The organism is Pseudomonas sp. PSB11, from assembly GCF_014596605.1.
GTDB classification, from domain to species: domain Bacteria; phylum Pseudomonadota; class Gammaproteobacteria; order Pseudomonadales; family Pseudomonadaceae; genus Aquipseudomonas; species Aquipseudomonas umsongensis.
Genome location: NZ_NOIO01000028.1, coordinates 1 through 88294 on the forward strand (window position 1 = coordinate 1; position 88294 = coordinate 88294).

An 88294-nucleotide genomic window follows, 5' to 3' on the forward strand; every position below is an offset into this window, starting at 1 on the left:
CTCGCAGTGTCTGTCGTTGAAATAGCATCACCATAATGGTGACGCGTTCCTCGGTACTCAAGTGTTTGTATTGGGTAGACATGGCAACACCTTACATCAGGTATTGCACTTACTCCTTGAGACCGCCAAGTCGCGGCTCATCGATAGTTATGCCGAAGGTATGATCGACAAAATGGACTTTGATCCAAAGATGCGAAACTTGAAGAGTCGTCTGGAACAGCTTGATCAGCAGATTCAGGAGTCACGGCGTCATCAGGTGGGTCAACGCGAGCTGTTTCTGGTCATTAAACGTCTCGAAGAGTTTGCCGCGGCGGTCCATAACCGATTGGGCACCGTGGATTTCGTCACAAAACGCGAGATCATTCGCGGCCTGGTCAAACGCGTCGAAATTCACAAGGACGAAATTTTGGTGGTGTTCCGGATTGACCCAGATCCTGGATTCAACGCTAGCGAAAGTTCGCCTGGCTCAGACGTCGGAGAGAAAAGTATGCAAGATCGTACGCGGCGTAATTTCGCCGTTGCTGGCGAATATCTATCTTCACTACGTGCTGGATTTGTGGGCAAGGCAGTGGCGCCAGCGGCATGCCCGTGGCGATGTGATTGTTGTGCGCTACGCGAACGACAGCGTGGTGGGTTTCAGGACGCAATGGCAGGCTCAGCAGTTTCTGGTGCGGATGCAGGAACGCTTGGCCAGGTTCGGTTTATCCCTAAACGCCTTGAAGACACGGCTGATTGAGTTTGGTCGTTTTGCTGCGAGAAATCGTAGGAAGCGAGGGTTAGGTAAACCGGAGACGTTTGACTTCCTGGGCTTCACGCACTGTTGCAGTACCAACAGAAGCGGTGGTTTTCAAATACTTCGACTGACGGTCAAGAAGCGAATGCGTGCGACGCTGCTGGCTATTCGGGATGAGCTGAAGCGCCGACGGCATGAACCCATCCGGGCTCAAGGGCAATGGCTTACTCGGGTGGTGAGTGGTTACTTCAACTACCACGCGGTGCCGGGAAATCTGATACGTCTGGGTGGTTTTCGTCTGGCGGTATGCCGTCTATGGCGGCAAGCCGTCAAACGTCGCAGCCAGCGTAATCGGCTTCAATGGTCACGCTACGGACGCCTTGCTGACCTCTACATACCTAGACCCAGAAATGCACATCCTTACCCTGAGGATCGCTTCGCGTCACATACCCGAGGCAGGAGCCGTATGCGGTAGTTCCGCACGTACGGATCTGTGCGGGGGGCGGCAGGTAACTGCCGTCCCTACCGCGACCGGTTTAGCTCATCAGGAAGAGACATCGCGCATTGATCAGGCTACAAAGTCGGGCAGCCGCTGCGCCTTGAAGATCGAAACGGGATCTAGCTTTTTACACGCTCTGGGCCAAAAGCAGCCGTTCACTCCTTGCTTCTAGCAATCAGTAGAAACATTCAGAATTTGGCCAATTCACCTTCGATTCTCGACGCTCCCCAAACTGTGGCCTATGGTTGCCATCATTTAGCCATCCTGGTGAAGCGTTTTACGCCTCACACTTACTTAAAGGCATTACGACTAGCTCATAAAATCGGTTCAAGGAGTTTATGCGACTTCATCGGCTCCATTAATCGTTTCAAGCGCTTGCACCCTGCTGAAATGCACTACGAAATACGCGCGCCCTTGAAGGACGTCAAAGACGTGTGATGCAGGCCAACTCTTGGGAAGGTTGTGACTTACTTATATCATTTTAATCTTTCCAAACATAATTTGAGAACTGCCTAAGATCCGCCGCAAATATTAATTCGTAATTAAGAATAAAAAGAATCAGTAAAAACAAGAGGTTGGCGCTCAATTCTACGGGAATGCATTATATTGGATCCAATCTGAACTGTGGTACATGTTTGACGTCATTTAATAGTCCCATTCATTTACTTGACACCCCAAAGCACTGAATCTAGTGTCGCCCATGATGTAGCCCGCTGTGCCTCGGCAATACGAAAGTCGCGCTGCACAGCAACTCTCCAAAAAGACGGGAATCCCATTCCTGCTCCCATCACAATAAAAATCATATCAATCAGCGTCGGCTTAATTGCCGTGCAAAGACCCCTTACGTTTTGCTCACCCTGCCAAAAGTGTTTTCGCAGTCAGGCTTGCTATTGCCTGGCTGATATGCGGTTGGTCTATCGGGAGAGTCGAACATGGCGCAAGAACGCTCGAAGTTGTTATCGCTGTTACCGCGCCTGGTGGGATTGGGGGTGCTGGGGTTTATCGTCTGGCTGTTGCTATCGACCTTGCTCATGCCGCTGGTGTCGGCCTCGGCCACCCGGGCGATTCTGAATGCGCCGGTGATTCTGTTGACCACGCCGATCGATGGCGTGGTGAGTTCCCTGGCGGTCAAGCCCGGGGTGACGTTTAGCCAGGGCCAGAAGATTGCCGTGGTGGAAAACCCGCGGGCGAACCAGGAAACCTTGCTGACCCTGCAAACCCGGCGCCTGACCCTGAAGCAACAGCTGTCGTCTTCGGCCAGTCAGGCCGAGCACGATCAGCGTTATTACGAGGAGCTGGAGAAAACTAGCCAGCGTTACCAGGCCGCGTTTCACACCCGCCAGCTTTACACGCAAAAAGCCTTGAAAGCCGAGAACAGTGCCGCCAGCGCGCGGTTGATCGATGCCCAGGAAACGGTCGAGCGCAATCTCGAGTTGTTCGTCCAGGGGGCGGTCAGTGGTGCGGTGGTGGCTTCGTCGAAAGCGCAGCTGGCTTCGTTGCAAGGCGCGGCCGAGTCGGTGCGTTCGCAGTTGCGGATCACCGATGGTGACGTCAGTGCCGCCAATAAACAGGTGTACCTCGATCCCGATCAACTGCGCATGTTCGATCTCAGCGCGCAAATGACCACGCTGAAACTCAGCCTGGAGAATCAGGCGCGCAACCGGGTGACCTATCAACAGGAACTCGACAATCTCAACCAACTGATCGAAACCGAGCAGAACCGCGTCCGGATGATGGCCGGCTACGACGTCGTGGCGTATTCGCCCGGTACTGTCCAGGAACTGCTGGCGCCCCAGGGCACGCTGGTGCAGGCCGGTTCGACCTTGCTGCGGGCCACCGATTGCGCGCAGAGCTATGTGATCGCGGTGTTCCCCGAGCGCATGGCCAGCAAGATCGACCGCGACAGCGTGCTCACCGTGAAAATCCGCGGCCTCGACCAGCCCCTCAAAGCCAGTGTGGTGCAGTTGTTGTCCAGCGCCTCGGACATCCGCGCCAATACCTACAGCGTGCCGTTTCCCTATGCCGAGCAAAATTCCGTGTACGTGGTCGGCACCTTTGCAGCGGACCTCACGGACAGCCAGCGCGCCATGACCTGCAACCCGGGATTGTGGGCCAGTGCCGAGGTGTCGCGGCCATGAGCATTTTATTGCGAGCGATGGTGGGGCTGATGTTGATGACCGGAGTGGCAAGCGGATGGGCCGCGCAAGTCCGACCGCAGCTGGCGGCAATGACCTGTGCGGCGCTGGATCAGGCCGTGAGATCGCAGCCGGCGGGGCCGGTGCTGGTAGCCAGTTATCCGCCGCTGGATGGCCAGCCTGCGCCGATCCTGGCGTTGCGCGGCGTGGCGTTTACCTACGACAACGCGCTGGCGAGCATTGCCTTGTTTGCCTGCGGCAAGGCTGAATCGGCGCGGCGGATCGCCGATGCATTGGCGTTCGCCACAGGCCATGACCCGGAGTACCGGGACGGACGCCTGCGCAACGCTTACGCCGCCGGCCCGGTGGCGGCGCCGTCGATGAAGTTGCCGGGCTATTGGAGTGTCGAGCGCAATGCCTGGAACCAGGACGCCTATCAAGTCAGCAGCGCGACCGGCAATCAAGCCTGGGCGGCATTGGCGCTGCTGGAAGCATTTCGCCAGAGCGGTGAGGCGTCCTACCTGGAAGCCGCGCGAAAAGCCCTGCACTGGTCGCAGCAAAACACCTACGACGGGCAAGCGCCCGCCGGATTCAGCGGTGGCTATTACGGGTACTTTGACAAGCAGGTCCAGCAGAACTGGAAATCCACCGAGCACAATGTCGACCTCGCGGCGGCGTGGTCGGCACTCGACGCGGTGGCCCCAAATCAGGAGGCGGCAAAGCAAGCGCAAATTGCCCGGCAGTTTGTCTCCAGCCAATGGGACGCCGGGGAAGGGCGTTTCCTGATCGGCACGGGCGCGGACGGCCAGACCTCGGACCGCGTGCGCTCGGGGCTGGACGCGCAGATCTGGCCGTTGATCGCCCTGCATGAGCCACCCAAGGACTGGTGGCGCGTTTTCGCCTTCATCGACCGCGCTCACCGTGCCGGCGAAGGTTACGGTTTCAATCGCGACCCCGATGGCCTGTGGACCGAGGGCACCGCCCAGGCCGCCGCCGTGGCGCGCTCGAGCGGGCTCAGTGACAAGGCGCAACCGTTGTGGAGCGTGCTGCTGGCCCAGCAGGCCGGCAACGGCTGGCTGTTCGCAACACCGGCAGAACGCATCAGTACCGGGCTGGCCATAGGCCCGGACTCGGTCAGCAACGATTTTTTCTACTACCACCTGCCTCACCTGGGCGCTACAGCGTGGGCGGCGATTGCCGCCACCGGCGTCAATCCCTTTACCGGTTTGCGAGAGGCTGACTGACATGCAGGCACTGGACTCGCTGCAACTGCTGCAAATCAATTTCTGGACGCTGGCAGCGGTGATTCTGTTCACCTGCCTGACCCACCGTGATCAATGGGCCGCGCGGGTCGGTTTCGGTGCCATCACCGCCATCCTGCTGATCAATTATACGGCCTGGCGGATTCGCGACACCTTGCCCGATGGGCATTCCGGATTCGCTACGGTGTGGGCTTACACCTTCCTGTTCTTCGAGATGCTGGCGATTGGTTACACGCTGTTTTCCATTGTCGTGATGCTCTGTCGGACGGATCACCGCACAGATGCCGATGCCGGTGAACGCCGACTCAGAGAACAAGGCAGCGCGGTCCCTGCGGTGGACATCTTCATCGCCACCTACAACGAAGGCCTGGAAATCCTCGAAAAAACCATTATTGCCGCCCAGGCCATCGACTACCCGAACTTCACCATCTGGGTACTCGACGACACTCGCCGCGACTGGCTGCGCGACTACTGTGCGCAAATGGGCGTGCAGTATGCGCGGCGCCCCGACAACTCCCACGCCAAGGCCGGCAACCTCAACAACGGTCTGCGTCAGTCGGCGGCCCTCAGCAATGCGCCGTACATCCTCGTGCTCGATGCCGACTTTGCGCCGCAGCAGCCGATCCTCCTGCGCACCCTCGGGCTGTTCGACGACCCCAGGGTCGGCCTGGTGCAGACGCCACAGTTCTACTACAACCCCGATCCGATCCAGCACAACCTCGGCACGTCGGCCTGTTGGGTGGATGAGCAACGGGTGTTCTTCGATGTGTTCCAGCCGGCGAAGGATGGCTGGGATGCGGCGTTTTGTGTCGGCACGTCCTTCGTGGTGCGGCGCGATATGATTACCGAAATCGGCGGTTTTCCTACAGGCTCGGTGTGTGAAGACATCTACACCACTTACCGTTTGTTGCAAAAAGGCTATGTCACCCGCTGGTTGAATGAGCGTCTGTCCATTGGTTTGTCTGCCGAAGGCTTGACCGAGTACATCAATCAACGTGGGCGCTGGTGCCTGGGCACGATCCAGGTGGCATTGCTCAAGGAGGGGCCGTTGCGCGGCAGCGGCTACACGCTCAATGACCGGCTGCACTATATCCATGGGCTGATGCACTGGTTTTCCAAACCCTTCATCTTGATGATGCTGGTGTCGCCGGTGCTGTACTGGTACTTCGGCATCGCTGGGTTCTACGCCAATCCGCTGGATTTCCTGGCGTTCGGCATGCCGGCGCTGATTGCGTTCTGGGGCTATGGGACCTGGGTGACGGACCGGCGGACCTTGCCGATTTTCACCGAGGTCACGCAGATCGTTGCCTCGCTGGCGGTCACTGCCACCATCGCCAGCGCCATGATCCGACCGTTCGGGCGCCCGTTCAAAGTCACCGCCAAGGGCCTCGACCGGACGAAAACCATGGTGCATTGGAAGCTGTTCGGGTTCTTCCTGGCCTTGACCTTGCTTTCGCAGTTTGGCGCCTATATCGCCATCAGCACGGCTGCCTCGTTCGACGGCAACATGCTGTTCAATCTCTGCTGGACGGTGGTTGCGCTGGTGTACAACCTCGCGACCCTGGTGGCCTGTGTCGACCGCCCACGCTTGCATGGCGAAGAGCGCTTTCCATTCGATAAACCCACCGGGTTTCGTTTCGGCGGCAAGGTCCTGGCGGGGCGCCTGGTGGATATTTCCCTTAGTGGCGCGTCGCTCAATTGCGCCTTCGCTGCCTCGATCAAGCCGGGGCTGTGCGGTCAGATCTGGATCGAAAAGCTGGGTTGGCTCGATGTCGAAGTCATGCGCAATCACGGCGAGGACCAATTGGGCCTGCGTTTCGCCGACCTTGATGAAGGGGTGCGCCAGCGCCTGATCGCGCGGTTGTTCAGCGACGCGACCATCAATGTCGTCAGCAAGGCCGAGCCGGCACAGGCCTTTGGCACTTTGCTGCAGCGCTCGCTACTGGGCGAAAAAAGTCTGGCGCCGCGTTCCGTCAAGCCGCTCAAGACGCCGACCCATTTCTCGCCGCCTCGGTGGCGGCCGATCAGTGTTCCTTCGCGCAAACCGGCTGTGCCGCACATCAGTGTCGAACGGTCGGGTCTGTGGTCGTTGCTTCTTTCCCCCTTGCGAGCTTTGCTCGGCCAACGTTTTTAGGTGCGCGCCATGAACCATTGCCTACCCACCTCATGTTTCATGACCTTGTTTTTGCTTGGCGGTTGCTCGCTGGAACCGACCTACGAGAAACCCGAGGCACCGATCGACCAGCAGTGGCCGGCGAACACGGCCGGTGAATGCTGTAACGGCAAGCAGGCGTTCGATAAGGATTGGCGCGGTTTTGTGGTCGACGAGCGCCTGCGCCAGTTGATTGACATGGCCCTGGCCAACAACCGCAGCCTGCGACAGTTCGCGGCCAGCGTCGAGGAGGCGCGGGCCGGGTATGACAGTGCGCGCTCAGGGCTTTTTCCTACGATCGGCATCGACACTTACGCCGGTCGCAGCAAGTTACCGCCATTGGTGCGCACACCGGGAGGCGGCGATACGGCGGGCAGCATCGCCAACACCTATCAGGCAACGGCCGGCTTTACCTCCTACGAGTTGGACTTGTTCGGGCGTATCCGCAGCCAGCGTAATGCCGCGGGGGCACGGTTCGAAGCGTCCGAGGCGGATTACCAAACGGCGCGGCTGGCGCTGATCGGCGAAGTTGCCAGCACCTGGTTGAGCCTCAAGGCCAATCAGCATTTGCTCGACCTTGCGCAGAACACCTGGCAATCCCAGGACCGCTACGGGCAGCTGTTGCGCAAGAGTTATAACCTCGGTTCCAGTGCGCGGATCGATGTCCACCAGGCAGATGCACAAACCAACACGGCGGCGGTGCAGGTCAACACCTATCGCATGCAAGTGGCGCAGGACATGAACGCGCTGCGGGTGCTGGTGGGGCAACCGGTACCGCAGGGGTTGCTGCCGACCGGCGCCCTGGGTGAGCAGTTGGCGACGCTGGACGTGCCGGCGGGTTTGCCTTCGGCGCTGGTGGAGCGGCGGCCCGACATCATGTCGGCCGAGGCGCAGTTGCGTGCAGCCAACGCAGATATCGGCGCGGCCCGTACGGCGTACTTCCCGACTTTTTCCCTGACGTCGGCGCTGGGCAGCCTGACCGGGGAGTTTTCCCAATTGCTCAGTGGTCCGGCCGAGTTCTGGTCGGTGGCGCTGGCCGGCTCGCTGCCCTTGATCGACGGGGGCGCGCGGCGGGCGCAAGTGGACGCGAGTCATGCCCGCTTCGCCGGCCAGGCGGCGGCCTATGAAGCCACGGTGCAGAACGCATTTCGAGAAGCAGCCGATGCCTTGAACGCCCGGCAGGAAATGCTCACCCAAGTCGAGTTCCAGAAAAAACTGGTCGGGGATTATCAGGAAGCCTACCGGCAGTCGCGCCTGCGTTTCGAGTCGGGGCTGGACAGCTATTTTTCTACCATGGATGCCCAGCGCTCATTGTTTGATGCACAGCAGAAGTGGGCGCAGCTGGAGTTGGCGCGGGAGATCAACCAGGTGACGTTGTACAAGGCGCTGGGGGGAGGGTGGAGTCAATCGTTGAAGATGGCGGATCGTTGAGGCGCGCAATCACATTGCAAATCCCTGTGGGCGAGGCTTTGTGGCGAGGGGATTTTTCCCCGTTCGGCAGCGCAGCTGTCGTAAAAAACGTTGCATGGGGTTTAACTGATTCATTGTGAGTGCTGTTTTTGGGACCGCTTCGCAGCCCAACGGGGATAAATCCCCTCGCCACAAAGTCTCGCTCCCACATTTGTATCGCATAATGCCTGAGCCTGACGTTGTGTCCGGAAATGATGGGAGGGATTTGTTGAATAGGTGGCGGGTCGTTTTTTTGTTTCTGATCGGCACCTTGTCCGCCTGCGGCAATGGCGATTCCCTGGAAAGCTTCGGCGGTCCAACCATGGGCAGCACGTATTCGGTCAAGTACGTGCGTCACGCCGGTCTTCCTGCCCCGGCAGACGTCCAGGTCGAGGTCGAGAAGATCCTGGCGGAGGTCGACCGGCACTTATCGACCTATCGCAGCGACTCGGACATCGCGCAATTCAACGCATTACCGGCCAACCACTGTCGGGTAATGCCTGCGTCGGTCCTGCAATTGGTCCGCGTGGGTGAGCAGCTGTCCATGCAAAGTGCAGGCGCTTTCGATTTGACGGTCGAGCCGCTGCTCAATCTCTGGGGGTTCGGCCCACAGGCCCGTGAAGAAAAAATCCCCACTGCACAGGCGCTGGCCGAGGTGCGTCAACGTGTCGGTCACGATCATCTGCGCATTGATGGCGAGCAGCTATGCAAGGACGCCGCCGTGGAAGTCGACTTCAACAGTATCGCCGCCGGTTATGCGCTGGACACGATTGCCGCGAAGCTCACGGCCATGGGCATCCACGACTATCTTGCCGAAGCCACCGGTGAACTCAAGGCCGCCGGCAGGAAACTCGATGGCACCGCCTGGCGCATCGCTGTGGAAGAACCTCGCGACGATCAACAGGTGGCCGAGCGCATCATCGCCATCGACGGTTATGGCCTGTCGACTTCGGGTGACTACCGTAACTATTTCGTGCAGGGTGGCCAGCGCTTTTCCCACACCCTCGATGCGCGCACAGGTTTACCGGTCTCACACAACCTGGCGTCTGTCACGGTGATTCATCCTTCAGCGTTGATGGCCGATGGCTTATCGACGCTGTTGCTGATTCTCGGCCCGGAGCAGGGTTGGGACTACGCGGAAAAACACGACATCGGCGCATTTTTTGTGATGCGTGCCGATACAGGTTTCGTCACACGCAGCAGTCACGCCTTTGAGCGTTTGAGTGGCAGGAAAACCGAGTGATTGCGGCGATTCGGGCATTGAAACCTGGCGTTGTAGTGCAGGCAAAACTAGCCTACGACGCGACCAAGGGTTAATGTGCGCGGCGTTGACGCTTCTATAGACTGTGTCCGGGTTCTGCATGGACCCCAAATTGTTCCTTCATGCCACAGATTGGCGTGATTTAGCCGCAGGTGCCGCTGGTGCCGCGGCCTGTTCTGAGGAGTACGCATGGCTGTCTACAACTACGACGTGGTGGTGTTGGGTTCCGGCCCGGCGGGGGAAGGCGCGGCAATGAACGCCGCCAAGGCAGGGCGCAAGGTGGCGATGGTCGATAGCCGTCGCCAGGTCGGCGGCAACTGCACTCACTTGGGCACCATCCCGTCCAAGGCACTGCGTCACTCGGTCCGGCAGATCATGCAGTTCAACACCAACCCGATGTTCCGGGCCATTGGTGAGCCGCGCTGGTTCTCGTTCCCGGACGTGTTGAAAAGCGCCGAGAAAGTGATTTCCAAGCAAGTCGCCTCGCGCACCGGCTACTACGCCCGTAACCGCGTCGACGTGTTCTTCGGCACCGGCAGTTTCGCCGACGAGCAAACCATCGAAGTGGTCTGCGCCAACGGCGTGGTGGAAAAACTGGTGGCCAAGCACATCATCATCGCCACCGGTTCGCGCCCTTATCGCCCGGCCGACATCGATTTCCATCACCCGCGTATCTACGATAGCGACACCATCCTCAGCCTCGGCCACACCCCGCGCAAACTCATCGTCTACGGTGCCGGCGTGATTGGTTGCGAATACGCATCGATCTTCAGTGGCCTGGGTGTACTGGTCGAGCTGGTGGATAACCGCGGTCAGTTGCTGAGCTTCCTCGACTCGGAAATTTCCCAGGCCCTGAGCTACCACTTCAGCAACAACAACATCACCGTTCGCCACAACGAAGAGTACGACCGCGTCGAAGGCGTGGACAACGGCGTTATCCTGCACCTTAAGTCTGGCAAGAAAATCAAGGCCGACGCCTTGCTCTGGTGCAACGGCCGCACGGGCAACACCGATCAGCTGGGCCTGGAAAACATCGGCGTGAAGGTCAACAGTCGTGGCCAGATCGAAGTCGACGAGAACTACCGCACCGGCATCCAGAACATCTATGGCGCGGGCGATGTCATCGGCTGGCCGAGCCTGGCCAGTGCCGCCCACGACCAGGGCCGTTCGGCCGCTGGCAGCATTGTCGACAACGGCAGCTGGCGCTTCGTCAATGACGTGCCGACCGGGATCTATACCATTCCGGAGATCAGTTCGATCGGCAAGAACGAGCAGGAGCTGACCCAGGCCAAGGTGCCGTACGAAGTGGGCAAGGCGTTCTTCAAGAGCATGGCGCGGGCGCAGATCGCCGGTGAGCCGCAAGGCATGCTCAAGATCCTGTTCCACCGTGAAACCCTGGAAGTGCTGGGCGTTCACTGCTTCGGTTACCAGGCGTCGGAGATCGTGCACATCGGCCAGGCGATCATGAACCAGCCCGGCGAGCTCAACACCTTGAAGTACTTCGTCAACACCACGTTCAACTACCCGACCATGGCCGAAGCCTATCGGGTTGCCGCGTACGACGGCCTCAACCGGCTTTTTTGAGCGGCTCCGGCCGGTGGCCTGAGCCGGCCGGGGAGACCGATTTCAGCAATTCTCGAGCGTGGCAGTGGCCAAACCGGGAAAGTCTGTAATCAGGCTGTCAACGCCGAAATCAGCGAGCCTGCGCATCAGCGCGGGTTCGTTGACTGTCCACACCGACACATGCAGCCCCTGGCGCTGCGCCTTCTCCAGGCGTTCCGGCGTACACAGGGTCCAGTTCAACGCCAGGATCTCGCAGCCATAGCCTTGCGCAACCTTCAACGGGTCGAGCCAGGCGTATTCGGCCACCAGTCCGCGGGACACGTCCGGCACCAGGTCCAGCGCCGCCTTCAATACTTCCCGTGAACTCGACGTGATGGTGATCTTGTCCAGCAGGCCATGTCGTTGCGCCATTTCGCGAATCGCCAGCACCGTTGTGGCGGCGCGGGTGCGTGACGCGCTCTTGACTTCCAGCTGCCAGTGCTCGAAATCGCATTTCTCGAACAGCTCTTCCAGGGTTGGAATCGGGCACGGCGTGATCCAGCCCGGTCCGCCCTTGCGCGCGTCGTAGGTCACCAGCTCTGCCGCCGTGTGCTCCACGACCTTGCCGCGCCGGTCGGTGGTGCGCTTGAGCGTCGGATCGTGGATGACCATCAGCTCGCCGTCCATGGACAGGTGCAGGTCCAGTTCACAACGGCGCACGCCGTGCTTGAGGCATTGCTGGAAGCTGGTCAGGGTGTTTTCCGGTGCTTCGCCCTTGGCGCCGCGGTGGCCGTAGATGAGGGTCACGATCGTTCCTTAATTTAAATGCCTGATTCGTTCAGTTCGCGGGCCAGGCGTCGTTCCTGGGCCTGCCTTTGCAAAATGTAGCGCGCCAACAGTTGTCGCTGGGCATCGGTCAAGTGTTCGAATTCGGTGCCGACATCAAAGCCCTCGCCCTTGCGGTCGCAGTGGGTGACGCGTGCGCGCAGCAACAGGCCCAGGGCCTGGGGCATCAGCACCAGCTTGATCGACAGGCGCGCGTCGGCGGCGATGGGGGTCGGGTGCTGGAAGTCGATGCCGCCTTCGGAAATGATCACCGGCTGGGGTACGCCGATCTGCCCGAGCACGGTGATGGCGATCACCTGGCTGAGCAGGTCGATGCGCTTGTTCTGGGATTTGAGGAACGCTGCGAGGTTGCGGTCGCGCTCGCTGATCTGGCGCAGCAGGTGTTGCGACTCGAATTCGCTCAGGTGCAGTTCGCTGAGCAGATTGAATAGCGGGGAAGCATCCTGCAACACTTCCTGCCCTGCGGCTTCAAGGGCGGACAGGGGCCGAATTTCCAGTGCGATCATGTCCTCGATACGGTAGTATTCGCGGCGATCTTCTTCATCTAATGTCGACATGGCGAACCCATGGTAGCGGCGGTGGTCTGAGTGTAAAGCTGGTTATCGACCCCCGCCACAAGGACGTTCCTTTTCCCTCCGAACAAGCCCCGACATGTTCAGACCTCTCTTCGTATTTATCGGCACGCGTTATACCCGTGCAAAGCGTCGCAATCATTTTGTGTCATTCATTTCCCTGACCTCGATGATCGGACTCGCCCTTGGCGTGGTCGTGATGATCGTGGTGCTGTCGGTCATGAACGGCTTCGATCATGAGATGCGCACCCGCGTGCTGGGCATGGTGCCCCACGCGACCATCGAATCCGGCGAGCCGATCAGCGATTGGCAAGGCCTGGCCGCCAAGGTCAAGCAGAACCCGCAGGTAGCGGCCGTGGCGCCGTTCACGCAAATGCAGGGTTTGCTGACCAACAACGGCAAGGTCAACAAGATCCTGCTCAATGCCATCGACCCGGCGCAGGAACGCCAGGTGTCGATCATCGACAACTTCATGCTGCAGGGCAAACTCGACGACCTGGCGCCGGGCGAATTCGGCATCGTCATCGGTGACAAGGCCGCGGCCAAGCTCGGTGCGGCCGTGGGCGACAAGCTGACGTTCGTGGCGCCGGAGGTCACTGTGACGCCCGCCGGGATGTTCCCGCGCATGAAGCGCTTCACCGTGGTCGGCATCTTCCATGTCGGCGCCGGTGAGCTTGATGGTTACGTGGGCATCACCAACCTGCAGGACCTGGCGCGCTTGCATCGCTGGAAACCGGACCAGGTCCAGGGCCTGCGGCTGAAGTTCGACGATCTGTTCCAGGCGCCGCGTGAGGCGTGGAGCATCGCCCGCGAGCTGGGCGAAGACCGCTACTACGCCCGCGACTGGACCCGCACCCACGGCAACCTGTACCAGGCCATCCGCATGGAAAAAGCCATGATCGGCCTGTTGTTGTTGCTGATCGTTGCGGTCGCCGCGTTCAACATCATTTCCACGCTGGTGATGGTGGTGAACGACAAGAAAGGCGATATCGCGATCCTGCGCACCCTCGGCGCCACGCCGGGCACGATCATGCGCACCTTCATGGTCCAGGGCACGGTCATCGGCGTGGTCGGCACGGCCATCGGCGCGGTGGTCGGGATTTTCGCCGCGCTCAACGTCAGCGCAGCGATCTCGGCGCTTGAAGGCCTGATCGGCCACAAGTTTCTCAAAGCCGACGTGTATTTCATCGATTACCTGCCGTCGCAGGTGCAGAGCCAGGACGTGGTCATGGTCTGCTGTGCGGCGCTGGTCCTGAGTTTCCTCGCCACCCTGTATCCCGCCTGGCGTGCCGCGCGCACCCAGCCGGCGGAGGCGCTACGTTATGAGTGAGTCGCGCATGAGTGATAAAGCAATCTTGAGCTGCCGCAGCCTGGGCAAATCCTACGAGGAAGGCCCGGAGTCAGTGGAAGTGTTGGCGGGCCTGCAACTGGAGTTGCACCCGGGCGAGCGTGTGGCGATCGTCGGCAAGTCGGGCTCGGGCAAGAGTACCTTGCTCAACCTGCTGGGCGGCCTCGATACGCCGACCAAGGGCAGCGTCTGGCTCGACGGTGAAGAACTGTCGGCGCTGAGCGAAAAGAAGCGCGGCCTGCTGCGTAACCGTGCCCTGGGCTTCGTGTACCAGTTTCACCACCTGCTGCCGGAATTCACTGCCCTGGAAAACGTCTGCATGCCGCTGTTGATCGGCAAGACCGCGATTCCCGAGGCGCGCAAGCGTGCCACGGCGTTGCTGGAGCGGGTCGGCCTGGGCCATCGCCTGGAGCACAAGCCGGCCGAGCTGTCCGGTGGCGAACGCCAGCGCGTGGCCATTGCCCGCGCCCTGGTGAACAACCCCGGCCTGGTGATGCTCGACGAGCCGACCGGCAACCTCGACGCCCACACCGCCCAGGGTATCCAGGACTTGATGCTGGAACTCAGCACTTCGATGCGCACGGCGTTCCTGGTGGTAACCCACGACATGAACCTGGCTCGCCAGATGGACCGCGTCCTGCATTTGCAGGAAGGTTGCCTGACGCCTATCTGACGGGTTGAAACCCGACGGCACTGAAAAGTCTGTCGGGTCTTTTATTTTTATACGGTGCCCCAGCCAATGTTCAGACCGTTATCGATCTTTATCGGCACGCGCTATACCCGCGCCAAGCGCCGCAATCGCTTCGTTTCCTTCATCTCGATGACCTCGATGATCGGCCTCGCCCTGGGCGTGCTGGCGATGATCGTGGTGCTGTCGGTGATGAACGGCTTCCAGCGCGAAATGAGCTCGCGCATCCTCGGCATGGTGCCGCATGCGACCATCGTCGGCGTTAATCCGATCGACGATTGGCAGCCGGTGGCCGCCGCCGCGATGAAAAATCCGCAAGTGACCGCCGCCGTGCCGTTCACCGAGATGGAAGGCATGCTGTCCTACAAGGGCACCATGCAGCCGATCCAGGTCAGTGGCGTCGACCCGGCGCTGGAAGGCCAGGTGTCGATCGTCGCCAAGCACATCGTCCAGGGGCGGCTGGATGCCCTGAAACCGGGTGAGTTCGGTGTGGTGATCGGCGAAATCACCGCGCGCCGTTTTCGCTTGAACGTGGGCGACAAGATCACCCTGATCGTGCCGGAAGTCAGCAACGCGCCGGGCGGTATCACCCCGCGCATGCAACGGCTGAACGTGGTCGGCGTGTTCAAGGTCGGTGCCGAACTGGACGGTTCGATGGCGCTGATCCACCTCGCCGATGCTGCGCAAATGCAGCACTGGGAGCCGAATCAGGTGCAGAGCGTGCGCCTGGCGGTGAAGGACATGTACGCGGCGCCGCAAGTGTCGGGCGACATCGCAAACGCCCTCGGCGCAGCCTACAAGGCTGACGACTGGACCCACACCCAAGGCAGCCTGTTCAGCGCCATGAAGATGGAAAAAACCATGATTGGCCTGTTGCTGCTGATGATTGTCGCGGTGGCCGCGTTCAACATCATCGCGACCTTGATCATGGTGGTGAACGACAAGGGTGCGGACATCGCGATTTTGCGCACCATCGGCGCCACGCCACGGCAGATCATGGCGATCTTCATCGTGCAGGGTACGGTGATCGGGGTTGTCGGCACATTGATCGGTGGGGTGTTGGGCGTGATTGCGGCGTTGAACGTCAGCGCCATGGTCGGCTGGGTAGAGCGGGTCAGTGGCCAGCACATCTTCAGTTCCGACGTGTATTTCGTCAGCAACCTACCCTCTGAGTTGCAGGGCGCGGACGTGGCCCTGATCTGCACGGCGGGGTTTGTCATGAGCTTCTTGGCCACGGTTTACCCGGCGTGGCGGGCGGCGAAGGTCGAGCCGGCTACCGCGTTGAGATATTCGTAACCGAAACCGCTTTCGCGAGCAAGCCCGCTCCCACAGGGGATTTGTGAACGCCGCAGATCCAATGTGGGAGCGGGCTTGCTCGCGAAGGGGTCGGACCTGCTGGCCTATTGTTCCCTTGGTAACTCGATCACAAATCTGGTCCACCCATTTTCCGATTCACAACGAATCTGCCCACCATGGGCGCGGACAATCGACTGGGTAATCGCCAACCCCAATCCCGCATGCTCGCTGCTGCCTTCATGGCGCGCCGGGTCTGCGCGGTAGAAGCGATCGAACAGGCGTGGCAGCAGATCTGCCGGAATTCCTTCACCGCTGTTTTCCACCGACAGGCTCAAGCTTTTGGCCTGGTCGTTGATCCGCACCCGAACCTCACCCCCGGCCGGGGTAAAGCGCAACGCATTGTCCAGCAAGTTGGACAGCGCCCGGCGCAACATGTTGCGATCGCCTTGCAGGCGGGCATCGCCATCACGGCTCAACGTCACTCGCGCGTCTTCGGCCAGGGGCGCAAAAAACTCCAGCAACAGGTCCACTTCCTCTGCCGGCTCCAACGGTTCGCGCTTGGGCATCAACAGCCCGTGGTCGGCCTTGGCCAGGTAAAGCATGTCGTTGACCAGTTGCGCCATCCATTGCAGCTCCTCGAGGTTGCTGTGCAGCGCTTCGCGGTAATCCTCGAGGGGACGAGGGCGGGTGAGGGTGACCTGGGTGTGGGTCAGCAGGTTTGACAGCGGGGTGCGAAGTTCATGGGCAATGTCGGCGGAGAACGCCGACAGGCGCTGGAAGGAGTCGTCGAGACGCCCGAGCATGGCGTTGAAATGGTGGGCCATTTCCGCCAGCTCCGGCGGCATGTCTTCTTCCGGCAGGCGTGCGTTGAGCGATTGCGCCGAGACACCACTGGCGACTGCGCTCATGCGGCGTAACGGTCGCAGCCCACTGCGTGCGGCCCAGGCACCGAGCAGGGCGGTGGCCAGGGCGGACAGGCCGACGGTCAGCCAGATCAGGTGTTGCATGCGCTGCAGGAAATGCTGGTGATGGGTGATGTCCAGCAGCAGGCTCAATTGCGGCGAATCGGGTGTGTCGGGGTACAGCGGTGCGTTCAGCACGCGGTAGTCGGTGCCCTCGTGGCTCACCGTGGACAGTCCGGGCTGGCGCGGCAAGGTCTGCGGCAGGTTGGAGGAGCTGTCATACCAGCGGCGGCCATCGCTGCCACTGATGCGCAGTGAAAGATCGGCCTGCCGGCTCAACTCGTCGACCAGCCGGGCGTCACGCTGGCTTGATTGAATGTCCGGCAATGCCCGTCGCAAGCCAATCAGCTTGTCCTCGAGCAACTGCTGGTCAAGCTCGATGAAGTGCGCCTCGCTGGCGCGGCTGAACAGCACGCCGGCGAACAGCGAGACCACGGCGGTGCATGCGGCGAATAACAGGGCCAGGCGAGCGCTCAAGGACAGCCGGCGCATCAGCACTGGCGCTCTTCGAGCACATAGCCCATGCCGCGCACGGTATGGATCAGTTTGTTCGGGAACTCGTCGTCGATCTTCAAGCGCAAGCGGCGGATCGCGACTTCGATGACGTTGGTGTCGCTGTCGAAATTCATGTCCCAGACCTGGGACGCGATCAGCGATTTGGGCAGGACTTCGCCCTGGCGGCGCAGAAGCATTTCCAGCAGGGCGAACTCCTTTGCGGTCAGGTCGATGCGCTGGCCGCCGCGCTCGACCCGGCGGCGGATCAGGTCCAGGCGCAAGTCGGCCAGTTGCAGGCTGGTTTCCTGGGGCGTGCTGCTGCCACGGCGCAAAAGGCTGCGGACCCGGGCGAGCAATTCGGAGAAGGCGAATGGCTTGACCAGGTAATCGTCGGCGCCCAGTTCCAGGCCATAAACCCGGTCCTCGACGGCGTCCCGGGCGGTCAGGAACAGCACTGGCGTGTCGAGGCCGGCGCTGCGCACCGCTTGCAGGATCTGCCAGCCGTCGCGGCCGGGCAGCATCACATCGAGAATCAGCAGGGCATAGTCGCCACTCAACGCCAGTTGCTGGCCAGTGCTGCCGTCGGCCACCAGTTCCGTATTGAACCCGGCCTCGGTCAGGCCCTGGCGCAGGTAATGGCCGGTTTTCGGTTGGTCTTCGACGATCAGCAGTTTCATGGGCGACTCGGGCTAAATGGAACGACAGCGTTATACCGTGGGCGACGAGGCTGCGGGCCTTGCTGACAAAGTTGTAATTTGGCTGTCAGGTAAAGGGCAGCGGTGACAGTTTAGAGTTTTCCACAGGCTGAACCTTAATCTTGTTGGAGTACTTCGATGTTTTTGCGTAAATCCGTGTTGCTGGCCAGCTGTCTGTTGGCACTGGGTTCGCCGGTTTGGGCGGCTCCAGAGGTTACCTATGATTTTGGTCAACCGGCCCCGGCAGCCAAGGCGACCCGTAGCGTGGAGGTGGTCATGGCTGACATGACATTCACCCCCAAGTCTATCGAGATCAAGGCAGGGGAGACCGTGCGTATCGTGCTGGTGAATAAAGGCCAGTTGCTGCACGAATTCAACCTCGGCGATGCAGCGATGCATGCCCGGCACCAACAGGAAATGTTGCAGATGCAACAGAGCGGCATGCTTACGCCTACCGGCATGAAGGCAATGGACCACGGCGCCATGGCCGGAATGGGGCATGCCATGCAGCACGACGACCCCAATAGCGTGCTGGTGGCGCCTGGCAAAACCGCCGAGCTGACCTGGACCTTCAGCAAGGCCACCAGTCTGGAATTTGCCTGCAACATCCCCGGTCATTACCAGGCCGGCATGGTGGGCAAGTTGACTGTCAGTCAGTAAGCACTCAAAGGCTGCGGCAAAGGCTGGTAGAATCCGCTGATTCTTCAGTCAGGTTTCCGCCATGCATCCCGCAGCCGAACACTCGCCGCTGGGCAAATCCAGCGAATACATCGCCACTTACACGCCGTCCCTGCTGTTCCCGATCCCGCGTACCGCGAAGTGGGCCGAGCTCGGCCTGACGGCTCAGACACTGCCGTACAAGGGCGTGGATTTCTGGAATTGCTTCGAACTGTCGTGGTTGTTGCCATCGGGCAAGCCGGTGGTGGCGATCGGCGAGTTCAGCATCCCGGCGGATTCGCCGAACATCATCGAGTCGAAGTCGTTCAAGCTCTACCTCAACTCCTTGAACCAGACGCCGTTCGCCGACACCGCGAGCCTTGAAGCGACCCTGGCCAAGGACCTGTCGGCCGCGGCCGGCAAGCCTGTGGGCGTGCGCATCCGTAGCCTGAAAGAGGTCGAGGCCGAAGGCGTGGTGACGTTGCCCGGCGTGTGCATTGACGATCTGGACATCAGCGTCAGCAACTACGAGCACCCGCGCCCGGAACTGCTGCGTTGCGATGAGTCGCGCATTGTCGAGGAGAGCGTGCACAGCCATTTGCTCAAATCCAATTGCCCGGTGACCAGTCAGCCGGACTGGGGCAGCGTGGCGGTGGAGTACCGTGGCGCGGCGCTGGATCACGCAAGCCTGCTGGAATACATCGTCAGCTTCCGCCAGCACTCGGACTTCCATGAGCAGTGCGTGGAGCGGATTTTCCTTGATCTGCAGCGGTTGCTGAAACCGGAGAAATTGACGGTGTATGCGCGTTATGTGCGGCGGGGTGGGCTGGATATCAATCCGTATCGCAGTACCGAAGAGGTGCAGCTGCCGAACCATCGCCTGGTCCGTCAGTAACGATTCATTGTGTAGGAGCGAGCATGCTCGCGAAAAACCAGAGGGCAACGCGGGGCATGAGGTTTCCCGCGTTATCGTTGACCTCCATCGCGAGCATGCTCGCTCCTGCAGGGGATTTCTGCGTTTGGTTCAGATTCCCATGCTGTGCAGGGCCGTGCCAATCTGGCGCAGCGTGCTGGCGAGGGTCGGGTGTTCGAGTTCGAAGCGATCGACAGCCAGGTTGACGTTATCGGCGAGGCTCGAGTCCTGTGTCTTGGTTTCGAGCTCCAGCTCAAATTCGATCTTCTGCATCAGTTCGCGCAGGTCGTCACGCTCTGCGTCGGTCAGCGGAGGATTCTGTTCCAATTGCTCGCGCAGGGCATTGAGCTGTTCTTGCAGTTCGCGGGCAGACATGGCGTTCTTCCTTTTATCGATAGGCACTGGCATAGACCGCGACGGCGCGCCAAAGGTCTATGGCTTACCTTTAGATTAATCCACCCGCGCGTAACCTGCATGATCTGAATCAGGGCTTTTCGCCCTTGAGCCGACGCAAGCTGATGTCGGCCAGGCAGGTGTCGAGTTCACCAAGGTGATCGATTACCGAATGCACGCCCAGGCCGAACAGCTGCACCGTTGCCTTGCTGCGCTTGATGTCGCGCTCCTGCGCGGACAATGCCTGCCATTGCTCGGGCGAAAGCCCGCAGAGCGAGCCACAGGACGCCAGGCCGATGGTCCACAAGCCGGCATTGAGTCCCGATTGCAGCAGTCGTGGTTCGCCGCTGACCAGCACGCAGCCATCGAGTCTTTCGATGTCCAGCGCCATCAAGGCTTGCCAACACGCATCGGGCGCCGGCCAGGGTTTGATTGTTTCAGCGTATTGCGAAGGTCTTATCCATTGCGGCAGGCCGCCGGCCAATGCCTGGCTGATGGCGGGGGAGAGCTCATCAAGCCAGGCGCAGGGGATTTGCTGGCGCTGCAGGCTGATCAGGCTGTCCAGGGCGCCGGGGGTGGCTTGTGCGTGATCAGTGCCTGGGTTGCCCTGAAGGCGCGTGCGGGCACCGAAATCCACCAGGCAGCCACTCAGCCCGAACAGCACGGCAGTCAGGTTCGGCGCATTTTGCGGGGTGGTTTCGGCGTGCGGCATATCAACGTCCCTGAAATAGTCTCAAGGCTAGAGGGCGACGGTGACAGTTGAGTGACACTGTTGTGAATTGCTCGCATTCTGCCAAGATCGTGCGCGGGGACGGGCCCCATGCTGCCTAAAGTGGCCGAATCGTCTTATACTGGCAGCCTTTGCGCCGGGCCAAGCGTCCGGCGACGGTATAGTCCAAGGAGTTTTTTTATGCGTTGGAGCAATCCTCTCGCTCGGCTTTGTGTATGCGCCGGTGCGCTGCTGATTCCGTTTGCTGCGCAGGCAGCCTCGGAAGATGATCCTTGGGAAGGCATCAACCGTCCGATCTTCAAGTTCAACGACTTCGTCGACACCTATGCCCTCAAGCCTCTGGCCCAGGGCTATCAGTTCGTGACACCGCAGTTTCTTGAAGATGGCATCCACAACATGTTCCGCAACGTCGGCGACGTGACCAACCTCGCCAACGATATCCTGCAGGCCAAACCCACCGCCGCGGGTGTCGACACCGCGCGACTGATCTTCAACACCACTTTCGGCTTGCTGGGTTTCTTCGACGTGGGTACCCACATGGGGCTGCACCGCAACGACGAAGACTTTGGCCAGACCCTCGGTTACTGGGGCATGGGCAGCGGGCCTTATGTGATGCTGCCGCTCCTGGGGCCTAGTACCGTGCGTGATGCGCCATCCAAGTTCGTCGACAGCTACACCGGTCCTTATCCGTACATCAACGACGTGCCGGTGCGTAATTCGATCTTCGGCCTGAACATCGTCGATACCCGGGCGGACCTGCTGTCCTCCGAGAAGTTGATTACGGGCGACAAGTACACGTTCATCCGCAACGCCTATCTGCAGAACCGCGAATTCAAGGTGAAGGATGGTCAGGTCGAAGACGATTTCTGATCCACAGCGGTAAAAAGAAGGCGGCCATCGAGCCGCCTTCTGCATTTTTGTCGTTCGCCAGGACCTTTCATTGGGTTTCGGTCAGGACGGTTCTTATAACTCCCGGTGATTTCAAAAGTGCCGGCGCCAAGCGACCATCGGCGTGAGCTTGAAACGCCTCGCGGATGGGAGTACCGTCTGCGCCTTAGAAGGGCACCTCTGGTGTACGCGTAGATCGGGTAAATGCTCGAAAACAGTGCGCAAGAGAGGCTAGAAAGCGAATCCAGTAGTCAGAGCCGGGCCAAAATCCGCGCCGCTACGCCAACCTAATTCTGGCGCCGTTTGCCCACATGCCAAAAACCAGTGCCACGCTGCTGATAATCGATGATGACGAGGTAGTGCGCGCGAGCCTCGCGGCCTATTTGGAAGACAGTGGTTTCAGCGTCCTGCAGGCCAGCAACGGTCAGCAGGGTCTTCAGGTATTCGAGCAAGACAAGCCCGACTTGGTCATCTGCGATCTGCGCATGCCACAGATGGGCGGACTCGAACTCATCCGCCAGGTCACCGAGCTTTCGCCGCAAACGCCGGTGATCGTGGTGTCGGGCGCCGGCGTAATGAACGATGCGGTCGAGGCCTTGCGCCTGGGCGCTGCGGATTACCTGATCAAGCCTCTCGAAGATCTGGCCGTGCTTGAGCACTCGGTGCGTCGGGCCCTGGATCGTGCGCGCCTGCTGATGGAAAACCAGCGCTATCGCGAGAAGCTGGAGAAGGCCAACCGCGAGCTCGCCGCCAGCCTGAACCTGCTCCAGGAAGACCAGAACGCCGGTCGCCAGGTGCAGATGAACATGCTGCCGGTCAGCCCCTGGGCCATCAACGACTTCAAGTTTGCCCACCAGATCATCCCGTCGCTGTACCTGTCGGGGGATTTTGTCGACTATTTCCGGGTCGACGAGCGCCGCGTGGCGTTCTACCTGGCGGATGTTTCCGGGCACGGTGCTTCTTCAGCCTTTGTCACGGTGCTGTTGAAATTCATGACCACGCGCCTGTTGTTCGAGTCCAAGCGCAGCGGTACCTTGCCGGAATTCAAGCCGTCTGAGGTGCTTGGGCATATCAACCGGGGCCTGATCAGTTGTAAGCTGGGCAAACACGTCACAATGGTCGGTGGAGTCATCGACGAGGAGACAGGTTTGTTGACCTATAGCATCGGTGGTCATTTGCCGTTGCCTGTGTTGTACACACCCGACAGTGTCAGTTATCTGCAAGGGCGTGGTCTGCCGGTAGGCCTCTTCAATGAAGCCACCTACGAAGATCACGTGCTGGAGTTGCCGCCGACGTTCAGCCTGACGCTGATGTCAGATGGCATTCTGGACCTTTTGCCAGAACCCACACTCAAAGAAAAAGAAGCTGCGTTGCCCGAACGGGTCAAGGCGGCGGGCGGCAGCCTGGATGGCCTGCGGCAGGTTTTTGGATTGGCCACGCTAGGGGAGATGCCGGATGATATCGCCCTGTTGGTGTTGAGCAGGAATCTTTGATGAGTACCGGTAGAATCCAGTTCGCCGAACAGGACGGCACCTTTGTCCTGAAATTCGTCGGTGAAGTTCGCCTGACCCTGTGTTCGGCGTTGGATGCGACTATTGATCGGATCTTCACCGCGTTGAATTTCAACGCGATCGTGATCGACCTGACCGAGACCCGCAGCATCGACAGCACGACTTTGGGCCTGTTGGCCAAATTGTCGATCCTGTCGCGGCAGAAGGTCGGGCTGCTGCCGACCGTGGTCACCACCCACGAAGACATCACCCGTCTGTTGCAGTCGATGGGGTTCGAGCAGGTGTTCAACATCGTCGACCAGCCAGTGCCATGCCCGGAATGCCTGGACGACCTGCCTGATCAGGATCAGTCGGAAGAAGTGGTGCGGATCAAGGTGCTGGAAGCGCACAAGATCCTCATGGGGCTGAACGACTCCAATCGTGAAGCCTTTCATGACCTGGTGAATGCGCTGGAGCGGCATTGATTCCATAAAGAATGTTTAGCCGGGCCGGCCTCTTCGCGAGCAAGCCCGCTCCCACAGGGTCTTGCGCCAAGTCTACATTTTCGAACGAGCCAGAGTCCCTGTAGGAGCTGGCTTGCCAGCGATGGCGGCCTGAAAGTCACCCATTACTCAGAAGTCTTCACAAACATAAAAAAGGGCGAACCCACCAAGGTTCGCCCTTTTTGCAATTCGCCGATTCAGATCACAGCTTGGCCTGCAACAACGCCTCCAGCTTCTCCTGGTCACGGGCGAACTGGCGAATGCCCTCGGCCAGTTTCTCGGTCGCCATGGCGTCCTCGTTGGATAGCCAGCGGAATTGCGCTTCATTGAGGTTCAGGCGTGCTTCACCGGCATTGCCCGGTGCGAGTTTGCGCTCCAGCTTGCCGGTGTCTGCCGCCAGCTTGTCGATCAGGTCGGGGCTGATGGTCAGGCGGTCGCAGCCGGCCAGTTGCTCGATCTGGCCAAGATTGCGGAAGCTTGCGCCCATGACCACTGTCTTGTAGTCATTGGCCTTGTAATAGTTGTAGATGCGGGTCACCGACTGCACGCCGGGATCGTCCGCGCCGACGAAGTCGTTACCGGTGGCTTTCTTGTACCAGTCGTAGATGCGGCCCACGAACGGCGAAATCAGGAATACCCCGGCGTCGGCACAGGCAGCGGCCTGGGCGAACGAGAACAGCAGGGTCAGGTTGGTCTGGATGCCTTCCTTTTCCAGGATCTCGGCAGCGCGGATGCCCTCCCAGGTGGAGGCGATCTTGATCAGCACCCGGTCACGGCCGATGCCGGCGTTTTCGTACAGCTCGATCAGACGATGCGCACGCTTCAAGACGGCGTCCGTGTCGAACGACAGGCGTGCATCCACTTCGGTGGAAATGCGGCCAGGAATCACCTTGAGGATTTCCTGCCCCACCGCGACGCCAAAACGGTCGCTGGCCAGGCCTACATCGCCCTTGCAGTCGCTGACGCAGGCGTTCAGCAATTCGGCATAAGCGGGAATCGACGCCGCCTTGAGCAGCAGCGACGGGTTGGTGGTGGCGTCCACGGGTTTGACGCGAGCGATTGCTTCGAAGTCGCCGGTATCGGCAACAACAGTGGTCATCTGTTTGAGTTGTTCCAGCTTGGAAGTCATGGGCGTGCTCTGTCCTATGGGTCTGATGACATTACCCGAGCGCTGACAGCCACTCAAGGGCATGTAGGTGTATCGACGGCCCCAGTGGCAACAACCGCGAAACGGCTGTTTGAATGGTGGGGCGCGGTATCGGTAGATTCGATACCGAAACGCCGCGCAGGTTCAAAGCAACTGACCGGTTGTGCTGCAATCTCATGTACGACAGATAAACCTGTGGGAGCGGGCTTGCTCGCGAACGCGGTGTGTCAGTCGATATTAATGTTGACTGACGCACCGCGTTCGCGAGCAAGCCCGCTCCCACATTTGATTAGCGTATGGTTTAGACGCGGAACTGGTCCATCAGGCTCTGCTGTTGATTGGCCAGGCGATTGAGCGACTGGCTTACCCGCGCCGACTCATTGGCTTGCCCCGACAGCGATTCGGTGACGTCGCGGATGGTCGCCACGTTGTGGTTGATTTCCTCGGCCACGGCGCTTTGCTCTTCGGCGGCGCTGGCGATTTGCAGGTTCATGTCGCTGATCACGGTGACCGCGTCACCGATCTGCTGCAGCGCCGTCACGGCCTGGCCAACCTGTTCGACACTGTCCTGGGCCTGGCGGTGGCTGTTGCCCATCGAGCCGACCACGTCCTGGGTGCCGCTTTGCAGTTGTTCGATCACCAGGCGGGTTTCTTCGACCGATTCCTGGGTGCGGCGCGCCAGGTTGCGCACTTCGTCGGCCACCACGGCAAAACCGCGCCCGGCTTCACCGGCACGGGCGGCTTCGATGGCGGCATTGAGGGCCAGCAGGTTGGTCTGTTCGGCAATGGCGCGAATTACTTCCAGGACCGAACCGATTTTCTCGCTGTTGGCCGCCAGGCCTTCGACCTGGACCATTGCCGCGCTCATGTCGGCGGCGAGGTTGTCGATGCTGGTGGTGGTGCGGTCGATCACGGTCAGGCCCTGGCGGGTGGCCTGATCGGCATCCCGTGCCGCCTGTGCCGCTTGGGCGGCGCTGCGGGCGACGTCCTGGGCGGTGGCACTCATTTCGTGGGAGGCGGTCGCCACCTGGTCCACCTGGCGGTATTGCTGCTCCATGCCGGCGCTGGTCTGGGTGGCAATGGCGGACGACTGGTCCGCCGTGCCGCGGGCGTCCTGTACCGAGCGCTTGACCTCGGCAATGATCGGTTGCAGCTTGTCGAGGAAACGGTTGAACCAGCCGGCCAATTGCCCCAGCTCATCCTGCTTGTCATAGGCCAGGCGGCGGGTCAGGTCACCTTCGCCACTGGCGATGTCCTGGAGCATGTGCGCCACGCCGAGAATTGGCCGGGTCACGCTACGTGCCATCAGCCAAACCAGCAGCAAGCCGATCAGCGCCGCGAGGATGCCCAGGCCGAGTTCGGTCAGCGTGCCCGCGGTGTTGCTGTCATCCAGTTGTTTTTTCAGGGCCTCGGCCGGGCCGACGAGGACTTTTTCCGGCACATCGAGCAGCACGCCCCAGGCTTTGCCACCGGGAATCGGCTGGAACGGCGCCAGCACTTTCAATTGCTGATGGCTGTGCAGGCTGGCGGTCTTGCTGTTGGTGGTGAGCATGCGCATCAGTTCGGCGCCGGTGGTGGTGTCCACCGCTTCCAGGCGCTGACTGAGTTTGCTGGCATCCAGGCTGTAACCGGCGAGCAGACCGGCCGGGCTGACGATGCTGACGCTGGTCTGGCCGTCATAGAGCTTCTGGCTTGCGCTCTGGCTGATCGCCTGCAGGCTGTTGAGGTTGATGTCCACCGATAGCGAGGCGATGACCTTGCCATTGACCATCAACGGGAAAACGATGCTGGTCATCAGCACGTTCTGGCCGTCGATCATATAGAAGTACGGCTCGATCACGCAGGGTGCGAGGCGGATGCGCGGGCAGGTGAACCAGGCGTTGGCCGGTTCGCCGCTGGGGCCGGTGCGCGTGTCGGCGATGTCGCTTTCGGGCAGCGCCATGGACGTCACCTTGCCCGGTGTCGGTTGCGACCAATAGAGGGCGAAACGGCCCTTGTCGTTGCTCCCCAGTTCGGCCTGGCCGCTGAACAGATCGTCCTTGCCGTCCAGTGCGTTGGGTTCGAACACCAGCGATAGGCCCAGCAGCTCGGGGTTGGCTTGCAGGGCCGACTTGACCTGGCGGGTCAGGTCTTCGCGCAGGTCGAAGGCATCGAGGAAGCGTTTTTCCGCCTGGTCGCGCAGAAACAGCACCTGGCGTGAAAAACCGTGGCCATACTGATAAGCGTCCATGAACTGCTGGCGGATCATCAGCGCCTGGTTTTCACCCTGGGACTCGATCCGGGCCTGGGCGGCTTCGGTCAGCATCTCCATGCTCGAGGCTTTCACCAGTGCGGAGCTATGCTCCATGCGGTACAGCGAAAGACCCACCAGCAGGGTCACGATGCCCGCCAGGCACAACCCGGCCAACAGGGTGATTTTCCATTGGATGGAAAGTTGTCTGAGCGACATGGACGCGTCCTTATTCGATAAATATCTGCGACTTTGCTCTGTAACGGCCGCGATCGGCCTTTCTTTACGCCGCCCCACAAATATCGAATTATCCCCTGTAGGAACTGCCGAAGGCTGCGATCTTTTGACTTTCAACCTCCTTGAAGGCGCTGAAGATCAAAAGATCGCGGCCTTAGGCTGCTCCTACAGGTGCAGTGTTGGCTTTGACAAGGCGGCAGCCGTCCGGCAAAGTGCGCGCCCTCTAATAAAACCCATTCCTTTATCCGTAGACGGCGCTCGCAGACTGCCGGCCGGACTCTTTTCGCTTGCCCAGAGGTAACGACAATGAATGCAGTAATTGCCGCGGTCGGCATCATGCTGATACTCAGCCTGTCCCGCGTGCATGTGGTTATCGCTCTGATCGTGGGGGCGCTGGTGGGGGGGCTGACCGGTGGCCTTGGCATCGACGCGACGCTCAAGGCGTTCAACAGCGGCCTGGGCGGTGGGGCGACGGTGGCATTGTCCTATGCGTTGCTCGGCGCGTTTGCGGTGGCGATTGCCAAATCCGGACTGGCCCATGCCTTGGCGGACAGGGCCTTGGCGATGGTCGACCGGCAGCATGCCAGTAGCGGTGGCCAGGTCAAATGGCTGCTGATCGGCCTGTTGTGGATCGTGGCCATCGCTTCCCAGAACATCCTGCCGATTCACATCGCGTTCATTCCGTTGCTGGTGCCGCCGCTGCTGTATGTGTTGACCCGGCTGCAACTGGATCGTCGATTGATCGCCTGCGTCATGACCTTCGGCCTGATCACCCCGTACATGTTCTTGCCGGTGGGCTTTGGCAACATTTTCCTCAATGAAATCCTGCTGGCCAACGTCGCCCGCAGTGGCGTCGATATCAGCGGCATCAACGTGACCCATGCCATGGGTATCCCGGCACTGGGCATGTTCGTGGGCCTGCTGATCGCGTTTGTCAGTTACCGCAAGAAGCGCGTCTACGACCTGGCAAAGATCGAGCAGGTCGAGCAGGTCGCGGTGCAGTACAACCCCCTGAGCCTGATTGTCGCTGGCGTGGCGATTGCCGCGGCATTCATCACTCAGTTGCTGCTTGATTCGATGATCATTGGCGCGTTGCTGGGCTTCCTGATTTTTTCGGTGTCGGGCATCGTCAAGTGGCGCGACACCGATGACCTGTTCACCGAAGGCATGAAGATGATGGCGATGATTGGTTTCATCATGATTGCCGCTTCCGGTTTTGGCGAAGTGATCAAGGCCACCGGGCAGGTGCAGACGCTGGTCGAGACCTCGGCCTCGTGGATCGGCCACAGCAAGGCCGTCGGTGCCTTGCTGATGTTGCTGGTCGGGTTATTGGTGACCATGGGGATTGGTTCGTCATTTTCCACCGTGCCGATCCTGGCGGTGATATTCGTGCCCTTGTGCGTGCAGCTGGGCTTCAGCCCGATTGCCATCGTGTCTATCATCGGGACCGCAGGTGCATTGGGCGACGCCGGATCGCCGGCGTCGGATTCGACCCTGGGCCCGACCTCTGGCCTGAACATCGACGGTCAGCATCACCACATCTGGGACACCGTGGTCCCGACTTTCCTGCACTACAACCTGCCATTGCTGGTGTTTGGCTGGATCGCGGCGATGGTGCTCTGATTTCACCCATCGCATCGCATCGCCTCGCCAGCAAGCCGGCTCCTACAGATCCCAATAGGGGACTTCGCCAAAGCATTCGACAAAGAAGTCGATCACCGTCCTGACCTTCACCGACAGGCGGCGGCTGCCGGGCCAGAGCACGGCGATCTGCTGCGGCTCAAGGCTGTTGGAGACCTGGTAGTCCCCCAGCACCGGCACCAGCGTGCCGTTGCGCACCGCCTCGCCGATCAACCATGATGGAAACATCACCAGCCCCAGGCCCTGCACGGCGGCCTGGGTCAGGGTGTCGGCGTGGTTGCCGGTGATCGGCCCTTTCACCGCGTAGGGGGTCCATGGCAGCTGGCCTTTGCGGAAAAACCAGCGTTGCAGGCCTGCCACCCCGTTGTAGGCCAGGCATTGATGGGCGGCGAGATCGTCAGGGTGTCGCGGCGTGCCGTAGCGTTGCAGGTACGCCGGGCTCGCCGCGACCTGAAAGCGCTGTGGTGCCAGTATTCGCCCCTGCATGCTTGAGTCGTGCAGGGGGCCGATGCGAAACAGCAGGTCGGCGCCTTCCTGCAGGGGGGCGACGTAGCTGTCGGTCTGCTGGATATCCAGTTGCAGTTTCGGATAACGCGCGCACAACTGCCCCAGCCACGGGGTCAGATGCCGCTGGCCGAACACCACCGGCGCGTTGATCCGCACCAGTCCGCTCGGCTCGCTTTGCTGTTCCTGCAGGGCCTGTTCGGCTTCCTCCAGTTGTACCAGTACCAATCGCGCGTGTTCCCCCAGCAGCCGTCCGGCCTCGGTCGGCGTGACGGCGCGCGTGTGGCGGTAAAGCAATTGCTGGTTCAGGGCCTGTTCCATCAACTGGATCTGGCGGGAAATCGAAGAGGGCGCCACGCCCTCGCGGCGGGCGACTTCGGAAAAGCTGCCGTGGTCGAGCACCGCGACAAATAGCCGGAGTGCCTTGAAACCCAGTTCGTTGAGGCCGTGCATCGTTAGTCCTGCTGTGCGCGTTGCGCAAAAGTGTTGTCCAGATGCTCCCATTTATCGCACAGCAGTGACAATCGATAATGCGCGTCATGTTTCCTTGAACGGAGTTTTACCGTGCAGTCTTCTTCTCTCGACAGCGTCGCTGCCGTTGCAACGCCGACCGCTCGGCCAGGGCTGCGCCTGTTGCTGCTGCCCCTGGTGATCCTGGCGGGCATGGGCCTGTCCGTGGAGGCCGGGTTGCTGGGGCCGTTGGGCATTCAGGTCGGTCATTTATGGGCGACCTTGAGTATTTTTGGCGTCGGCTCGGCAATTCTGTTTTTCCTGTTGCTGCTCAGCGGCCCGCAACAGGGCCCGGCGCTGAGCCAATTACCGCGCTGGCAATTGATCGGCGGTTTTCTCGGGCCGGTCTATGTCGTGGTGCTGACGCTGGCCACACCGCACATCGGCATTGCGATGACGATGATCGCGATCCTGTCCGGGCAGGTCGGCAAAAGTGTGCTGATCGACCATTTCGGCTGGTTCGGTACCACCCGCAAGAAAGTCAACGCTGAGCGCTGGCTGGCCTTGCTGCTGATTGTCGCGGCACTTGTCCTGATTGCACGGGGTTGATGATGAGTCTGATTATTTTGTTGGCGCTGGTCGTGGCGGCCGGTGCGATCCTGAGCGTGCAGGCGGCGATCAACGGGCGCCTGGGTGAAACGGTTGGCGTGTTGCGCAGCAGTTTGCTCACTTTCGTGGTGGGGACGGTGCTGACCGGGTTACTGATCGTATTTTTCGAACCGGCTCACGCCGTGAGCCTGCTGGACGTGCCGAAGTGGCAGCTCGGCGGGGCGCTGTTCGGTGTGGTCTACATGATGGTGATGGTGGGGGCGGTGCCACGGGTGGGCACGGCGGTGGCGACGGTGGCGGTGATCGTCGGGCAACTGGGGATGGGGATGCTGATCGATAATTTCGGCTGGCTGGGCAATCCGGCGATCGAGTTGTCGGGGAGTCGGGTGCTGGCGATGGTGCTATTGGGCCTGGCCCTGGTATTGATGTATCGCAGCAGTCGGGTAACGGGTTGAACGCTTGAGGCGGCCTGCCTCCTGATCAACTCCTACACTGGTACAACGGGCTGCTCATCCAGCCCGCCGACGACCACTGCCAAAGGAGTCTGCGCCATGACCGATGAAAAAAGCATCTGTGACTGTCCGAAGTGCAACTGCAAGCTCGGTGAACATCCTGTCGTGCGTCACGGCAAGCATTACTGCTGTGAAGCCTGTGCCAAGCACCACGAGCACGGCGAAGAGTGCGCCCATCAAGGCTGCAAGTGTGCGCACTGACCCTTGTGCACAGGAACGTGGGGCCTAGTCGGGCTCCACTTCCAGTTTCAGGCTGTCGTCATCCTGCCGTTCGCTGTGGCGCACGGTGCCCGCCAGGCGTCGACCATCGACCCTGACCACCACCGTCTTGGCCTGCTCCAGATCTTCCGGCAAGGGCGCCGGGACTCTCACTGCAAAGCGCGTCGGATCACCTTCGACCTGTTCCAGGCCGACCCGGCATTCGGTGCTGCGGGTGACGCGGCCGAACAACGTATCCAGACCGTAGTCCAGATGTGCAGGGCTGCTGACGAGTGTCGAAGTCATTTTCTTCCCCCCAATCCTGATCGCTGCCCGGCTAGCCGGCCGGGCGCCACTTGACGTTCTCCACGCCGAATTTTTCTGCCATCGGTTTGCTGGTCTTTTGCACTTTTTCACGGCCAAAGCGAGGGATGCGTCCAACCCCCGCGTCGCAGCTTGCCCAATGCCAGGCCTCCGCGTTGTCCATTTTGTCCAGACGGATGATGAACGACTTGGGGACGCCATGAAGAGTGTATTCAATGACGAACAGTTTTGCGTTGTTCATAGAGCCTTTGTTCCTCCCTGTTGTACATAGAGGGATCGTTGAGCGCTGGGAAAATTCATTCGGATTGTCCGACGGTGCATGTCATCCGCGCATTCCGGCAGGCGGCGCCCACTTGGGCAGTGGCGGCTCTGGTAGAATCGGCCCCATTGATCCCAAGAGGTGCCCCCATGAGCGAGCCGATCCGCCTGACCCAATACAGCCACGGCGCTGGTTGTGGCTGCAAGATTTCCCCCCAGGTGCTGGAAGTGATTCTGGCCGGCAGCGGGGCGCAGAATCTTGATCCGAAACTGTGGGTCGGCAATGCCTCGCGTGATGACGCGGCGGTTTACTCCATCGATGAGGAACGTGGCGTGGTGTCGACCACCGACTTTTTCATGCCGATCGTCGATGATCCTTTCGATTTTGGCCGCATTGCCGCCACCAATGCCATCAGCGATATCTACGCCATGGGGGGCGATCCATTGATGGCGATCGCGATCCTTGGCTGGCCGGTCAATGTGCTGGCGCCAGAGATTGCCCGGGAAGTGATCCGCGGCGGGCGCTCGGTGTGCGATGAGGCCGGGATTCCCTTGGCGGGCGGGCATTCGATCGACGCACCGGAGCCGATCTTCGGCCTGGCTGTCACCGGGCTGGTGCAAAAACGTCATATGAAGCGCAACGACACGGCCACGGCCGGCTGCCTGTTGTACCTGACCAAGCCCCTGGGCATCGGCGTGCTTACCACGGCCGAAAAGCAGGGCAAATTGCGCAGCGCCGATGTGGGCCTGGCCCGCGACTGGATGTGCACACTGAACAAACCCGGCAGCCGTTTTGGCAAGCTGGACGGCGTTACCGCGATGACCGATGTCACCGGTTTCGGCCTGCTTGGGCACCTGGTGGAAATGGCCGATGGCAGCGGCCTCACCGCCCGCATCGACTATGAACGGGTGCCACGCTTGCCGGGCGTCGAGTATTACATCGACCAGGGCTGTGTGCCGGGTGGCACATTGCGCAATTTCGACAGCTACGCCGACAAGCTCGGGCGCCTCCAGGAGCTGCACAAGCGCGTGCTGTGCGACCCGCAAACCAGCGGTGGCCTGCTGGTTGCCGTGACGCCCGAGGGCAACGCCGGCTTCCTCGCGGTCGCCGCCGAACTGGGACTGAACCTGACGCCAATCGGTGAACTGGTCGAGCGACAGAGCCGCGCGGTCGAGGTGTCGTGATGCCCGTCGACTGTACTTATTACCGCGACATTTTTCTCAACGACCGGCCAATGATGGACGCTCGTGCGCCGGTCGAGTTTCTCAAGGGCTCGTTTCCCGGCGTGGTCAACCTGCCGCTGATGAATGATCACGAACGGCAGCGTATTGGTACCTGTTACAAACAACACGGGCAGCAGGCGGCGGTTGAGCTGGGCCATCAGTTGGTGTCCGGCACCACCAAGGCCGAGCGCATCCAGGCCTGGGCGGATTTTGCCCGGGCCCATCCTGATGGCCTGTTGTATTGTTTTCGTGGTGGCCTGCGCTCGCAGATCGTCCAGCAATGGCTCAAGGACGAGGCGGGCATCGACTACCCGCGAGTAGGCGGCGGCTACAAGGCCATGCGCACCTTCTTGCTGGAAACCCTGGACCAGGCCGTGGCCCAATGCGATTTCGTCTTGTTGGGCGGCATGACCGGCACCGGTAAAACCGAGCTGCTCACGCAACTGGACAACGGCCTGGACCTTGAGGGACATGCCAACCATCGCGGTTCCAGTTTCGGCAAGCGCGTTACTGGCCAGCCGTCGAACATCGACTTCGAAAACCGCCTGGCCGTGGACGTGCTGAAAAAGCGTGCCCGCGGTTTCGAACAGTTCGTGCTGGAAGACGAAAGCCGCGCGGTCGGCAGTTGTGCACTGCCACTGCCGCTGTACCAGGGCATGCAACAGTTCCCGATGGTCTGGCTCGAAGACAGCCTGGAGGGGCGGATCGAGCGAATCCTGCGCGATTACGTGGTGGACCTGTGTGCCGAGTTCATCGCGGTGCATGGCGAGGAAGGTTTTGCGCTCTTTTCCGAGCGCTTGCTGGCGAGCCTGGACAATGTGCAAAAGCGACTGGGCGGCGAGCGGCACCGGCGCATGCTGATCCTGATGGAAGAGGCTTTGGCCGAGCAAGGGCGCAATGGTGCGGTGGATTTGCACCGGGGCTGGATCGAGGGCTTGCTGGTTGAGTATTACGACCCGATGTATGCCTTTCAGCGGGAGAAGAAAGGGGCGCGGATCGAGTTTGCCGGGGAGCGGGGGGCAGTGTTGGAGTATTTGCGCGAGCGGGGCAATCAACCGGGATGATGGTGTCGGTGCCGGCCCCTGTAGGAGCTAGCGGTGCGGCGATCCGACTTGCCGGTGAACCGGGCACCGCGGTTTATCTGCCACACGTCGTCATCGATCTTCGTTTGTAGGAGCGAGCATGCTCGCGATGGAGGCACATCCACCGCGGGAAGTCAGACAGCCAGTGTTTTCGTTGGCGATCATCGCGAGCATGCTCGCTCCTACAAGAGTGATGCCAGGCACTGCACAATCAGGTCGGGCAACTCTCCTGCCCGTTATCCAGCCCCTGCTTGTAGCTATGGCTTTGCAAGCTGGCCTTGCCGTTGTGCCAGGTCAGGGTCAGCACGTACAGCGAGTCATAGTCGCTCGATTCCCAGTCCTCGGTGATCTTCTGTTTCTTGCCGACGGCTTCACCGGCGACCTTGTTGATCAGTTCTGGCAGATAGCCGTGGGACCAGGCCGTATAGATGACCGAGTTGTGGTACTTGTCGTGGAGCAGTTCATCGGCGAGGTCACTGGTGTCGTTGGCCGAGAAGTTGATGTTCACCGGCAAACCGAGCTTGATCGCGCTGGGGCTGATGGTCATCAAGGGGCGGATGTAGCTGTAGGAGTTGTCCAGTTCGCCTTCCTCGACATTGCGCGTCGGGTTGGCGGCGAACACGTAGTCGGCCTTGCCGAATTTTTCTGGCAGCAGGGTGGCCAGGTCGATGGCGCGGTTCAAGCCCTGGCAATTGAGCTGGCCCAGGCCGCCCTCGGGCTTTTCCGCATGGCGCAGGAACACCAGGGTCTGGGTGCCATCCACCGGCTGGGCGCGGCTTTCGCTGGACTCCAGCACCAAAAACAACGTGCTGGCTGCCAGCAAGGCAGGCAGGAGCAAATACGCACGATGTTTAAAGTGTCGGGTGAATTTCAAGGGATTGATCATTGAATAAAAGATTCTTCAGCGCATTGGGTTAAGGCTGACAAACCTTTGCACCGCGACTTTCCTGCGTCGGGTGTTTTCCATGTCGTGGAGCCGTTCCGTATCAAAGGGACATTACTCAGAGTCCCCTGAAGCCCGTTTGGTTCGATTCCGGCCGAGAGCGCAGCACTTTACCGGTAACCTTTGGCGGGTTGCAGCGAAGGTTATCGACAGGATGTTGCGAAATTATGGACACCCTACACGAGCGGGTAGACAAACACAGTTATCTCGCTTGATCTTGACCATCAGCGATAATCATGGCGCCAGACGCCGCAGTCCGGGTCATCTCCTTTATGATCGGCATTCTCAATTTCTCGTGGAGGCTCCCATGACCGATTTGTCTGCGTTCCCCATCACCCGCAAATGGCCGGCACGCTACCCTGAGTGGATTCAACTGTATTCCTTGCCGACCCCCAATGGCGTCAAGGTTTCGATCATGCTCGAAGAGATCGGCCTGCCCTATGAGCCCCATCGCGTCGGCTTCGACACCAACGACCAGCTGTCGCCCGAGTTCCTGTCGCTGAACCCGAACAACAAGATCCCGGCCATTCTCGATCCCCATGGTCCGGACGACCAGCCGTTGCCGCTGTTCGAGTCCGGGGCGATCCTGATCTACCTCGCCGACAAGAGCGGGCAATTGCTGGCCCAGGAAACGGCGGCGCGCTACGAGACCATTCAGTGGCTGATGTTTCAGATGGGCGGCATTGGCCCGATGTTCGGCCAGCTCGGTTTCTTCAATAAATTCGCCGGCAAGAACTACGAAGACAAGCGTCCGCGTGACCGCTATGTCGAGGAAAGCCGACGCCTGCTCAGTGTCCTCGATGCACGCTTGCAAGGGCGCGACTGGATCATGGGCGAACGCTATACCATCGCCGATATCGCGACCTTCCCGTGGGTGCGCAACCTGATCGGTTTCTATGAAGCCGGCGACCTGGTCGGCATCCAGAACTTCCCCAATGTCACGCGGGTGCTGGAGAAATTCCTGGCACGGCCGGCGGTCAAGCGCGGGCTGGAAATCCCCAAGCCAAACGATTTGATCTGATCAGGACCAGGGACGGCCATGTATTCATTCAATTTCAAGCAAGTCGATGTCTTCAGTCGCGTACCACTCAAAGGCAATCCGCTGGCGGTGGTGTTTGCTGCCGACAAGCTGAGCGATGAACGCATGGCGGCGTTCGCGACCTGGACCAATCTCAGCGAAACCACGTTCATCCTGGAACCGCAGGATCCCCGTGCCGATTATCGGGTGCGGATATTCACCACCCTCAAGGAGTTGCCATTTGCCGGACATCCGACCCTGGGCACTTGCCATGCCTGGCTTGAAGCTGGCGGTGTGCCCAAGGGCGAAGAGATTATCCAGGAGTGCGGTGTCGGCCTGGTGCGGGTTCGTCGGCAGGGCGCGGAGCTGGCGTTTCTCGCTCCGCCACTGCTCAAGACCGGGCCGGTGGACGCCACTCTGATGGCGCGTGTGTGCTTGGGTTTGGGGCTGGAGCCGCAGGCGATTGTCCGCGCGCAATGGGTTGATAACGGTGCGGGCTGGCTGGCGGTGTTGCTCGCGGATCGCCAGCAAGTCCTGGACTTGCGACCGGACCATTCGCACATGCTCGGCCTCGCCGTGGGTGTCATCGCGCCGTGGCATGCGGAACGCGATGGCGATGAAGCGCAGTTCGAAGTCCGCGCATTCATTTCCGGTGACGGTATGCCTGAAGATCCGGCCACGGGCAGCCTCAACGCCGGGATTGCCCAATGGCTGCTCGGTGAAGGGCTGGCGCCGGCTCGCTACGTGGTCAGCCAGGGGTTGACGATGGGCCGCGCGGGGCGCATCCAGGTGGAACAGGTGGGGGAGGAAATCTGGATCGGCGGGGCGGTGGTGACCTGTATCGACGGCACGCTGGCCCTTTGATTGACCCGACCTCTGCGGGAGCGATTATTGCGGGTGCGGTAAGGGTAATTTCTCCCGGCTGATTTGTGCCCTGCACCTTGCAGGGCATAAGCTTTGCCCCCTCTACGACTTTCATCTTGTTTTTCGTTTTTTGAGGCATCTCCATGTCCAGTCAGTTCCCCGAAGCACGCCCACGCCGTCTGCGCCGCAATGCAAGCCTGCGCAGTCTGTTCCAGGAAACCGAGTTCAGCTTGAACGACTTGGTACTGCCGATTTTCGTCGAAGAAGAAATCGATGATTTCGTGCCGATCAAGAGCATGCCCGGTGTGATGCGCATTCCGGAATCGAAGCTGGCGGGGGAGATCGAGCGATATGCCCGTGCCGGGATCAAGTCGGTGATGACCTTTGGCGTGTCCCATCACCTGGACAGCAATGGCAGCGACACCTGGAACGACAATGGCCTGGTGTCGCGCATGTCGCGCATCGCCAAGGACGCCGTGCCGGAAATGATCGTGATGTCCGATACCTGTTTTTGTGAGTACACCGACCACGGGCATTGCGGCGTGATGCACAACCTTGAGGTCGATAACGACCAGACCCTGCTCAACCTCGGCAAACAGGCGGTGGCTGCTGCCCGTGCCGGTGCTGACGTGATTGCCCCATCGGCCGCCATGGACGGGCAGGTCCAGGCTATTCGCCGGGCGCTCGATGCCGCCGGGTTCACCCAGACGGCGATCATGGCCTATTCGACCAAGTTCGCCTCGGCGCTCTACGGACCGTTCCGCGAAGCTGGCGGCAGCGCGCTCAAGGGCGATCGCAAAAGCTACCAGATGAACCCGATGAATCGTCGTGAGGCGGTGAGGGAGTCGCTGCTGGACGAACAGGAAGGCGCCGATGCGCTGATGGTCAAGCCGGCCGGAGCGTACCTCGACATCATCCGCGACATTCGCGAAGCCTCGCGCCTGCCCTTGTCGGCGTATCAGGTGAGCGGGGAGTACGCGATGATCAAGTTCGCCGCACAGGCGGGGGCTATCGATGAGGATCGCGTGGTGCGCGAAAGCCTGGGCGCCATCAAGCGGGCAGGGGCTGATCTGATTTTCACATATTTTGCGATGGACCTGGCACTGGCGGGGATCTGAAAACAACCACAACCCTTGTAGGAGCCAGGTTTGCCGGCGAAGAACGATGACGCGGTCTAGGGGTACATATCCATTGCTGCGGTAACGGCCTCCTATGGTTTCGCTCTTACAGCGACTCACTTTTTCAAACGCCAAAAAGTAAGCAAAAGGCTTTGCCCCACCACTCGGTGCCTCGCTAAGGCTCGGCATGCCCTCACTCCGGCATTGCTCCGTGGGTCGCCGCGATGGGCCGTCCCTGGCCCAGCGCGGCTAAACCGGCGTCCTGCCGGTTTCCCCACTGCGCAATGCCTGCGTTCGGCCATCGTGGTTAACGGGGCGCCCAGATCAAAAACAAAAGCGAGGCGGCCTTAAAGCCGAACTGACTTTTCCGGTTACCGCCAATGATCGTTCCCACGCAGAGCGTGGGAACGATCAATGCGCACGGCTCCCGATCAGGTCGGCTTTAAGGCCGCCTCGCTTTGGCTTTTGATCTTGATCTGGCTTTTGATTTTCTTGCCCCATCGAGAGGCCGGAGCGAGGGTTCCCCGAGCGCCAGCGAGGGGCCGAACGCCAGGGGCAAGAGCCCTTGGTTACTTGGGGCTTTTCCAAGTGACTCGCCGTAAGGGCGAAACCCTAGGTGGCCGTTACCGCAGCAACGGATATACACCCAATCCAAATACCCCAACCTAAAATCAGGGCGCGCCAAAGTACGGTCGGATCCCGCGGTCGCGAAAATACCGTTCGATCACCTTCGGGTCCGAACAGGTTTCGGCAATCGCCACGTATGTATCCGGCCGTAGCAGGTAGAACCCGTTGCGCCCAAGGCCGGCCGTTTCGAATGCCGGGCGCCAGCCGAACACATGCAGCGGCAGATGGTGCTCGTGGCACCAGGCGATCATCTCGTCGCTGGTGTCGCCATACACATGCACCTGCCAGGTCGGGCATTTGAGCGATTCAAAATTGTCACCTTCACCGTCGTGCGCCCAGGGCAGGCGGTCGCCACCATGCACCTGCCCGGCAACGCCTGTGCTCAAGGGCATGTCGCGATAGTTCAGGGTGATTTGCGACACGGTGCGGAACAGGAATTCGCGGGTGGTTTCGAACGAGGCCATTTTCGGAATCAGCAAGGGCGCCAGCCGCGTGCGCAACACATCCGCCATGGGCCCCTCGGCGGTGACGAACGTGAACACCCGGTCGGTGGTGGCCACCAGCTTGCGGGCGAAGGCGATGCGCTCGGTTTCGTAGGAGTCGAGCAATTTCGCCTCGGCGCCGCCGCTCAGTACCGCCGCGAGTTTCCAGGCCAGGTTGATGGCATCGCCAATCCCTGTGTTCATGCCCTGGCCCCCCGCGGGGCTGTGCACGTGGGCGGCGTCGCCCAACAGGAAAGCGCGTGCGCTGCGAAAGTGATCCGCCACCCGATGATGCACGCGGTAGGTCGAGAACCAGTTCAGTTGTTCGACCTTGACCTGCATATGCTCGATGGCCCGACTGCTCACGTCGTCAAATTGCAGGGTTTGCGCCTGTTCGGCGCGTTCGTCGCGCACGGTGCCGATCAAGCGTGCTCGGCCGCTGCCAGCCAGTGGGAATACCGCGAGGAAATCTGCCTCATCCAGATCCACATGCAGTTCGCCATTGAACGCCGGGCCGCTGGCTTGCACGTCGGCGACGTAGAAAACCTGCTGGTAGGTGCCGCCTGGAAAACCGGTGTCCAGGGTCTTGCGAACGATCGAACGGGCGCCGTCGCAACCGGCCAGGTAGCAGGCCTGGCAGGTTTCCTGTTGGCCGTCGGGCAAGCGCAGCGTGGCGCTGATGCCGTCATCGGTTTGCTCGAAACCTTCGAGCTCGGTGTTGCGTTCCACCGTGATGCCGAAGGTTTGCAGGCGATCGATCAGTAGCCGTTCGTGTTCGTCCTGCGGGAATATTTCGAGGAAGGCGTAGGGCGTCAGGCCTTCACCGACGCGGTTCAACGGCAGGCGCGCCACGGGCTGGCCTTTTACCCAGAAATTGGCGGCCGCGACCTGATGACCGTCGCGCAGGATGGCGTCGGCCAGGTCCAGCTGGCGATACAGCTCCAGCGTGCGCGCCTGCACCGCCAGTGCCCGTGAAGTGGTGCCCGGTGCAGAAGTCTTGTCGACGATCCGCACGCGAACCCCCAGTTTGCTCAGCCATAGCGCCAGCACCAACCCCGTCGGGCCGGCGCCGATGATCAACACATCGCTACGCTGCATGACCCCGTCCTCTTGCCGTGTGCTGCAAGTATGGTCCAGCCTTGCGCAGCGGCCAGCGTTTTTCATCGGCACCTGAGGAACAGCCGGGTTCGCGCCACGGTCATAGCCTGCGCCATGCATTGATCGTATGGTTAACCCGGTTCAACGAACGCCCTGGAGCAACATGCAAGCCCATCGATTGATCATGAGCATCACCGCGTTACTGGTGGTGGCCGGTTGCAGCAGTCAGCGACCCCAGGAAACCGCGGCGCGCAAGCCCGCCGAGGTCAAGGCGCAAATCGTGCGCTTGCTGCCGGCCAAAACCGTCGATCGCCAAGGGTGGGCCACGGACATCTACGCCGCGTTTGCTGCGCAGAACATCGCACCGACCACGCAAAACCTCTGTTCGGTGCTGGCGGTCACCGAGCAGGAGTCGACTTTCCAGGTGGATCCCGGTGTGCCGGGGCTGGGCAAGATCGCCCGGGATGAGATCGATCGCCGGGCGGCCAAGGCGCATATCCCCCAACTGTTGGTCAGCGGTGCACTGCGGGTGAGTTCGCCCAACGGCAAAACCTACAACGACCGGCTGAACGCCGCCCGCAGTGAAAAGGAACTGAGCGCGATTTTCGATGACTTCATTGGCATGGTGCCCATGGGCAAGACCCTGTTCGCAGGCTTCAACCCGGTACACACCGGCGGGCCGATGCAGGTCAGTATCGACTTTGCCGAACAGCATGCCAAAAGCTATCCGTATCCGGTGGAAGGCTCGATACGGCGTGAAGTCTTTACCCGCCGCGGCGGCATGTACTTCGGCATCGCGCATCTGCTCGGTTATCCGGTGAGCTACAAGCAGCCGTTGTACCGCTTCGCCGATTTCAATGCCGGTTGGTACGCCAGTCGCAATGCTGGCTTCCAGAATGCCGTGAGCCGGGCCTCGGGCATCCCGCTCGCGCTGGATGGCGACCTGGTCCGCTACGGTTCGATCATGCCTGGCACCACGGAGCTGGCGGTGCGCACCTTGGGCAAGCAGCTGGGCATGCGCAATCCGACGATCAGGGATCAACTGGAGGAGGGCAACACGCTGGCGTTCGAGGACAGCGAGCTCTATCAGCGGGTTTTCGCCTTGGCTGAACAGGCCGAAGGTCGTTCCCTGCCGCGCGCGGTACTGCCGGGGATCGTGCTGCAAAGCCCGAAAATCACCCGCAAGCTCACCACTGCCTGGTTTGCCAAGCGGGTCGATGAGCGTTACAAGCGCTGCATGGCGCGGGCAGGCTGAAGATATTGGCGAACGTCCACACGCTGTATGACTTTCGAGGTTTAACAGGCATGAAAAAGCCCGGCTGATCAGGCCGGGCTTTTTGTTGGCGCGGTGAAGCGAAGGGGTTAGGCGACAGTGTTGCCTTGCAGGCGGTCGGAGCCATCGGCGGCGACAGTGTTGCCTTGCAGGCGGTCGGAGCCATCGGCGGCGACAGTGTTGCCTTGCAGGCGGTCGGAGCCATCGGCGGCGACAGTGTTGCCTTGCAGGCGATCCGAACCATCGGCAGCCACACGATTCTCGATCAAGCGATCCGAACCACCCTCGGCCACCCGGCTTTCAATCAGACGATCCGAGCCACCTTCAGCCACGACAGGCTGAACAGAGGTAGCGGCAAAAGCGTTAACTGCAAAAACCGAGAAAGCGATGCTGAGGAGGGTTTGGCGTTTCATGATCGTGTGCTCCGGGGTGTAGTTGCTTGGTATGGAGCTGATGTTACGCCGCGGATTTTTTAAGAGAACTTCATTGACGTGATGGTGAACATCGACGCTATTGATAGGGGCGGTACGGTACCGTTCGTGGGCGTGATGGTGCAGTCGTCGGACGCTCGGGTCGTGGTCGATTGCGCCTTCTACACTGGATAGCTGGTGCTGATCGCGGCCAACCAGGAGATATGTATGTATCAACTCTACGGACACCAGAACTCGGGCGCGGCTGCGATCGAGGCCGCCCTGGAGCTGTGTGAGATCGCCTATCGCTTCATTGATGTCGAAACGTCCCCGCAGGCGGCCCAGGCACTGGAGAAGCTCAATCCGCTCAAGCAGATTCCGACGCTGCAACTGCCCGACGGCAGTGTCCTCACGGAGAGCGCGGCGATCCTGATTCATCTCGGGCTGACATTTCCCGAGTCGAACCTGTTGCCGTCTGACCCTGCCGAGCGTGACCAGGCCATTCGGGGCCTGGCGTTCATCGTCAGCAATTGTTATGCGGCCATCGGCATCATCGATTACCCGGAACGCTGGCTGGCCAATGCGGATGAAGCCTCGCGGCAAAACCTCATGGCCGGTACCCGACAGCGCTTGCATTGGAGCTGGGAAGTGTTTGCCGACCAGTTTTCCGCTGAGCTGTACCTGGGTGAGGAGGCTCCGGGCGCGCTGGATGTGCTGGCGGCGGTGATCACACGGTGGGCGGGCAGCCGCGAACACTTGCGCCGAACCCGGCCGGGCTTTTCCGCCTGGCTGGAACGCATTGACCGGCATCCGATATTGGCGCCGGTCTTTGCCAGGCATTGGCCTGCCTGATCACCACAAATTAATAATGTGGGGGGATTTGCAGTGTACTCGTATTATTCGCCGCGAATGTACTGCTCCAGCTGGCGAATCAACTCGGCCTGTTCGGCAATGGCTTCCTTGACCAGGTCGCCGATCGACAGCAAGCCTATCAACTTGCCGTTTTCCACCACCGGCAGGTGACGCAGGCGTCTGTCGGACATGATGCCCAGGCAGGTGTCGACGGTTTGATGGGTATCCACGGTGATGACGGGCGACACCATGATGTCGCGTACCGGCGTGCCCACGGAGGAGCGGCCATGCAGCACCAGTTTGCGCGCGTAGTCGCGTTCACTGATGATGCCCAGCACCTCGTCATTCTCCACCACCAGCAAGGCACCGACGTTTTTTTCGGCCATCTTCATCAGCGCTTCGAGCACCATGTGATCAGGTTTGATCTGGTGCACTTCCTGGTTCTTCTGATCTTTCAACTTGAGCAGTTGCGCGACGGTTTTCATGGCGGTTTTCCGGGTGTTGTCGTTGTCCTTGAAGAATCGTAGACCCAGGCGTTCAGGGCAAGGGCAAAAGCGGCAGATAGCACACAAAAAACGTCATTCGGCGGATTTTTTCCGAACCCGAAAAAATCGCAGCCTTTGTAGGAGCTGCCGCAGGCTGCGATCTTTTGATCTTGCTCCTGTAAATCAAAATCAAAAGATCGCAGCCTGCGGCAGCTCCTACATGTGTGGATGACGCGTAGAATTACTCGCTTGAACAAAACCCGAGGTCTGCAGTGGTGGATTTACCCCAGGGCTTCGTCCTGACCCGGCATTGGCGCGACACGCCGGCGGGCACCGAAGTCGAGTTCTGGCTGGCGACCGATAGCGGTCCCCGGCGCATCCGCCTGCCGCATCAGCCGTCGGTGGCGTTCATCCCGGCCGATCAGCGCGAGCAGGCCGAGGCGCTGTTGCGCGACGAAAAAAACGTCGAGCTCAAGCCCCTGGCCCTGCAGGACTTTGAACATCGCCCGGTGCTCGGCCTGTATTGCCAGCAGCACGGGCAACTGATGCGCCTGGAAACCGCACTGCGCAGGGCGGGCGTCGAGGTGTACGAGGCCGATGTGCGCCCGCCGGAGCGCTACATGATGGAGCGGTTCATCACCGCGCCAGTTCGCTTTGGCGGCACGCCGGGGGGCGATGGCCTGCTGCTCGAGGCGCAGATGAAACCCGATCCCGACTACCGTCCCAGCCTGAAACTGGTGTCCCTGGACATTGAAACCACCGCCCAGGCCGAGTTGTATTCCATTGCCCTGGAAGGTTGCGGCGAGCGTCAGGTGTATATGCTCGGCCCGCCCAATGGCGACCACGGCGCGGTGGATTTCCAGCTCGAATACTGCGAATCGCGAACCCTGCTGCTGAAGAAGCTCAATGAATGGTTTGCCCGCCACGACCCTGACGCGATCATCGGCTGGAACGTCGTGCAGTTCGACCTGCGGGTCTTGCATGAACACGCCCGGCGCCTGGCCGTGCCGCTGAAACTGGGGCGAGGCGGCGAGGAAATGCAATGGCGCGAACACGGCAGCGGCAATCATTACTTTGCATCCGCCGCCGGCCGGCTGATCATCGACGGCATCGAGTCCCTGCGCTCGGCGACCTGGAGCTTCCCCTCGTTCAGCCTGGAAAACGTCGCGCAAACCCTGCTGGGTGAAGGCAAGTCGATTGATAACCCGTACCAGCGCATGGATGAAATCAACCGCATGTTCGCCGAGGACAAGCCGGCGCTGGCCAAGTACAACCTCAAGGACTGCGAACTGGTCACGCGGATCTTCGCCAAGACCGAGCTGCTCAAGTTCCTGCTGGAGCGGGCCAGTGTCACCGGGTTGCCGGCCGATCGCATGGGCGGATCGGTGGCGGCGTTCACCCACCTCTACATGCCGCTGATGCATCGCCAGGGCTTCGTTGCGCCAAACCTGGGCAGCAAGCCGGCACAAGCGAGCCCTGGCGGATTTGTCATGGACTCGCGACCTGGGTTGTACGAGTCGGTGCTGGTGTTCGACTACAAGAGCCTCTATCCGTCGATCATCCGTACCTTCCTCATCGACCCGGTAGGCTTGATCGAAGGGCTCAAGCACCCCGATGACCAGGACTCGGTACCGGGTTTTCGCGGGGCGCGGTTTTCCCGCACCCGGCATTGCCTGCCCGCCATTGTCGCCCGGGTCGCCGAAGGCCGGGAAACCGCCAAGCGTGAGCACAATGCGCCGCTGTCCCAGGCGCTGAAGATCATCATGAACGCGTTCTACGGCGTGCTCGGTTCCAGTGGCTGCCGCTTCTTCGACACGCGCCTGGCGTCATCGATTACCTTGCGTGGCCATGAGATCATGCTGCGCACCCGAAAGCTGATCGAAGACCAGGGCCATACGGTGATCTACGGCGACACCGACTCGACCTTCGTCTGGCTGCGCCGCGCCCACGGCCAGCAGGAGGCCGCGCAGATCGGCCGCGCGCTGGTCGACCACGTCAACCAGTGGTGGCGTGAGCACGTGCGTGAAGAGTACGGCCTGGAGAGCGTGCTGGAGCTGCAATTCGAAACCCACTACAAACGCTTCCTGATGCCGACCATTCGCGGCGCGGAGGAGGGCAGCAAGAAGCGATACGCCGGATTGGTCACGCGCGCCGATGGCAGCGACGAAATGGTCTACAAAGGCCTGGAAACCGTGCGCACCGACTGGTCGCTGCTGGCCAGGCAATTCCAGCAGGAGCTGTATTCACTGATCTTCCACCGCAAACCCTATCAGGACTACGTGCGCGAGTATGTGCGCAAGACCCTGGCCGGTGAGTTCGACGACCGCCTGATCTACCGCAAGCGCCTGCGCCGCACGCTGGACGACTACCAGCGCAACGTGCCGCCCCATGTACGGGCGGCACGGATTGCCGACGATTACAACGATCGCCAGGGCCGCCCGCGGCAGTACCAGAATGGCGGCTGGATCAGCTACGTCATCACTGTCGCCGGCCCCGAGCCGCTGGAGATCCGCAGTGCCCCCATCGACTACGACCACTACATCACCAAGCAACTGCAACCGGTGGCGGACGCCATCCTGCCGTTTGTCGATGACGATTTTTCAACCCTGGTGGGGGGGCAACTGGGCTTGTTTTGAGTCCATCAGCGACAGGGTCCAGTCATCCAGGATGCCGTGAAAGTATTGGTTCAAGGCTTGATGAAAGAGACTGTCGTCGTCCGCGACCTGGGCGAACAAGGTCATCGAGGAGCGAAATTTCAGGTCGTCGGGGTGGCCGAATATCGCTGCCACCGAGCGCTGCTGGATGTTCAGCACCTGTTGGGTACACGTGCGCAGCCGGACACCCAGCAGCGGGTGTTCTAGGTAGGCCTGCGCTTCTTCCCGGGAACGGATCGCGAAGCGCCGGGACATTTCGCTGTCACCCAACCCGGCGAACTGCGGGAAAACGAACCACATCCAGTGACTGCGCTTGTGGCCGGCTTCGAGTTCGGCCTGGACCCGGTCGAACACCGGGTTCTGCGCCTGGACGAAGCGGTGCAGGTTAAAGGCGTCCGGTTGATCGGTGCTTCTCATGTCGAAGCCCTCTGACACCGCGATGGCTTAGACCATGGCCAACCGCTGCTTGCGTTTGGGCGCCTGAAACGCTTGGTCCAGCGCCTCCAGATCCCCAGCCTCCAGCTTCAACTGCGCCGCTTGCGCATTGAGCCGCACATGTTCGGGGCGGACGGCCTTGGGGATGGCGATCACGCCGTCCTGGCGCAGCAGCCAGGCCAGGGAAACCTGGGCAGGCGTGGCGTCGTGACGGGCAGCTACTTGTTTGAGCGTAGCATTGGCCAGCATTTTCCCTGCCTGGCCGATCGGACAGTAAGCCATGACCGGCATGCGTTGCTCCTTGCACCAGGGCAATAGATCAAATTCTATGCCACGTTCCTCCAGGTTGTAGAGCACTTGATTGGTGGCACAGCCCTCTGTCGAGAGCTCCTGCAGGTCGTCGAGATCAAAGTTGGACACGCCCCAACGGCCTATCTTGCCGGCTTCACGCAGGCGTTCGAAGGCTTCTACCGTTTCTTCCAGGGGATACTGGCCACGCCAGTGCAACAGGTACAGGTCGATGGAATCGGTCTTCAGCCGTCGCAGGCTGCGCTCGCACGCCTGGGGAATGCCCTGGCGACTGGCGTTGTGCGGGTAGACCTCGCTGACGAGGAAGACCTGGTCGCGCTGGCCGGCGATGGCGTCGCCCACCACTTGCTCGGCACCGCCTTCGGCGTACATTTCGGCGGTGTCGATCAGGGTCATGCCCATGTCGATGCCCAGGCGCAGTGCGGCGACCTCCTCTTGATGGCGGGCAGGGTCCTCGCCCATTTGCCAGGTGCCCTGGCCGATGACCGGTACCTGGGTGCCGGCCAATTGCTGGGTACGCATGCTTTGCTCCTTCTGGTCACTATTTCTGTTGGCATCAGGATAGACCCTCGGGTTCCATCCAGGTGGCTGTAGGAGCGAGCATGTCGAATCGTCGCACCGTCGCGATGGACGTCAACGATGACGTGGGAAACCTGACACCCCCACGGCGCTCTCAGGTTCATCGTCGGAACGCCGCCCGGAGCAGGCTCGCTCCCACGGGTGCCGGTGATCGATTCCATAGGAGCCGGTGATCGATTGGCGACGCTCGCCACCGCACTTTTGCGCAACTTGCGGCTCTATCCCTTGCCAGCCGATGGCGATCCCCCCGTCGGCCCATGCCAAGTTCATCGCCCATGGCTCGAGTTTCACCCCACATCATTCGCACAATCGGCCTGCTACTGGGTGGCCTGTCGCTGTTGCTGACCAGCGGTTGCAGTCATCAACCAGGCAACGACCTGTTCACCCAGATACGCGATGGCAAACCCCAGGAGTTCCTGCAGACCAGTGTCGACCGCATGGCGACGCTGGCCATGCGCGACAACCTCGACAGCCTTTATCTGCTGATGAGCAAGCTGTACCTGCGCAACCCCGAGGAGTTGAAAAAATCCGGCTTCCTCGATGCCAGGACTGCTGGCAAACAGGTGCGCATGGCCATTGAGCAGCAGCAGCCGTTGCCTACGCTTGGGGGCAAGAAGGATCTGGCGGCGCTGCGGTTTGCCATGAGCCCGGAGTTTCTCGGCGACCGGGTCGGCGCGTTCATCTATGCCATCGGCAGCATGTTGGTCACCGCCCACGGCAATCGCCTGGAGTTCTACATGACGGACGCGATCAACCCGACGTTCGTCAGCAACGCCGCGCGCAACATTGAAATCGCCACCTGGATCCTCAGCCAGCGGCAGACCAAGGACGGCCAGCCCATGCTGTTCTCCAACGAAATCTCGGAGGAGGGTAGCAACCTGAGTTTCGCCGTGGAGTTTGGCAAGATCGTCGCGCGACTGGACCTTTTGACCCAGATGCTCGACGAGCGCTATCGGCGGATCGGCTTGAATTATGCCCAGAGCCTGCTGTTCCTGAATTTTCTGCCGGTGCAATGACTGTTCCGCTCGGCGTCGCGACGAATGACCACCTGTAGGAGCTGCCGCAGGCTGCGATCTTTTGATCTTGTTTTTGAAGATCAAAAGATCGCAGCCTGCGGCAGCTCCTACAGGGCGGGATGCAGGATGCAAACAGGGCGGGATGCGAACAGGGCATAAAGATAGATCGCATCGATATAACTGGTTATAAGAAATATCGCTATGCTGCGGGCCAGTAATTTCCTGCAGTTTTTGTGGATGTCTCAATGGATTTGTTGAATATCGGGTTGGTCGTGGCCGGGCTGGTGGTCGGCTTTATCGTCGGCATGACCGGCGTGGGTGGCGGTTCATTGATGACGCCTATCCTGCTGTGGTTCGGCATCAACCCGGCCACCGCGGTCGGCACCGATTTGCTGTACGCGGCCATCACCAAGTCCAGTGGCGTGCTGGTCCACAGGAAGAACAACAATATCGACTGGTCGATCACCGGATGGTTGACCCTCGGCAGCGTGCCGGCGGTGATGTTGACGTTGTGGTTCCTCAGCAGCCTGAACGAAGCACCTGACGCGATGAACGCGATCATCAAGCAGGCCTTGGGTTTTGTCCTGTTCGCCACGGCGCTGGCGATCCTGTTCAAGAAGCGCCTGCTCGACTTCGCCCACAAGCGCGCCGGAGGCAACTACAAGCCCAGCGGCTCGCGCCTGAATGTCCTGACCGTGATCACCGGCCTGGTGCTGGGCACCATGGTCGCGCTGACCTCGATCGGCGCGGGTGCCCTGGGCACCGTGGCGTTGTTTATCCTCTATCCGTTGTTGCCGACCCGCCGCCTGGTCGGCACGGAAATCGCCCACGCCGTGCCCCTGACCCTGGTCGCCGGCCTTGGCCATGCGAGCATGGGCAATATGGACTGGCACGTGCTCGGTTACTTGCTGGTCGGTTCGTTGCCGGGGATTTACCTGGGCAGCCACCTGACCGGGCGCATCTCCGATGAATGGTTGCGCCCTTGCCTGGCGACGATGCTGGTACTGATCGGCTACAAACTGGCGTTCTAATCAATGTAGGAGCGAGCAGGCTCGCTCCCACAAAAAAACCATGCAGTTCAAGGCAATGCATACACCTTGAACAGCTTTTTCATCGTCTCGTTGATCCCGCCCAAGTACTTGTCGTAAGCCTGCTCAATGGCGCCGGAACGATAGGCCTCGCTCAGTGCCATATCCACCAGCAGGCGGAAGTCCTCGTCACCGCGTTCGACGATCATCGCCACCGGGGCGTACTCGAAGATGCGGTCCAGGACCATCAGGTCCTTGTTGGCGCCGCCTTTTTCCACCTGGTTTTTCAGAAGCATGCGCTCGGCAAAGAACGCATCGGCCTTGCGTGTGGCCACCAGCCCTGCGCCTTCTTCTATGTTGGCCACGGTCACCAGCGAAGCGATCACGCCGAGCATGCGCATCCGTTCGCGAATCCAGTCTTCGGTCACACCGCCCTCGATGGCGGCGTAGGTCTGGTTGGCCAGGCCACGGTTGATCGTCGCCCGCCAGGTCGGGCCAGGATTGGCCTCCCTGCCCTTGAGCGCGTTGAGCAGCGGTTCGGCGGCATCCTTGCGCACCAATACCGAGAGGCCGGCGGTGTAGACCGGAATCGAGTAGCTGATGGTCTTGCGCCGTTCGAGGGTCGGTGGGGTCGGCGTACAGAGGATATCGACCTTGCCCAGTTTCACCGCGCTGGTCTCTTCGGCCATGGTGACGGGCTGGTAGCGTACTTGCAGGTTGGGCAGGTTGAGCTCGGTCTTGAGCTTGTCGGCGATCTTCAGGCACAGATCGATGGCATAACCGCTGGCTTTGTCGCCTTGCGCAACGCTGAAGGGCGACAGGTCGGGCACGTAGCCCAGGGTAAAGGCATTGCTGGCGCGTATGCGCTCCAGGGTGTTGGCACCCGCCACCATTGGCAGCGCGGTAAACACCAGGGCGAGCAGCAGGCGTGTGGTTTTTGCAAAGGGTGCGTTCATGTCCGTTTCCCCCGTGTAGGAATGTCGGTGCAATCCTGGTTGCGATGCCTAAACATTGCCGGTCCTGGCCTGGACGGCGGCTGGCACGTCGACGAAACGCTTGGCGAGGAAACCATAGAGCAGGTAACCCAAGGCGAGCACCAGTGTGCCGCCAAATACCGCATCCTTGCCGCAGGCATACAGGGCGTACAACGAGTAGGCCACCGCCACCAGCAGCACCACCAGGTTGCGCGAGTACACCGCGGGCCCCACTTGGGCTTTGTGCATGATCACCAGCAAGCCGGTCAGCGCCGTTATGTAGGGGATCAGGTTGGTCACCGCCGCCAGGCTGACCAGTTTGCTGAACTGCGCAGCGGCATCGGGTGAGATGGTCGACACGGCCATGATTGTCTGCAACACGCCGCAGACGATCATGCCGATCACCGGTGCGTTGCTGGCGTTGACCTTGCTGAACAGCTTGAGGAACAGGTTCTGGTCGGCGGTCATCTTCGCCGTTTGTGCCAGGGTGAATTGCCAGCCCAGCAGCGAGCCAATGCAGGCCATGATCGCCAGGGCCATGACGATGTTACCCACCAACGGGTTGAACATCTTGGCGTAGACCAGCGCGAATGGTGCCGAGGAATTGGCCAGCTCGGCATTGGGAATGATGCCCTGGATGACGGTGGTCGACAGCACATAGACCGTGGCGGCGCCCAGGGTGCCGAACAGGCAGGCCAGCGGTACGTTGCGCTTGGGGTCTTCCACCGCATCGGTGGCCTGGGCTGCCGACTCCATGCCCAGGAAGGCCCACAGGGTCAGGGGGATGGCCTTGCCGATGGCTTCGGAGATGGCCAGGTCGTTGGGGTTCCAGGCGGCTTCCAACAGTTTGGCGTCGAACCAGAACCAGCCGATGATACTCAGGCCCGCCACCGGAATGATCACGCCCCACACGGTGAAAGCACCGATCTTGCCGGTGATGCTCGGGCCGCCGAAGTTGGCGATGATGGTGATCCAGATCAGCGCGACCGTGCCGACGAACAGCGGGATGGCACCACCGCTGAGCCAGGGCAGGAAGGCGCTCATGTAGCCCACCGCCGAGATCGCGACGGCGACGTTGGCAATCGCCAGGGACAGGAAGTACAGGTACGAGCAGAGGAAGAACCCCGACTTCGCATGGGCTTCCTCGGTGTAGGCGGACAACCCGCCGGACCGTGAGCAGAACACCCCGCACTGGGCGAAGCAATAAGCGATGGCCATCGAGCCGATCGCCGTGAAAATCCACGACAATAGCGAGACTGCACCGAGTTGGGCCATGTTGGTGGGGAGCATGATGATGCCTGAACCCATCATGTTGACCGTGACCAGCGTGGTGAGCCCCATCAGGCTCATTTTCTTGCTTGAATCAGCCATCGCACACTCCTTGCCCTGTTCAAGTGTCGCGGATCAGGTCTTGAGCACATACCCATAGGCACGGGTACGGCCACCTTGCTCTTGCAGATACACGCCTTGCAGTTCCGGGGTGAACCCGGGCAAAGCGTTGATGCCTTCTTCCAGCGCCAGGAAATACTTCAGGACCGCACCCCCCCAGATTTCCCCCGGCACCACGCACAACACGCCGGGCGGGTAGGGCAGCGCGCCTTCGGCAGCGACTCGGCCATCGGCATCGGCCAGCGCGACCAGCTCGACATTGCCACGGATGAATTCGATTTGAGCCTGTTGCGGGTTCATGGCTTTTTTCGGGAAGTGCTCCTTGCGGAACATGTCCTTCTGCAATTGCTGCACGTTATGGCTGCGGTAGAGATCGTGCATTTCCTGGCAGAGCTGGCGAATCGTGTAGTTGCGATAGCGGTCTTCAAAGCGTGCATAGATGGCCGGCAGTACCCGGCTCATGGGCGCGTCATCGCTGATGAACTGTTCGAAGCGTGCGAGTTGCGCGGCAAGATGGGCCATCTTCGCCCAGTCTTCGGCGGGCGTGAGCAGGAACAGGATCGAGTTGAGGTCGCACTTTTCCGGAACGATGCCGTTCTGGCGCAGGAAGTTGGCGAGGATGCCGGCGTGGATGCCGAAGTCGGTGTAACTGCCGTCAATCGGGTCAATGCCGGGAGTGGTAAACAGCAGCTTGCAAGGGTCGATGAAGTATTGCTTGTCGGCATAGCCGGGGAAGGCGTGCCAGCGATCCTTGGGATGGAATTCGAAGAAGCGCAGGTCGCTGGCGATGGCGTCGGTGGGGTGATCCTGCCATGGGCGCCCGTCGATGGTTTCCGGCACGAACGGGCGCACCAGGGTGCAGGCTTCCAGGATCAGCTTGCGCGCGTTGATGCCGAACTTCACGCAGTCTTCCCACAGGCGCAAACCACTGCGCCCGGCGTGGATACGCGCGTTCACATCCAGCGAGGCGAACAGCGGGTAGAACGGGCTGGTGGAGGCCTGGGCCATGAACGCGTTGTTCAACCGCGCGTGATTGCAATAGCGCGGCTGGCCCTTGATGTGGCGGTCCTTCTTGTGGATCTGCGACGCCTGGGAAAAGCCGGCCTGCTGTTTGTGCACCGATTGAGTGACGAAAATACCCGGGTCGTCTTCACCCAGTTCGAGCAGCATGGGCGAGCAATCCTTCATCATTGGGATGAACTGTTCGTAGCCCACCCACGCCGAGTCGAACAGGATGTAGTCGCACAACTTGCCGATGCGGTCGACCACCTGGCGAGCGTTGTAGATGGTGCCGTCATAGGTGCCCAACTGGATGATCGCCAGACGAAATGGTCGCGGTAGCCGGGCCTTGTCCGGGGCGACTTCATTGATCAGTTCGCGCAGGTAGTTTTCCTCAAAGCAGTGGGCGTCGATGCCGCCGATAAAGCCGTAGGGGTTGCGCGCGGTTTCCAGGTACACCGGCGTGGCCCCGGCCTGGATCAATGCGCCCTGGTGGTTGGATTTATGGTTGTTGCGATCGAACAGCACCAGGTCACCAGGCGTCAGCAGGGCGTTGGTGACCACCTTGTTCGACGCCGATGTGCCGTTGAGCACGAAGTAGGTCTTGTCCGCGTTGAACACTGTCGCGGCATGCTTCTGCGCCTGCAGGGCCGGGCCTTCGTGGATCAGCAGGTCGCCGAGCTTGACGTCGGCGTTGCACATGTCGGCGCGGAACAGGGTTTCGCCAAAGAAATCGAAGAACTGGCGGCCGGCGGGGTGCTTGCGAAAAAACTGGCCGCCCTGGTGACCGGGGCAGGCGAAGGTCGCATTGGCGGCCTCGGTGTAGTGCTTGAGGGCGTCGAAGAAGGGCGGCAACAAGTTTTCTTCGTAGGCCTTGGCGGCGGTTTCGAGTTGGTTGCCGTAGTACTCGGCGTTGTAGCTGGAGAGGTCGAACACACCGTTGACCAGCAGGATTACCTCGTGCAGGCGCTTGTAGACATCCAGTGCCCGATTGCCGGCACCGCCGCGAGGCACCACCAGAAACAGCGGGATGTCGAAGCCTGTTCGTTGAATGGCATCCAGCGCGCCACCCATTACATCGTCTACGGTCAGCACCGCGGCGGCGACATCGGTAAAGTCGGTCTGATCCAGGGCAACAATCGGGCGAGAGGTATGGAAACAATTCAGGACGGCATCGCTTGCAGCAACTTTCAAAACATTCATGCCCAGTGGCTCCTGGTCTGTTTTGACGATCTGTCATGGCAGGCAAACTTGCCCAATTCGGTATAGTTCATTTTTTTAAAGTAGAAAATTTTTAATGATCTGGGTAAGTCCGGGAGATTGACCCGTCTCACACGGCCTGAAGGGGCGTTGCCTCGGGAACTTCAGGGCGATAACCGGGTCATTAGGGACCCTGTATCGGCGTTTCCGAGCAGTGCTGGTGGCCTGCTTTCATGGCAGTTCCGTCCGAGATCAGCCGAGTCTGCCCCTGATGCCAACCAAGCGTTTTCTGCCGTGCCTCATCCTGGCGTGCTGCGCCATCGCGTCGCTTGATTCCCAGGCTGGCGAGCGAACAGCGCCCGCGCAAAGTAACAGCGCCTCCACCACCCTGATCGAAACCGCCTCTCGCCAGTACGAAAATGGCCAGTTGGACCAGGCCGCAGCCACGCTGGAACGTGCCCTGCACATCCAGCCGAACAATCCCGCGACCCTGCATTACCTCGGAGTGCTGCGCCTGCAACAGGGGCAATATCAGCAAGCTGAAACCCTGGCGATGCGCTCGAACATGCGGGTTGGTGGCAATGTCCAGTTACGCAACCGCAACTTCCAACTGATCCAGGCGGCGCAGCAGGCTCAGGCTTCGGGGACCCCACCCAAGGCCCAAGAGGACCTGCTCGCCTTACAGAAGGCTCGCGAAGAGGAGGCGCAAAGTCGGCGCGAAGCAGAACGGGTCGCGGCTGGACCCGCCTTGGAGAACACGGGGCCGCTTGCCGGCAATTTCGCTCGGGTGGCCGACTCTGCGGCGACTGCCACGCCACGGCCAGAAGGACAATTTCAGGTGGCTGCCGCCGAGCCAGGGCCCGTGTCCGATGAGATTGCGATTCCACGCGGCCATTGGCCACCGCCGGGTCAATGCCGCATCTGGTTTCCTGATCGCCCACCGGGCCACCAGCCCCCCGCCGGTAGCTGCAAGAAACTGCGAAAACGGGTTCCGCCAGGCGCCTTCATGATGCAGGGTTGAGTGGCCGCCAGGGAAGGGGCCTCATTCGCGGGTGAAGATCTCCAGTAGATGCCCATCCGGGTCGTCGAAATACACCCGCCGTCCTCCGCCATGGCTGCCCGTTTTCAGATTAGTCCAGCCTGTTGCGCAATGACCGCCCTCGCCTAAGCTTGGAGCAAGGCGAAACACATTTGCCGAGCGTCACCGGAACGAACGCCGCGATGCGCAATCATTAGAGCGTGGATATCAAAAGGAGATGCGCATGCTCATCAGGTCACTGACCCTGGCTACCTTGCTGGCGATTGCCGGCCCCTTGTTCGCCGCCGATGGCGATTCACCTCTGGATATCGACAAGGGCAGGGCCCGGCCGCTGATCGTGATTGCCCCGAGCACCGTCGACCCCGTCTGGGTCAACCTGAAAAAATCGCTGGAAGATCCCGCCAACAAACAGGGTGTCGCTGACCGCAACATCAGGGTGTACAGCGTGCTGAACATGTCCGGCCAACTGGACGGCAAGGACCTCGGCCAACAGGACACCATGGCGTTGATCCGTGCGCTGAAACTGGGGGCCGGCGCCTTGCCCAAAGTGATCCTGGTGGGCAAGGACGGCGAGAAGAAACTTGAAAGCTCAGGGGAAGAATCCAAGTCGGTCGACCTGAAGAAAATCTTCGCCACCATCGATGCCTTGCCGGCGACCGAGAAGGAAGCCGCAGCCCCCACGCCCCCGCCGGTTGCCGAAACCCCACCGCCCAAAGGGGCTGCCAAGGCTGCCAAGAACGCCAAGCCGGCAAAACCGGCCAAGCCACCGGAAATGCCGGATGATTAGTCTGGGTGGCGCTGGAAACAGGTTTTCCAGTGGGTGGGAGTGACTGGTAAATCAGGCGCTGGACAACATTGCCCCCCCCCCGCAATAGCGCTAATCCTCTGTAGGAGCGAGCATGCTCGCGAAAAACCTGAAATCGCCGTTGGGTGTCAGGTTTCCCGAGTAATCGTTGACGACCATCGCGAGCATGCTCGCTCCTACAGGGCCAAAGCGCTCAGAATCTGATGAGCAATCTTCACCCGCTCTGCATTCGGATAATTCTTGTTGGCCAGAATCACAACCCCCACGTCCTTCGACGGCACATACGCCACATAAGCCCCAAACCCACCCGTCGACCCGGTTTTGTTGAGTAACACATTCCCTGACGGCGCTTGCGGCGGATTCAGCCACTGGACCGGGTGCGCCTGCATAGCCATCTCCGTCGAATTACCCGCCAGCAAGCGATCAAGCGTGACCGGATAGCGATACATCTCCCAACCAAGCCCCTGGGTCATATCACCGACGCTGTAGTAACCGGTATGGGTCAAGGCGATAGCCTGTTGCAAGGGCTTGTCCAGGCTGGCCGGTTTGAGATTGGCCTGAACAAAACCAATCAAATCCGCCGCGCTGGTTTTCACCCCGTAGGCTTCGGCATCCAGCGCTCCCGGTCCGACCCGCACGGGTTTGTCCGCCTTGTCGTAGCCCTGGGCATACAGCGCCATCTGCTCCTGCGGCACCTTGAGCCAGGTGTGTTTCAGCCCGAGCTTGGGCAGCAGGGTGTTTTCCATGGCGTCATCGAAGGGCTGACCCATGGCCTGGGCGGCGAGGTAGCCGGACAACCCGATGCTGGGATTCGAATACAGCCGTTGGCTGCCGACGGGATATACCGGTTTCCACTGCTGGTAGTAGCCGAGCATTTTATCCGCCGAGTCCGCCTCTGCAGGAAATTGCAGCGGCAGGCCGCCGGCGCTGTAGGTGGCCAGTTGCAACACGCTGATGTGGTCGAACGCGCTGCCGCGCAAAGCCGGCAGCACCTTGCTGGCCTTATCGGTCAAGGCCAGTTTGCCGGTGGCCTGGGCGTAGGCGATGAGGGTGGCGGTGTAGGTTTTGCTGACCGAGCCAATCTCGAACAGGGTGTCTTGCGTCACCGGCTTGCCGGTCTCTTTTGACGCTATGCCATAGTTGAAATATTGCTGTTTGCCGTTGACGGTGACGGCCACGGCCATGCCGGCAATGCCCTGGGCGTGCATGACGGGACGCACGGCGTCGCTGACAATCGATTCGAGGCGATCCTGCGCGATGGTGGGGCCTGCAGTCAGCATCGCCGCGCAGGCCGCTGAAATTTTCAACCTGCGCCGGTTGATTCGGTCCGTCATGGGTTTCGCTCCATTCACCTTGATGTGTCCGCGAGTATATTCGATGAGCCCCAGGCGCTGAAGATTTCCAGCGACGTCGCGCACGCCTTCGCGGCGGCCCCGGCCTGTTGGTGAACAGGGTGATGAGATAGGCGCAAGCGTAAATCGGCAGGCCAGGTATCTGCGACGGCGATACCTGCCAGCGCGGCATGCGATTGGCGTGAGCAAGACACCGGTCATTAAAGTTGCCACCTGCCCAATCCATCCATCTGAAACGGAAACAGCATGCGGTATCGTCGTCTCGACCTGAACCTGTTGGTGGCCCTCGACGCCTTGTTGAGCGAATGTAGCGTCAGCAGGGCCGCTGAACGATTGTGCCTGGGCCAGTCGGCGACCAGTTCGGCACTGGGACGCTTGCGTGAGCATTTCAATGACCCGTTGCTGGTTCAGGTCGGGCGCCGCCTGGAACCCACTGCCTTGGGGCTGGAGCTGTTGCCCAAGGTGCATGAAGCACTCGCCCTGACACGGCAGATCATCGATGCACCGGTGAACTTCGACCCAGCCACCTGTACTCGGCAATTTACCCTGGTGGCTTCCGACTACGTGGCCGGGGTGCTTTTTCCAGCGGTCAGTCTTGAGTTGGCGCACGTCGCGCCCGGCGTGCGTTTGAGCCTGCGCGACTTGCCGGTGCCACGCGACGGAGATGTGGTCAGTGAAGCGCTCGATTATCGGCGCAGTGACTGTGTGATCGTACCGCAGCGCCGCTTGAACGCGGATTATCCCCATGTGCCGTTGATGAGCGACCGGTTGTGTTGCATCGTCTGCGCGCAGCAGCCGCCGTTCGCCGAGGGTTTGAGCCTGACTGCCTATTGCGCTGCCGACCATGTTGTGCGCGAGTTTGCCGATGGGCGAAACCTGGCGCTGGATGCCCTGCATCTCCATGAGTTGGGCATTCATCGACGCGTGGCGGTGGCGCTTGAAAGCTTCGCGTTGATGCCGGAGTTCATCGTTGGCACCGCGCGAATCGCCACGGTGTTTCGCCGCCAGGCAGAGCGTTTCGCCCGGCGGTATCCGCTGCGTATTCAACCTGCACCTTTGGCCTTTCCCGAGGCCGTGCAGGTACTGCAATGGCACCCGTACCAGGAGCGAGATCCGGCGCTGATGTGGTTTCGCGGCCTGTTGTCGGAGCAGGCCGCGGCGCTTGATCAACCCGCCGGCTGATCACCGGTATCGGCCACCAACCCGGCCTGGTCGATGGCCTGCACAGCGCAACGCTCATCATTGTCCGAGGTGTCACCGCTGACGCCGATGGCGCCGAGAATCAACCCCTCGGCATTGCGAATCAGCACACCGCCCGCCACCGGAATGACTTCGCCGCCGGTCAAGCTGTTGATCGCATCGAAGAACGCCGGCATGGCGTGGGCGCGCCGTGCCAGTTCTCGTCCGCCGAAACCCATGCCCAGGCAGCCACGCGCCTTGCCCGTGGCGATTTGTGGGCGAAGGAAACTGGCCTGTTCGTCGCGCAGGACCACCAACGGATGACCTGCCACATCCAGCACGACGACGGCCAAGGGTTTGATACCGGTTTCTTGAGCGATCCGGATCGCGCTGCTCGCGATGTGAGTGGCGGTGAGCAGATCAAGTGTGTGCATGACGTCGATTCTCATAGGGCCCACTTGCCCAGTTGGGCAACACGGTCGCGGGTATACAGGTCCGTCCACTTCAGCGAGTTGAAGTCAGACACTTGCTTGGGGTTGTAAGGGCTGCGTTCCAAACGCACCGGTTGACCGGCCTTGTACACGGCTTTGAGGCGCGAGCGGTCTTGAAGGATACGGATGTCCTGCAGAGGCGAGCCGTCGAGCAACAGGAAGTCCGCTTGTTTGCCCACTTCCAAAGAGCCAATGGTTTCACCGCGCGGCATGCAGCGTGCGCCCACGGCGGTGGCGGCATACAACGCTTCGGCGGGCGTGAAGCCCAGCCGAGTGACCAGCAGTTCCGGCTCGCGAGCGTGCCATTCGCCGTACGGCGTCACGGCAAAACCGCTGTCACTGCCACAGGCGAATGGCACGCCGGCGGCCTTGGCACGCTTGAGCACCGCCGAGCCGATGTCCAGTGTGCGTGCGCAGTAACCGGCGTAGCCGGTGCTGATGGCCGGGTCGTGAGGCTGGCAAAAATCCACGGTGTTTTGCGGGAACGTCATGGTTGGCGCGAGGATACTGCCCGCGTCGAGCAAGGCCTCGATGCAGTCGTCGTCCATGTAGAAGGCGTGGAACACCAGGTCGACGCCGGCGCGTGCGGCATACATCACCGCTTCTCGGCCATAGGCATGCGTCGCCACTTTGCAGCCAAGGCGGTGGGCTTCTTCAACCATCTCATGGGTTTCTTCAGCGGTGAATGCGGCAATGATTTCGCCGTTCGGGCGGCGGTGAGTGCCGTCCATGGCGATCTTGATCAGGTCTACGCCATCCTTCGCCTGCTTGCGGATTTCTGCCAAGGCTTCGCTACGGCTGGTGACCAGGCGCGCCGTGAAATATTCCGGGGCGCCCACGCGGCTGGGAAACCAGTCATTGAGGCTTTGCCGATTAGTGATGACCCGGCTGCTGGCCGCGATCCGCGGGCCCTCGAACAGGCCAGCGGCAATCGCATTGCGCACCGAGATACTGAGCTGGCCACTATCGCCAGGGCAGACCATGCTGGTCACGCCCGCGGCCAACACATGTTGGGCGAAGAACATGCCGCGCAGCGCGCGGAATTCGTCGCTGGTCCAGATATCGATATCTTCTTCGCTCTGCGCGTTGCCGAACGCCAGGTGGGTATGCACGTCCACCAGACCCGGCATGACAAAGTCATCGCCCGCGTCCAGAACGGTGTCACCCGGTTGTGGCTGCGGCGCCAGGGCCGTCGGGCCGACATACGCCAGCAGGCCGTTTTCCACGACCAGCGTTTGCTGTTGGCGGGTGTGCAGGCCAGTGCCGTCGAACAAGGTCTGGCATTTGAGGTGCAGGGCATTCATGGCGTTTTCACTTTGCTGATGGTTATGCAACGCGAGGCTAGGGCGCGGCCATGGTCGCGACCAGCAACTTGCATCAATGCTCGGGTATTGATGGCGTCGATAGGTGCTCGATCCACGGTGGCCTGACCGCCGACCTGGCTCTGAAAGATGTCCCCAACCCCCTGTGGGAGCGGGCTGGCCCGCGATGGTCGTTAACGATAACGCGGGTTGCCTGAATGAACGCGGCGCCCAGCCGTTTTTCGCGAGCAGGCTCGCTCCCACAATTGACCGCGTTCACCTGTAGGAGCTGTCGAGTGCAACGAGGCTGCGATCTTTGATGTTCACAAGCCAGATCAAAAGATCGCAGCCAGCGGCAGCTCCTGCGGGTCACGGGAACGAGATCAAGGGCCGGGTATCGCGAGTGACGATGGCTGGCATCGTGATCGACGATTTTTTATGCGCCGGTGCGCAAGTCTATGGTGCGCGCTCGTCCCCCACAGAGAGCAATCCCCATGACCATCGCAACTGCAAGAACCGAACTCCTGGCACTTGAGCGGGAACGCCGTCGGGCATTGGTTGAAGAAGACTACCCACGCGTCGCCGAGCTTTTCGCCGATGACCTGGTGTATGTGCACACCACTGGACTTGTGCAAGGCAAGGCGGATTATCTGGAATATGCAAAAAGCGCCGTACAGTACCTGGAGATTGAGCGTGGCGAGTTGCAGATCCGCTTCTACGGCGAACACTTGGCGGTGATGACCGGCACGCAATGCAACACGTTACGCAAGCGCGGCGGCGATCAGTCGATCCGCGGTGACGGGTTTGCCACGCAGGTCTGGACGTTCGGTGCCGAGGGCTGGCAGATCAGCTCGTTTCATGGGACACGCGCACCTACATGTGGATAGATTGGCACCACACAAAACTGTAGGAGCCGGCTTGCTGGCGATGGCGATGGCATCCAGGCAGTCACATCAAGAACCAAACTGTGCCTACGCTCTTCGTTTCTGCGCACTAACCTTGTGTTTCGGTTTTGAACACAGGAGGGCAATGGAATGCCTGATGTTCCCCACGCCAATCGCCTGCGCGCCGGGCGCTATTCCCAATCAGGGCAAATTTATCTGCTAACTGCGGTGACTCGCAATCGCGAACCGCTATTCACCGATTGCCGGACAGGGCGGTTCCTGGTGCGGCAGTTCAACAGGCACACACTGACGACCTGGCAGACTCCCTGGCTTGGGTCGTCATGCCCGACCATTTTCATTGGCTGGTCGAGCTGAAGAACAGCACCTTGCCGGCATTGATGCTGGCCATCAAATCCCACAGCGCACGCGCAATCAATGCTCACCTGGGGCGAACGGGAAGTTTGTGGCAAAAAGGCTTTCACGACCGTGCCATTCGCTACGATGAGGATCTACTGGCTGCAGCGCGGTACATCATCGCCAACCCCATACGCGCCGGCCTTGTCAGCCGCGTGCATGATTACCCATTGTGGGACGCCAAATGGCTTTAGGGGCGTTTGCTGAATTTTGGTACGACGCACATTTGTAGGCGCTGGCTTGCTGGTGATGCGGTGGTGAATGTGATGCCGCCATCGCTGGCAAGCCAGCTCCTACAGGGGGTGCGCAGGCATGTTGAATTGTTGGCGTGACACGCAACTGTAGGAGCCGGCTTGCTGGCGATGCGGTGGTGGCCGTGATGCCGCCATCGCTGGCAAGCCAGCTCCTACAGGGGGTGCGCAGGCATGTTGGATTGTTGACGTGACACGTAACTGTAGGAGCCGGCTTGCTGATGATGCGGTGGTGAATGAGATGCGGCCATCGCTGGCAAGCCAGCTCCTACAGGGGTTGCGCAGGCATGTTGAATTGTTGGCGTGACACGCAACTGTAGGAGCCGGCTTGCTGGCGATGCGGTGGTGGCCGTGATGCCGTCATCGCTGGCAAGCCAGCTCCTACAGGGGGTGCGCAGGCATGTTGGATTGTTGGCGTGACACAAGTCTGTAGGAGCCGGCTTGCTGGCGATGCGGTGGTGAATGTGATGCCGTCATCGCTGGCAAGCCAGCTCCTACAGGGGGTGCGCAGGCGTGTTGAATTGTTGGCGTGACACAAGTCTGTAGGAGCCGGCTTGCTGGCGATGCGGTGGTGAATGTGATGCCGTCATCGCTGGCAAGTCAGCTCCCTACAGGAGAACCGGTCAACCAGCGTGCCCGCCCAGGGTTTCGGCGATCCAGTCGGCGATGTACTGTCCGGCGTTGATGCTGTTATCAAAGCTGGAATGCTGCACACCCCCTTCACGTTCGGTGAAGATCTTCAGTTCACGCTTGGGGCTGTTGACCAGTTGCTCGTAGGTACGGTGTGCCCACTTCAGTGGGATCTGCGAATCCTTTTCACCATGGGTCACCAGGAAAGGCACCTTGATGCGATCCAGCACACCGTCCAGGTGTACGTTTTCGGCGATGGCCATGAACTCATCCATGTCTTTTGCACCCCACACCCATTGCACGTGCGCCCAGTAGTGCGGTACCGGGAAGCTGCCTTCTTTTTCCAGGCGGCGCTTTTGCACATCGCGCCAATCATGGTTCGCGCCCCACACCACACCGCAGGCAAACCGTGGCTCGAAGGCTACCGCGCGCGGGCAGTAATAACCGCCAAGAGAGACGCCCTCCAGACCGATGCGCTTGGCGTCCACGTCGCTTCGGGTTTCCAGCCAGTCGACCACGCGGCTGGCCCAATGCTCGCTGTCGAAACGGGCGATCAGGTTATGCAGGCGTAGGGCCTCACCTGTACCAGGCTGGTCGATGATCAACGACGAGATGCCGCGTTTTGCCAGCCAGGCGGGCAGGCCGACGCGGTATTTCATTTCCTTGGTCGAATCCAGTCCATTGACCTGCACCAGGATCGGCGCGGGGCCGGTCACGCCTTCGGCCCGCACCAGCAACCCGGAAATATGTCTGCCCTCGTAGGGGATTTCAACGCGCTCGCAGTTCTCCCGCGACAGTTCGATACCGCGCTTGAAGGTCTGCAAAAAGCGCTGGTACAGCTCGCTGCGACCCGGCGCGCCATGGGCCTGCAAGCGCTCGCAGGTGAGGTAATAGGTAGCGGCTCGGTTGTATTTTTCGCCAGCGGACAACAGCCGGCCAAGGCCTTCGTCTTCCTCGGCAAGCCCGCAGAGCTTGTCGGCCATCTTCGCCCAGGTTTCGCGGAACGCCTTGGTGCCCGCGGCGTCAGGCTGCCGGGCGGCTTCCTGCAGTGGCGCGCACATCTCTTCGATTTCGCCCATGCGGGCACCCATTTCGATGGCCAGGTTGACTGAGAGATTCCACACGTAATTGGTCGGGAAATAACGGAACATGAGGGTTGTTGTCCTTGTGGTTGCCTTGAACATTCACAAGGCACGTTAAGGACGCCCCGGCTAATTGACCAATCGCGACTCGGGATGAGAGGTATCGCGAGCGGCGATAGGATCGCGTTCCAGATGCTGGATGAACTCGCTGATGCGCTCACGCAGCCAGCGGTGCATCGGATCGCCGTCCACGCTGCGGTGCCAGAGCATGACCTCGCGCATGACCGGAATCTTCACCGGAGGATTGAGGATGCGCAGTGGCAGGTGCTGGGCATACAGGCGCGCCAGGCGCTGGTGCATGGTGGCGATGCGTTGAGTGCCGACGACCAGTTGCGGCAGAGTGTTGAAGTCGTTGGTGATGACTTCGATACGGCGGTTGAAACCATACTGGTTCATGAACCATTCTTCGATGCTCAAGTGCCGGGTGCGACCAAAACCGACGGAGACGTGGCCCATGTCCATGTACTGCTCCAGGGTCAGGCTGTCGCCAACCTGGGTATTGCCGTCCCACACCACACAGACATGTTCTTCCTCGAACAGCAGCTTGTGGGGGTGGCCGTCGATGATGTAGCGCTCAGGCACGATCATCAGGTCGACCTCGCCGCGAATCAGCAGCTCACCGGAATTGTCGCCAGGGCCGAGCATCTCGAACGTGATGTTCGGGGCTTCCTGATGGATCTTCTGAATCACCTGGGCGAACAGCACGCTGATCAGGTAATCCGAGGTCACCAGGCGGAAGTGGCGTTTGCTGGTAGTGGGATCGAACACCGGCTTGGCAGTGATCGAGGATTGAATCGTCAGCAGCACTTCGCGGATCGGTTTGGCGAGCTCCCGGGCGTAGGGCGTGGGCTGCATCTTGCGCCCCACCTGCACCAGCAGCTCGTCTTCGAAATAACTGCGCAAACGCCCGAGCACGCCACTGGTTGCGGACTGCGTCATGTGCAGGCGCTCGGCGGCACGGGTGATGTTCTGCTCTTCGAGCAGCACATCGAGTGCCACCAGCAGATTGAGATCCAGGTGGTTGAAACGCATCAGGCAGGCCCGCTGTTGTATTTATTTTGACGATACATTCCGGTGAATTCATCGTCTCGTCAACCCCGTTTGTGCGCCGTCCTCCTGCACATTCAGGTATCGCGTTTGCCGATAGGTCGCATCCCCACTCGCGATTAGTCAGCTGCCAAATCCCACGTCAATCTTCGCCGCAGTCGGACCTTTGGCCGACACCACCACCGGATTCCATGCCTCGCTGATCGGCCTTGTCGAGCGCTCGGCAGCAGTCTCCGGATCATAATTTCAATGGAGTGGTAGCCATGAACATCATTGGCCTTGATGCCCTGATCTTTGGCGTCGATGACATCCAAGCCTGTACCGATTGCCTGCGTGACTACGGCCTGGCGCCAGTTGACGTCGACAGCCACGGCGGGCGCTTCGAAGCGCTGGACGGCACTGCCGTGATCATTCGCCGAGCGGACGATCCGAACCTGCCGGTTGCGCTTGGCCCGGCACCGTCTATACGCGAAACCGTCTACGGCGTTGCCAGCGCGGCGGACCTCGACGCCATCGAAGACGAATTGGCGCGCGACCGTCAGGTCTCCCGGGAAAACGGCGTGCTGCACAGCGTCGACGACATGGGCTTCGCAATCGCCTTCCAGGTCACCGTGCGCAAGGCTTATAACGCCCCGGATGACCTGACCAATGCCGCCGGCCACTCGCCGCAACGGCCGTTGAACCAGCCGGGCATTACGCTCGATATGAGTGCGGTGCCACGCACCTTGTCCCACGTAGTTTATTTCGTTCCCGACGCGGCCAAAGCCGAAGCGTTCTACGCCGAACGCCTGGGCTTTCGGACCACGGACACCTTTATCGGTGCCGGGCCGTTCATGCGTCCGGCCGGTTCCGATGATCACCACTGCCTGTTCATGATCCAGACCCCGCCACACATGAAGGGCTGCGAACACTTCACCTTCCACATGGGCAGTGGCACCGAAGTGCTGTTGGCCGGCACACGTTTCGAGCAAAAGGGCTGGACCAGTTTTTGGGGGCCTGGGCGCCACCTCTTTGGCTCCAACTGGTTCTGGTACTTCAACAGTCCGTTGGGTTGCCACATTGAATACGACGCCGACATGGATAAACACGATGACGCCTGGGAGGCCCGTCGCGCGCCGTTGTCGGCGGATAACTCGCAGCTGTTCCTGTTCAACTCAAAAGAAAAATGGGCACCCGGAGGCCCGCCTTTGTAGGAGCTGGCTTGCCAGCGATGGTCGTTAACGATGACGCGGCAAGCCTGACGCCCCGCGGTGCTCTCAGGTTTTTCGTCGGAACTCCGCCCGGAGCATGCTCGCTCCTACACAGGTTTCTGTCATGCACCACAGCGATTTTCCCCTTTGCCGGATAGACGAACTGATGGAAGGGCAGGCGCGCGGATTCGATCCATTGCAGCGCGGCAGGGACAGTGTCTTTGCCTTGGTGCACGAGGGGCAGCTGCGGATTTATCGCAACAGTTGCCCACACCTGGACGTACGCCTGGAGTACCGCAAAGACCGTTTTTTATCCGCCGACGGCCAGTTGATCGTCTGTTACGCCCACGGTGCGCAGTTTCTGCCGAGTACCGGTGAATGCGTCTACGGCCCCTGTCTGGGCCAATCGCTGGAGGCATTGCCGTGGCGCGTGGAGGAGGGCTGGCTGGTGCTGCAAATGCCCGGCATTCGGATCGCGCCGCCCGCCGTCGAGGTATCGCGTTTGGAGATACATCGCATCCCTACTCGCGATTAGTCAAATCCCTGCTTTGACGGGAAGCTGGACCCAACGACGCAGTGCCCGACGCTGCATCGAATCACAAGAATAACAAGTGAGAAAACCATGAGTGCAGTGAACAAAGTTCTGATCGTGGGCGGTGGCATTGGTGGCTTGTGTGCGGCCATCGCCTTGCGGCGCAAGGGCATCGAGGTCGATCTGATCGAGCTCAAGTCGGAGTGGACGGTGTACGGCGTCGGGATCATCCAGCAAAGCAACGTGGTCCGCGAGATGGCCAAGCTGGGCGTGCTCGACGGTTACCTCGATGCGGCGTACGCCTTTGAAGACGTCGCCATTTATGGCCCGGCCGGTCAGCAGCTGGCGCGCATCCCGGGTCAACGCCTGGCAGGGCCTGCGTACCCGGCCAACGTCGGTATTTCACGCCTGGCGCTGCACAAGGTCCTCAGCGAAACGGCGCTGGAGCTCGGTGCTCAAGTACGCCTGGGGCTGAGCGTGGAATCCTTGAAGGACACAGGCGATAGCGTGGATGTGCTGTTCACCGATGGCAGCAGTGCGGTCTATGACCTGGTGGTCGGCGCTGACGGTCTGTTCTCCAGGGTTCGCGATCTGCTGTTCGGCGACACCTACACACCACGCTTCACCGGCCAATCGGTGTGGCGCTATAACTTCCCGCGCGCGCCGCAGATCGACCACCTCGCCAACTACCAGAGCGCCGAAGGCAATGCCGGCCTGGTGCCGCTGGCCGGTGACCTGATGTACCTGTTCCTCACGTCCCACGAACCGTCCAACCCGTGGATGGATCCTACGACCCTGGCCGAACAGATGCGTCAGCGCTTGCAGGGCTTTACCGGCCTCATCGGCGAACTGCGTGAGCAAATCACCGACAGCAGCCAAGTGGTCTACAAGCCGATGGAAGTGGTGTTCGTCGACGAGCCCTGGTATCGCGGCCGCGTCCTGCTGATCGGCGACGCCGCCCACGCGACCACGCCGCACCTCGGGCAAGGGGCCGGCATGGCGATTGAAGATGCCATCGTGCTCAGTGAAGAACTGACCCGCGACGGCAGCATCGAGCAACAACTGCAGCGCTTCATGGCACGCCGTTTCGAGCGCTGCAAATACATCAGCGAAAGCTCGGTGCTGGCCGGTGACAAGGAAATGCAACACGACCGCGAGTTCGACCGCATTGGCCTGGTCAAGCAGATGCTCGCGCGGACGGCTGAGCCCATCTGATTCACCCGCAGCAGTTACCACTATAAAAACAAGAGGTTAACGCGATGGTTAGTTCCACGACTGCGACGCTTGCGCGCCGCCCGGTCAGCACGTCTGCACCCTTTGCTTTCAGTCTGGCCGCGGCCCTGGTGCTGTGCAGCCAGGCGGCCCTTGCCTTTTCGGTGGATACCGGCAATCCGGATTTCAACCTGCGTTGGGATAACACCGTGAAGTACAGCGCTGCCTGGCGCACGCAAAATCCCAGCAGCAAACTGACCGAGGGCCAAGTGGCACTCAACCAGGACGACGGCGACCGGGCCTTCAAAAAGGGCTTGATTTCCAACCGTACGGACATCCTTTCCGAACTGGATATGTCGTTTAAAAATGTCGGCGCGCGCCTCAGTGGGGCGGCCTGGTACGACACCGCCTATCAACACGATAACGACAACGACGACCCGGCACGGGCCAACGCCCGTTCCGTGGCCTACGACGAATTCACCGACGACACCCGCCACCTGCATGGCGGCGACGGTGAATTGCTTGATGCGTTCGTGTACTGGAACGGCTCGCTGGCCGATCACGCCACGTCCGTGCGCGCCGGGCGCCACGGGTTGATCTGGGGCGAGAGCCTGTTCTTCGGGGCCAACGGCATTGCCGGTGGCATGGCGCCGGTCGATGTGGTGAAGGCGCAGTCCGTACCCAACACCCAGTTCAAGGAAATCACCCGGCCGGTGAGTCAGCTGTCGGGGACTTTTCAACTGACCAACGACGTGTCGCTCGGCGCCTTTTACCAGTTGGAATGGGAAGAGACGCGCCTGCCGGGCGCCGGCAGTTACTTCTCCACCAGTGACACCATTGGTGAAGGCAACGAACGCTTGATCGTGGGGGCGCCGTTTCCAGCGTTTCTCGGTGGCAACGCCAGCAGCCCGGCGGCGTTCTTCCATGGCAATGACAAGGAAGCGAAAAGCTCGGGGCAGGGCGGCTTGCAGTTGAAGTACAGCGCCGAGACGGTCGAGTACGGCCTGTATGCGATCCAGTACCACGACAAGACCCCCAAGCTGTATCTCAAGCCGTCGACCGGTGCGCCGAACTTCAGCACCGGCCAGATCGGTGAGTATTACTGGGTGTACCCCGAGGATATTCGTGCTTTCGGTGCCAGTTTTTCCACCACGATGGACGAGTACAGCTTCGCTGGCGAAGCCTCGATGCGCTGGAACATGCCGCTGGTTTCCAACGGCCAGACCGTCCTGCCCGGGGTGGTCGCCGATAACGATGACGATGCCCTGTATGCCGTCGGCCGTACCGCCCACGTCAACCTCAACGTCCTGGCCTCGTTCGGGCCGAACTTCCTTGCCCGGGAATCGGGACTGGTCGGTGAGATCGCCTGGAACCGCCTGCTGAGTGTCACCAAGAACCGTGCCGCCCTTGACCCCAATGCCACCGATGACGGCCTCGGTTTCAAGGTGGTCTACACCCCGACTTACCGCCAGTTTTTCTCCGGCATCGATATCAGTTTTCCGGTCGGTCTCAGCTATTTCCCGCTGGGCAAATCGGCCGTTGTCAGCTCCTTCGGCCCCGACAACGGCGGCGACATGAACATCGGCATCACCGCGACCTACCTGGATCGCGTCACCGCCGGGCTGACCTACACGCATTACTACGGCGCCGAGGACACCAACCTCAACGCGCTCAGCCAGTTCAATTACAAGCAATCGCTGAAAGACCGGGACTACCTGGCTTTCTCCGTCAAGACCACGTTTTAAGAGGACTTGCGCATGACCCACAATAAGAAAACCGGTGCCTTCAAGCTCAAGGCCCTGTGCTTTGCACTGCTCGGCAGCCTGGCCATTTGCAGTCAGATGACATGGGCGGCGACGTCGGAAGACGCGGCCAAACTGTCAAAAAGCCTGACGCCTTTCGGTGCCGAGCGTGCCGGTAATGCCGATGGCTCCATTCCGGCCTGGGACGGTGGTTACACCAAGGTCGATCCTACGTTCAAGGAAGGCGGCAAGCGTTCCGATCCGTTCGCCGCAGACAAGCCACTGTTCAGCATCACCTCGAAAAACCTGGCGCAGTACGCAGGCAAACTCAGCGACGGCACCAAGGAAATGTTCAAGCGTTTCCCGGACACCTATCGCATCGATGTGTACCCGACCCGGCGCACAGCCGCCGCGCCGCAATGGGTGTATGACAACACTCTGAAAAACGCCACCCGCGCCAGGCTGGTCGACAGCAGCGCCGGTCCCGTGCCTGAAGGCGCCTTTGGCGGGATCCCGTTCCCGATCCCGCAAAATGGCGCAGAAGCCATGTGGAACCATCTGTTGAACTGGCGCGGTACCTCGCTATCGATGCATTTCCGTCATTACCTGATGACCGCCGACGGCAAGCAGGTCATGACCACCGACGGCCAGGCTATCCAGGAGATGCCGTATTACTACCAGGAAGGCACGCCGGAGTCGTTCGGCGGTGACTATTGGCTGTTCCGTCTGCTCAACGTCGGGCCGCCGTTGCGCGCCGGCGAGCAGATCATGGGTCGCACCAACATCAATGGCGACCTGTCCCAGGCCCACGTTTACCTGACCGGTCAGCGCCGCGTACGCAAACTGCCCAATGCCTGCTGCGATACACCGACACCGGCGACTGCCGGGGTGATGTCGTTCGACGAATTGAGCGTGTTCCAGGGCCGCATGGACCGTTTCAACTGGAAACTGGTGGGCAAGCAGGAGATGTACATCCCCTACAACACCAACAAGGTGCAAACCGCCGCCAAACCTGAAGACCTGTTTCTCGCCCACCACATGAACCCGGACTACGTGCGCTGGGAATTGCACCGGGTGTGGGTGGTCGAGGCCGATCTTGCACCGGGCAAGCGTCACCAGTTGCCGAAGGGCCGCTACTACCTCGATGAAGACACCTGGCAAGCCATGTTGGGCGATCGCTGGGACGCCAACGGTCAACTGGCCAAGACCCTGTGGTCGTTGCCGGCGGTCCTGCCGGACCTGCCCGCGCAAGCGCAATTGTCCTCGGGTTTCTATGACCTGACTTCCGGTGCCTGGTTTATCCAGAACGTCTACACCGGCCAGCCTGAGCAGTACGGCATGGTCGATCGCTACAAGGCCTCCGAGTTCTCGCCGGCGGCGATGGCGGGTGCTGGCGTTCGTTGAAACGGACGGTGAGTTCGGCCGGATCGTGGCTTGCGCAGCGTGATCCGGTTTCAAACGGTATTTCGAGGTCGGTATGAACAGATTCTGTCAGGTGATTGTTCGGCTGGTGTGGCTGATGGCGATGCCGTTTAGCCTGGCGCATGCCGAGGCGGTGGGCAACGCACTGAACACCCCGGCGATGCAGGCGCCGCAAGCGAAATCCGCGGTGCTGCTGGACCTGGCCCGGGCGGGTGCGCGGCTGGTCGCGGTGGGGGAGCGGGGCATCGTGCTGCTTTCCGATGACAACGGCGTCAACTGGCGGCAAGCCGTCGTGCCGGTTTCGGTCAGTCTGACGGCCGTGCAGTTTGTCGACGCCAATACCGGCTGGGCTGTGGGGCATGCCGGTGTCGTGCTGGCTTCCCGCGACGGAGGGGAACACTGGGTTGTGCAAATGGACGGCTTGCGTGCCGCACAGCTAGAGCTGGTAGGCGCCACTGCTCAACTGCCTTCTGCGAGCGATCCGGATGCCGCAGCGGCACGTGTGCAAACGGCCGAACGGCTTGGCGCCGAAGGAGCCGACAAACCGTTTCTCGCCCTGCAATTCGTCGATGCCCGGCACGGCCTGATCGTCGGCGCGTACGGCCTGGCCTTTCGCACCGACGATGGCGGCACCACCTGGCATTCCATCATGGGGCAAATAGATAACCCGATGGGCGCGCACTTGTCTTCCATCGTTCAACAGGGCGAGCACTGGTTCCTGGCGGGCGAGCAGGGTTATCTCGCTCGTTCGGACGATGCCGGCCTGTCATTCACCCAGCTGCAAAGCCCTTACGCGGGGAGCTTCTTCACCCTGCAGATGCGCGACGACGGCGTGTTGCTGGTGGCAGGTTTGAAGGGCAATGCTTTTACCTCCCGTGACCTGGGCGAAAGTTTCCAGCCTGCCCCGGTGTCGATGCCGGTGTCTTTCAGTGACGCAGTTCGCACCGCTGACGGCCAGCTACTGCTGGTCAATCAGAGTGGCGCCTTGTTTCGCACCAACAACCAGCCCGGCGCATTGCTCAAGCCTTATGGCAAACCGCTCGGCAAGCCCGTTGCCAGTGTCATCGAGGCCGCTGACGGCAGCGTGACGCTGGCTGGTTTTACTGGGTTGACGCGCCTGTCGCCGTCAATCGCTACCGCTTCGGAGTGAGGTTATGACGTCTCTCGACAACGCCACGGCAAGCCTGGCGAATTTCGATCCGCGCTCCGGTTCAGTGGTGGAACGCACATTGTTCAACCATCGCCTGTGGGTGCTGTTGGTGTGTGTGTTGACCACCCTGGTGCTTGGGTATCAAGCCACCCGTATCGAGCTCAATGCCAGCTTCGAAAAGATGATCCCCACACAACAGCCCTACATCGCCAACTACCTTGAGCACCAGAAACAGCTCACCGGCCTGGGTAATGCCCTGCGCATTGTGGTCGCCAACCGACATGGCGATATCTATGACGCCGAGTACCTGAAAACCCTGCAAGCCATGAGTGACAAACTCTATCTGACGCCGGGTGTCGACCGGGCCTACATGAAGTCGCTCTGGACACCCGCCACGCGCTGGGTTGCCGTGACCGAAGACGGCCTCGATGGCGGCCCCGTGATACCGGATGACTACAGCGGCACCGCCGCTAACCTCGAGGCGCTGCGGCGCAATGTCCAGCGCTCCAATGAAATCGGGCAGTTGGTGGCGTTCGACCAGACCTCGAGCATCATCTACGTGCCTTTGCTGGCCTCCACCGGCGACGGCAAACCGCTTGACTACGCGGTGTTGTCCGAGCAACTGGAGGCACTGCGTAGCACGTATCAAAGCGCCAACATCGACATTCACATCACCGGGTTCGCGAAAAAGGTCGGCGACCTGATTGCCGGCCTGAAGCAGATCCTGTTGTTTTTTGCCGTCGCGATCCTGATCACCACCGCTGTGCTTTTCTGGTATACCCGTTGCCTGCGCAGCACCATGCTGGTGGTGCTGTGCTCGCTGGTGGCGGTGGTCTGGCAGCTCGGTTTGCTGCCCTTGCTGGACTACCAACTGGACCCGTATTCGGTGCTGGTGCCCTTCCTGGTGTTTGCCATCGGCATGAGCCACGGCGCGCAGAAGATGAACGGCATCATGCAGGACATCGGTCGCGGCATGCACCGGGTCGTGGCCGCGCGCTTTACCTTTCGCCGTTTGTTTCTCGCCGGGCTGACCGCACTGCTGTGCGATGCCGTGGGTTTTGCGGTGCTGATGCTGATCAAGATCCAGGTTATTCAAGACCTCGCGGTGATCGCCAGCATCGGTGTGGCGGTGTTGATCTTCACCAACCTGATCCTGCTGCCGGTGTTGCTCTCGTATGTCGGTGTCACCCCGCGCGCGGCACAACTGAGCCTCAAGAGCGAACAGGCCGAGCAAACCGGGCAGACGCGCCATGCCTTCTGGCGTTTTCTCGACCTGTTCACCCATCGGCGCTGGGCCAGCCTGTGCATTGCCATCAGCCTCGCGCTGGCGGCGGTGGGTTTTCTGGTCAGCCTGCAACTGAAAATCGGCGACCTAGATGCCGGCGCGCCGGAGTTGCGTGCGGACTCGCGCTACAACCAGGACGATGCCTTTTTGACCCGTCACTACGGCGCCAGCAGCGACCTGTTCGCGGTCATGGTGAAAACCCCGGCCAGCAGTTGCGCACGCTACGACATTCTCGCCAAGGTCGACGCCCTGGACTGGCAACTGCGTGCCTTGCCGGGCGTTGATTCGACCAACTCGCTGGCGCTGCTGAACCGACGCATGCTGGTCGGCCTCAGTGAAGGCAACCCGAAGTGGTACGAACTGCAGAACAACCAGGCGATGCTCAACATGATCACCGCCAGCGCACCGCGCGGGTTGTACAACGAAGACTGCAGCCTGTTGACCCTGTATGCCTACCTCACCGACCACAAGGCCGAAACGCTGACGCGCCTGGTCGAACACGTGGAAAAATTTGCCGCGGCAAATAACACCGACGAGGTGCAATTCCTTCTGGCCGCCGGTAATGCCGGCATCGAAGCGGCGACCAACATCGTGGTCAAGCAAGCCAACCGCGAGATGCTGGTCTGGGTCTACGGCGCGGTCATTGTGCTGTGCCTGATCACCTTCCGCTCCTGGCGCGCCACGCTGTGCGCGGTGATTCCCTTGATGCTGACGTCGATCCTCTGCGAAGCCTTGATGGTCTGGCTGAACATCGGCGTGAAAGTCGCCACGCTGCCGGTCATCGCCTTGGGCGTGGGCATCGGTGTCGACTATGCGTTGTACGTGATGAGCATCCTCCTGGGTCATCTGCGCCAGGGGGCAAGCCTGTCCGAAGCCTATTACCGCGCGCTGGTTTCTACCGGCAAGGTGGTGATGCTGACCGGTATCACCCTGGCCATTGGCGTCGCGACCTGGACGTTTTCACCGATCAAGTTCCAGGCCGACATGGGCGTGCTGCTGGCGTTCATGTTCGTCTGGAACATGGTCGGTGCCTTGGTGTTGCTGCCGGCGCTGGCGTACTTCCTGTTACCCGCACGCAGCGAGGCACAGGGTGCCGTTGTGCCAATGGCGTCAGCCAACGTGGCGGGGTCTGAGTCGGTGGTTATTGCCGACGTTCATCAGCTGCGAATCAAGGAGCTCTGCCATGGTCGCTAATTCCCCCGTAGAAAACGCCAGCCGACAAGCCGGCTTGGCGCAATCGCTGTTGTTGCTGCTGGGTAGCTGTTTGCCGGTGCTGGGCGCGGTGTTGCTGGCCCCGGTATTACCGCGGATGCAGGCGCATTTTGCCGACGTGCCCGGCAGCGCCGTGCTGGTGCCTGTGGTGTTGACCTTGCCGGCTTTGATGATCGCCTTGCTGGCGCCGTTCGCCGGGCTGATCGCCGATCGGCTGGGGCGCAAGCCATTGTTGCTGGCCAGCATGTTGTTGTACGTGCTCTGCGGCGTGCTGCCGCTCTGGCTCGACTCGTTGCCGGCAATCGTGCTCAGTCGTGCGGGCATCGGATTGGCCGAGGCGGGGATCATGACCTGCTGCACCACATTGATGGGCGACTACTACAGCGGTGCCAGGCGTGAGCGATTGTTCGCCTTGCAGATGGTCGCCACGTCGTTGTCGGCGGCGGTGTTCATCGCGCTGGGTGGCTTTCTCGGACAAAACGACTGGCGTACCCCGTTTGGCTTGTACGCCGTAGGCCTGGTTTTCCTGCCGCTGATGGCCTGGAAACTGTGGGAGCCGCAGCCTCGCACGCAGCCAGAGCGAGCAACGCCGCCGGTGCCGGCAGGCAAATTTCCATGGCGCGCCCTTATGCCCATGTATGTGTTGTCGCTGTTGGCGGGCATGAGCCTGTTTATCGTGCCGGTACAGGCCGGCTACCTGCTCAACCTGCTGCACGTGGATGCCCCGCAACAGATCGGCATCACCATGGGCGCCAATCAACTGGGCGTGCTCATCGGGGCGTTGAGCTTCCGTTTGTTCAGCGGGATGCGGGGGCAACACATGCTGTTGATCGCCTTCGTACTGGCGGGCATCGGCGGGCTGTTGATGGCTGACGCCTTGACCCATGTGCAGGTCGTGGTTGCCGTGACGATCAACGGCCTGGGCATCGGCTTGATGCTGCCCACGCTGATCACCTGGATCATGGCGCAAGTCAATTTCCATCAACGCGGGCGGGCGGCGGGGTGTTTTACCGCGGCCATCTTTGCCGGCGAATTTATCAGCCCCCTGGTGGTTCTCGGCCTGACCGCTGGCGTCGTCACCGCGCTACCGCATGCGTTGGCCATCGTCGGAGGGCTGCAACTGTTGGTGGCGGCGTTTTGTCTGGCCGTGCCCCGGCTCGGTGGCCTGTCACCTCATGCGAATGTTGTTGCCGGTGGCACCACCGCCGGCGACGGAAACTGAACGAGGATATTCCATGCAAGCGCTTCCTGAATTCAAACGAGTGGTTACTGGTCACGATCAACATGGCCAGGCGATCGTCGCCAGCAATGGGCCGACGCCGAACGTGTTCCCGCTGTCGTCCGTGCCGGGCACGGTGTTTCATGAACTGTGGAACAGCAGCGCCAGCCCGGCGTTGCTGGACAACGCCAGCGATCCCAGCAGCAAACCGTTGCAACTGAGCCCCGGACCACAGGGCAGCGTGATTCGGGTGGTGGATATTCCACCAGACAGCGTGCAGAACCAGGTCAGCGCTGAAGAGGCCGCGGCAGCGTTCGCCGAAATTGGCCAATCCCACGCCGGCACCGGCAAAGCCGACTCCCGGCACAAATTGATGCACCGCACCGAGACGCTCGACTACGGCATCGTCACCGAGGGGGAAGTGTGGCTGGTACTGGATCAGGAGGAGGTGCACCTCAAGCGCGGCGACGTCGTGGTGCAGCGCGGCACCAACCACGCCTGGAGCAACCGCACCGAAGCGATGGCACGTATGGTCTTCATTCTTCTCGACGGGCGCTTCGCCGCAGAGTTGAACCCTGAGCAAGGAGCATCGGTATGAAACTCGCCACCCTGAAAAACGCCAGCCGCGACGGTCAGCTCGTCGTGATCTCGCAAGACCTCGCCTGGGCACTGGACGCCAGCTGCGTGGCGCCGACCTTGCAGCACGCCATAGAAAACTGGAGCAGCAGCGAGCCGCGTTTGCAGGTGCTGGCCCGTCAATTGAATGCCGGCGAAGCGGCGGATGCCTTTGCCTTCGACCCAAGCCAGGCCATGGCGCCCTTGCCGCGTGCCTATCAGTGGTGCGACGGCTCGGCCTTCCTCAGTCACGGTGCGCTGATGCAGAAAGCGTTCAACCTCGATCCCATCGACGGCGTCGAACACACGCCGCTGATGTACCAGGGGGCCGGCGACGATTTCATTGGTCCGCGCGACGATATCGCGCTGCCGAGCGAGAGCCAGGGCATCGATTTCGAAGGCGAGTTCGTGGTCCTGGTGGATGACGTGCCAATGGGCTGCGACGCACAAAGGGCGCTGCGGCACATCAAGTTGATTCTGCAAATCAACGACGTCAGTTTGCGCGCCCTGGCCCCGCGGGAAATGCGTACCGGCTTCGGGTTCTTGCAGGCCAAGCCCTCGTCCAGCTTCGCTGCGCTGGCCATCACCCCGGACGAGCTGGGTGATGCCTGGCGCGATGGGCGAGTGCACTTGCCGTTGCAGGTGCACTGGAATGGCCAATGGTTCGGTCATCCGAACGGCGGGCAGATGAACTTCAGCTTCGGCCAGTTGATCGCCCATGCGGCGCTGACTCGCCGGCTGCGCGCGGGCACGCTGATCGGCTCCGGTACGGTCTCGAATGCCGAGCGCAGTGCGGGTTCGGCCTGCATTGCCGAGCGTCGCGCCATTGAAATGATCGAGCACGGTGCCGCACAGACGGGCTTCATGCGCTTTGGCGACCGCGTGCGCATGGATGTCCTGGATAGCGACGGCCTGTCGCTGTTCGGCGGCATCGATCAATGCGTGGTCCAGGCCCAAGGCTGAGGAGCGGCTTATGCGTGTGTTGATTACCGGTGCCAATGGTTTTGTCGGACGAGAGCTGGTGCGCTGCCTGCTGGCGCGGGGCAGCTTGCGCGGCCAGCGCATTGGCTCGTTGCTGGTGCTGGACAGGGACTTGCAGGGCTTGCCGGAAGACGCTCGCCTGCGTCGTCATTTCGGCAGCGTGACCGATCCGGCCTTGATGCGCCGGGTGTTGGCCGACGGCATCGACGTGGTGTTCCATCTGGTCAGCATTCCCGGGGGCGCGGCAGAAGAACAATACGAACTCGGCTACCAGGTCAACCTGCTGGCCAGCCTGGAATTGCTCAACCAGCTGCGCAACAAAACCCAGCCGCCGGTCCTGGTGTATGCCAGCAGCGTCGCAGTGTATGGCGGTGATTTGCCGGAACGGATGAACGAGACTGCCGAGTTGCACCCCCAACTGTCCTATGGCACGCACAAGGCCATGGTGGAAAGCGCCGTGAGCGACCTTGCCCGGCGCGGCGACGTGGATGGTCGCGTGTTGCGCCTGCCGGGCATTGTCGCCCGGCCCCGCGAGCCCAATGGCTTGCGTTCGGCATTTATGAGCGACTTGATGCGGGCCTTTGCCGAAGGCGAATCCTATCGCTGCCCGGTCTCGCCAGAGGCGACAGCCTGGTGGATGTCGGCACGCTGCTGTGTGAACAACCTGATCCACGCTGCAGAGCTCGATGGCGCCGCGTTGGGCGCGCAACGGGTGTGGCAGTTGCCGGTTCTGCATCTGTCCATCAGCCAAGTGGTCGACGCACTGGCCGAGCGCTATGGGCAGGAGCGCCGCAAGCTGATCAGCTATGCGCCCGACGCCGCCCTGCAAGCGTTGTTCGGCCGAATGCCGCCCCTGAAAACCCCGCAGGCCCGGGCCGCCGGTTTCAGCCATGACCGTAATGCTGCCGCGCTGGTCCGCAACTCCCTTTATCCCGCCGCCCCCCGACACTTGCCCCTGACCGGAGAGACCCTTCATGTCACAGCCAAACAAGCCTAAGCGTCGTCTCGTCGACCTCTCGGTCACCCTCGACAACAACCCCTATACCGATCCGCCACCGTTGTTGCCGAAGATCGATTACATGGATCACCAACAAGGCTGGCCGGAAATGGCCGCGATGTTCCCCGGGCTGCAGCTCGAGCAGATGCCAGGCAACGAATCCTGGGCGGCCGAGCGACTGCACATCACCACCCACAGCGGCACGCACATGGATGCGCCCTGGCATTACGCCTCGACCACCGATGGCGGTCAGCCGGCGTTCGGCATCGATGAGTTACCGCTGGATTGGTGCCTGCAACCGGGAGTGAAGCTGGACTTTCGGCACATGGCGGACGGTCATGTGGTGACGGCCGACGAGATCGAAGCCGAGCTGGGGCGAATTGGCCATCAATTGCAGCCACTGGATATCGTGCTGGTCAACACCCGTGCCGGGGCGTTATTCGGTCAACCGGGGTATCTGGATGCCGGTGTCGGAATCGGTCGTGAAGCCACCTTGTATCTGTTGGAGCGTGGGGTGCGGGTGGTCGGCACCGATGCCTGGAGTTGGGACGCACCGTTCAAGTACACCCGGGAGCGTTTTGCAGCCGACGGCGATGCCTCGATCATTTGGGAGGGGCACAAGGCCGGACGCGATATCGGCTATGGGCAAATGGAAAAGCTCGCCAATCTGCAATCCCTGCCGGCCAGTGGGTTCACGGTGTCGTGTTTCCCCTACAAGATCAAGCACGCATCGGCGGGGTTTGTTCGCGCGGTGGCGATATTTGAAGCGTAAGCCAGGCACCGAACAACCCTCGATCAACCACAATAAGAGAGAACACATGCGTCTGCCTCACACCTTTCTGACGGCCGTGCTGGCGCTGGGTAGCAGCCTGGCCATGGCGGCCAGCTCAGGCTCCGTGCAGCCTAACATCCTGCTGATCGTGGCCGATGACCTGGGCTATTCCGACCTGGGCAGCTATGGCGGCGAAATCAGTACGCCAACCCTGGATCAACTCGCCAGGGATGGCCTGCAGTTCACCAACCTGTACGCTGCGCCGACCTGTTCGATCACCCGCTCGATGCTGATGTCCGGCACCGACAATCACCTCGCCGGGCTCGGCACCATGGCTGAAGCCTTGCAACCGTTTCAACGGGGCAAGCCGGGTTACGAGGGGTATCTGAACCAGCGTTCTTACTCGATTGCCGAACTGCTGCAACAGGGCGGCTACAGCACCCTGATGGTCGGCAAATGGCACCTGGGGCTGGAGGCGGATCAAGGACCTGATCAACGAGGATTCGAGCAGTCTTTCACTTTGCTGGAGGGCGGTGCATCGCACTTCAAACCCTCCAGCATCGACCCGACAAAAATCGAGCAAGTGCACTACCGCGAAAACGGCAAGGCCGTGGAGTTGCCGGAGAATTTCTATTCCTCGGACTTCTACACCGACAAGCTGATCGGCTACCTGCAAAACAGCCAGAAAGACGGCAAGCCGTTTTTCGCCTACGCGGCCTTCACCTCGCCGCACTGGCCGCTGCAAGCGCCCAAGGAGTACCTGGACAAGTACAAGGGGCGGTTCGATCAGGGCTATGACAGCGTACGGTTGGCGCGTATCGAGCGGATGAAAAAGCTGGGCTTGATGGCGGGCGACGCCCAGCCGGCGAAACCGTTGCCGGTGAATCCCAAGCTGCCGGGCTGGGAGCAATTGAGCCCTGAGCAGCAACAGGTCGAGGCGCGGAAGATGGAAATCTACGCTGCCATGGTCGATAACCTCGACCACAACATCGGCCGCCTGATCGATTACCTGCGCCAGAGTGGCCAATACGACAACACCCTGATCGTGTTCATGTCGGATAACGGGGCGGCGGGGGAGAACCACGCTCAGTTCTATCCACCCGGCGCGCGCACCGACAATAGCTATGCCAACCTCGGGCAGAAGGGATCACAGATCGACTATGGCCTGCGCTGGGCCGAGGTCAGCGCGGCTCCCTTCCGCCTATTCAAAGGCACCACCGCAGAAGGCGGCATCAGCGTGCCGGCGATCGTCCAGTTGCCCAAGGCATTGCGTCGTCAGGGGGTGGAACGCGGCGTAGCGCGGGTGGATGACCTGGCGCCGACCTTCCTGGAACTGGCAGGTATCGCACTGCCAGCCGATGCCGATAAACACCCGATCACCGGCAAATCAATGCTGCCAATGCTCGCCGGTAAAGGCAGCCCGCACATTAACGACAGCCTGGCCGGAGAGCTGTTCGGCAATGCCTATTACCGCGAGGGAAACCTGAAGCTGCTGGGCATGCGCCCGCAGGGCGGGTTTGGCGATAACGCCCAGCCGCCGCAATGGCAATTGTTCGATCTGGCGCAGGACCGCGGCGAAACCACCGACCTGGCTGCTGCTCAGCCGGAGACGGTGCAACGGCTCAAGGCGGCCTGGATGAAGTATGCCGAGCGGGTGGGCGTGGTGTTTCCCCACACCATGACTGTGGCCGAAGACAAGGGACGAGCCGTTGATGACTGATCAGTTCTGCTTGCGACCGGACACGCGCCCCGTGTCGAGATCAGGTACGGAGGCGACGCGATCAGGTAATTGATTTGGCGGAAAAGCCGGGTAAGGTGGCGCATCTTTTGCCGCGGTGCCCACAATGACAAGCCCCAGTTTCAAGGATTCGAACGGCCAATTGGCGCAGGGCTTCAAGCCTCGTCACGTCACCATGCTTTCCATCGCCGGCATCATTGGTGCCGGCCTGTTCGTCGGGTCGGGGCATGCCATTGCCGCGGCTGGCCCGGCCGTCTTGCTGGCCTATCTGTTCTCCGGCCTGCTGGTCGTGCTGGTCATGCGCATGCTCGGGGAAATGGCGGTGGCCAATCCCGATACCGGATCGTTCTCTACCTATGCCGACCAGGCCATCGGGCGCTGGGCCGGGTTTACCATCGGTTGGCTTTATTGGTGGTTCTGGGTCCTGGTGATTCCCATCGAAGCCCTGGCGGCCGGCCATGTGCTGCACCAGTGGTTTCCCCAGGTCGATGCCTGGCTGTTCGCCCTGGGTTCGATCATCGCCCTGGTGGTGACCAATCTGTTCAGTGTGTCCAAGTACGGGGAGTTCGAATTCTGGTTTGCCATGGCCAAGGTCGTGGCGATCATCGGTTTCATCGGTGTGGGTTTTGCCGTGCTGATGGGCTGGGTTCCCGATCGCCAGGTCAGCGGCTTGAGCGGCTTGATGGCCCAGCACGGCGGCTTTGCCCCCAACGGCTTGTCCGCGGTGGTCGGCGCTTTCATCACCATCATGTTCAGCTTCATCGGTACGGAGGCGGTCACCATCGCCGCTGCCGAATCGAATAACCCCGCGCAAAACATTGCCAAGGCCACTCGCTCGGTGATCTGGCGGATCGGAGTGTTCTACCTGTTGTCGATTTTCGTGGTGATCTCCGTGGTGCCCTGGAATGATCCGCTGTTGGCTTCCGTGGGTTCCTACCAGCGCGCGCTTGAGCTGATGGACATTCCCCACGCCAAGTTCATGGTGGACGTGGTGGTACTGATCGCCGTGGCCAGTTGCATGAACTCCTCGATCTACATTGCCTCGCGCATGCTGTACTCGCTGGGCCGTCGTGGCGACGCACCGAAGGTGCTCAAGGCGACCTCCTCCGAAGGCGTGCCGCGGGCCGCCGTCATCGCCAGCACGGTGCTGGGCGCCGCGATCACTGTCTGGAGCTACTTCATGCCCGCCGGCCTGTTCGAGTTCCTGCTCGCCAGTTCCGGCGCCATCGCCTTGCTGGTGTACCTGGCGATTGCCGTGTCACAACTGCGCATGCGGCGCATGTTGCGCCGGCAGAAGGTCGAGCTGGCCTTTCGCATGTGGTTGTTCCCGTGGCTCACCTGGCTGGTCATCCTGTTCATCTGTGCGGCGCTGGCGGTGATGATGATCACGCCCGAACACCGCACCGAAGTGAGCACGACCATCGGCCTGGCGTTGGCGATTTCCTTCATCGGCCTGGTGACATCCCGTGAACCGGCGCGGGCTGCAAGGGCGACGTCGGTGGGATAGCTGGCCGGGTAGCGCAGGCCAGCTGATTCAGCCTGCCGCAGCAGATGCTTAAACCCGACTCGCGCATCCTGTAGCCCTGCCATACTGTAAAGCATGACACGTGCAAATTTCCGCTTCTATGAGGAGCTCAACGATTTCCTGCCGGCCGAGCGACGGCGGCAGTCATTCACCTGCGAGTGCGCGCGAGGGGCGACGGTCAAGCACATGATCGAGGCGCTCGGGATACCGCACACGGAGGTCGAGCTGGTGCTGCTCAACGGTGAGTCGGTGGGCCTGGATCGGGTGATCATCGACGACGACCGGTTGGCGGTGTATCCCAAATTCGAAGCGCTGGACATCAGCCCGCTGCTGAAGGTTCGTGCGCAACCTTTACGTGTGTTGCGCTTTGTCGCAGATGCGCACCTGGGCGGCCTGGCCAGCCTTTTGCGCATGAGCGGCTTCGACACGCTCTACGACAATGGCTTCGAGGATGGCGAGATCGCCGAGATCGCAGCAACCCAAGGGCGCATCGTGCTGACCCGCGACCGCGAGCTGCTCAAGCGGCGCATCATCAGCCACGGCTGCTACGTGCATGCCCTTAAACCATCGCTGCAGCTGCGTGAAATATACGAGCGCCTGGACCTGGCGCGTAGCGCGCGGCCATTCAGCCTGTGCCTTCATTGCAACCTGCCGCTGCACGAGATCAGCGCGGAACTCGCCCGTTTGCAGGTGCCGCCACGGGTTGGCGCCCTCTATTCGCACTTCCTGCGCTGCGACGGTTGCCAACGAATTTACTGGGAGGGTTCGCACTGGCGCGGCATGTGCGCACTGCTGGCACCTTTGCTGGATCGGTAGCTGATCTTTGCAGGTCTCCTGCAAGGAGCACTTTTCCACTGCTATGCTGATGACATCTGTTTCCATACTCGAGACGAGTAGCATGGCAGCACAAGGCAAGCGCTCCCCGTTCATGTTCAAGGCCATGGCCTATCCGGCTGGAATTTTGCTTGTCGCTGGGGCTGCCATGACGCTGCTCGACACTTACTTCGACCTGACGTTGCTGGCTGTGGCCACGGGCTGGCTGCTATTTTTCCGGGATTGGCTATTGCTGGAAACGCCAATGCCGAATTGGTCGCTGCTGATGATTATCGCGATTTTAATCGCCATGCTGTCTGTAGCGATTTTCTACGCCCGCATCACCGAAGGAACGGACGGCGAGTTACACGAGATAGAGCGAAAAATTTACAAAAAGAACAACCCTCAGTTCCCACGGCTGACGGAAAACCAGACGCTGTTGATGGAAGCTTTGGCCTATCATGCGAACTTCAGGAAAGTTGCAAATCTGGACTCGATTTGCAAGCTGGTCTCCCTCAGCACGTTAGAAGTTGAAACCGGTCTGAAGCAACTCCAGGCCAAACGTCTTGTGAAGCAAAAAGTCACAAGGGGGACGTTCGGCTCCACCATTTTTGAACTGACCCTGGCCGGCAAGGATTACGCGTTAGAGCGCTTTGAGCTGACGTAGTCCGGCGGCCCCGCTGCAAGCCTCGAATCATGGCTTGAGGTTCAAGTGCGCATGTGCGCTTTTCGGATCGACAAACCAGTGCTGCGCATTGTGATCACTTGAAGTCAGGTCGGCACTCAGGCCGTCTCTTGCGATAATGCGCAGGACGCAAACCGTGAGTAGTTCCGTCAGCTGCCGTTCAGCAATCTCCAATTCGTTCCAGTGCAACTGGCCATAGAGCATACCCATCACTGCATGGGTGATCAGGCAGGTCTCGGCATGGGGTTTGTCTTTGCGTGCGCGTTCATCGGCGATGATGTCGCTCAACATCGCACGGTGCGCGTGCTTCAACTTGTCGACGTGATGTTTGTGGGCCTCGTCGAGGTTCACGAACTCGCGGGTCACCAGGATCAATCGGTGCTTTTCGGTCAAGGCAAAGCCTACGAAGGCCTGGACAAAGCGACGTACCCGTTCGGCGCGGGTTTTGGCGCCTTTCATGCGACGCCTGGTGATGATCAGCAAGTCGGACAAAGCGGATTCGATGAGCTCGAACAACAGGCACTGTTTATTTTCGATGTGGTGGTAAAGCGACCCGGCCTGCAACCCGACGTGACTTGCCAGGTCACGCAAGCCAATGGCCTGGAAGCCACGTGTTGCGAATAGCTCGACTGCAGCGCGAACCAGCCGGTCGCGAGCGCTGAGTGGCGAATGGGTGGAGGCGTCGATTGCAAGCATGGTGGTTTCATCAGGGAAAAAGTGATTGTTCAGGGTTACGGGCAGGGCGGCCCTGGCGCGCCGCCCTGCAGCCGGATCAGAGCGGATTGGACTCTTGCGGAAGAATCAGCCGCGAAGGCACGCGTTGGTGCGAACCCCGTGCCACCCAGTAGTAGATGAAGGCGGGCACTATCAGGCCGATCAGCCATGAGATATCGGTGCCACCGAGGGTTTCGACCAGCGGGCCGGTGTAGAAGCTGGTGGCAATGAATGGCATCTGGATCACCACGCCGAGGGTGTACACCGCGATGCCGGGCAGGTTCCAGCGTCCGTAGCGGCCATCAGGATCCGAGAGGGCCGGAATGTCGTAGCGCTCTTTGGTCACCAGGTAGAAGTCCACCAGGTTGATCGCGCTCCAGGGGGTGAAAAACGCCAGCAGGAACAGGATGAAGGCGGAGAAGTCATGCAGGAACGAGTGGCGGCCCATCAAGGCCAGTGCTGTCGCCGCGCCGACCATGACCAGGATGTAGAGCAGGCGCGACACCCTGGAAATTTCCTGGTTGCCGCGAAAACCGCTGACGATGGTTGCCAGTGACATGAAGCTGCCATAGGCGTTGAGGGTCGTGATGGTGACCTTGCCGAACACGATGCTGAAAAACAGCAGCGACGCCACAAAGCCACTTGCACCCAGGCCAACGATGTAGGACACCTCGTGCCCGGCGAACTGATCCCCCGCCAGCGCGGCGACGAACACACCGAAGATCATGGAGATCTGGGTGCCGATGACCGATCCCAGCCCAACGGCGAGAAAGGTTTTCAGGGCCGATGTGCTTCTCGGCAGATAGCGCGAATAGTCGGCGACGTAGGGGCCGAAAGCGATCTGCCAGGAGGCCGACAGCGAGATCGCCAGCAGAAAACTGCTCAGGGAAAAGTGCCGGTTGGCCAGCAGTTCGCCGATGTCGTGGGCGGACAGCAAGCGGTAGAACAGGTAGAAAAACGACACCACGCCAATGAGGCTCGACAGCCGTCCGATCCAGTGGATGGTGCGATAGCCCAGCACGGTCAGCACGACGATCATCGCCGCGAAAATGAGAATGCCGGTGCCATCACTGACGTTTAGCAACTGGCTGATAGCCTGGCCGGCGAGCACCGAGCCGCTGGCGGAGAATCCCACGTACATCAGGCAGGCCAGAACGATGGGGATGACGGCGCCGTAGACACCGAACTGCACACGGCTGGAGATCATTTGCGGCAGGCCCAGCTGCGGGCCCTGGGCTGCGTGCAAGGCCATGATCGCGCCGCCCAGCAGTTGACCGATCAGCAGGCCGATCAGCGACCAGAACACATCGCCGCCCAGCACCACGGCCAGGGCTCCGGTGACGATGGCGGTGACTTGCAGGTTGGCGCCGAACCACAGGGTGAACTGACTGAGCAGTCGTCCATGGCGCTCGGATTCGGGAATGTAATCGATGGATCGCCGTTCTATATACGACTTGCGCTGCGCACTTTCTTTGGAGGCGGACATGGCGGTTCCTCTCGGGTGTCGTGGAATACGACAGCCTTCTCAGGTGGGGACATTCGGGATGAGGCCTGCAAGGCAGGCCCCGGTTTTTGCCCGGTTAGCGCTGGGCGTCGAGTACGCTTCGCGAAATAATGATTTTCTGCACTTCCGAGGTGCCCTCGAAAATCCGCAGGATCCGTGCGTCGCGCACATAGCGCTCCAGCGGCAGGTCGCGGATGTAGCCGTAGCCGCCGTGCAGTTGCAGAGCGGCATCGGTAATGAAGCCGGCGCATTCGGCGGCGAACAACTTGGCAGTGGCCGATTCCAGGCTGAAGCGTTCGCCGCTGTCACGGCGCGCGGCGGCTTTCCAGGTGAGCATGCGAGCCGCTTCCAGCTGCGCATGCATGTCAGCGATGCGCCATTGGGTGCCTTGATAGGCCGCCAGCGGCTTGGGCCCGATCTGCCGTTCGCGCACCCAGGCAAGGCTTGCCTGCAACGCCGCATTGGCAACCCCCAGGGACATGGCGGCGACTTCGACGCGGCCGCGGTCGAGTACGGCCATGGCGGTGTTGAAACCGGCGCCTTCGCTGCCCAGCAGTGCCGATGCCGGCAGCCAGCAATCCAGGGACAGTTCATAGATGGTGCTGCCGCGCAGGCCCATGGTTTTTTCCGGACTGGAGAAGCTGATGCCCGCAGTGCCCTGGGGAATCATGAAGGCGCTGATGCCCTTGTGCCCGGCGTCGGCGTCGGTCTTGGCGTAGAGCACGATGAAACCGGCTTCACGGGCGTTGGTGATGTAGTGCTTGCTGCCACGGATTCTCCAGCCGCCGTTTTCAGCCTGCGCCCGGCAGCGCATGTCGGCCGGGTTGGAGCCCGCGGCCGGTTCGGTCAGGGCAAATGCCCCGAGCAACTCGCCGCTGGCAGCGCGGGGCAGCCATTCCTGCTTTTGCGCTTCGGTGCCGCCGATCAGGATCGAGTCGGTCGCCAGGAAGTGCGCGGTCAGGGCCGACGCGGTTGAGGCACAGGCGCCGGCGACGGCTTCGACCACGCGACTCATTGCCAGACTGCCGATGCCCAGGCCACCATATTCTTCGGGCAGGTTGATGCCCATGCCACCCAGTTCAGCCAGGGCTTGCAGGCTCTCGGCACAGAACGTCTCGGTTTCGTCGTAATGCTGGGCGCGCGGCTGGATCACCTCGCGGGCCAGTTTTTCAGCGGTTTCGATAACGGCCAGTTCGACCTGGTCCAGTTCAAAGTTCATGGGGAATCTCCTGTTTGTTCAGTCCGAATGCCTCGTTGTCAGCGCCCAGGCGAGGCGCGAGGGTGAGGGCATGGGGTTTATGGCCATTGAAGAAAACCGGTTGCGGCACCAGTGGCTGCTCGCAGCCCGCGGGGCGAACCAGCAATTGACGAACCTGTGCCTGTTCGCTGTCGGCAGCCTGGGCGAGGTTCCACACCGGGGAGGACGGTACGCCGGCATCGAGGAGCGTGTCGCAGGCCTGGTCGACGCTCAGTTGGCCGGTCCAGTGTTCGATTTCGGCGCGCAAGGCCGGCTCGTTTTGCGTGCGTTGCGGGTCATCGGCGAAGCGTGGGTCGCTGGCCAGTTCTGGCTTGCCCATGCATTCGCACAGGCGCTGGAACAGTTTGTTGCTGGCGACCGCAATGACCACCTGGCCATCCGCCGCGCGATAGGTATCGAAGGGGGTCGACACCGGATGGCGATTGCCGACCAGGCCCGGCGCGACGCCATTGGCAAAGAGATTGGACAGGCCGGTCATTTGCAGGCTGAACAGCACATCGAACATGGCGACGTCGATGTATTGCGGGCCCGGCGCGTGCCGCTCGCGGGCGAACAACGCCGAGCTGATGGCCCAGGCGGCGTAGACCCCGGCACACAAGTCACCGATGGCCTCGCCGCTGCGGGTCGGTCCTGTGTCGGCAAAACCGGTGACGCTCATCAGCCCGGACATCGCCTGCGCGACGATGTCGTAGGCCGGGTTGGTTGACAGCGGACCATGCTGGCCGAAGCCGGAGATGCTCGCGTAGATCAGCCTGGGGTTGTATTGCTTGAGGGTATCGAAATCGATGCCCAGGCGACGGGTGACGCCGGGGCGGAAGTTCTCCACGACGACGTCGGCGTCGCGCACCAGTTCATACAGGCGGGCCAGGTCTGCGGTGGACTTGAAATCCATCTCGACACTGCGCTTGCCGCGATTGATCAGGCCAAAGTAAACACTCTCGCCGTCCTTGAAGGGACCCAGGTGACGGCTGTCATCGCCGTGTCCCGGCACTTCGAACTTGATCACGTCGGCGCCAAGGTCCGCCAGCATCGCGGTGCAGTGCGGGCCGGCCAGGACGCGGCTCAAGTCCAGCACGCGAACGCCTTGCAGTTGTTGGGTAAACGGGCTGCTGCTCATGGCAGTTTCCTCGTATGGGGGGATTTCTGTAGGAGCCGGCTTGCTGGCGATGCAGGCACCCTGGTGGGCCAGACGAACCGCTTTCGTCGGAGCGCCGCCTGCAGCAAGCCGGTTCCTACAGGGGGTGTGTTATTTACCGGTGATCATCGGCAGGTTCAGGCCCTGCTCCTTCGCGCAGTCGATCGCGATCTGGTAGCCCGCATCGGCATGACGCATGACGCCGGTCGCCGGGTCGTTGTGCAGCACGCGTGCGATACGCTCGGCCGCTTCATCAGTACCGTCGCAGACAATCACCATGCCCGAGTGCTGGGAGAAGCCCATGCCGACGCCGCCGCCGTGGTGCAGGGACACCCAGGTCGCGCCGCTCGCGGTGTTGAGCAGGGCGTTGAGCAGTGGCC

Annotated in this window: 79 protein-coding genes and 4 pseudogenes; 50 read left to right on the forward strand and 33 right to left on the reverse strand. The window is 61.0% G+C overall.

The window, feature by feature from the left end:
• Window positions 1-545: 545 nt before the first annotated feature.
• The 7 genes from CGA21_RS24690 to sthA all read left to right on the forward strand — a co-directional run bounded on the left by CGA21_RS24690 (window position 546) and on the right by sthA (window position 11075).
• The gene (locus CGA21_RS24690) at window positions 546-1208 is read left to right on the forward strand and encodes a reverse transcriptase domain-containing protein (protein WP_411157089.1); all 663 of its coding nucleotides are present in this window, start codon (window positions 546-548) and stop codon (window positions 1206-1208) included.
• A 956-nt stretch (window positions 1209-2164) separates the two neighbouring features.
• Window positions 2165-3370 (forward strand): HlyD family efflux transporter periplasmic adaptor subunit, encoded by a 1206-nt coding sequence (locus CGA21_RS24695; protein ID WP_188265237.1) that lies wholly within the window; start codon window positions 2165-2167, stop codon window positions 3368-3370.
• On the forward strand, window positions 3367-4611 hold the full coding sequence (locus tag CGA21_RS24700; RefSeq protein WP_188265238.1) for a hypothetical protein: 1245 nt from the start codon (window positions 3367-3369) through the stop codon (window positions 4609-4611). Before CGA21_RS24695 ends, CGA21_RS24700 begins: the two co-directional genes overlap by 4 nt.
• Window position 4612: 1 nt before the next feature.
• Window positions 4613-6763, forward strand: a complete 2151-nt coding sequence (locus CGA21_RS24705) for a glycosyltransferase family 2 protein (RefSeq protein ID WP_188265239.1) — start codon at window positions 4613-4615, stop codon at window positions 6761-6763.
• Window positions 6764-6772: 9 nt separating this feature from the next.
• A complete protein-coding gene (locus CGA21_RS24710) occupies window positions 6773-8212 on the forward strand; it encodes an efflux transporter outer membrane subunit (RefSeq protein WP_151141221.1) in 1440 nt (479 codons plus the stop codon).
• A 277-nt stretch (window positions 8213-8489) separates the two neighbouring features.
• Window positions 8490-9473: an FAD:protein FMN transferase gene (locus CGA21_RS24715; protein WP_188265285.1), complete on the forward strand. Its 984-nt coding sequence runs from the start codon at window positions 8490-8492 to the stop codon at window positions 9471-9473.
• Window positions 9474-9680: 207 nt separating this feature from the next.
• Window positions 9681-11075 (forward strand): Si-specific NAD(P)(+) transhydrogenase, encoded by a 1395-nt coding sequence (gene sthA / locus CGA21_RS24720; protein ID WP_020798487.1) that lies wholly within the window; start codon window positions 9681-9683, stop codon window positions 11073-11075.
• A 42-nt stretch (window positions 11076-11117) separates the two neighbouring features.
• Here the strand turns inward: sthA and CGA21_RS24725 are convergent, their stop codons facing one another.
• Together CGA21_RS24725 and CGA21_RS24730 are read right to left on the reverse strand one after the other, a co-directional pair.
• Entirely contained in the window at window positions 11118-11840 is a 723-nt protein-coding gene (locus CGA21_RS24725) for a glycerophosphodiester phosphodiesterase (protein WP_020798486.1), read from the reverse strand.
• Between the two features lie 14 nt (window positions 11841-11854).
• Window positions 11855-12436, reverse strand: coding sequence for a PilZ domain-containing protein (locus tag CGA21_RS24730; RefSeq protein ID WP_168757545.1), 582 nt, complete (start codon window positions 12434-12436; stop codon window positions 11855-11857).
• A gap of 94 nt (window positions 12437-12530) precedes the next feature.
• On the opposite strand from CGA21_RS24730, the gene CGA21_RS24735 reads away from it, so the two are divergent.
• The 3 genes from CGA21_RS24735 to CGA21_RS24745 all read left to right on the forward strand — a co-directional run bounded on the left by CGA21_RS24735 (window position 12531) and on the right by CGA21_RS24745 (window position 15783).
• Window positions 12531-13781 carry a lipoprotein-releasing ABC transporter permease subunit gene (locus CGA21_RS24735; protein ID WP_188265240.1) on the forward strand — a complete coding sequence of 417 codons (1251 nt, stop codon included), beginning with the start codon at window positions 12531-12533 and terminating at the stop codon, window positions 13779-13781.
• Window positions 13782-13788: 7 nt separating this feature from the next.
• Entirely contained in the window at window positions 13789-14472 is a 684-nt protein-coding gene (lolD, locus tag CGA21_RS24740) for a lipoprotein-releasing ABC transporter ATP-binding protein LolD (protein WP_168757547.1), read from the forward strand.
• A gap of 66 nt (window positions 14473-14538) precedes the next feature.
• The gene (locus CGA21_RS24745; protein WP_033039795.1) at window positions 14539-15783 is read left to right on the forward strand and encodes a lipoprotein-releasing ABC transporter permease subunit; all 1245 of its coding nucleotides are present in this window, start codon (window positions 14539-14541) and stop codon (window positions 15781-15783) included.
• Between the two features lie 104 nt (window positions 15784-15887).
• Here the strand turns inward: CGA21_RS24745 and CGA21_RS24750 are convergent, their stop codons facing one another.
• Window positions 15888-17237 (reverse strand): heavy metal sensor histidine kinase, encoded by a 1350-nt coding sequence (locus tag CGA21_RS24750; RefSeq protein WP_188265241.1) that lies wholly within the window; start codon window positions 17235-17237, stop codon window positions 15888-15890.
• Window positions 17237-17917, reverse strand: a complete 681-nt coding sequence (locus CGA21_RS24755; RefSeq protein WP_020798480.1) for a heavy metal response regulator transcription factor — start codon at window positions 17915-17917, stop codon at window positions 17237-17239. The genes CGA21_RS24750 and CGA21_RS24755 overlap by 1 nt, the downstream gene beginning before the upstream one ends.
• A gap of 156 nt (window positions 17918-18073) precedes the next feature.
• On the opposite strand from CGA21_RS24755, the gene CGA21_RS24760 reads away from it, so the two are divergent.
• Together CGA21_RS24760 and queF are read left to right on the forward strand one after the other, a co-directional pair.
• Window positions 18074-18595 (forward strand): plastocyanin/azurin family copper-binding protein, encoded by a 522-nt coding sequence (locus CGA21_RS24760; RefSeq protein WP_188265242.1) that lies wholly within the window; start codon window positions 18074-18076, stop codon window positions 18593-18595.
• Between the two features lie 61 nt (window positions 18596-18656).
• A complete protein-coding gene (gene queF / locus CGA21_RS24765; protein ID WP_188265243.1) occupies window positions 18657-19487 on the forward strand; it encodes an NADPH-dependent 7-cyano-7-deazaguanine reductase QueF in 831 nt (276 codons plus the stop codon).
• 129 nt (window positions 19488-19616) lie between these two features.
• On the opposite strand, the gene CGA21_RS24770 is transcribed toward queF, so the two are convergent.
• Window positions 19617-19880, reverse strand: a complete 264-nt coding sequence (locus CGA21_RS24770) for a DUF4404 family protein (protein WP_020798477.1) — start codon at window positions 19878-19880, stop codon at window positions 19617-19619.
• Window positions 19881-19989: 109 nt separating this feature from the next.
• Complete coding sequence (locus CGA21_RS24775; protein WP_020798476.1) at window positions 19990-20610, reverse strand: hypothetical protein; 621 nt, start codon at window positions 20608-20610, stop codon at window positions 19990-19992.
• A 198-nt stretch (window positions 20611-20808) separates the two neighbouring features.
• On the opposite strand from CGA21_RS24775, the gene CGA21_RS24780 reads away from it, so the two are divergent.
• From CGA21_RS24780 to rssC, 3 genes are all read left to right on the forward strand, one after another.
• Window positions 20809-21498: a VacJ family lipoprotein gene (locus CGA21_RS24780; protein ID WP_188265244.1), complete on the forward strand. Its 690-nt coding sequence runs from the start codon at window positions 20809-20811 to the stop codon at window positions 21496-21498.
• A gap of 329 nt (window positions 21499-21827) precedes the next feature.
• Window positions 21828-23009 carry a two-component system response regulator RssB gene (gene rssB, locus CGA21_RS24785; protein WP_020798474.1) on the forward strand — a complete coding sequence of 394 codons (1182 nt, stop codon included), beginning with the start codon at window positions 21828-21830 and terminating at the stop codon, window positions 23007-23009.
• Window positions 23009-23491 carry an anti-sigma factor antagonist RssC gene (gene rssC, locus CGA21_RS24790; protein ID WP_020798473.1) on the forward strand — a complete coding sequence of 161 codons (483 nt, stop codon included), beginning with the start codon at window positions 23009-23011 and terminating at the stop codon, window positions 23489-23491. The genes rssB and rssC overlap by 1 nt, the downstream gene beginning before the upstream one ends.
• 220 nt (window positions 23492-23711) lie before the next feature.
• On the opposite strand, the gene tal is transcribed toward rssC, so the two are convergent.
• The 3 genes and pseudogenes from tal to CGA21_RS30480 form a co-directional block, all read right to left on the reverse strand.
• The gene (tal, locus tag CGA21_RS24795; RefSeq protein ID WP_020798472.1) at window positions 23712-24638 is read right to left on the reverse strand and encodes a transaldolase; all 927 of its coding nucleotides are present in this window, start codon (window positions 24636-24638) and stop codon (window positions 23712-23714) included.
• Between the two features lie 319 nt (window positions 24639-24957).
• Window positions 24958-25713 (reverse strand): methyl-accepting chemotaxis protein, encoded by a 756-nt coding sequence (locus CGA21_RS30475; protein WP_404821803.1) that lies wholly within the window; start codon window positions 25711-25713, stop codon window positions 24958-24960.
• A 102-nt stretch (window positions 25714-25815) separates the two neighbouring features.
• Window positions 25816-27105 (reverse strand): annotated as a pseudogene (locus CGA21_RS30480) (HAMP domain-containing protein); the annotation flags it as partial.
• 324 nt (window positions 27106-27429) lie between these two features.
• On the opposite strand from CGA21_RS30480, the gene CGA21_RS24805 reads away from it, so the two are divergent.
• The gene (locus CGA21_RS24805; protein ID WP_188265246.1) at window positions 27430-28746 is read left to right on the forward strand and encodes a Na+/H+ antiporter family protein; all 1317 of its coding nucleotides are present in this window, start codon (window positions 27430-27432) and stop codon (window positions 28744-28746) included.
• Window positions 28747-28788: 42 nt separating this feature from the next.
• Here the strand turns inward: CGA21_RS24805 and CGA21_RS24810 are convergent, their stop codons facing one another.
• Complete coding sequence (locus tag CGA21_RS24810; RefSeq protein ID WP_188265247.1) at window positions 28789-29721, reverse strand: LysR family transcriptional regulator; 933 nt, start codon at window positions 29719-29721, stop codon at window positions 28789-28791.
• Window positions 29722-29832: 111 nt separating this feature from the next.
• On the opposite strand from CGA21_RS24810, the gene CGA21_RS24815 reads away from it, so the two are divergent.
• The 3 genes from CGA21_RS24815 (at window position 29833) to CGA21_RS24825 (ending at window position 31040) form a co-directional block, all read left to right on the forward strand.
• Window positions 29833-30327 carry a DMT family transporter gene (locus CGA21_RS24815; protein WP_020799444.1) on the forward strand — a complete coding sequence of 165 codons (495 nt, stop codon included), beginning with the start codon at window positions 29833-29835 and terminating at the stop codon, window positions 30325-30327.
• Complete coding sequence (locus CGA21_RS24820; RefSeq protein WP_188265248.1) at window positions 30327-30782, forward strand: DMT family transporter; 456 nt, start codon at window positions 30327-30329, stop codon at window positions 30780-30782. Before CGA21_RS24815 ends, CGA21_RS24820 begins: the two co-directional genes overlap by 1 nt.
• A 96-nt stretch (window positions 30783-30878) precedes the next feature.
• Window positions 30879-31040 (forward strand): Prokaryotic metallothionein, encoded by a 162-nt coding sequence (locus CGA21_RS24825; RefSeq protein ID WP_020799442.1) that lies wholly within the window; start codon window positions 30879-30881, stop codon window positions 31038-31040.
• A gap of 24 nt (window positions 31041-31064) precedes the next feature.
• On the opposite strand, the gene CGA21_RS24830 is transcribed toward CGA21_RS24825, so the two are convergent.
• Both CGA21_RS24830 and CGA21_RS24835 read right to left on the reverse strand, forming a co-directional pair.
• A complete protein-coding gene (locus CGA21_RS24830) occupies window positions 31065-31343 on the reverse strand; it encodes a hypothetical protein (protein WP_020799441.1) in 279 nt (92 codons plus the stop codon).
• 31 nt (window positions 31344-31374) lie between these two features.
• Window positions 31375-31602 carry a DUF6555 family protein gene (locus tag CGA21_RS24835; protein ID WP_020799440.1) on the reverse strand — a complete coding sequence of 76 codons (228 nt, stop codon included), beginning with the start codon at window positions 31600-31602 and terminating at the stop codon, window positions 31375-31377.
• Window positions 31603-31769: 167 nt separating this feature from the next.
• Here CGA21_RS24835 and selD point away from each other — a divergent pair, with 167 nt between their 5' ends.
• Both selD and mnmH read left to right on the forward strand, forming a co-directional pair.
• A complete protein-coding gene (selD, locus tag CGA21_RS24840) occupies window positions 31770-32804 on the forward strand; it encodes a selenide, water dikinase SelD (protein WP_033045187.1) in 1035 nt (344 codons plus the stop codon).
• Window positions 32804-33907: a tRNA 2-selenouridine(34) synthase MnmH gene (gene mnmH / locus CGA21_RS24845; protein ID WP_188265249.1), complete on the forward strand. Its 1104-nt coding sequence runs from the start codon at window positions 32804-32806 to the stop codon at window positions 33905-33907. Before selD ends, mnmH begins: the two co-directional genes overlap by 1 nt.
• Window positions 33908-34136: 229 nt before the next feature.
• Here the strand turns inward: mnmH and CGA21_RS24850 are convergent, their stop codons facing one another.
• Window positions 34137-34811 (reverse strand): hypothetical protein, encoded by a 675-nt coding sequence (locus tag CGA21_RS24850; RefSeq protein WP_020799436.1) that lies wholly within the window; start codon window positions 34809-34811, stop codon window positions 34137-34139.
• A 364-nt stretch (window positions 34812-35175) separates the two neighbouring features.
• Between CGA21_RS24850 and CGA21_RS24855 the strand changes: the two genes are divergently transcribed.
• The 3 genes from CGA21_RS24855 to hemB all read left to right on the forward strand — a co-directional run bounded on the left by CGA21_RS24855 (window position 35176) and on the right by hemB (window position 37868).
• Complete coding sequence (locus CGA21_RS24855) at window positions 35176-35889, forward strand: glutathione binding-like protein (RefSeq protein ID WP_188265250.1); 714 nt, start codon at window positions 35176-35178, stop codon at window positions 35887-35889.
• Between the two features lie 18 nt (window positions 35890-35907).
• Window positions 35908-36750 carry a PhzF family phenazine biosynthesis protein gene (locus CGA21_RS24860; RefSeq protein ID WP_188265251.1) on the forward strand — a complete coding sequence of 281 codons (843 nt, stop codon included), beginning with the start codon at window positions 35908-35910 and terminating at the stop codon, window positions 36748-36750.
• 143 nt (window positions 36751-36893) lie between these two features.
• Entirely contained in the window at window positions 36894-37868 is a 975-nt protein-coding gene (gene hemB / locus CGA21_RS24865) for a porphobilinogen synthase (RefSeq protein ID WP_020799433.1), read from the forward strand.
• 671 nt (window positions 37869-38539) lie between these two features.
• Here hemB and CGA21_RS24870 read toward each other — a convergent pair.
• Window positions 38540-40195, reverse strand: coding sequence for an FAD-dependent oxidoreductase (locus CGA21_RS24870; RefSeq protein WP_411157088.1), 1656 nt, complete (start codon window positions 40193-40195; stop codon window positions 38540-38542).
• Window positions 40196-40238: 43 nt separating this feature from the next.
• Here CGA21_RS24870 and CGA21_RS24875 point away from each other — a divergent pair, with 43 nt between their 5' ends.
• The gene (locus CGA21_RS24875) at window positions 40239-41330 is read left to right on the forward strand and encodes a DUF1615 domain-containing protein (protein WP_188265253.1); all 1092 of its coding nucleotides are present in this window, start codon (window positions 40239-40241) and stop codon (window positions 41328-41330) included.
• Between the two features lie 107 nt (window positions 41331-41437).
• Here the strand turns inward: CGA21_RS24875 and CGA21_RS24880 are convergent, their stop codons facing one another.
• A complete protein-coding gene (locus tag CGA21_RS24880; RefSeq protein ID WP_179055144.1) occupies window positions 41438-41761 on the reverse strand; it encodes a hypothetical protein in 324 nt (107 codons plus the stop codon).
• A 225-nt stretch (window positions 41762-41986) separates the two neighbouring features.
• Between CGA21_RS24880 and CGA21_RS24885 the strand changes: the two genes are divergently transcribed.
• Window positions 41987-42610 carry a glutathione S-transferase N-terminal domain-containing protein gene (locus tag CGA21_RS24885; protein ID WP_188265254.1) on the forward strand — a complete coding sequence of 208 codons (624 nt, stop codon included), beginning with the start codon at window positions 41987-41989 and terminating at the stop codon, window positions 42608-42610.
• Between the two features lie 44 nt (window positions 42611-42654).
• Here the strand turns inward: CGA21_RS24885 and CGA21_RS24890 are convergent, their stop codons facing one another.
• Window positions 42655-43095 carry a CBS domain-containing protein gene (locus CGA21_RS24890; protein WP_007944798.1) on the reverse strand — a complete coding sequence of 147 codons (441 nt, stop codon included), beginning with the start codon at window positions 43093-43095 and terminating at the stop codon, window positions 42655-42657.
• A 275-nt stretch (window positions 43096-43370) separates the two neighbouring features.
• On the opposite strand from CGA21_RS24890, the gene CGA21_RS24895 reads away from it, so the two are divergent.
• Entirely contained in the window at window positions 43371-45731 is a 2361-nt protein-coding gene (locus CGA21_RS24895) for a DNA polymerase II (protein WP_188265255.1), read from the forward strand.
• Here the strand turns inward: CGA21_RS24895 and CGA21_RS24900 are convergent.
• From CGA21_RS24900 to CGA21_RS24910, 3 genes are all read right to left on the reverse strand, one after another.
• Window positions 45696-46166 carry a DUF1810 domain-containing protein gene (locus tag CGA21_RS24900; protein WP_188265256.1) on the reverse strand — a complete coding sequence of 157 codons (471 nt, stop codon included), beginning with the start codon at window positions 46164-46166 and terminating at the stop codon, window positions 45696-45698. The two genes, CGA21_RS24895 and CGA21_RS24900, sit on opposite strands and share 36 nt — an antisense overlap.
• 27 nt (window positions 46167-46193) lie before the next feature.
• Window positions 46194-47015: an aldo/keto reductase gene (locus CGA21_RS24905; RefSeq protein WP_188265257.1), complete on the reverse strand. Its 822-nt coding sequence runs from the start codon at window positions 47013-47015 to the stop codon at window positions 46194-46196.
• A 111-nt stretch (window positions 47016-47126) separates the two neighbouring features.
• On the reverse strand, window positions 47127-47342 hold the full coding sequence (locus CGA21_RS24910) for a hypothetical protein (protein ID WP_188265258.1): 216 nt from the start codon (window positions 47340-47342) through the stop codon (window positions 47127-47129).
• Between the two features lie 5 nt (window positions 47343-47347).
• Here CGA21_RS24910 and CGA21_RS24915 point away from each other — a divergent pair, with 5 nt between their 5' ends.
• Window positions 47348-48088, forward strand: coding sequence for a hypothetical protein (locus CGA21_RS24915; RefSeq protein ID WP_188265259.1), 741 nt, complete (start codon window positions 47348-47350; stop codon window positions 48086-48088).
• Between the two features lie 245 nt (window positions 48089-48333).
• Window positions 48334-49119 (forward strand): sulfite exporter TauE/SafE family protein, encoded by a 786-nt coding sequence (locus CGA21_RS24920; RefSeq protein WP_033041934.1) that lies wholly within the window; start codon window positions 48334-48336, stop codon window positions 49117-49119.
• Window positions 49120-49166: 47 nt separating this feature from the next.
• Here CGA21_RS24920 and CGA21_RS24925 read toward each other — a convergent pair whose 3' ends face one another.
• The 3 genes from CGA21_RS24925 to speF are packed head-to-tail and all read right to left on the reverse strand — an operon-like array spanning window position 49167 to window position 53681.
• A complete protein-coding gene (locus CGA21_RS24925) occupies window positions 49167-50072 on the reverse strand; it encodes an amino acid ABC transporter substrate-binding protein (protein ID WP_188265260.1) in 906 nt (301 codons plus the stop codon).
• A gap of 48 nt (window positions 50073-50120) precedes the next feature.
• Entirely contained in the window at window positions 50121-51461 is a 1341-nt protein-coding gene (gene potE, locus CGA21_RS24930; protein WP_188265261.1) for a putrescine-ornithine antiporter, read from the reverse strand.
• Window positions 51462-51494: 33 nt separating this feature from the next.
• On the reverse strand, window positions 51495-53681 hold the full coding sequence (speF, locus tag CGA21_RS24935; protein ID WP_188265262.1) for an ornithine decarboxylase SpeF: 2187 nt from the start codon (window positions 53679-53681) through the stop codon (window positions 51495-51497).
• Between the two features lie 268 nt (window positions 53682-53949).
• On the opposite strand from speF, the gene CGA21_RS24940 reads away from it, so the two are divergent.
• Complete coding sequence (locus tag CGA21_RS24940) at window positions 53950-54699, forward strand: tetratricopeptide repeat protein (protein ID WP_188265263.1); 750 nt, start codon at window positions 53950-53952, stop codon at window positions 54697-54699.
• Window positions 54700-54720: 21 nt separating this feature from the next.
• On the opposite strand, the pseudogene CGA21_RS30025 reads toward CGA21_RS24940, so the two are convergent.
• Window positions 54721-54792, reverse strand: a pseudogene (locus CGA21_RS30025) (VOC family protein); the annotation flags it as partial.
• 148 nt (window positions 54793-54940) lie between these two features.
• Between CGA21_RS30025 and CGA21_RS24945 the strand changes: the two are divergent.
• Window positions 54941-55504: a DUF4174 domain-containing protein gene (locus CGA21_RS24945; RefSeq protein WP_020798141.1), complete on the forward strand. Its 564-nt coding sequence runs from the start codon at window positions 54941-54943 to the stop codon at window positions 55502-55504.
• 194 nt (window positions 55505-55698) lie between these two features.
• Here CGA21_RS24945 and ampC read toward each other — a convergent pair whose 3' ends face one another.
• A complete protein-coding gene (ampC, locus tag CGA21_RS24950; protein WP_188265264.1) occupies window positions 55699-56856 on the reverse strand; it encodes a class C beta-lactamase in 1158 nt (385 codons plus the stop codon).
• A 264-nt stretch (window positions 56857-57120) separates the two neighbouring features.
• Between ampC and CGA21_RS24955 the strand changes: the two genes are divergently transcribed.
• A complete protein-coding gene (locus tag CGA21_RS24955) occupies window positions 57121-58056 on the forward strand; it encodes a LysR family transcriptional regulator (RefSeq protein ID WP_188265265.1) in 936 nt (311 codons plus the stop codon).
• Here CGA21_RS24955 and CGA21_RS24960 read toward each other — a convergent pair.
• Together CGA21_RS24960 and CGA21_RS24965 are read right to left on the reverse strand one after the other, a co-directional pair.
• The gene (locus tag CGA21_RS24960; protein ID WP_188265286.1) at window positions 58041-58487 is read right to left on the reverse strand and encodes a GlcG/HbpS family heme-binding protein; all 447 of its coding nucleotides are present in this window, start codon (window positions 58485-58487) and stop codon (window positions 58041-58043) included. The two genes, CGA21_RS24955 and CGA21_RS24960, sit on opposite strands and share 16 nt — an antisense overlap.
• Window positions 58488-58498: 11 nt before the next feature.
• On the reverse strand, window positions 58499-59848 hold the full coding sequence (locus tag CGA21_RS24965; RefSeq protein WP_188265266.1) for a metal-dependent hydrolase family protein: 1350 nt from the start codon (window positions 59846-59848) through the stop codon (window positions 58499-58501).
• Between the two features lie 491 nt (window positions 59849-60339).
• On the opposite strand from CGA21_RS24965, the gene CGA21_RS24970 reads away from it, so the two are divergent.
• Together CGA21_RS24970 and CGA21_RS24975 are read left to right on the forward strand one after the other, a co-directional pair.
• On the forward strand, window positions 60340-60732 hold the full coding sequence (locus CGA21_RS24970) for a nuclear transport factor 2 family protein (protein ID WP_188265267.1): 393 nt from the start codon (window positions 60340-60342) through the stop codon (window positions 60730-60732).
• A 147-nt stretch (window positions 60733-60879) separates the two neighbouring features.
• Window positions 60880-61337, forward strand: a pseudogene (locus CGA21_RS24975) (REP-associated tyrosine transposase).
• Window positions 61338-62017: 680 nt separating this feature from the next.
• Here the strand turns inward: CGA21_RS24975 and CGA21_RS24980 are convergent.
• Window positions 62018-63175: an alpha/beta hydrolase family protein gene (locus CGA21_RS24980; RefSeq protein WP_188265268.1), complete on the reverse strand. Its 1158-nt coding sequence runs from the start codon at window positions 63173-63175 to the stop codon at window positions 62018-62020.
• A gap of 60 nt (window positions 63176-63235) precedes the next feature.
• Window positions 63236-64198 carry a LysR family transcriptional regulator gene (locus CGA21_RS24985; protein WP_110755185.1) on the reverse strand — a complete coding sequence of 321 codons (963 nt, stop codon included), beginning with the start codon at window positions 64196-64198 and terminating at the stop codon, window positions 63236-63238.
• Window positions 64199-64476: 278 nt separating this feature from the next.
• Here CGA21_RS24985 and CGA21_RS24990 point away from each other — a divergent pair, with 278 nt between their 5' ends.
• From CGA21_RS24990 to CGA21_RS25065, 16 genes are all read left to right on the forward strand, one after another.
• On the forward strand, window positions 64477-65406 hold the full coding sequence (locus CGA21_RS24990; protein ID WP_188265269.1) for a VOC family protein: 930 nt from the start codon (window positions 64477-64479) through the stop codon (window positions 65404-65406).
• A gap of 121 nt (window positions 65407-65527) precedes the next feature.
• Window positions 65528-65938 carry a Rieske (2Fe-2S) protein gene (locus CGA21_RS24995; protein ID WP_188265270.1) on the forward strand — a complete coding sequence of 137 codons (411 nt, stop codon included), beginning with the start codon at window positions 65528-65530 and terminating at the stop codon, window positions 65936-65938.
• An 87-nt stretch (window positions 65939-66025) separates the two neighbouring features.
• Window positions 66026-67150: an FAD-dependent oxidoreductase gene (locus tag CGA21_RS25000; protein ID WP_188265271.1), complete on the forward strand. Its 1125-nt coding sequence runs from the start codon at window positions 66026-66028 to the stop codon at window positions 67148-67150.
• A 44-nt stretch (window positions 67151-67194) separates the two neighbouring features.
• Window positions 67195-68892 (forward strand): DUF1302 domain-containing protein, encoded by a 1698-nt coding sequence (locus tag CGA21_RS25005; RefSeq protein ID WP_188265272.1) that lies wholly within the window; start codon window positions 67195-67197, stop codon window positions 68890-68892.
• A 12-nt stretch (window positions 68893-68904) separates the two neighbouring features.
• The gene (locus tag CGA21_RS25010; protein ID WP_188265273.1) at window positions 68905-70293 is read left to right on the forward strand and encodes a DUF1329 domain-containing protein; all 1389 of its coding nucleotides are present in this window, start codon (window positions 68905-68907) and stop codon (window positions 70291-70293) included.
• A 73-nt stretch (window positions 70294-70366) separates the two neighbouring features.
• Window positions 70367-71461, forward strand: a complete 1095-nt coding sequence (locus CGA21_RS25015; protein ID WP_188265274.1) for a WD40/YVTN/BNR-like repeat-containing protein — start codon at window positions 70367-70369, stop codon at window positions 71459-71461.
• Between the two features lie 4 nt (window positions 71462-71465).
• Entirely contained in the window at window positions 71466-73940 is a 2475-nt protein-coding gene (locus CGA21_RS25020) for an efflux RND transporter permease subunit (protein ID WP_188265275.1), read from the forward strand.
• Window positions 73930-75180 (forward strand): MFS transporter, encoded by a 1251-nt coding sequence (locus CGA21_RS25025; protein WP_188265276.1) that lies wholly within the window; start codon window positions 73930-73932, stop codon window positions 75178-75180. The genes CGA21_RS25020 and CGA21_RS25025 overlap by 11 nt, the downstream gene beginning before the upstream one ends.
• Before the next feature lie 13 nt (window positions 75181-75193).
• On the forward strand, window positions 75194-75775 hold the full coding sequence (locus tag CGA21_RS25030) for a cupin domain-containing protein (protein ID WP_188265277.1): 582 nt from the start codon (window positions 75194-75196) through the stop codon (window positions 75773-75775).
• Window positions 75772-76755: a fumarylacetoacetate hydrolase family protein gene (locus CGA21_RS25035; RefSeq protein WP_188265278.1), complete on the forward strand. Its 984-nt coding sequence runs from the start codon at window positions 75772-75774 to the stop codon at window positions 76753-76755. Before CGA21_RS25030 ends, CGA21_RS25035 begins: the two co-directional genes overlap by 4 nt.
• 10 nt (window positions 76756-76765) lie before the next feature.
• Window positions 76766-77770, forward strand: coding sequence for an NAD-dependent epimerase/dehydratase family protein (locus CGA21_RS25040; RefSeq protein ID WP_188265279.1), 1005 nt, complete (start codon window positions 76766-76768; stop codon window positions 77768-77770).
• Window positions 77748-78542, forward strand: coding sequence for a cyclase family protein (locus CGA21_RS25045; protein ID WP_110755197.1), 795 nt, complete (start codon window positions 77748-77750; stop codon window positions 78540-78542). Before CGA21_RS25040 ends, CGA21_RS25045 begins: the two co-directional genes overlap by 23 nt.
• A gap of 46 nt (window positions 78543-78588) precedes the next feature.
• Window positions 78589-80262, forward strand: a complete 1674-nt coding sequence (locus CGA21_RS25050) for an arylsulfatase (protein ID WP_188265280.1) — start codon at window positions 78589-78591, stop codon at window positions 80260-80262.
• Between the two features lie 124 nt (window positions 80263-80386).
• On the forward strand, window positions 80387-81787 hold the full coding sequence (gabP, locus tag CGA21_RS25055; protein ID WP_188265281.1) for a GABA permease: 1401 nt from the start codon (window positions 80387-80389) through the stop codon (window positions 81785-81787).
• Window positions 81788-81880: 93 nt separating this feature from the next.
• A complete protein-coding gene (locus CGA21_RS25060; RefSeq protein WP_188265282.1) occupies window positions 81881-82621 on the forward strand; it encodes a Mut7-C RNAse domain-containing protein in 741 nt (246 codons plus the stop codon).
• Window positions 82622-82703: 82 nt separating this feature from the next.
• Window positions 82704-83285: a hypothetical protein gene (locus CGA21_RS25065; RefSeq protein WP_020798133.1), complete on the forward strand. Its 582-nt coding sequence runs from the start codon at window positions 82704-82706 to the stop codon at window positions 83283-83285.
• 27 nt (window positions 83286-83312) lie between these two features.
• On the opposite strand, the gene CGA21_RS25070 is transcribed toward CGA21_RS25065, so the two are convergent.
• The 5 genes and pseudogenes from CGA21_RS25070 to CGA21_RS25090 all read right to left on the reverse strand — a co-directional run.
• Window positions 83313-83999: a TetR/AcrR family transcriptional regulator gene (locus tag CGA21_RS25070; protein WP_188265283.1), complete on the reverse strand. Its 687-nt coding sequence runs from the start codon at window positions 83997-83999 to the stop codon at window positions 83313-83315.
• A gap of 76 nt (window positions 84000-84075) precedes the next feature.
• Window positions 84076-85503 (reverse strand): purine-cytosine permease family protein, encoded by a 1428-nt coding sequence (locus tag CGA21_RS25075; RefSeq protein ID WP_020798131.1) that lies wholly within the window; start codon window positions 85501-85503, stop codon window positions 84076-84078.
• 94 nt (window positions 85504-85597) lie between these two features.
• Window positions 85598-86740, reverse strand: coding sequence for an acyl-CoA dehydrogenase family protein (locus tag CGA21_RS25080; RefSeq protein WP_110755206.1), 1143 nt, complete (start codon window positions 86738-86740; stop codon window positions 85598-85600).
• Entirely contained in the window at window positions 86730-87896 is a 1167-nt protein-coding gene (locus CGA21_RS25085; protein WP_188265284.1) for a CaiB/BaiF CoA transferase family protein, read from the reverse strand. The genes CGA21_RS25080 and CGA21_RS25085 overlap by 11 nt, the downstream gene beginning before the upstream one ends.
• Before the next feature lie 129 nt (window positions 87897-88025).
• A pseudogene (locus CGA21_RS25090) lies at window positions 88026-88294 on the reverse strand (urocanate hydratase); the annotation flags it as partial.

Bases quoted from the DNA above. Each gene is read 5' to 3' on its own strand.
- CGA21_RS24695 (WP_188265237.1), top strand. From the start codon at position 2,165: ATGGCGCAAGAACGCTCGAAGTTGTTATCGCTGTTACCGCGCCTGGTG.
- CGA21_RS24700 (WP_188265238.1), top strand. From the start codon at position 3,367: ATGAGCATTTTATTGCGAGCGATGGTGGGGCTGATGTTGATGACCGGA.
- CGA21_RS24705 (WP_188265239.1), top strand. From the start codon at position 4,613: ATGCAGGCACTGGACTCGCTGCAACTGCTGCAAATCAATTTCTGGACG.
- CGA21_RS24710 (WP_151141221.1), top strand. From the start codon at position 6,773: ATGAACCATTGCCTACCCACCTCATGTTTCATGACCTTGTTTTTGCTT.
- sthA (WP_020798487.1), top strand. From the start codon at position 9,681: ATGGCTGTCTACAACTACGACGTGGTGGTGTTGGGTTCCGGCCCGGCG.
- CGA21_RS24730 (WP_168757545.1), bottom strand. From the start codon at position 12,436: ATGTCGACATTAGATGAAGAAGATCGCCGCGAATACTACCGTATCGAG.
- CGA21_RS24735 (WP_188265240.1), top strand. From the start codon at position 12,531: ATGTTCAGACCTCTCTTCGTATTTATCGGCACGCGTTATACCCGTGCA.
- lolD (WP_168757547.1), top strand. From the start codon at position 13,789: ATGAGTGATAAAGCAATCTTGAGCTGCCGCAGCCTGGGCAAATCCTAC.
- CGA21_RS24745 (WP_033039795.1), top strand. From the start codon at position 14,539: ATGTTCAGACCGTTATCGATCTTTATCGGCACGCGCTATACCCGCGCC.
- CGA21_RS24750 (WP_188265241.1), bottom strand. From the start codon at position 17,237: ATGCGCCGGCTGTCCTTGAGCGCTCGCCTGGCCCTGTTATTCGCCGCA.
- CGA21_RS24755 (WP_020798480.1), bottom strand. From the start codon at position 17,917: ATGAAACTGCTGATCGTCGAAGACCAACCGAAAACCGGCCATTACCTG.
- CGA21_RS24760 (WP_188265242.1), top strand. From the start codon at position 18,074: ATGTTTTTGCGTAAATCCGTGTTGCTGGCCAGCTGTCTGTTGGCACTG.
- queF (WP_188265243.1), top strand. From the start codon at position 18,657: ATGCATCCCGCAGCCGAACACTCGCCGCTGGGCAAATCCAGCGAATAC.
- CGA21_RS24770 (WP_020798477.1), bottom strand. From the start codon at position 19,880: ATGTCTGCCCGCGAACTGCAAGAACAGCTCAATGCCCTGCGCGAGCAA.
- CGA21_RS24775 (WP_020798476.1), bottom strand. From the start codon at position 20,610: ATGCCGCACGCCGAAACCACCCCGCAAAATGCGCCGAACCTGACTGCC.
- CGA21_RS24780 (WP_188265244.1), top strand. From the start codon at position 20,809: ATGCGTTGGAGCAATCCTCTCGCTCGGCTTTGTGTATGCGCCGGTGCG.
- rssB (WP_020798474.1), top strand. From the start codon at position 21,828: ATGCCAAAAACCAGTGCCACGCTGCTGATAATCGATGATGACGAGGTA.
- rssC (WP_020798473.1), top strand. From the start codon at position 23,009: ATGAGTACCGGTAGAATCCAGTTCGCCGAACAGGACGGCACCTTTGTC.
- tal (WP_020798472.1), bottom strand. From the start codon at position 24,638: ATGACTTCCAAGCTGGAACAACTCAAACAGATGACCACTGTTGTTGCC.
- CGA21_RS30475 (WP_404821803.1), bottom strand. From the start codon at position 25,713: ATGGAGCAGCAATACCGCCAGGTGGACCAGGTGGCGACCGCCTCCCAC.
- CGA21_RS24805 (WP_188265246.1), top strand. From the start codon at position 27,430: ATGAATGCAGTAATTGCCGCGGTCGGCATCATGCTGATACTCAGCCTG.
- CGA21_RS24810 (WP_188265247.1), bottom strand. From the start codon at position 29,721: ATGCACGGCCTCAACGAACTGGGTTTCAAGGCACTCCGGCTATTTGTC.
- CGA21_RS24820 (WP_188265248.1), top strand. From the start codon at position 30,327: ATGATGAGTCTGATTATTTTGTTGGCGCTGGTCGTGGCGGCCGGTGCG.
- CGA21_RS24825 (WP_020799442.1), top strand. From the start codon at position 30,879: ATGACCGATGAAAAAAGCATCTGTGACTGTCCGAAGTGCAACTGCAAG.
- CGA21_RS24830 (WP_020799441.1), bottom strand. From the start codon at position 31,343: ATGACTTCGACACTCGTCAGCAGCCCTGCACATCTGGACTACGGTCTG.
- CGA21_RS24835 (WP_020799440.1), bottom strand. From the start codon at position 31,602: ATGAACAACGCAAAACTGTTCGTCATTGAATACACTCTTCATGGCGTC.
- selD (WP_033045187.1), top strand. From the start codon at position 31,770: ATGAGCGAGCCGATCCGCCTGACCCAATACAGCCACGGCGCTGGTTGT.
- mnmH (WP_188265249.1), top strand. From the start codon at position 32,804: ATGCCCGTCGACTGTACTTATTACCGCGACATTTTTCTCAACGACCGG.
- CGA21_RS24850 (WP_020799436.1), bottom strand. From the start codon at position 34,811: ATGATCAATCCCTTGAAATTCACCCGACACTTTAAACATCGTGCGTAT.
- CGA21_RS24855 (WP_188265250.1), top strand. From the start codon at position 35,176: ATGACCGATTTGTCTGCGTTCCCCATCACCCGCAAATGGCCGGCACGC.
- CGA21_RS24860 (WP_188265251.1), top strand. From the start codon at position 35,908: ATGTATTCATTCAATTTCAAGCAAGTCGATGTCTTCAGTCGCGTACCA.
- hemB (WP_020799433.1), top strand. From the start codon at position 36,894: ATGTCCAGTCAGTTCCCCGAAGCACGCCCACGCCGTCTGCGCCGCAAT.
- CGA21_RS24870 (WP_411157088.1), bottom strand. From the start codon at position 40,195: ATGCATGGCGCAGGCTATGACCGTGGCGCGAACCCGGCTGTTCCTCAG.
- CGA21_RS24875 (WP_188265253.1), top strand. From the start codon at position 40,239: ATGCAAGCCCATCGATTGATCATGAGCATCACCGCGTTACTGGTGGTG.
- CGA21_RS24880 (WP_179055144.1), bottom strand. From the start codon at position 41,761: ATGAAACGCCAAACCCTCCTCAGCATCGCTTTCTCGGTTTTTGCAGTT.
- CGA21_RS24885 (WP_188265254.1), top strand. From the start codon at position 41,987: ATGTATCAACTCTACGGACACCAGAACTCGGGCGCGGCTGCGATCGAG.
- CGA21_RS24890 (WP_007944798.1), bottom strand. From the start codon at position 43,095: ATGAAAACCGTCGCGCAACTGCTCAAGTTGAAAGATCAGAAGAACCAG.
- CGA21_RS24900 (WP_188265256.1), bottom strand. From the start codon at position 46,166: ATGAGAAGCACCGATCAACCGGACGCCTTTAACCTGCACCGCTTCGTC.
- CGA21_RS24905 (WP_188265257.1), bottom strand. From the start codon at position 47,015: ATGCGTACCCAGCAATTGGCCGGCACCCAGGTACCGGTCATCGGCCAG.
- CGA21_RS24910 (WP_188265258.1), bottom strand. From the start codon at position 47,342: ATGAACTTGGCATGGGCCGACGGGGGGATCGCCATCGGCTGGCAAGGG.
- CGA21_RS24915 (WP_188265259.1), top strand. From the start codon at position 47,348: ATGGCTCGAGTTTCACCCCACATCATTCGCACAATCGGCCTGCTACTG.
- CGA21_RS24920 (WP_033041934.1), top strand. From the start codon at position 48,334: ATGGATTTGTTGAATATCGGGTTGGTCGTGGCCGGGCTGGTGGTCGGC.
- CGA21_RS24925 (WP_188265260.1), bottom strand. From the start codon at position 50,072: ATGAACGCACCCTTTGCAAAAACCACACGCCTGCTGCTCGCCCTGGTG.
- potE (WP_188265261.1), bottom strand. From the start codon at position 51,461: ATGGCTGATTCAAGCAAGAAAATGAGCCTGATGGGGCTCACCACGCTG.
- speF (WP_188265262.1), bottom strand. From the start codon at position 53,681: ATGAATGTTTTGAAAGTTGCTGCAAGCGATGCCGTCCTGAATTGTTTC.
- CGA21_RS24940 (WP_188265263.1), top strand. From the start codon at position 53,950: ATGCCAACCAAGCGTTTTCTGCCGTGCCTCATCCTGGCGTGCTGCGCC.
- CGA21_RS24945 (WP_020798141.1), top strand. From the start codon at position 54,941: ATGCTCATCAGGTCACTGACCCTGGCTACCTTGCTGGCGATTGCCGGC.
- ampC (WP_188265264.1), bottom strand. From the start codon at position 56,856: ATGACGGACCGAATCAACCGGCGCAGGTTGAAAATTTCAGCGGCCTGC.
- CGA21_RS24955 (WP_188265265.1), top strand. From the start codon at position 57,121: ATGCGGTATCGTCGTCTCGACCTGAACCTGTTGGTGGCCCTCGACGCC.
- CGA21_RS24960 (WP_188265286.1), bottom strand. From the start codon at position 58,487: ATGCACACACTTGATCTGCTCACCGCCACTCACATCGCGAGCAGCGCG.
- CGA21_RS24965 (WP_188265266.1), bottom strand. From the start codon at position 59,848: ATGAATGCCCTGCACCTCAAATGCCAGACCTTGTTCGACGGCACTGGC.
- CGA21_RS24970 (WP_188265267.1), top strand. From the start codon at position 60,340: ATGACCATCGCAACTGCAAGAACCGAACTCCTGGCACTTGAGCGGGAA.
- CGA21_RS24980 (WP_188265268.1), bottom strand. From the start codon at position 63,175: ATGTTCCGTTATTTCCCGACCAATTACGTGTGGAATCTCTCAGTCAAC.
- CGA21_RS24985 (WP_110755185.1), bottom strand. From the start codon at position 64,198: ATGCGTTTCAACCACCTGGATCTCAATCTGCTGGTGGCACTCGATGTG.
- CGA21_RS24990 (WP_188265269.1), top strand. From the start codon at position 64,477: ATGAACATCATTGGCCTTGATGCCCTGATCTTTGGCGTCGATGACATC.
- CGA21_RS24995 (WP_188265270.1), top strand. From the start codon at position 65,528: ATGCACCACAGCGATTTTCCCCTTTGCCGGATAGACGAACTGATGGAA.
- CGA21_RS25000 (WP_188265271.1), top strand. From the start codon at position 66,026: ATGAGTGCAGTGAACAAAGTTCTGATCGTGGGCGGTGGCATTGGTGGC.
- CGA21_RS25005 (WP_188265272.1), top strand. From the start codon at position 67,195: ATGGTTAGTTCCACGACTGCGACGCTTGCGCGCCGCCCGGTCAGCACG.
- CGA21_RS25010 (WP_188265273.1), top strand. From the start codon at position 68,905: ATGACCCACAATAAGAAAACCGGTGCCTTCAAGCTCAAGGCCCTGTGC.
- CGA21_RS25015 (WP_188265274.1), top strand. From the start codon at position 70,367: ATGAACAGATTCTGTCAGGTGATTGTTCGGCTGGTGTGGCTGATGGCG.
- CGA21_RS25020 (WP_188265275.1), top strand. From the start codon at position 71,466: ATGACGTCTCTCGACAACGCCACGGCAAGCCTGGCGAATTTCGATCCG.
- CGA21_RS25025 (WP_188265276.1), top strand. From the start codon at position 73,930: ATGGTCGCTAATTCCCCCGTAGAAAACGCCAGCCGACAAGCCGGCTTG.
- CGA21_RS25030 (WP_188265277.1), top strand. From the start codon at position 75,194: ATGCAAGCGCTTCCTGAATTCAAACGAGTGGTTACTGGTCACGATCAA.
- CGA21_RS25035 (WP_188265278.1), top strand. From the start codon at position 75,772: ATGAAACTCGCCACCCTGAAAAACGCCAGCCGCGACGGTCAGCTCGTC.
- CGA21_RS25040 (WP_188265279.1), top strand. From the start codon at position 76,766: ATGCGTGTGTTGATTACCGGTGCCAATGGTTTTGTCGGACGAGAGCTG.
- CGA21_RS25045 (WP_110755197.1), top strand. From the start codon at position 77,748: ATGTCACAGCCAAACAAGCCTAAGCGTCGTCTCGTCGACCTCTCGGTC.
- CGA21_RS25050 (WP_188265280.1), top strand. From the start codon at position 78,589: ATGCGTCTGCCTCACACCTTTCTGACGGCCGTGCTGGCGCTGGGTAGC.
- gabP (WP_188265281.1), top strand. From the start codon at position 80,387: ATGACAAGCCCCAGTTTCAAGGATTCGAACGGCCAATTGGCGCAGGGC.
- CGA21_RS25060 (WP_188265282.1), top strand. From the start codon at position 81,881: ATGACACGTGCAAATTTCCGCTTCTATGAGGAGCTCAACGATTTCCTG.
- CGA21_RS25065 (WP_020798133.1), top strand. From the start codon at position 82,704: ATGGCAGCACAAGGCAAGCGCTCCCCGTTCATGTTCAAGGCCATGGCC.
- CGA21_RS25070 (WP_188265283.1), bottom strand. From the start codon at position 83,999: ATGCTTGCAATCGACGCCTCCACCCATTCGCCACTCAGCGCTCGCGAC.
- CGA21_RS25075 (WP_020798131.1), bottom strand. From the start codon at position 85,503: ATGTCCGCCTCCAAAGAAAGTGCGCAGCGCAAGTCGTATATAGAACGG.
- CGA21_RS25080 (WP_110755206.1), bottom strand. From the start codon at position 86,740: ATGAACTTTGAACTGGACCAGGTCGAACTGGCCGTTATCGAAACCGCT.
- CGA21_RS25085 (WP_188265284.1), bottom strand. From the start codon at position 87,896: ATGAGCAGCAGCCCGTTTACCCAACAACTGCAAGGCGTTCGCGTGCTG.